General features: G+C 73.3%; 66 protein-coding genes and 1 pseudogene (1 of these 67 running past the window's edge). 41 read left to right on the top strand and 26 right to left on the bottom strand.

Features of this window, described 5'->3' with window-relative positions; all coding sequences use genetic code 11:
- Positions 1 to 157: 157 nt before the first annotated feature.
- The 3 genes from AB0M79_RS01670 to AB0M79_RS01660 form a co-directional block, all read right to left on the bottom strand.
- Entirely contained in the window at positions 158 to 1216 is a 1059-nt protein-coding gene (locus AB0M79_RS01670; RefSeq protein WP_364206746.1) for a LacI family DNA-binding transcriptional regulator, read from the bottom strand.
- On the bottom strand, positions 1213 to 4098 hold the full coding sequence (locus AB0M79_RS01665; protein WP_364206744.1) for a glycoside hydrolase family 3 C-terminal domain-containing protein: 2886 nt from the start codon (positions 4096 to 4098) through the stop codon (positions 1213 to 1215). The genes AB0M79_RS01670 and AB0M79_RS01665 overlap by 4 nt, the downstream gene beginning before the upstream one ends.
- Positions 4099 to 4263: 165 nt before the next feature.
- The gene (locus AB0M79_RS01660) at positions 4264 to 5478 is read right to left on the bottom strand and encodes an ROK family transcriptional regulator (protein ID WP_364206742.1); all 1215 of its coding nucleotides are present in this window, start codon (positions 5476 to 5478) and stop codon (positions 4264 to 4266) included.
- Between the two features lie 208 nt (positions 5479 to 5686).
- Between AB0M79_RS01660 and AB0M79_RS01655 the strand changes: the two genes are divergently transcribed.
- The 3 genes from AB0M79_RS01655 to AB0M79_RS01645 are packed head-to-tail and all read left to right on the top strand — an operon-like array spanning position 5687 to position 9359.
- Positions 5687 to 7360, top strand: a complete 1674-nt coding sequence (locus tag AB0M79_RS01655; RefSeq protein WP_364206740.1) for an extracellular solute-binding protein — start codon at positions 5687 to 5689, stop codon at positions 7358 to 7360.
- Entirely contained in the window at positions 7357 to 8421 is a 1065-nt protein-coding gene (locus AB0M79_RS01650; RefSeq protein ID WP_364206738.1) for an ABC transporter permease subunit, read from the top strand. Before AB0M79_RS01655 ends, AB0M79_RS01650 begins: the two co-directional genes overlap by 4 nt.
- On the top strand, positions 8418 to 9359 hold the full coding sequence (locus tag AB0M79_RS01645; protein WP_364206736.1) for a carbohydrate ABC transporter permease: 942 nt from the start codon (positions 8418 to 8420) through the stop codon (positions 9357 to 9359). Before AB0M79_RS01650 ends, AB0M79_RS01645 begins: the two co-directional genes overlap by 4 nt.
- 72 nt (positions 9360 to 9431) lie before the next feature.
- Here the strand turns inward: AB0M79_RS01645 and AB0M79_RS01640 are convergent, their stop codons facing one another.
- Together AB0M79_RS01640 and AB0M79_RS01635 are read right to left on the bottom strand one after the other, a co-directional pair.
- Complete coding sequence (locus AB0M79_RS01640) at positions 9432 to 11780, bottom strand: TIM-barrel domain-containing protein (protein ID WP_364206734.1); 2349 nt, start codon at positions 11778 to 11780, stop codon at positions 9432 to 9434.
- Positions 11781 to 11838: 58 nt separating this feature from the next.
- On the bottom strand, positions 11839 to 14133 hold the full coding sequence (locus tag AB0M79_RS01635; protein ID WP_364206732.1) for a glycoside hydrolase N-terminal domain-containing protein: 2295 nt from the start codon (positions 14131 to 14133) through the stop codon (positions 11839 to 11841).
- 51 nt (positions 14134 to 14184) lie between these two features.
- Between AB0M79_RS01635 and AB0M79_RS01630 the strand changes: the two genes are divergently transcribed.
- Complete coding sequence (locus AB0M79_RS01630) at positions 14185 to 16152, top strand: beta-galactosidase (protein WP_364206730.1); 1968 nt, start codon at positions 14185 to 14187, stop codon at positions 16150 to 16152.
- Between the two features lie 13 nt (positions 16153 to 16165).
- Here AB0M79_RS01630 and AB0M79_RS01625 read toward each other — a convergent pair whose 3' ends face one another.
- Entirely contained in the window at positions 16166 to 16834 is a 669-nt protein-coding gene (locus AB0M79_RS01625; RefSeq protein ID WP_364206728.1) for a TetR/AcrR family transcriptional regulator, read from the bottom strand.
- 166 nt (positions 16835 to 17000) lie between these two features.
- On the opposite strand from AB0M79_RS01625, the gene AB0M79_RS01620 reads away from it, so the two are divergent.
- On the top strand, positions 17001 to 17645 hold the full coding sequence (locus AB0M79_RS01620; protein ID WP_364206726.1) for a LysE family translocator: 645 nt from the start codon (positions 17001 to 17003) through the stop codon (positions 17643 to 17645).
- A gap of 122 nt (positions 17646 to 17767) precedes the next feature.
- Positions 17768 to 19000: a low temperature requirement protein A gene (locus AB0M79_RS01615; protein ID WP_364206724.1), complete on the top strand. Its 1233-nt coding sequence runs from the start codon at positions 17768 to 17770 to the stop codon at positions 18998 to 19000.
- 12 nt (positions 19001 to 19012) lie between these two features.
- On the opposite strand, the gene AB0M79_RS01610 is transcribed toward AB0M79_RS01615, so the two are convergent.
- Genes AB0M79_RS01610 through AB0M79_RS01600 form a run of 3 tightly spaced genes read right to left on the bottom strand, consistent with a single transcriptional unit; the run spans position 19013 to position 21796 of the window.
- Positions 19013 to 20161, bottom strand: coding sequence for an FUSC family protein (locus AB0M79_RS01610; RefSeq protein ID WP_364206722.1), 1149 nt, complete (start codon positions 20159 to 20161; stop codon positions 19013 to 19015).
- A 43-nt stretch (positions 20162 to 20204) separates the two neighbouring features.
- Positions 20205 to 20579, bottom strand: a complete 375-nt coding sequence (locus AB0M79_RS01605; RefSeq protein ID WP_364206720.1) for a sensory rhodopsin transducer — start codon at positions 20577 to 20579, stop codon at positions 20205 to 20207.
- Entirely contained in the window at positions 20579 to 21796 is a 1218-nt protein-coding gene (locus tag AB0M79_RS01600) for a D-arabinono-1,4-lactone oxidase (RefSeq protein ID WP_364206718.1), read from the bottom strand. Before AB0M79_RS01600 ends, AB0M79_RS01605 begins: the two co-directional genes overlap by 1 nt.
- Positions 21797 to 21926: 130 nt before the next feature.
- Between AB0M79_RS01600 and AB0M79_RS01595 the strand changes: the two genes are divergently transcribed.
- The 7 genes from AB0M79_RS01595 (at position 21927) to meaB (ending at position 30812) form a co-directional block, all read left to right on the top strand.
- Positions 21927 to 23693, top strand: coding sequence for a thiamine pyrophosphate-dependent enzyme (locus AB0M79_RS01595; RefSeq protein WP_364206716.1), 1767 nt, complete (start codon positions 21927 to 21929; stop codon positions 23691 to 23693).
- Complete coding sequence (locus AB0M79_RS01590) at positions 23690 to 24103, top strand: hypothetical protein (RefSeq protein WP_364206714.1); 414 nt, start codon at positions 23690 to 23692, stop codon at positions 24101 to 24103. Before AB0M79_RS01595 ends, AB0M79_RS01590 begins: the two co-directional genes overlap by 4 nt.
- A gap of 7 nt (positions 24104 to 24110) precedes the next feature.
- Complete coding sequence (locus AB0M79_RS01585) at positions 24111 to 25148, top strand: SDR family oxidoreductase (RefSeq protein ID WP_364206712.1); 1038 nt, start codon at positions 24111 to 24113, stop codon at positions 25146 to 25148.
- A 59-nt stretch (positions 25149 to 25207) separates the two neighbouring features.
- Positions 25208 to 25621: a DUF2809 domain-containing protein gene (locus AB0M79_RS01580; RefSeq protein WP_364206710.1), complete on the top strand. Its 414-nt coding sequence runs from the start codon at positions 25208 to 25210 to the stop codon at positions 25619 to 25621.
- Between the two features lie 141 nt (positions 25622 to 25762).
- On the top strand, positions 25763 to 27625 hold the full coding sequence (locus tag AB0M79_RS01575; protein ID WP_364206708.1) for a methylmalonyl-CoA mutase subunit beta: 1863 nt from the start codon (positions 25763 to 25765) through the stop codon (positions 27623 to 27625).
- Positions 27622 to 29823, top strand: a complete 2202-nt coding sequence (scpA, locus tag AB0M79_RS01570; protein ID WP_364206706.1) for a methylmalonyl-CoA mutase — start codon at positions 27622 to 27624, stop codon at positions 29821 to 29823. Before AB0M79_RS01575 ends, scpA begins: the two co-directional genes overlap by 4 nt.
- Entirely contained in the window at positions 29820 to 30812 is a 993-nt protein-coding gene (gene meaB / locus AB0M79_RS01565) for a methylmalonyl Co-A mutase-associated GTPase MeaB (RefSeq protein WP_364206704.1), read from the top strand. The genes scpA and meaB overlap by 4 nt, the downstream gene beginning before the upstream one ends.
- A 9-nt stretch (positions 30813 to 30821) precedes the next feature.
- Here meaB and AB0M79_RS01560 read toward each other — a convergent pair whose 3' ends face one another.
- A complete protein-coding gene (locus AB0M79_RS01560) occupies positions 30822 to 31517 on the bottom strand; it encodes an ElyC/SanA/YdcF family protein (RefSeq protein ID WP_364206702.1) in 696 nt (231 codons plus the stop codon).
- A gap of 113 nt (positions 31518 to 31630) precedes the next feature.
- Between AB0M79_RS01560 and AB0M79_RS01555 the strand changes: the two genes are divergently transcribed.
- The gene (locus tag AB0M79_RS01555; RefSeq protein WP_364206700.1) at positions 31631 to 31960 is read left to right on the top strand and encodes a VOC family protein; all 330 of its coding nucleotides are present in this window, start codon (positions 31631 to 31633) and stop codon (positions 31958 to 31960) included.
- An 86-nt stretch (positions 31961 to 32046) separates the two neighbouring features.
- Here AB0M79_RS01555 and AB0M79_RS01550 read toward each other — a convergent pair whose 3' ends face one another.
- Positions 32047 to 34809, bottom strand: a complete 2763-nt coding sequence (locus AB0M79_RS01550) for a poly(A) polymerase (RefSeq protein WP_364206698.1) — start codon at positions 34807 to 34809, stop codon at positions 32047 to 32049.
- A gap of 328 nt (positions 34810 to 35137) precedes the next feature.
- Between AB0M79_RS01550 and AB0M79_RS01545 the strand changes: the two genes are divergently transcribed.
- From AB0M79_RS01545 to AB0M79_RS01510, 8 genes are all read left to right on the top strand, one after another.
- Positions 35138 to 35875, top strand: coding sequence for a GntR family transcriptional regulator (locus AB0M79_RS01545; protein WP_364206696.1), 738 nt, complete (start codon positions 35138 to 35140; stop codon positions 35873 to 35875).
- Positions 35876 to 36084: 209 nt separating this feature from the next.
- Positions 36085 to 36906, top strand: a complete 822-nt coding sequence (locus AB0M79_RS01540) for a cyclase family protein (RefSeq protein WP_357541684.1) — start codon at positions 36085 to 36087, stop codon at positions 36904 to 36906.
- Positions 36903 to 37742, top strand: a complete 840-nt coding sequence (locus tag AB0M79_RS01535; RefSeq protein WP_364206694.1) for a cyclase family protein — start codon at positions 36903 to 36905, stop codon at positions 37740 to 37742. Before AB0M79_RS01540 ends, AB0M79_RS01535 begins: the two co-directional genes overlap by 4 nt.
- On the top strand, positions 37739 to 39079 hold the full coding sequence (locus AB0M79_RS01530; RefSeq protein ID WP_364206692.1) for an extracellular solute-binding protein: 1341 nt from the start codon (positions 37739 to 37741) through the stop codon (positions 39077 to 39079). Before AB0M79_RS01535 ends, AB0M79_RS01530 begins: the two co-directional genes overlap by 4 nt.
- A 65-nt stretch (positions 39080 to 39144) precedes the next feature.
- Positions 39145 to 40092, top strand: coding sequence for a sugar ABC transporter permease (locus tag AB0M79_RS01525; protein ID WP_364206690.1), 948 nt, complete (start codon positions 39145 to 39147; stop codon positions 40090 to 40092).
- Positions 40093 to 40096: 4 nt separating this feature from the next.
- Complete coding sequence (locus tag AB0M79_RS01520; RefSeq protein ID WP_357541691.1) at positions 40097 to 40981, top strand: carbohydrate ABC transporter permease; 885 nt, start codon at positions 40097 to 40099, stop codon at positions 40979 to 40981.
- A 20-nt stretch (positions 40982 to 41001) separates the two neighbouring features.
- Positions 41002 to 41523, top strand: a complete 522-nt coding sequence (locus AB0M79_RS01515; protein ID WP_357541693.1) for a PPC domain-containing DNA-binding protein — start codon at positions 41002 to 41004, stop codon at positions 41521 to 41523.
- Positions 41513 to 42982: an FGGY family carbohydrate kinase gene (locus tag AB0M79_RS01510; RefSeq protein ID WP_364206687.1), complete on the top strand. Its 1470-nt coding sequence runs from the start codon at positions 41513 to 41515 to the stop codon at positions 42980 to 42982. The genes AB0M79_RS01515 and AB0M79_RS01510 overlap by 11 nt, the downstream gene beginning before the upstream one ends.
- Before the next feature lie 14 nt (positions 42983 to 42996).
- On the opposite strand, the gene AB0M79_RS01505 is transcribed toward AB0M79_RS01510, so the two are convergent.
- Positions 42997 to 43581 (bottom strand): cob(I)yrinic acid a,c-diamide adenosyltransferase, encoded by a 585-nt coding sequence (locus tag AB0M79_RS01505; RefSeq protein ID WP_364207594.1) that lies wholly within the window; start codon positions 43579 to 43581, stop codon positions 42997 to 42999.
- Between the two features lie 183 nt (positions 43582 to 43764).
- A pseudogene (locus tag AB0M79_RS01500) lies at positions 43765 to 43980 on the bottom strand (MerR family transcriptional regulator); the annotation flags it as partial.
- Positions 43981 to 44134: 154 nt separating this feature from the next.
- Here AB0M79_RS01500 and AB0M79_RS01495 point away from each other — a divergent pair.
- Both AB0M79_RS01495 and AB0M79_RS01490 read left to right on the top strand, forming a co-directional pair.
- Positions 44135 to 45298, top strand: a complete 1164-nt coding sequence (locus AB0M79_RS01495) for a maltose acetyltransferase domain-containing protein (protein ID WP_364206685.1) — start codon at positions 44135 to 44137, stop codon at positions 45296 to 45298.
- Positions 45299 to 45328: 30 nt separating this feature from the next.
- On the top strand, positions 45329 to 45928 hold the full coding sequence (locus AB0M79_RS01490) for a sugar O-acetyltransferase (RefSeq protein ID WP_364206683.1): 600 nt from the start codon (positions 45329 to 45331) through the stop codon (positions 45926 to 45928).
- Between the two features lie 12 nt (positions 45929 to 45940).
- On the opposite strand, the gene AB0M79_RS01485 is transcribed toward AB0M79_RS01490, so the two are convergent.
- Positions 45941 to 46849, bottom strand: a complete 909-nt coding sequence (locus tag AB0M79_RS01485; protein WP_364206681.1) for an SDR family oxidoreductase — start codon at positions 46847 to 46849, stop codon at positions 45941 to 45943.
- A gap of 52 nt (positions 46850 to 46901) precedes the next feature.
- On the opposite strand from AB0M79_RS01485, the gene AB0M79_RS01480 reads away from it, so the two are divergent.
- A complete protein-coding gene (locus AB0M79_RS01480) occupies positions 46902 to 47483 on the top strand; it encodes a hypothetical protein (protein ID WP_364206679.1) in 582 nt (193 codons plus the stop codon).
- A gap of 39 nt (positions 47484 to 47522) precedes the next feature.
- On the opposite strand, the gene AB0M79_RS01475 is transcribed toward AB0M79_RS01480, so the two are convergent.
- From AB0M79_RS01475 to AB0M79_RS01455, 5 genes are all read right to left on the bottom strand, one after another.
- The gene (locus AB0M79_RS01475; protein WP_364206677.1) at positions 47523 to 48035 is read right to left on the bottom strand and encodes a GNAT family N-acetyltransferase; all 513 of its coding nucleotides are present in this window, start codon (positions 48033 to 48035) and stop codon (positions 47523 to 47525) included.
- A 1-nt stretch (position 48036) separates the two neighbouring features.
- Positions 48037 to 49011 carry an ABC transporter substrate-binding protein gene (locus tag AB0M79_RS01470; protein WP_364206675.1) on the bottom strand — a complete coding sequence of 325 codons (975 nt, stop codon included), beginning with the start codon at positions 49009 to 49011 and terminating at the stop codon, positions 48037 to 48039.
- Between the two features lie 28 nt (positions 49012 to 49039).
- Positions 49040 to 49792 carry an amino acid ABC transporter ATP-binding protein gene (locus AB0M79_RS01465; RefSeq protein WP_364207592.1) on the bottom strand — a complete coding sequence of 251 codons (753 nt, stop codon included), beginning with the start codon at positions 49790 to 49792 and terminating at the stop codon, positions 49040 to 49042.
- A gap of 17 nt (positions 49793 to 49809) precedes the next feature.
- Complete coding sequence (locus AB0M79_RS01460) at positions 49810 to 50811, bottom strand: amino acid ABC transporter permease (RefSeq protein WP_364206673.1); 1002 nt, start codon at positions 50809 to 50811, stop codon at positions 49810 to 49812.
- Between the two features lie 470 nt (positions 50812 to 51281).
- The gene (locus AB0M79_RS01455) at positions 51282 to 51782 is read right to left on the bottom strand and encodes a MarR family transcriptional regulator (protein ID WP_364206671.1); all 501 of its coding nucleotides are present in this window, start codon (positions 51780 to 51782) and stop codon (positions 51282 to 51284) included.
- A gap of 38 nt (positions 51783 to 51820) precedes the next feature.
- On the opposite strand from AB0M79_RS01455, the gene AB0M79_RS01450 reads away from it, so the two are divergent.
- The 4 genes from AB0M79_RS01450 to AB0M79_RS01435 all read left to right on the top strand — a co-directional run bounded on the left by AB0M79_RS01450 (position 51821) and on the right by AB0M79_RS01435 (position 63151).
- Positions 51821 to 52762, top strand: coding sequence for an EamA family transporter (locus AB0M79_RS01450; protein ID WP_364206669.1), 942 nt, complete (start codon positions 51821 to 51823; stop codon positions 52760 to 52762).
- A 162-nt stretch (positions 52763 to 52924) separates the two neighbouring features.
- The gene (locus AB0M79_RS01445; protein ID WP_364206667.1) at positions 52925 to 54370 is read left to right on the top strand and encodes a condensation domain-containing protein; all 1446 of its coding nucleotides are present in this window, start codon (positions 52925 to 52927) and stop codon (positions 54368 to 54370) included.
- Between the two features lie 106 nt (positions 54371 to 54476).
- Positions 54477 to 57632, top strand: coding sequence for an amino acid adenylation domain-containing protein (locus AB0M79_RS01440; protein WP_364206665.1), 3156 nt, complete (start codon positions 54477 to 54479; stop codon positions 57630 to 57632).
- Positions 57629 to 63151, top strand: coding sequence for an amino acid adenylation domain-containing protein (locus AB0M79_RS01435; RefSeq protein WP_364206663.1), 5523 nt, complete (start codon positions 57629 to 57631; stop codon positions 63149 to 63151). Before AB0M79_RS01440 ends, AB0M79_RS01435 begins: the two co-directional genes overlap by 4 nt.
- Here AB0M79_RS01435 and AB0M79_RS01430 read toward each other — a convergent pair.
- The 3 genes from AB0M79_RS01430 to AB0M79_RS01420 all read right to left on the bottom strand — a co-directional run bounded on the left by AB0M79_RS01430 (position 63141) and on the right by AB0M79_RS01420 (position 64638).
- Positions 63141 to 63317 (bottom strand): hypothetical protein, encoded by a 177-nt coding sequence (locus AB0M79_RS01430; protein WP_364206661.1) that lies wholly within the window; start codon positions 63315 to 63317, stop codon positions 63141 to 63143. The two genes, AB0M79_RS01435 and AB0M79_RS01430, sit on opposite strands and share 11 nt — an antisense overlap.
- Before the next feature lie 147 nt (positions 63318 to 63464).
- Entirely contained in the window at positions 63465 to 63839 is a 375-nt protein-coding gene (locus AB0M79_RS01425; protein ID WP_364206659.1) for a hypothetical protein, read from the bottom strand.
- 46 nt (positions 63840 to 63885) lie between these two features.
- The gene (locus AB0M79_RS01420; RefSeq protein ID WP_364206657.1) at positions 63886 to 64638 is read right to left on the bottom strand and encodes a helix-turn-helix domain-containing protein; all 753 of its coding nucleotides are present in this window, start codon (positions 64636 to 64638) and stop codon (positions 63886 to 63888) included.
- 249 nt (positions 64639 to 64887) lie between these two features.
- Here AB0M79_RS01420 and htpG point away from each other — a divergent pair, with 249 nt between their 5' ends.
- The gene (gene htpG, locus AB0M79_RS01415) at positions 64888 to 66825 is read left to right on the top strand and encodes a molecular chaperone HtpG (RefSeq protein WP_364206655.1); all 1938 of its coding nucleotides are present in this window, start codon (positions 64888 to 64890) and stop codon (positions 66823 to 66825) included.
- A gap of 81 nt (positions 66826 to 66906) precedes the next feature.
- On the opposite strand, the gene AB0M79_RS01410 is transcribed toward htpG, so the two are convergent.
- Positions 66907 to 68874 (bottom strand): hypothetical protein, encoded by a 1968-nt coding sequence (locus tag AB0M79_RS01410; RefSeq protein WP_364206653.1) that lies wholly within the window; start codon positions 68872 to 68874, stop codon positions 66907 to 66909.
- A gap of 30 nt (positions 68875 to 68904) precedes the next feature.
- Positions 68905 to 69954, bottom strand: a complete 1050-nt coding sequence (locus AB0M79_RS01405; RefSeq protein ID WP_364206651.1) for a hypothetical protein — start codon at positions 69952 to 69954, stop codon at positions 68905 to 68907.
- Positions 69955 to 70251: 297 nt separating this feature from the next.
- Here AB0M79_RS01405 and AB0M79_RS01400 point away from each other — a divergent pair, with 297 nt between their 5' ends.
- From AB0M79_RS01400 to AB0M79_RS01370, 7 genes are all read left to right on the top strand, one after another.
- Positions 70252 to 70611, top strand: a complete 360-nt coding sequence (locus AB0M79_RS01400) for a WXG100 family type VII secretion target (protein ID WP_246567731.1) — start codon at positions 70252 to 70254, stop codon at positions 70609 to 70611.
- Positions 70612 to 70657: 46 nt separating this feature from the next.
- The gene (locus AB0M79_RS01395; RefSeq protein ID WP_357541734.1) at positions 70658 to 70969 is read left to right on the top strand and encodes a WXG100 family type VII secretion target; all 312 of its coding nucleotides are present in this window, start codon (positions 70658 to 70660) and stop codon (positions 70967 to 70969) included.
- A gap of 89 nt (positions 70970 to 71058) precedes the next feature.
- The gene (locus AB0M79_RS01390) at positions 71059 to 71463 is read left to right on the top strand and encodes a YbaB/EbfC family nucleoid-associated protein (protein ID WP_364206648.1); all 405 of its coding nucleotides are present in this window, start codon (positions 71059 to 71061) and stop codon (positions 71461 to 71463) included.
- Entirely contained in the window at positions 71456 to 71824 is a 369-nt protein-coding gene (locus AB0M79_RS01385; protein ID WP_364206646.1) for a hypothetical protein, read from the top strand. The genes AB0M79_RS01390 and AB0M79_RS01385 overlap by 8 nt, the downstream gene beginning before the upstream one ends.
- Positions 71825 to 71861: 37 nt before the next feature.
- On the top strand, positions 71862 to 82160 hold the full coding sequence (locus tag AB0M79_RS01380; RefSeq protein WP_364206644.1) for a glycosyltransferase: 10299 nt from the start codon (positions 71862 to 71864) through the stop codon (positions 82158 to 82160).
- Complete coding sequence (locus AB0M79_RS01375) at positions 82157 to 82594, top strand: hypothetical protein (protein ID WP_364206642.1); 438 nt, start codon at positions 82157 to 82159, stop codon at positions 82592 to 82594. The genes AB0M79_RS01380 and AB0M79_RS01375 overlap by 4 nt, the downstream gene beginning before the upstream one ends.
- Positions 82595 to 82655: 61 nt before the next feature.
- The gene (locus AB0M79_RS01370) at positions 82656 to 83387 is read left to right on the top strand and encodes a hypothetical protein (protein WP_364206640.1); all 732 of its coding nucleotides are present in this window, start codon (positions 82656 to 82658) and stop codon (positions 83385 to 83387) included.
- A 34-nt stretch (positions 83388 to 83421) separates the two neighbouring features.
- On the opposite strand, the gene AB0M79_RS01365 is transcribed toward AB0M79_RS01370, so the two are convergent.
- The gene (locus AB0M79_RS01365; protein ID WP_364206638.1) at positions 83422 to 83784 is read right to left on the bottom strand and encodes a hypothetical protein; all 363 of its coding nucleotides are present in this window, start codon (positions 83782 to 83784) and stop codon (positions 83422 to 83424) included.
- Between the two features lie 206 nt (positions 83785 to 83990).
- Between AB0M79_RS01365 and AB0M79_RS01360 the strand changes: the two genes are divergently transcribed.
- Genes AB0M79_RS01360 through AB0M79_RS01350 form a run of 3 tightly spaced genes read left to right on the top strand, consistent with a single transcriptional unit; the run spans position 83991 to position 85314 of the window.
- Entirely contained in the window at positions 83991 to 84215 is a 225-nt protein-coding gene (locus tag AB0M79_RS01360) for a hypothetical protein (protein WP_364206636.1), read from the top strand.
- 5 nt (positions 84216 to 84220) lie between these two features.
- Positions 84221 to 84760: a hypothetical protein gene (locus tag AB0M79_RS01355; protein WP_364206634.1), complete on the top strand. Its 540-nt coding sequence runs from the start codon at positions 84221 to 84223 to the stop codon at positions 84758 to 84760.
- Complete coding sequence (locus AB0M79_RS01350) at positions 84757 to 85314, top strand: hypothetical protein (protein ID WP_364206632.1); 558 nt, start codon at positions 84757 to 84759, stop codon at positions 85312 to 85314. The genes AB0M79_RS01355 and AB0M79_RS01350 overlap by 4 nt, the downstream gene beginning before the upstream one ends.
- Here the strand turns inward: AB0M79_RS01350 and AB0M79_RS01345 are convergent.
- A complete protein-coding gene (locus AB0M79_RS01345) occupies positions 85308 to 85697 on the bottom strand; it encodes a hypothetical protein (RefSeq protein WP_364206630.1) in 390 nt (129 codons plus the stop codon). The two genes, AB0M79_RS01350 and AB0M79_RS01345, sit on opposite strands and share 7 nt — an antisense overlap.
- A 113-nt stretch (positions 85698 to 85810) precedes the next feature.
- On the opposite strand from AB0M79_RS01345, the gene AB0M79_RS01340 reads away from it, so the two are divergent.
- On the top strand, positions 85811 to 86651 hold the 5' portion of the coding sequence (locus AB0M79_RS01340; RefSeq protein WP_364206628.1) for an SMI1/KNR4 family protein. 143 nt of this gene lie beyond the right edge of the window; the window shows 841 of its 984 coding nt (coding positions 1-841); the start codon lies at positions 85811 to 85813; its stop codon lies off the right edge, out of view.

Genomic DNA, 86651 nt, shown 5'->3' with positions numbered 1-86651 from the left:
CGCAACCTCAACTCCGGCGTCGGCGGCTCGGCCGTCTCCGCGACCACCCTCGACGGGGTGAAGATCCTCTACACGATCTGACCGTGCCCGCCCGGCCGGCCCGGCACCGGGCCGGCCGTGGCACGGCTCCGGGGCCGGCCACGGCCGGCGGGACCGGCTACGCGGGAGGCTCGGCGGCGGCGGTGCTGGACCGGGCGGTCAGCGCCGGGGCGAGCAGCGTCGCGTCCGGCACGGCCGTGCCCGCGAGCTTGCGCATGAGCAGCGACACCGCGTTGCGGCCCACCTCCTCGGCCGGGATCGGCACCGACGCCAGGGCCGGGCGGGTGCGTTCGGCGACCTGGTCGGGGCAGATCGCGACCACCGACACGTCGCGGGGGACCCGCCGGTCGAGCATCGGCAGGACCGCCATCACGTGGTCGACCGCCGCCTCGTTGTGCACCACGATCCCGGTCAGTGCCGGGTCGCCGGCGAACAGGTCGACGAGCGCCTCCCGTACGGCGGGGTAGTGCTCCTCGCACGGTCGGGCAACGGCGGCGACGCCGTGGGCGGCGGCGGTCTCCAGGAAGCCGGCCCGGGTCCGGTGGGCGAAGCCGGTGTCGCGTTCGTAGACGACGCCGGGGGCGCCGAGCAGGGCGAGCCGGCGGTGGCCCAGCCGCACCAGGTGCTCGACGCACAGCGCGCCGGCCCGGTGGAAGTCGAGGTCGACGCAGGTGAGGCCGCGCGCGTCGGCGGGGAAGCCGATCAGGACGCTGGGCCGGCCCAGTTCGCGCAGCACCGGGACCCGGGGGTCGGTCATCTCCACGTCCATCACGATGACGCCGTCGACCATCGCGCTGGCGGCGATGCGGCGCAGCCCGGCCGGCCCCTCGTCGGCGGTCATCAGCAGCACGTCGTGATCGAATTCGCGGGCGCCGGTGACCACCGCCGTCACCAGTTGCATCAGCACCGGCAGGTGCATGCCGGTGCGCAGCGGCAGCACCAGCGCGATCACGTTGGCCCGCCGGCTGGCCAGCGCCCGGGCCCCGGCGTTCGGGTGGTAGCCGAGCGCGCTGATGCTGCTCAGCACCCGTTCCCGGGTGGTGGCGGAGATGGCCCGCTTGCCGGACAGGACGTAGGAGACGGTGCTGACGGCGACCCCGGCGTGCCGGGCCACGTCGGTGATGGTGACCAGGTCGGCGGGTTTGGGTGCCGTGGCGGCGGGATCTGACGAGGTCACTGTGCGCCCGTACCCTTTCCGGCCGGATCCGGGGCGCCCCCGGCGAACGCCAACGTGCTCACCGTAGCGCCCGGCGCGCCGAGGGTGAGGTAGAGGTCGTGGACACCGGCCGCCCCGGTCAGCGCGGCGGTGACCTCGGTCCAGCTGTGCCGGGTGGCGGTGGCGGGCACCTCGAACACCGCGGCGACGGGACCGGACAGCGGGTCACGCAGGCGCAGTTCGACGCGGGCGCCGCCGGCGGGGGCGGCGGCCCGCAGGGTGGCGGACCGGACCCCGGCCCCGATCTCGACGTCTTCGAAGGCCAGCCAGGCACCGGCGCGTACGGCGGTGGCCGCGTCGCCGTGCTCCGGCCCCTCGTCGGTGAGCACCGTCGCGTACTCGCCGTCCCGGCCGGCCGCCCGTACCGGCGCCGCCGCCGGGTCGCGGGGCGCGACGACGTCGCCGTGCACGGTCAGCGTGGCCGTCGCGGTGAGGTCGACGCAGGAGCGGCCGACGGCCACCGTGTGCCGGGCCGACTCGACGACCGGCCGGCCCGACGACACGTCGAAGAAGGCGAGGTCGGCGGCGCGCAGTGGCAGGCTGACGGTCACCCGCTCGCCGGGGGCGAGCCGGACCCGGCGGAAGCCGCGCAGTTGACGCAGCGGCTGCTTCACCCGGGACCGCCGCTGCCGGGTGTAGAACTGCACGACCTCCTCGCCGGGGCGGTCGCCGACGTTGACGACGTCGACGCTGATCTCGACCTGCCCGTCGGCGTCGACCGTGTCGGCGCTGAGCCGCAGGTCGCGGTGCGCGAACCGGGTGTAGCCGAGGCCGTGCCCGAACGGGTAGAGCGGGGTGCCGCGGAAGTAGAGGTAGGTCGCGTCCGAGCCGATGATGTCGTAGTCGAGCAGGTCGGGCAGGTCGGCGTCGGAGCGGTACCAGGTCTGCGGGAGGCGACCGGTCGGCTCGACCGGCTCCCCGTCCGGGGTGCCGCCGAGCAGTACGTCGGCCAGCGCCGACCCGTACTCCTGGCCGCCGTGCGCGGTCCACAGCACGGCCGGCAGGTGGTCGTGCGCCCAGCCGACCGCGTACGGGTAGCTGCTGGTCAACACGAGCACGGTGCGTGGGTTGGCGGCGTGGACCGCGCGCAGCAGCGCCTCCTGCGTCGGCGGGAGGGCGAGGTGGGCGCGGTCCTCGGTCTCCCGGCCGCCGACCATCGGATGGTTGCCGAGCACGACCACGGCCACGTCGGCGGCGCGGGCGGCCGCGACGGCCGCCTCGATCCCGTCGGTGACCAGGTCGACGACGAACGCGGTGGCCTCTTCCGGCGTCGCCGCGTCGGCCCGCAGCGCACCGTCGTCACCGGCGCGCACGTAACGGTCGCCGGCCACGTGGCGCAGCAGCGTGCCGGTTCCGCACCGGACCGGTTCGAACGTCTCGCGCACGATCCACTCACCGGGGCCGGGCCGGTCGTCGACCAGCGCACCGGTCTCGTCGGCGCGTACGTAACGGCCGCTGTCGACGGCCCGCAGCGTCACCGTGCCGGCACCCCAGTCGACCACGTCGAACTCGGTGCCGGTGGTGCCGTCGCCGACCCGCAGCGGCTCACCGGCCGGCCCGGCCTGCACCGGTCCGGCGGTCGTCGACAGCGTGATCCGGTCGACGCCCTCGGCGAACCGTACGGCGTCGGCGCCGAGGCGGTCGGCGAGCCCGGCGCGGGCGGTGACCGCGTACGGCAGGGTGCCGCTGTACCAGTCGGCCAGGACGGTGTCGCCGAGCGGTCCCAGTACCGCGACGGTCTGCTGTGGACGCAGTGGGAGCAGCCCGTCGGGGTTCTTCAGCAGTACGGTGCCCCGGCGGGCCGACTCGCGGGCGAGCCGCTGGTGGTCGGTGCAGTTGACGACGTCGGCGGTGGTGGCGGCGTACGGGTTGCCGGCCGGCGGGTCGAACTCGCCGAGCCGCATCCGGACCGCCAGGATGTGCCGGACGGCGGTGTCGACGTCGGCCTCGTCGATCAGCCCGCGCTCCAGCGCCTCGGTGATCCGCTCGACGGTCGGACCGCTGCGGTCGTCGTCCTCGGTGAAGCAGTCGATGCCGGCGCGCAGGGCGGCGCCGAAGCCGGTGACATGGTCGGGGTGGTATTTCTGGCTGGCGGCGATGTTGGTGACGGCGCCGGCGTCGCCGACGACGAGGATGTCGTCGGCCGTCCAGGTGCGCAGTTCACCGGCGATCAGCGGGCTGAGGTGGGCGGGCCGGCCGTTGACCAGGTTGTAGGAGGCCATCACGGCGACCGCCGCCCCGGCCGCGATCGGGGCCCGGAACGCGGGCAGTTCGTACTCGTGCAGCACCCGCGGCGGCAGGTCGCTGGAGGTGCGTTCGCGGTCGGTCTCGTTGTTGTAGCCGAGGAAGTGCTTCAGGGTCGGGGCGGTACGCAGGTAGACGGGGTGGTCGCCGCGCAGCCCGGCCGCGTAGGCGGTCCCGAGCAGGCCGGTCAGCCACGGGTCCTCGGCGTATCCCTCCTCGTTGCGGCCCCAGCGCGGGTCGCGTAGCGGGTTCACGACCGGGGCCCAGACGTTGAGGCCGACGGCGTCGGGGTCCTTGTGGTGGAAGGCGCGCACCTCCTCGCCGACCGCCGCGCCGACCCGGCGTACGAGGTCGGGGTCCCAGCTCGCGCCCAGGCCGACGGCCTGCGGGAAGGCGGTGGCCGGGCCGAGCCAGGCGACGCCGTGCAGGGCCTCGGTGCCGGTGCGGAACCCGCCGACGCCGAGCCGGGGGACGGGGGCCTGGTTCTGGTGCAGCAGGGCGATCTTCTCGGCACCGCTCAGCCGGGAGAGCAGGTCGGCCACCCGGTCCGGCGTCGGCAGGTCGGGGTCTCGGAAGGTGCCGGGTGCCGTGTCGTCCATGGTGGTGCTCTCCTCGGCCTGCGAACGTCGAACATTCGAAGCGCTTCGACAATGATCCGGAAAGTGCTCCGCCGAACACGCGGTTACACCCGTGTTTCGAACGGAGCACTCTGAGGCTGACACCGGGCGTCGGCCCAGTCAAGAGAACCGGGACGAATCCCGATGTCAGGGAACGGCGGGCAGGTGCCCGGCCTCCACCCGGTCGAGCGCCCGGGCCGCGCCACCCACCGCGGCGGCGCCCGCGCCCAGGGTGGACACCGCGACCCGGCACGCGTCCGGGGTGGACACCCGGGCCCGCACCTCGGCCTCGGCGGCGGGCAGCAGCCACGGCGCGAGCGGCACGAACGACCCGCCGAGCAGCACCACCCGCGGGTCGAGGAGGTCGGCCAGGGTGGCGACGGCGTGGCCGAGCCGGCGGCCCGCCTCGGCGAGCGCCGCGTTCACGGTCGCGTCGCCGGCCCCGGCCAGCGCGACGATCCGCTCGATCTCCGGGGCGTAGTCGACGACCGGGCCGTCCGCCCCGGTGTCCGGCAGCGCCCGGCGGACCAGGGCCGGCAGCCCGACGTACGCGTCCAGGCAGCCACGCCGGCCGCAGCCACACTCCGGGCCGGCCGGGTCGAGTTGCAGGTGGCCGATCTGCCCGGCCCGGCCGTGCCCGCCGCGCAGCGGCCGGCCGTCGACGATGATCCCGGCGCCGACGCCGACGCCGCCGAGCAGGTGGATCAGGTCGGGGATATCGGCGTAGCCGCCGTCGCGCTGCTCGGCCAGGGCGGCCAGGTTGGCGTCGTTGTCCACCGCCACGTCGTACGCGGGGCGGCGCAGTGCCTTGACGAGCTGGGCCCGCAGGTCCAGCTCGGGCCAGCCGACGTGGGGCGCGAAACGGACCGTGTCGTCGGCGGCCACCAGCCCGGGTACGGCGACGGTGAGACCGAGGATCTGCCGCCCCTGCCCGGTCACCTTCCCGACGACCCGACCGGCCAGCGCCGCGACCGCGGCCACCGCCTTGCCGGGCGGTCCGGTCAGGGGAGAGGCGCGCCGCCAGGACAGCAGCCGCTCGCCGGCCAGGTCGATGGCGACCGCGGTCATGTGGTCGGCGGCGACCTCGATGCCGACGGCGGCGTACGGCCGGCTCTCCAGGGTCAGCATCGTCGCGGGCCGGCCGATGCGGTTGGCCACCAGGCCGGTCTCGCGCAGCAGCCGGCGGTCGAGCAGGTCGGTGACGAGGCTGGACACCGTCGCCTTGTTCAGCCCGGTCGACGCGGCGATGTCCGCGCGGGAACAGGGTGCGTGTGCACGTACATAACGCAGGACGACGGTGAGGTTCGTCGTCCGTACGTCGGTCAAGTCGGCCGCCTGTGCGGCGCCCCGCGTCCCGATCACGTCAGCTCCGCCTTCCGCCCCGGCCCGGTCGGGGCACGTCCACTATGCCGCACCCGCACCTCCGGCAGGAAACCTCTCCCGCGGACGTCCGGGCCACGACACGCTCACTTGTGAGCCTCTTGACCGTCGACTATTTTGTTTGGCTACCAGCCAAACAAAGTCTAGCGGGAGTTCCTGCCCCGTCGACCCGTTTCGAGAGGAGCGCGCCGTGACGACACCCACGGGCGCCGCAACCAACCGCCGGACCTTCCTGAGCCTGCTCGGCCTGGGCGCCGCGGCCGTCGCGGGCGGGGGACTGCTCACCGGTTGCAGTGAGAAGTCCGCCGGCGGTGGCGCCACCCAGAACCTCGACCGGCTCGCCGGCCTGCTGCCCGAGCAGCGGGCCCTCACCCTCGACATCCCCAAGCCCGACATCGTCGGCACCCGGCCGGTGCCGGACGGCTACTCCCGGTTCCCGGCCAACCTCTTCGACGCCATCACCGACAAGCCCGGCACCAGCGGACAGCAGATCAGCGCGATGATGCCGGCCTGGGGCCCGGCACCGCCCAGCGGGGCCAACAACGCCTACCTCACCGCCGTCAACGCCGAACTCGGCACGCCGATCGACTTCAGCGTGCAGGACGGCAACACGTACGCCGAGAAGCTCGGCGCCCTCCTCGGCGCCCGGGACGTACCCGACCTGCTCTGCGTGCCCGGCTGGGAGATCAACAAGCTGCCCCGGTTCGCCGACGCCGTCGGCGCGCTGTTCGAGGACCTGACCCCCTACCTGCAGGGCGGCGCGGTCGGGGCGTACCCGATGCTGGCCACGTTCCCCACCGGCGCCTGGCGCCACGCGTGCTGGAACGAGCGGCTGATGGCGATCCCCAACCCGACCGACGGGCCGTTCCCCTGGATGCTCTTCCACCGCCGCGACCTGCTCACCCAGCTCGGCCTGGCGGCGCCGAAGACCATCGACGAACTCTTCGAGATCGGCAGGCAGGTCACCGATCCCGCCAAGGGCGTGTGGGCGTTCGACGACATCTTCCCGATGGTGCAGATGTTCCACAAGGTGCCCGGCAGCAAGGAGGGCTGGCGGCTGAAGTCCGACGGCACCCCGGAGTTCAAGTACGAGACCGCCGAGTACAGGCAGGCCGTCGAGTTCATGGCCAAGGTCTACCAGGCCGGCCTGGTCCACCCCGACATCGTCGCCAGCAAGGGTGCCGACGCCAAGCAGCTGCTGCAGAGCGGCAAGATCCTGTTCAAGCAGGACGGCACCGGCATGTGGCAGCCGATGCAGGCCGAGCAGCAGAAGGTCACCCCCGGCTTCGACATCCAGCCGGTGCCGCTGTTCTCCGCCACCGGCGGCGACCCGCTCGCCTGGGGCAACGACGAGCCGATCTCCTACACCTTCATCAAGAAGGGACTCGGCAAGGACCGCGTCGAGGAGTTGCTGCGGGTGGTCAACTGGTGCTCCGCGCCGTTCGGCACCAAGGAGTTCGACCTGCGCGAGTACGGCGTCGAGGGCGTCCACCACACCCGCAGCGCCGACGGGCCGGCCAAGACCGAACTCGGCTTCAAGGAGATCCAGAACCAGTACTTCTTCGTCAGCGGCCGCAGCCCGGTCATCCAGCCGACCCCGCAGACCCCGAACTTCGTACAGGACCTGCTCACCTACTCGAACACCACGGTGCGCCACCTGGAGAAGGACCCCTGGGAAGGCCTGAAGTTCGAGATGCCGGCGAAGTACAAGGCCGCGGCCGTACCCACCGAGGACAAGATCACCGACATCGTCCGGGGCCGCCGGCCGATCAGCGACCTCGACGCGGTCGTCAGCGAATGGCGGGCCGGCGGCGGTGACGAGGCCCGCGAGATGCTCGGTACGGCGCTGTCCGACGGCAAGTGAGCAACGACCAGGTCAGCCGGACGCCGGCGGCGGTGCCACCGCCGCCGGCCACCCGGCCGGCCGCCGAACCCGGCACCCCGCCGGCCGACGTCGCGCCGGCCGGCCGTAAGCGGTCGTCCCGCCGCCAGCCCCGCCTGCCGCTGCGGGCCCGGCTGCGGCGCGACTGGCCGCTGCTGGTCATGGTCGCCCCCGGCGCGCTGCTGCTGCTGGTCTTCCACTACCTGCCGGTCCTCGGCAACGTCGTCGCCTTCCAGGACTACAACCCCTACCTCGGTGACAGCTCCCTGGAGGCGCTGTTCCAAAGCCCGTTCATCGGGCTGGAGAACTTCGACGCGCTCTTCTCCGACCCGGCGTTCTGGGACGCGCTCTGGAACACCCTGACCATCACCGCGTTCCAGCTGGTGTTCTTCTTCCCGCTGCCGATCGCGCTGGCGATCGTGCTGCACAGCATCCTGTCCACCCGGCTGCGCATGTTCGTACAGACCGTGGTCTACCTGCCGCACTTCTTCAGCTGGGTGCTGGTCGTGACGTTCTTCGTCCAGATGCTCGGCGGCGCCGGCCTGCTCGCGCAGGAACTGCGCGAGGCCGGGCTCACCCCGCCGGAGATCATGACCAACCCGGACACGTTCATCGTGCTGGTCACCGCCGAGGTGGTCTGGAAGGACGTCGGCTGGGGCACCATCGTGTTCCTCGCCGCGCTGTCCACCATCGACCCCAACCTCTACGAGGCGTCCGCGGTCGACGGCGCCGGGCGCTGGCGCCGGCTCTGGCACATCACCCTGCCCGGCCTGCGGCCGGTCATCGTCCTGCTGCTGATCCTGCGGCTCGGCGACGCGCTCTCGGTCGGCTTCGAGCAGTTCATGCTGCAACGCGACGCGGTCGGCCGGCAGGCGGCCGAGGTCCTCGACACGTTCGTCTACCACCACTCGATCATCACCGGCGACTACGGCTTCGGCGCCGCCGCCGGCCTCTTCAAGGCCGTGGTCGGGCTGATCCTGATCCTGGCCGCCAACAAGTTCGCCCACGCGCTCGGCGAACGGGGGGTGTACTCGAAACAATGACCGCCACGCTGCCAACCGTGCCCCCGGCCACCCGGCCGCCACGCCGCCGCCGCAACGCCCGCCCCGCCTGGGAGGAGAAGCCCGGCGTCGTCGGGCAGACCGCCAAGGGCGGCGTCCTCGCCGTCGTGGTCCTCGCCGTCCTCGTCCCGATGTGGGTCGTCCTGGTCACCAGCGTCTCCTCGCAGGAGACCATCAACGCCGCCGGCGGCCTGGTCGTGGTGCCCCGCGAGATCGACCTGTCGGCCTACCGGACGATCTTCTCCGGCGGGCAGATCAGCCAGGCGCTGTGGATCAGCACGCTGGTCACCGGCGCCGGCACCGCGGTCAGCCTGGTGGTGACCGTGCTCGCCGCGTACGGGTTGGCCCGGCCCGGCACGGTCGGGCACCGCGGGCTGCTCTTCTACTTCCTGCTGACGTTCCTGGTCTACCCGGGGCTGGTGCCGAGCTACCTCGTCGTCACCGGCATCGGGCTCAAGGACAGCCTCTGGGCGCTGATCCTGCCGACCGCCCTGAACGTCTTCAACTTCGTCGTCATGCGGGCGTTCTTCCAGAACATCCCCGGTGAACTGCTCGACAGCGCCCGGGTCGACGGGGCGGGGGAGTTCCGCATCCTGTGGCGGATCGTGCTGCCGCTGTCGAAGGCGGTGATCGCGGTCGTCGGCCTGTTCTACGCCGTCGGGTACTGGAACGTCTGGTTCAACGCGCTGCTCTACATCGACGACAACGAGAAGTTCCCGATCCAGCGGGTGCTGCAGAGCTTCATCCTGGCCGGGCAGACACCGCAGACCTCCGGCGCCACGGTCGGCGTCAGCATGCCGCCGACCCTGGCCATCAAGATGGCCGTGGTGGTGGTGACGGTCGCGCCGATCGCCCTGGTCTACCCGTTCGTGCAGCGGCACTTCACCCGCGGCGTCATCATCGGCGCGATCAAGGGCTGAGCGGGTACGGACGGCGGCGCCGGACCGGCCGCGTGGCCCGCGAATCGGTGATCGCGGGCCACGCGGCTCTGCTCAGTGCCGCTCCGCCACCAGGGTGCCGTCGGTGACGGAGAGCCGCGCCGCGGCGCCGTCGACCACCACCCGCCCGGGCGCCGTCGCGCCGCTCACCGCCGGCAGCGCGATCCGGCGTACCCGCGCCGGGCCCTCGACCGTCACCGTCAGGGTGTCGCCGTCGCGGATCGCGGTCACCGTCGTGTCGCCGTCGACGTCGCTGATCACCGTACGGCTGTCCGCACCGCCCCAGCTCACCACGGTGATCTCGGTGAACGGGCCGTCCGGGATCGTCTCGGCGACGGCGACGGTCGGCACCAGGGCGCCGTACCGGACGAAGAGCGGGACGCGGTCGAGTTCGGCGCGGATCCGGTGGTGCCGGCCGCCGGTGACCACCTCGCCGGTGTCGAAGTCGATCCAGTCGCCGGCCGGCAGGTAGACGAACCGCTCGGGCTCCGGGGTGACGATCGGGGCGACCAGCAGGTCCGGGCCGAGCAGGTATTCCAGCTCGGCGGTCCAGGCCGCCGGGTCGTCCGGCGCGTCGACCAGCAGCGCCCGCATCATCGGCGCCCCGGTGCGGGCCGAGGTGACCGCCGCCGAGTACAGGTACGGCAGCAGCCGGTAGCGCAGCTTCAGCGCCTCGACGGCCAGCGCGGCGGCGTGGGCGGGGAAGTTCCACGGCAGCCGGCTGGTGGTGCCGTGGAAGCGGACCAGCGGCGACAGCGCCGCGAACTGCGCCCAGCGCACGTAGAGGTCGTCGGTCGGCGTACCGGTGAAACCGCCCGCGTCGTGCGACCAGAACGGCACCCCGGACAGGCCGTGCGACAGCCCGCCGCGCAGCGTGCTCGCCATCGCCGGGTACGTGGCGCTGGTGTCGCCGCCCCACTGGGCGGAGTGCCGCTGCCCGCCCAGGTACGACGAGCGGGCCCAGACCATGCCGTGCCCGGCGACCTCGCGGGTGACCTGCGCGGCGGCGTCGTTGAACAGCAGGGTGTAGACGTTGTGCAGTTCGGTGCCGGTCATCCCGTTGGCGGCGACCGCGTCGGCCGGCACCCCCTCGGCGAAGTCGGTCTTGAAGACCGCGACGCCCTGCTCGAGCAGCGGCCGCAGCAGCCCCTGGTACCAGGCGGTCGCCTCGGGGTTGGTGAAGTCGACGATGCCGCAGGCCGGGTACGACCCGTGCCACACGTCGGCGACGTAGGTCGAACCGTCGGGCCGCCGCAACAGGTAGCCGGCCGCCTCGGCGGTGGCGAACAGCGGGCTGAGGTGGCTCAGGTACGAGTTGATCCACAGGCAGACCCGGAAGCCCATCCCGGCCAGTTCGGCGAGCATGGCGTCCGGGTCCGGGAACGCCTGCCGGTCCCAGGCCAGGTCGGACCAGTGGCCGTCGGTCTGCCAGTAGCAGTCCAGGTGCAGCACGTCGCACGGGATGCCGTCGGCGCGCAGCCGCCGGGCCCGCTCCAGCGCCGCCTGCTGGCTGTCGGCGAAGAACCCCGACGACATCCAGGTGCCGAACGCCCACTTCGGCGGCAGCAGCGGCCGGCTGGTCAGCCCGTCGTAGCGGTCCAGGACCTCCGCCGGGGTCGGGCCGGCGATGACGTAGTAGTCGAGCAGGTCGTCCGGTACGAGGATCTGCACGCAACTGTGCGTCGACTGGCAGATGTCGAACTCCACCGGCATCCCGCTGTCGACCAGGATGCCGTAGCCGCGGTTGGACAGGTAGAGCGGGACGTTCTTGTAGGCCCGGTCGGACTCGGTGCCGAAGGCGTCGAAGTTCCACATCAGCGCGCGCTGGCCGCGCTTGTCCAGCGGGGTGAACTTCTCGCCGAGCCCGACGAACCGTTCGTCGGCCTGGGCGGTGAAGCTCTCGTGGTACGCCACGACGGCCCCGCCGGACAGCGACCGGCCGAACGGCAGGGTACGCAGCCGTCCGCTGATGTCGCGCTCGCCGCCGTTCTGCTCGACGAGCGGCCGGCCGGTCCGGTCGAGGAACCGCAGCCGCCACGGGTCGAGGGTCACCTCGGCGACGACCCCGCCGGCGTCGACCAGGACGCGGCCGTCGCCACCGCGTACGTCGGCGGCGTAGCTGCCCGGGGTGACCAGGGTCGCGACGCGGGCGGAGCGGGAGCGGGCCTGCGGGTCGTCGCTGAGGCGGACCCGGACGACGCCCTCGCCGGCGGCGTCGAGCCGGACCAGCAGGGTGCCGCCGTCGGAGGTGGTGGCCTTGACCACCGCTCCGGTGGCGTCGAGCGACACCACCTCCGCGCGGGTCACGGCGGAGAGTCCCTGCTCGCCGGGCGGCCGTACCGGCAACTCGGGCGGGTCGGCCACGAAGACCTCGTGGGGGACCAGGGGCGGGCGGTACGGCATGCGTGCTCCTCAGTTGTTGCAGCGGTTCTAGCTGCACATAGTTTTTCTTGAAGCACAACTAAGTGTCAACGGCGCGTAAGGGCACCGATACTCCCGCCGGCAACGTGAGGTCCATCGCTGGCGCGCCGTCGAATCCCCTTGCAGGCGGCGCTGGCGCGCCCTCGAATCCCCTTCCAGGCGGCGCTGGCGCGCCCTCGAATCTCAATCCCGGCGGGGCGCCGACGACCAGGCGCGCCCCGCCCGCCGACCACAGCACCGCCTCGACCGTGCCGGGCGCCCAGCGCAACTCCCGTACGGTCACCGCGCCCCGCACGGCCAGCCCGGTCACCCGCCCGCGCGGCCAGGCGGCGGGCAGCGCCGGCAGCAGGTCGAGCCGCCCGTGCGCGCCGCGCACCAGCATCGCCGCGACGACCGCCGGCAGCCCACCGGCGATGTCCACGTTGAACAGCGCGTCCCGGTTGTGGGTCGGCACCAGGCTCGGCCGCCAGTAGAGCCGGGCCATCCGCTCCACGCACGCGTACGCCTCGTCGGCCAGGCCGAGGGCGGCGGCGGCCAGGCCGAGCTGGGTGAGCCCGTACGCCATCTCGTCGGAGTCCGCGCCCGCCCACCAGGCCAGCCGGCGGCGGACGGCCTCCACCGCGCCGGCCCGCAGCACCGGATCGCCGGTGATCGCCGGGTCGGGTTCGTACCACAGTGGCCAGAGGTGCGAGGCGTGCCGGTGCGCCGGCCGGTCGGTGAGATCCGGATGGCACCACTCGGCGAGCGCGCCGTCGGCGACCCGGTACGGCGGCAGCGCGGTGAGCAGTTCCCGCCAGCGTGACGCGTCCGGGTCGTCGACGCCCAACTCGGCGGCGACCGCGAGCAGGTTGGTGAGCAGGTCGCGGGTCACCGCCACATCCATCGTCGCGTCGACGCACGCCTGCGAGCCGGTGCTGGCCGGGGCGTTCTCCGGCGAGTACGACGGCGTGAACCGCGCCGTGCCGTCGCGTACCGGCACGAAGTCCAGGTAGAAGGCGGCCGTCTCGCGCAGGAACGGCCACGCCCGGCGGGCCAGGAAGTCCCGGTCGCCGGTGTAGCGCCAGTGGTCGACGTACAGCCGGGCCAGCCAGGCCGCCCCGGCGGTCCAGAACGTCTGGCACCACACCGGCCCGAAGTGGTTCTGCCGGCCGTGCGTCGACAGGTGCACCGGGGTGAGCAGGCCATCGGCGCCGTAGAGTCGCCGGGCGTTGCGGCGCAGGTCGTCGCGGACCGCGTCGAGCAGGTCGAACAGCGGCAGCATCAGTTCCGGGGTGCCGGTGGGCAGCAGCGCGGCGACCGCCGCCGGCAGGTTCCCGTCGAGGGTGTAGCCGCTGGACCACGCCGGTGTCCAGGTGCCGCTCCAGACCCCCTGGAGGGTGGGCGGCAGCGTGCCGCTGCTGCTGACGATCAGGTAGCGGCCGGCGTCGAACAGCCGCTCGACCAGGGCCGGCCCGACCGGGGCGGCGAGCAGGTCCTCGGTCGGCGCGGCCCGGTCGGCCGGGTCGGCGGCCAGGTCCAGGCACACCCGGCCCATCAACTCGCCGTGCTCGGCGGTGTGCGCGGCCAGCAGCGCGTCGAAGTCCACCGCCGGGTCGGGGTCCGGGTCGGGGTCGCCGGGCAGCAGCGTACGGACGACGAGCACGGCGTCGGACCGCAGCACCGGCCCGTCGACGTCGGCCCCGGACACCCGGCAGCGGACCCGGTAGCCGGTCAGCGCGCCGGGCCAGGTGGCGTGCGGGAAGCGGGCGGCCAGCTCCAGCCCGTCGACGGTGGTCTCGACCGGGCGCGGCGGTACGCCGTCCACCGGGGCCAGCGTCACCTGGCCGGCGAAGCCGCCGGTCGCCGACAGCCGCACCACGACCGCGTCCGCCGGCCGGGACACGAAAACCTCCACCCGTACGTCGCCGGCGGCGTCGCGCCACTCCTGGGTGACCAGGCCGGTCGCGGTGTCGACCGTACGCCGGTGGTCGCGCACCGGGCCGGGGCGGTGCGTCGTCACGGTCAGCGTCGCGGCACCGACCAGCGGGTCGATCCAGACCGTCTCGGCGTACGCCGGCTCGTCGTCGGCGGCGAGCCGGCACACCCGCGCGGCGGCCTCGGCGTAGTGGCCGGTGTCGAGCAGGTCGCGCAGCCGGGGCAGGATCCGGGCGGTGTCCGGCGGGTCGAGCGGCGGGTGCAGCGGCAGGAACAGCCGCTCGTGGGAGACGGTCAGCCGCAGGCCGCTCTCCGGCCGGCCCCAGCACAGGGCGCCCTGCCGGCCGTTGCCGGTGGCCGTCGCGTGTTCCCAGGTGTCGGCCGGCGCCCGCGACGCCGATCCGTTGACAGGTGCCCGCACCGGCTCTACTTTGGCTGGATTCCAAACAAACCACAACGGTGCGGGAGCGCGATGTTCTTCGGGGGCGACTACAACCCCGAGCAGTGGCCGGAAGACGTGTGGGCACAGGACGTCGAGCTGATGCGCCGGGCCCGCGTCACCATGGTCACCGTCGGGGTCTTCTCCTGGTCCCGGCTGGAGCCGGCACCCGGCCGCTACGACTTCGGCTGGCTCGACCGGGTCCTCGACCGGCTCGCCGACGGCGGGATCCGGGTCGCCCTGGCCACCCCGACCGCCTCGCCGCCACCCTGGTTCAGCCTCGCCCACCCCGAGGCGCTGCCGGTCGACGCCGCCGGCACCCGGCTCAGCCACGGCAGCCGCGACACCTACTGCGCCAGCGCGCCGGCGTACCGGACCGCCGCCCGCGGCATCGCCGCCGCCCTCGCCGGCCGCTACCGCGACCACCCCGCGCTCGCCCTGTGGCACGTGCACAACGAATACGCCACCACCTGCCACTGCGACCTCACCGCCGAGGCGTTCCGCCGCTGGCTGCGGCACCGCTACGGCGACCTCGACACGCTCAACGACGCGTGGACCACCGCCTTCTGGAGCCAGCACTACACCGACTGGGCCCAGATCCGGCCACCCCGCGCCACCCAGTACCTGCCGAACCCCACCCAGGTGCTCGACTTCCGCCGGTTCACCTCCGACGAGTTGCTCGCCGCGTACGTCGAACAGCGCGACCTGCTGCGTGCCGCGACCCCCGGCGTGCCGGTCACCACCAACTACGTGCTCGGCGGGTGGGTGCCGGTCGACCACGCCCGGTGGGCGGCCGAGGTCGACCTGGTCGCCATCGACCACTATCCGGCCGACGCCGGCCCCGCCGCGGAGGAGGAGGCGGCGTTCGCCGCCGACCTGGCCCGCGGCTGGGCCCGCCGGAGCCCGGGCCGGCCGGACTGGCTGCTGATGGAGACGGCGCCGAACCTCATCTACACCGGTGACCGGATGCACACCAAGGAGCCCGGCCGGATGGCCCGCCACAGCCTCGCCGCCATCGCCCGCGGCTCGCGTGGCGCGATGTTCTTCCAGTGGCGGGCCCCGCGCGGCGGCGCCGAACTCTTCCACTCCGCACTGGTCCCGCACGCCGGCCCGGACAGCCGGGTCTACCGCGAGGCGGTCGGGCTCGGCGGGCAGCTCGACCGGATCGCCGAGGTCGCGGCCGGCGCCGTCGAGGCCCGGGTGGCCGTGGTGTACGACCAGCCGTCCGCCTGGGCGCTACAGGCCCAGGGGCTGCCGTCGACCCGGCTCGACCACCTCGACGACGCGCGGCGGGCACACCGGGCCCTGTGGCACCGGGGCATCACCGCCGACGTCGTGGGGGCACTCGACGACCTCTCCGGCTACGCCGTCGTGGTGCTGCCCGGCCACTACCTGATGGCCGACCGGCAGGCCGCCGCGCTGCGGTCCTTCGTCGAGGCGGGCGGGCACCTCGTCGTGACGTACCTCAGCGGGGTGGCCGACGAGCACGCCCGGGTCCGCACCGGCGGCTACCCGGGTGCGCTGCGCGACCTGCTCGGCGTACGGGTCGAGGAGTTCCACCCGCTGGCCCCGGACACCTCGGTGCGGCTGTCCGACGGCACGACCGGCGACCTGTGGAGCGAGACCGTGCACGCCACCGGGGCGCGGGTCGTCGCCTTCTACACCGGCGGAGTCCTGGCCGGTCGTCCGGCCGTCACCCGGCACCCCGTCGGCGCGGGCGTGGCCTGGTACGTCTCCACCCGCCTCGCCGCGGACGCGTACGCCGACCTGCTGGGCGCGGTGGCGGCCGAGGCCGGCGTCGAACCCGTACGGCCCGACCTGCCGCCCGGGGTGGAGGCGGTGACCCGCCGCGCCGGTGACCGCTCGTGGCTTTTCGTGCTCAACCACACCGCGACCGCGCACGAGGTGTCCGCGACCGGCGTCGACCTGCTGACCGGCGGCACCGCCGACGGCACCGTACGGGTGCCGGCCGGCGGCGCGGTCGTGGTGCGTGCCGGCTGACCCGGCGGCGGGCTCAGGCGTGCGCCTCGTGCAGCCCGTGCGCGGACGACGGGCTGGCCTGCCCGAGGCTTTGGGCGAGCAGGGCGTCGTAGTCGACGGCGATCCCGCGCAACAGCGTCTCGACGGCGTCCTCGATGTCGGTGCCCGTCAACGGTGCGTGGCCGAAGAGGGTCCGGTAGTGCACCAGCGACGCCAGCAGGTCGACGGCCAGGTCGAGGCTGAGGTCGGGGCGCAGGTCGCCGCGGGCGACGGCGGCGCGCAGCGTCTGCCGTACGGCCTGCCGCGGCGGTTCGAACAGGGTGGCCATGAAGGCGTCCCGCAGATCGTCGTGCCCGGCGCAGTCGGCCAGCAGCGGCGCGAGGACGTTGGGGCGCAGCCGCTGGAACGCGTCGACGAAGAGGCTGATCGACTCGTGCAGGTCGCAGAGCGTGCACTCGGTGTCGACCGGTTCGATCCCGCCGAGCTGGCGGGCGAGCGCGGCGAGGACCAGCTCCTGCTGCGACGACCAGCGCCGGTAGAGCGCGGGTTTCGTCGTGCCGGCCCGGGCGGCGACCTCGCCCATGGTCAGGTGCTTGTAGCCGACCTCGCCGAGCAGGGCCGTGGTCGAGTCGAGGATGGCGGCGTCGATGTGGGTGTCGCGGGGGCGCCCGGTGCGGGCCCGGGCACCGGATCGGTCGGCCATGGCCGAACCTTACCAGCGCCATTACATTGCGGCCCGTAATGCAGTGGGTGCGGGGCCGCGGGCGGACGGCGCCGGCGGTACTGTCTGCCTGGACGGCCGCGCTCCGCGCGGGTCCGAAAACGGGGGGACGGCCGCGCTCCGCGCGGGTCCGGGAGGGGGACGGGCCGTGGTGTCGTGGGCCGCCGTGCTGGGAATGGCGCTGGTCGCCCTGGGGATGGTGCTCACCCCGGGGCCGAACATGATCTATCTCGTCTCGCGGAGCATCAGCCAGGGCCGCCGGGCCGGACTGATCTCGCTGGGCGGCACCATCGTCGGCTTCGTCGTCTACATGACGATGGCCAACCTCGGCCTCGCCGCGGTCTTCGTCCTCGTGCCCTGGCTCTACACCGGCCTCAAGGTGGCCGGCGCGGCCTACCTGCTCTACCTGGCCTGGAAGGCACTGCGGCCGGGCGGGGCCTCCATGTTCGAGACCCGGGAGCTGGCCGGTGACCCGCCCGCGAAGCTGTTCCGGATGGGGCTGCTGACCAACCTGCTCAACCCCAAGGCCGCCATCATGTACATGGCGCTCATCCCGCAGTTCATCGACCCGGCCGCGGGCAACGTGATGCTGCAGGGGTTCCTGCTCGGGAGTGTGCAGATCACGGTCAGCCTGGTCGTCAACGCCATGTTCGTGATCGTCGCCGGGAGCATCGCGGCCTTCCTCGCCACCCGCCCCTCCTGGAACAAGTTCCAGCGGTGGGTGACCGGCACCCTGCTCGGTGCGATCGGCGTGAAACTCGCCATCGACGCGCCGGCCCGCGCGAGCGCCTAGCCACCGCCCCCGCCCCCGGAAACGCTGCGCGCGGTCCGCCCCCCTGCCAGACTCGGGCGGTGAGCGCAGCGCCGACCCTCCGCCGGTCACGGTGGCTCCTGCCGGTGGCTCCGGGCTCACGGGTGACCAGGCTCGAACTCTTCTACGACCTCATCTTCGTCTTCGCCTTCCTGAACGTGACGGGCCTGGTCTCGCGGAACCTCGACCCGTTCGGCCTGCTGGCCGGGGCCGTCGTGCTCGCCCTGCTCTGGTGGTGCTGGACCGGATTCGTCGCGCTCGGCAACGCGGTGCGCGCCGACCACGGCATACTGCCGCTGATCGGGTTCGCCACCATGGCCGCCGTCTTCGTGCTGGCGCTGTCCATGCCGCAGGCGTTCGTCGACCGCCCCGGTGACCTGTCCGGCCCGGTGGTGTTCGCCGCCTGCTACCTGGTCGTACGGGCGCTGACGGTCGGGTCGCTCTGGTACGTCTTCAGCGCGACCGACCAGCCGCGCCGGCGGCTGTGGCTGCTGACCCTGCCGGCGGTCGTGGCGGCCGGGCTGATCGGGCTCGCCGCGTTCACCCCGCTGTGGCTCGACGACGGCCAACTCGCGGCCCGGGTCCGGCTCGGGCTGTGGCTGACCGCCCTGGTCGTGGAGTACGGCGCCGGCATCCTGCTGCCGTACACCGCGTGGTCGGTCGTCTCCGCCGGGCACTTCGCGGAGCGGCACGGGTTGATCGTGCTCATCGGGCTCGGCGAGTCGGTGCTGGGCCTGGGGATCGGCCCGGGCCGGTTCGCCGAGCTGACCCTGACCGTGCCGGTGATCATCGCCGGCGTGCTGGGCATCGGCCTGATCTCCGCACTGTGGTGGCTGCAGTTCGACACCCTCGCACTCGGGATCGAGCAGGCCCTGCACGGCACCCGGGACCGGGTCCGCATCCCGCTCGCCCGCGACGTCTACACCTACCTGCACCTGGCGATCATCATCGGGATCATGTTCACGGCCCTCGGGCTCAAGGTCGTCCTCGAGGTGGTCGCCGCGCCGGGGAACCACCTTTCCAGCGGTGCGGTCGGCACCCTCTACGGCGGGGTGGTCCTCTTCCTGCTGGCCGGCGTCGCCGCCACGCTGCGCACGTTCCGCCGGGTGCGGTACTCGACCCTCGTCGCGGTGGCGGTGATCGCCGGGCTCGCCGTGGTGGCCGTACGGATGCCGGTCCTCGTCGCGCTCGGCCTGCTCGTCGCGGCGTGCGTGGCGCTGGCGCTGGTACAGCGGCTGACCGGGGTGACCGAGCGTAACCGGATCCGGGAGTTGGCGCTGCACGAGGAGGAGGCGTCGGAGGCCGAGATCAGCCGGTGGCGCGGCGGCCACCTCTAGGACCGATCCCGCCTACCGCTGCCCGGCGACCGCCTCGCGGATCATCACCCGGGCCTCGTTGCGGCCCACCCCGGTGGCCCGGAGCAGGTCGTTGCAGGCGGTCCGGAGCTGCGAGACCGCGACCGTACCGGAGAAGCCGATATCCTCCCGGCAGGCCCGCCCGGCCTCCCGCGCCGCTCGCAGCACCCGCTCGCGGGCCCGGTGCGGTTCCCGCTCGTCGAGGAACTCCCGGTGCAGCAGCCGGACCGCCTCGCCGAAGTGCTCGACCGCCGCCGGCAGGTTGGGTGGCACCGGTTCGTTGTCCCGCAGCGCGGTGCCGATCCGGCGGACCAGGCCGCGACTGTTTCGGAACGCCCGGTCCATGTGCTCGGCGCCGCGCCGGTACGCGGCCAGCGTCCGGCGGCGGCGCCAGCGCACCGGGGAGTACCGGACCACCTCGTCCGCCGCGGTGACGACCTCGCCGAGCCGGCCGAGTTCCTGCTCGGCGTCCCGCATCCGCTTCAGGACCCGTTCGGCCCGTTTCGCGTCGCCGAGGGCGAGCGCCTCCGCCGAGTGGGTCATCTCCCGGGCGAACAGGTCCAGTGCCGGGCTGGCGACGCGCCGTACGGTCCGCAACGGGTTGAGCGGGACGATCAGGAGCACCACCAGCAGCCCGACCGCGCCACCGACGAGCGCGTTGATGGTGCGGGGGACCTCCAGGTCGGCCACCGTAGGGGTGAGCGTCGCGATCAGCACCGCCGTACCACCGGCCTGGGTCATCAACGCCCCCGTGCCCCGGACCACCGCCGCCGCCGTGACGGCCAGGAAGACGATGCTCCCGGTCTGCCACGCCCCCGTGCCGACCAGGAGGATGAGCAGGTCACCGACGGCGATGCCGAGCACCACGCCGGCGATCAGCTCGACCGTGCGGCGGGTCCGGTTGCCGAGCGCGGCGGCGATCGTACCGACGGCGGCGGCCGGCGCGAACGTCGGTTCCGGGTTGCCGAGCACCTGCGCGGCCACCACCCAGGACAGCGCGGCGGCCACCCCGGCCTGGACCGCCACGATCAGATACGTCTGCAGGCGCCGGTAGCTGTCCCGGCCCGTACCTTTGACCCGGGCCCGGAGCCGGGCCCGCACGCCGTCGCCGGTCCGCCGGCCGGACGAGTCGGAAGTCGGCATGAGCGCGGTTACCCGCTGCCGCCGTCCGCCGAACGTCGGGGGCTCAGGCCGGATAGGCCAGGGTGGTGGCCAGCCCCAGCGCACCCGGCAGCCGGGTGTCCTGGCGCAGGAACTGGACGACCACCGGGACCGGTGACCGCATCAGGCAGCCGTACGGCCGGTCGAGGCGGATCGCCTCCGGGTCGATCAGGTCGTTGAGCCGGACGTGCCGGATCCGCCGGGCGCCCACCGGGATCAGGTACGGCCCGACCGGCTCGGCGTCCTCGTAGTAGACGTCCACGCGCACCTCGGCCGTCTCGTCGGTGGCGTTGAGGACGCAGAGCTGGTCGAAGCCGGTGAACTCCGGCTCGGCCCCGTGCGCGGGGAACGGGATGCGTCCGCCCGGGATCACCCAGACCCGCCGTCCGATGTCCGGCATCACGCCTCTCCCAGCAGCCGGGCCAGGTCGGGCGTGAGGAACACCCCGTCCGGGTCGAGCCGGCGGCGGGCCGCCTGGAAGTCGTCCCAGCGCGGGTAGAGCGGTCGCAGCTCGCCGGCGGCCAGCCAGTGCTTCTTGCCCCAGTGCGGGCGCCCGCCGTACTGCCGGAACACCGCCTCCATGTCCCGGAAGTACTCCTCGTAGGGCAGCGAGCTGTTCTGCAGGCAGGCGATGGTGGTGGTCGCCCGGCCGTGGGCGTTGCTCAGCGCGATGTCGTCGGCGGCGATGGTGCGTACCAGGACCCGCCACGCCGCCACCCGGCGGTGGCGTTCCCGGATCCGCCGCCGGACCTCGCCGAAGCAGGCGGGGAACGCCTCCGACGGCAGCATGTACTCGATCTCCTCGAAGCGCAGCTCCCGGTGCCGCGGAATGGTGCGGTGGGTCGGCCCGACCTCAACCTCGGCGGGCTGCCCGCCCGGACCCGGCTCGCGGCCCGCCGCCCACGGTTGGATGTCCGGCTCCCGGTCCCGCCGGTTCATCGTCCGGATCTGGGTCTGGTCGCTGCGCGGATACCAGTAGAAGTCCATGTTGCGGTTGGTGTGCTGGAGTTCGGCCAGGTGGTCGAGCGTCCAGTCGACGTGGGCGCACCACGCCCGCCGGCGCAGCTCGTAGCGCGGCTGCACGTGCAGGGTGATCCGGGTGACCACCCCCAGCGCGCCCAGCGACAGCCGGGCGGCGGCGAACAGTTCCGGGTTGTCCCGGGCCGAGATGTCCAGGATCTCGCCGCCGCCGCTGACCAGCCGTACGCCGGCCACCTGGGTGGACAGGTTGCCGAAGCCGAGCCCGGTGCCGTGCGTGCCGGTGGCGGTCGCCCCGGCGATCGACTGGTAGTCGACGTCGCCGAGGTTGTCCATCGCGAGGCCGGCGTCGTACAGCCCCTCGCCGAGCGCCTTCAGCTTGGTGCCCGCCCACACCGTCGCCCGGCCGGCCGCCGGGTCGTTCCCGATCACGCCCGCCATCCGGTCCAGGCTGAGCAGGGTCCCGTCGGTACGCACCAGCGGGCTCGACGAGTGCCCCGAGCCGATCGGGCGGATCTTCGTCCGGTCCTCGCGGGCGCGCCGGACCAGATCCCGCACCGCCTCCTCGTCGGCCGGCTCGGCGTACCCGCCCGGCGTGAAGGCCAGACTGCCGGACCAGTTGACGAACTGACGTGCCACCGTCGGCGTCTACCCACGGTGCCGGTGGCTAGTCCCGGCGTCGGGTGGACGGGTTTGCCGGCGGCGCTGGCGGGAAGTCGCCGCGCGTCCGGCCGGGTGCCGGACCTGACTTCGGCCGGCGGGAGGCGACGTGCAGGAGATCGTTGGCGAGAGCCTGGCCCGGCGGCTGGTCGACTGGGGTGTCGACACCGTGTTCGGCCTGCCGGGCGACGGCATCAACGGCCTGATGGAGGGGTTCCGCCGGCAGCAGGACAAGCTGCGGTTCGTCCTGGTGCACCACGAGGAGGCGGCGGCGTTCATGGCGACCGGTTACGCGAAGGCGACCGGCCGCCTCGGCGTCTGTGTCGCCACCTCCGGGCCGGGCGCCATCCACCTGCTCAACGGCCTGTACGACGCCAAGCTCGACCACGTCCCGGTGCTGGCGATCACCGGCATGCAGGAGTCGTCGGTGCTCGGCTCGCGCTACCAGCAGGAGGTGCACACCGAACTGCTGTACCAGGACGTGGCGGTGTACAACCTGATGGTCACCAACCCGCAGCAGATGCCGGGCGTCGTCGACCTCGCGATCCGCAACGCGCTGGCCAAGCGCACCGTCGCGCACCTGACGTTTCCCAACGACGTCCAGGTCGCCCCGGCGGTCGAGGACCCGTACCGGCACGTCAGCCCGGGCAAGCCGGCGATGAGCCAGTCGACCCTGTCCCGGCCGCCGATGCCGGCCGCCGAGCCCGACCTGGCCCGCGCCGCCGAGGTGCTCAACGCCGGCCGCAAGGTCGCGATGCTGGTCGGCATCGGCGCCCGCGACGCCCGCGACGAGGTGCTCGCCGTCGCCGAGGCGCTGGCCAGCCCGATCGTGAAGACGCTGTCCGGCAAGCAGGTGGTGCCCGACGACCACCCGCTGACCACCGGTGGTCTCGGCCTGCTCGGCACCCGGCCCAGCGAGGAACTGATGGAGGAGTGCGACACCCTGCTGATGGTCGGCACCTCCTTCCCGTACGCGAAGTACCTGCCCGCCCCCGGCCAGGCCCGGACGGTGCAGATCGACGTCGACGCCAGCCTGATCGGCATGCGGGTGCCGGTGGAGGCACCCGTCAACGCCGACGCCCGGCTCGCCCTGAAGCAGTTGCTGCCGAAGCTGCGCGACCGCCCCGACCGCTCGTTCCTCAGCCGCTACCAGGCGGAACGGGACGCCTGGCGGTCGGACATGGAGTCGCTGGAGAACCCGGACCGGCACCCGATCGCCCCGCAGTACCTGATCGGCTGCCTCGACGCGGCCGCCGCCGACGACGCGGTCCTCACCTGCGACTCCGGCACGATCGCCACCTGGGCGGCCCGGCACTGGACGATCCGCGGCGGCCGGGAGTTCTACCTGTCGGGCAACCTCGCGACGATGGCGCCGGGGCTGCCGTACGCGGTGGCCATCCAGCACGCCCACCCGGGGCGGCAGGTGATCGCCTTCGTCGGCGACGGCGGTTTCGCGATGCTGATGGCGGAGTTCCTGACCGCCGTACGGCACGAGCTGCCGATCAAGGTCGTGATCAACAACAACAACTCGTACGGGCAGATCCTCTGGGAGCAGATCATCCTCGGCTACCCGGAGTACGCCGTACGGCACCGGCAGCCGGAGGCCGACTTCGGCGCCTGGGCCCGCGCCTGCGGCGGGTACGGCGCCAAGGTGACCGAGGCCGGGGCGCTGCCCGACGCGATCCGGGCCGCGCTGGCGCATCCGGGGCCGGCACTGGTCGACTGCGACGTCAACCCCAACGAGCCGCCGATGCCCGGCAAGGTCCGCTACGACCAGGCCAAGCACTTCACCCAGGCGTTCCTGCGCGGCCAGCCGCACAAGGCCGCCACCGTGGCAACGGTCGTCCGCGACAAGATCAACGAGCTGCGGTCGTGACCGGCCGGCGGTGGCCCGCCGCGACCGGCGGTCCCATGGCCCGCGTCGGCGGGGGAGTCGTCCCCCGGCTCAGCCTGCTCACCCGGATGTGCTGGGGTGGCACCCTGCTGCTCGCGCCCCGTCCGGTCCTGCGCCGGCTCGGCCGGCCGAGCCCGCTGGCCGTGGCCACCCTGCGGGTGCTCGGCGCCCGGCACCTGGTCCAGGCGGCGCTGCTCGCCCGGCGCCCGGCGCCCGCCGCGTTCGGGGTCGGCGCCGGCGTCGACGGGCTGCACGCCCTGACCACGGTCGCGCTCGCGGCCGTCGACCGGCCGCAGCGCCGGATCGCGCTCAACGACGGCGCGGTCGCCGTCGTCCTGATGATGCTGGACCTGTGGACCGCCGGCGGGCCGGTGGCGAAAGAGGGTAGGTGAGCCCGGCATGAACGCAGCGGCCGGAAGCGACGGCACGGGACGCGGCCCCGGGCGGGTGGTGGTGGTCACCGGGGCCAGCGGGGGAGTCGGGCGGGCCACGGCCCGGATGCTCGCCGGACCGGGTACGGCGATCGCCCTGCTGGCCCGCGGCGAGAGCGGGCTGCGGGCCGTCGCCGACGAGGTGGCGGCGGCCGGCGGGCGGGCGCTGCCCATCGAGACCGACATGGCCGACTTCGCGCAGGTCGAGGCGGCCGGCCGGCGCATCGCCGCCGAACTCGGTCCGATCGACGTGTGGATCAACAACGCGTTCAGCGCCGTCTTCGCCCCGTTCCTCCAGATCAGCCCGGACGAGTTCCGCCGCGCCACCGAGGTCACCTATCTCGGGTACGTACACGGCACCCGGGTCGCGCTCGACCACATGGCCCCGCTCGGCCGGGGCGCGATCGTCCAGGTCGGCTCGGCGCTGGCCTACCGGTCGATCCCGCTCCAGTCGGCGTACTGCGGGGCCAAGCACGCCGTCGCCGGCTTCACCGAGTCGCTGCGCTGCGAACTGCTGCACGACCGCAGCAACGTCAAGGTGACGATGGTGCACCTGCCGGCGGTGAACACCCCACAGTTCGACTGGCTGCTGTCGCGGCTGCCCCGGCCCGCCCAGCCGGTGCCGCCGATCTACCAGCCCGAGGTCGCGGCCCGGGCGATCGTCGCCGCCGCCGCCCGGCCGAACCGCCGCGAGTACTGGGTCGGCGCCCCGACCGTGCTCACCATCCTCGCCAACCGCCTCGTACCCGGACTGCTCGACCACTACCTGGCCCGTACCGGCTACCGGGCACAGCAGACCGACCGCCCCTCCGACCCGGACCGGCCGACGAACCTGTGGCGGCCGGCGGACGGTCCCGGCCAGCCCGACCAGGGCGCCCACGGTGCCTTCGACGACCGTTCCCACCCGCACAGCCCGCAGGCCTGGCTCTCCCGGCACCGGCGGCTGGCCCTCGCGCTCGGCGGGGTGGGGGCCGTCCTGGGCGCGTACGCCTGGCGCCGCCGCTGAGCCACGGCCCGGTGCCGGCCGCCGGCCGGCCGGCCGCGGCTAGCATCGCCGGGATGTCGATGCCCGCGCGATCCGTCCGGCTGCTCATGCTCGCCGCCGCCGCCCTCGTCCTGGTCGTCGCCCTCGGCATCCGCGCCCTGAGCGACGGTGCCCTGGAGCAGCACTCGGGCACCGCCCTCTACGCGTCGATGGTCTACGCCGGCGTGCTGTTCCTGTGGCCGCGCCTGGGTCCGCTGCCGGCCGGCGCGGTCGCGGTCGGCTTCTGCTGGCTCGTCGAGTTCTTCCAGTTGACCGGGATCCCGGCCGCCCTGTCGGCCCGCAGCCTGCTGGCCCGGCTGGCGCTGGGCGTGCAGTTCGATCCGACCGACCTGGCGTGGTATCCGGTCGGGGTGGTGCCCCTGGCCGCGCTGCACTGGTTGCTGCGGGCCCGGTCCCGGGCCGCGCGCGGGGCGACCGCCGGCCGGGCGGGCTAGCCGGTCCGTCGTCACTCCTTGCCAGGAAGCCGTCCACGGAGCGCTCCTGAAGGGCCGTTCAGCCAGACGGCCCTGAATGAAGCTCGTTACATTCAGCTCCGCTCCAGGGTGCCGGAACGGTGTCGCCAGTAGCATCCGGGCATGACGGTGCCGCCCGAGGACATGCGCCTCGCTGCCGACTTCCCGGCCGCCACCCTGGAAGAGTGGCGACTGCTGGCCCACTCGGTGGCGCGCAAGGCCGGACTGGCCGACGAGGACAGCGAACCCGGGACGGTCGAGGACCTGCTGTCGACCACCACGTACGACGGCGTCCGGATCGCCCCGCTCTACACCGCCGACACCGGAACGGTGCCGACCGGACTGCCCGGGATGTTCCCGTACACCCGCGACAGTCGCACCGCAGGCGCCGCCGCCACCGGCTGGGACGTCCGCCAGCGGCACGCCGACCCCGATCCGAAGGCGACGAACGCCGCCGTCCTCGCCGACCTGGAGAACGGGGCCACCTCGCTCTGGCTGGTGCTCGGCGACAGCGGCATCCCGCTCGACGGGCTCCCGGCCGCGCTCGACGGCGTACACCTGGACCTGGCCGGCGTGGTCCTCGACGCGGGAGGGCAGTCCCTCGCCGCCACCGAGGCCTGGTTCGACCTGCTCGACGCCCGCGGTGTCCCGGCCGGGGAGGTCGCCGGCAACCTCGGCCTCGACCCGCTCGGGCTGCGCGCCGCGACCGGTACGCCCACCGAGCTGCCGCTGACCTCGGTGGCCGGAGCCGCCGCGCGGTGCGCCGCCGACTTCCCGCGGCTGCGGGCCGTCACCGTCGACGCCACCGGCTACCACGACGCCGGCGGCAGCGACGCCGAGGAACTCGGCTGCGCGGTGGCGACCGGGCTGGCCTACCTGCGCACCCTCACCGACGGCGGGCTCGGCCTCGCCGAAGCCTTCGACCAGCTCGAGTTCCGCTACGCCGCCACCGCCGACCAGTTCGGCACCATCGCCAAGCTGCGCGCCGCGCGGCGGCTGTGGGCCCGGGTCGCCCAGGTGTGCGGCCTGCCGGCCGCCGGCGGGCAGCGGCAGCACGCCGTCACCTCGGCGGCGATGATGACCGCCCGCGACCCGTGGGTGAACATGCTGCGCACCACCGTCGCCTGCTTCGCCGCCGGGGTCGGCGGCGCCGGCGCGGTGACCGTCCAGCCGTTCGACCTCTCCCTCGGCCTGCCGGACGCGCTGGCCCGGCGGGTCGCCCGCAACATCCAGTCGCTGCTGCTCGACGAGGCCAACGTCGGCCGGGTCGTCGACCCCGCCGGCGGCTCCTGGTACGTCGAACGGCGTACCGAGGAACTTGCCCGCGCCGCCTGGGACTGGTTCACCGAGATCGAGCGGGCCGGCGGCATGGCGGCCGCGCTCGACAGCGGCCTGGTCGCCGACCGGCTGGCCGCGACCTGGCGGCGACGCGCCGACAACCTCGCCCACCGGCGCGACCCGATCACCGGCGTCAGCGAGTTCCCCAACCTGGACGAACAGCTCCCGGTGCGCGAGCCGGCACCGTCACCACCGTCCGGCGGGCTGCCCCGGCACCGCTACGCCGAACAGTTCGAGCGGCTGCGCGACCGGGCCGACGCCCACCGTACGGCCACCGGCGACCGGCCCACCGTCTTCCTCGCCGCGCTCGGGCCACCGGCCGTCCACAGCGCCCGGACCGGCTTCGCCGCCAACCTGCTCGCCGCCGGTGGCATCGCCACGGTGACCGGCACCGGCGACGATCCCGCCACGCTCGCCGCCGAGTTCACCGCGAGCGGCGCCACCGTGGCCTGCCTCTGCTCCAGCGACAAGCTCTACGCCGAGTCGGCCGGACCGGTCGCCGCCGCGCTCACCGCCGCCGGCGCCCTACGGGTGTGGCTCGCCGGCCGTCCCAAAGACTACCCCGGCGTCACCGGCCACCTGTACGCCGGCTGCGACGCCGTCGAGGTCCTGACCGAACTGCTGCGCGACCTGGAGGTGGCCGGATGATCCCCGACTTCTCGACGGTGGAACTCGGCGGGCCGCCCACCACCGACGGCGACCTCGACGCCTGGCGGGCCGCGGCCGGCGCCGACCAGCTCGTCTGGCACACCCCGGAAGGGATCGACGTCCGGCCGCTCTACACCGCCGACGACCTCGCCGGCCTCGACTTCCTGCGCACCTACCCCGGCATCACGCCCTACCTGCGCGGGCCCTACCCGACGATGTACGCCACCCAGCCGTGGACGATCCGCCAGTACGCCGGCTTCTCCACCGCCGAGGAGTCCAACGCCTTCTACCGGCGCAACCTCGCCGGCGGGCAGAAGGGCCTGTCGGTCGCCTTCGACCTGCCCACCCACCGCGGCTACGACTCCGACCACCCGCGGGTCGCCGGCGACGTCGGCATGGCCGGTGTCGCCATCGACTCCATCTACGACATGCGCCAGCTCTTCGACGGCATCCCGCTGGACCGGATGAGCGTGTCGATGACGATGAACGGCGCCGTGCTGCCCGTCCTGGCGCTCTACGTCGTCGCCGCCGAGGAGCAGGGGGTCGCGCCGGAACGGTTGTCCGGCACGATCCAGAACGACATCCTCAAGGAGTTCATGGTCCGCAACACCTACATCTACCCGCCGGCACCGTCGATGCGGATCATCTCCGACATCTTCGCGTACACCTCGCAGCGGATGCCGCGCTACAACTCGATCTCCATCTCCGGATACCACATCCAGGAGGCCGGCGCGACCGCCGACCTGGAGCTGGCGTACACGCTCGCCGACGGGGTGGAGTACCTGCGGGCCGGCCGCGAGGCCGGCCTCGACATCGACGCGTTCGCCCCCCGGCTGTCGTTCTTCTGGGCGATCGGCATGAACTTCTTCATGGAGGTCGCCAAGCTGCGCGCCGCCCGGCTGCTGTGGGCCCGGCTGGTCCGCGAGTTCGGGCCGAAGAACCCCAAGTCGCTGAGCCTGCGTACGCACTGCCAGACCTCGGGCTGGTCGCTGACCGCCCAGGACGTCTTCAACAACGTCGGCCGCACCTGCGTCGAGGCGATGGCCGCCACCCAGGGCCACACCCAGTCGCTGCACACCAACGCCCTCGACGAGGCGCTCGCCCTGCCGACCGACTTCTCCGCCCGGATCGCCCGCAACACCCAGCTCCTGCTGCAGCAGGAGTCCGGCACCACCGGTGTCATCGACCCGTGGGGCGGCAGCGCGTACGTCGAACGGCTCACCCACGACCTCGCCCGCCGGGCCTGGGAACACATCAGCGAGGTGGAGGCGGCCGGCGGCATGGCCCGCGCCATCGACGAGGGCATCCCGAAGCTGCGCGTCGAGGAGGCCGCCGCCCGCACCCAGGCCCGCATCGACTCCGGCCGGCAGCCGGTGATCGGGGTCAACCGCTACCGGCCCGACGGCGACGACGCGATCGACGTGCTCAAGGTCGACAACAGCGCCGTACGCGCCCGGCAGCTCGACAAGCTGCGCCGGCTGCGCGCCGAGCGCGACGAGGACACCTGCCTCGCCGCCCTGGACGCGCTGACCAGGGGCGCGGGCGCCGCGATCGCCGGCACGCGCGGGCCGGGACTGGACCAGAACCTGCTCGCCCTGGCGATCGACGCCGCCCGCGCCAAGGCCACCGTCGGCGAGATCTCCGACGCGCTGGAGAAGGTGTACGGCCGGCACGCCGCCCAGATCCGTACCATTTCCGGGGTGTACCGCAACGAGGCCGGCGGGGCCGGGAACATCGAGGCGGCCCGGGCGGCCACCGCCGCGTTCGGCGACGCCGAAGGGCGCCAGCCCCGGATCCTGGTCGCCAAGATGGGCCAGGACGGCCACGACCGCGGCCAGAAGGTCGTCGCCACCGCCTTCGCCGACCTCGGCTTCGACGTCGACGTCGGGCCGCTGTTCTCCACCCCGGCCGAGGTCGCCCGGCAGGCCGTCGAGGCCGACGTCCACGTCGTCGGCGTCAACTCGCTGGCCGCCGGCCACCTGACCCTGGTGCCGGCGCTGCGCGACGAACTCGCCGCCCTCGGCCGCGACGACATCATGATCATCGTCGGCGGGGTGGTCCCGCCCCAGGACTTCGACGCGCTCCGGGCGGCCGGCGCCGCGGCGATCTTTCCGCCGGGGACCGTCATCGCCGACGCCGCGCTCGACCTGCTCACCGAACTCGGCCGCCGGCTCGGCCACCCCGAACCCGCCGCATGACGTCCCGCCCGATCGACGTCCAGGCGTACGCCGACGGGGTCCTCGCCGGATCGGCCGCCTGGATCGCCCGCGCGATCACCCTGGTCGAGTCCCGCCGCGCCGACCACCAGCCGCTGGCCCAGCGGCTGCTGATCGCGCTGACCCCGCACGCCGGCAAGGCCCGCCGGGTCGGCGTGACCGGGGTGCCCGGCGTCGGCAAGTCCACGTTCATCGACGCGCTCGGCAGCGAACTGACCGCCGCCGGACACCGGGTTGCGGTGCTCGCCGTCGACCCGTCCTCGACCCGGACCGGCGGCAGCATCCTCGGCGACAAGACCCGGATGGCCCGCCTCGCCGTCGACCCGAACGCCTTCGTCCGGCCGTCACCGACCGCCGGCACCCTCGGCGGGGTGGCCAAGGCGACCCGCGAGGCGATGGTGGTCGTCGAGGCGGCCGGCTACGACGTCGTACTCGTCGAGACCGTCGGCGTCGGCCAGTCCGAGACCACGGTCGCCGACATGGTCGACTCGTTCCTGCTGCTCACCCTCGCCCGCACCGGCGACCAACTCCAGGGCATCAAGAAGGGCGTCCTGGAACTGGCCGACGTCGTCGCGGTCAACAAGGCCGACGGCCCACACGCCGACGACGCCCGCAAGGCCGCCCGCGAACTGTCCGGCGCGCTCCGCCTCCTCCGGGTCGCCGAGGGCACCTGGCGGCCGCCCGTGGTGACGTGCAGCGCCCGCGAGGGCACCGGACTCACCGGCGTGTGGGAGCACCTGGTCCGCCACCAGGACACCCTGGCCGAATCCGGGGAACTCGCCCGGCGCCGCCGCCGCCAGCAGGTCGACTGGATGTGGGCGATGGCCCGGGGCGCGCTGATGGACCGGCTGCGCGGCCACCCCGAGGTCGTCGCCCTCGCCCCGGCGCTCGAACGCGAGGTGCTCGACGGCACCCTCACCCCGGCCCTGGCCGCCGAGCGACTGCTGGCCGCCTTCACCGGCCGGTCCTGAGACCGCCGCTCAACCGCCCCGCAGCGCGTCGCTGACCGCCGGGTCCGGGGGCGAGTCGACCGCCGGCGGCCGGCGCCGTACCGCGTCCCACGCCGCCTTCCCGCTGGCGAGGTAGTCGCGTACCGTCTTCCCGGCGATCAGGCTGGTCGGGCAGTCGGCGCAGCGTGCGGTCACCCCGTCGGCGTCGACGCCGAGGTGCCGGCACAGGGTGACCGCCCGCGGCAGGTGCCACGACTGGGTCACGATCAGGGCCCGGGTGATGCCGTACACGTCGCGGGCCCGGGCACAACTGTCGTAGGTGTCCAGGCCGGACGGGTCGGCCACGATCCGCTCCGGGGCGACCCCGAGCGTCCCGCTCAGGTACGACGTCATCGCCGCCGGCTCGTCGCCGGACACCCCGCCACCGTCGCCGGACACGAGGACGACGCGGGCCCGTCCGGCGTGCACCAGGGCGGCGGCGGTCTGCAGGCGGCCGGCGAGCCGTGGCGACGGCTGGCCGTCGGTCGCCACCTCGGTGCCCAGGACGATGACGACGTCCGCGGCCGGCGCGTCCGCCTCGTCGTACACGTGGCCGTTGGCGGAGACGGTGGTCCACAGCCAGGGGACGCTGGCGAGGATCGCCGCTACGACGGCGACGAGGGCCAGCCGTAGGAGGAGGCGACGCCAGCGGACCGGGCGGTGCGACCGACCGGCCGACCCGGTCACCGACGACGCCCGACAAGAACCGCGTAACGCATCCCGATGCCCTTCCTGCCCATTGCCGGCCATGCTAGCGGTGACCGGGACCACCGAACCGGTGTCGGGGTACCCTCCCGGACATGGGCCGGGGCGAGCTGTTTCCGATCATCAATGTCGACGCGGTGGCACCGGTCAGATCGTTCTACGAGAAGGTCTTCGGCGCCGAGGTGGACTACCGGTTCCCCGAGGACGGCGAGCCGGTTTACCTGACGCTGCGGGTCGGCCCGTCGACGCTCGGGATCGGGCTTGGCACCGGCCCGGCGATGTACGGCGAGACCCCGCTGCCCGCGACCGGCCACGCGGTCGATCTCTGCCTCTACGTGGCCGACCTCGACGCGGCGATCGCCGCCGCACCGGACGCCGGCGGCGCGGTGGCATGCACTTCAGCGGCGGTGCGTGGTGATCGTTAGCTGTTCTGCTGTTGTCCGTACGGCGTGTCGAACTGCTGGGCAGCAGATGATCACAGGTGCCCTGACGGGCCGCGGGCCGTGGAATCTCAGAGCAGGGTCGGGACGGTGCCGTCGTCGGTCGGGTCGACGCGTACGCCGGGCACGCCGTCGAGCCAGCCGGCGGTGATCCCGGCGAGCCGGATCGGGTCGTACGGCTCGCGGCCCAGCCCGATCGCGTAGCGGCGCCGGGCCGGGCCGGCCTCGTACGGTCGTGGCCAGGCGTGGACGTCCACGGTTCCGTCCCGCTCGATCGCGGTCAGCAGGGCGCGTACCCGGCCCCGGAACCGGCCGACCGTCACCTCGAACGCCTCGCCGGCCACCGCCGACACGGTGACGACCGCCCAGCTCGCGTGCCGCCGGTGTGGCGGGGTCGGCGGGTGCCCTTCCCAGGCCCGGTACAGCTCCTCGGTCAGCAGGTCGCGCAGGCCGGGGCCGACCTGGTCGGTGCAGCTACGGACCGGGGAGGACGGGGTCAGGACCGTCACGGCGGCGTCCGCCGGCGGCACGGTGCCGCCGTCGAGGGTGACCGGCCGGCGCCAGTCCCACGCGGCCCAGGTGCCGAAGAAGTGCTGGAGGAGTTCGTCGCCTCGCAGGTCACCGGCGTCGAGTACGGTCCGGGCGGCGAGCACGGTCCAGGCGAGGCCGGGCAGCCCGCCGAACGGGGCGGAGTCGAGCCCGCCCGCCCTCGCCCACGCCTTGACCGTCCGGGCGAGGTCCGGGAAGCGCGCGTCGGTGCCGACGGCCCGCCGGACCGCCTCGGCGTCGGACACCGCGCTGAGTGCGGTGGCCGCTGCCTCGCCCAGTTCGGCCCGGCGGTCGACCGCTTCGGCGGGCGGTACCCGACCGGTGCCGACCACGACGAGGTCCACATCGAGCCCGTCGACGTGGGCCCGCAGGCCGGGCACCCGGGCCCCGACGACGGGGCGCACCGACGACGCGTGCGGGAGGGCGGCTGCCAGCCGTGCCCGCAGGTCCGTGAGGTCGGGACTGCCCGGCAGCGCGGCGACGAGGTCCAGGTCCGCGCCGGGCAGCGCGCATCCGAGGCGGCGTGAGCCGGCGACATGCACGGCACCGTCGCGCAGCGCCTCCCGGATCGCGGTGACCAGACGGTGCCCGCTGCCCGTGGCGGGCGACGGTGCGGTGGGCTCCGGCAGCCAGCGGACCGCACCGGTGCCGAGCGTGACGACGGCCCGTGGGCGCATCGGCTCGTCGCCGCGGCGGGAGAGCAGCACCAGTTCGCCGACCTGTGCCGGCATCGGTCCGAGGCGGGCGGTGCAGGCGGCCGCGACCCGGTTCGGATCGCGGCCGCGACCGAGCGTGAGATGCGGGGTGTATCCGTCGGCCCGGCCCCGGCAGCGCGGGAACCGTCGCACCAGCGCCTCGTGGAGGGCGGCCCACGGCGCCGGACCGGCGGCGGCCGGGTCCAGCCATACGGTGGCGTCGTCGCGGTGCGCGAAGGTCCGCACCCCGGCCAGCCGTACCGGGAACGGTGGCGTCGCCGCGGCGACGGCCGACAGCAGTGGTGCGGCCTGCTCGAAGGCCGGCTCCGGCACGAATCCGAAGAGCACGTTGACGTGCGGTGGCCAGCGGTCGACCTGCGGATCGTGGTCGGCCCGGATCGGTTGGATCGCCGGCCACAGCTCGTCGGGTGGGAGCCAGGCCAGCGCCGTACGGGCGGTCGGCGGCAGGTCCAGCACGTCACCGTCGACCGGCGCGCACTCCGCGGCCAGGTCGACCGATACTCCGAAGTGGTCGGACGCGAAGAGCCCGTCGGCCGGGGTGTCGCCGACGAGGGTGGCGGCGACCGCCCGGAGGCCGCCGGCGCCCAGCAGGACGCGGTCCAGTCTCGACGCGCGTCCGCTCAGCGACGACACGGCGGCCAGCGGGTTCACCGCCGGGTCGAAGGTCACCGTACGGTCGGCGGGTCCGTGCACATCGGTCCAGGTGTCGCGCAGCCGGAGCGTACGCTGCGGGGTGTCGCCACCGTCGTTGAAGTCGCCGGCCAGGATCACCTGACCCTCTACAGCGGACAGCGCTTCGGCGAGGCTGGCGAGCTCGACGTCGCGACGCCCCGAACCGTCCTGCGCCCGGTCGCTGCTCAGGTGCGCGGCAGCCACGACGACCGGCCCGTCACCACAGTCGACGGTGATCGCGCACACCGTCTTGTGTGGACCGAGCTGATGCCGGCCGGCCTCGCGCACCGGCAGCCGGCTGAGCAGCAGCACGCCGCCGTCGTCGATGTCGCCGCCGGCCGGGTCGGTGCCGAGGGTGTAGCCGGCGCGTACCCAGTCGGCGCCGAGAAGCCGGGTCAGCAGGTCGCGCTCCACCTCCTGCAGCGCGATGACGTCGGCGTCGGCGCGCTCCAGCGCGGCGATCAGCAGCGGGCGCCGGCGCGCCGTGTCGATCCGGTCGCTGTCGTAGCGGTCCCACAGCGTGTTCCAGGTCAGGACCCGCAGCCGGGCGGCCGGCGCCGCGGGCTGCTCCGGTGCCGGCGCCCAGCCGTCGACCGGGTGCCACGCGTGCGGGGTGGTCGCGGCGAAGTGCGGCGCGCGGAGCCGGCGTGGCGCCCGGATCCGGCCGGCCGCCGAGGCGTCGATCCGGTCCAGGCCGGTCGCGCGGTCCCAGACGACCTCGCCGTCGGCCTCGACGAAGAGCACGCGGTGCCATGGGATGTCACCGCCGGGCACGAAGGCCGGCAGGGGGATCCGCTTGGGCTCCCGGCCGCGCGCGTTGACGCCGATGACGAACCGGGCCGGGTCGAACCGGGGATCCCACCGCGCGCGGTGGTAGATCTCCTCGCTCGTACGCATCGACCCTCCTCGACCCGCAGGGCGTCCGTGGCGGTCCGTCGCCGGGCCCGGGACACCGCCCGAGGGTAGGGGTGGCCGTGGTCCGGAGCCACCGAATAGCGATGCGGCCGTCACTTCCGTGTTACGACCGTGTGTCGCCCCTCGGAGGATGGCTGGCTGTCGCGGACCCGCTCACACTGCGTCTACCAGGGGCTTTGTCTTCGAAGGTGTCCTCGCGGGACCCCTTGACGGCCATTCTTGTTACGGCTACGTTTCCGTCTACCGTACACCGTCGACGATAAATCGCCGGACTTCACCGAGTCCGGACGACCCTCCGGAAGGTTGTCGCATGGTCAAGTCAGCCGAACCCGCCTCGTCCGTCGCCGCGCTCCGGGTGCCGCAGAAGGTCGTGCTGAGCGAGTCGACGTACGACGTCCTGCGGGCGGCGATCCTCGACGGCACACTGCCACCCGGCACCCGGATCGTGGAGGAGGCGCTGGCCCGGCAACTCGGCGTCAGCCGGGCCCCGCTACGCGAGGCGATCTGGCTGCTCAAGCGGGACGGCCTGCTCGTCGAGGAGTCGGCGCGCACCACCCGCGTCGTCCAGTTGACCGAGGACGACGTACACGAACTGCACATGATCCGCACGGTCCTGGAGACGCTGGCCTACCAGCAGGCGTCCCCACGCCTGCGGCCGTCCGACGTGGCCGGCCTCGAGGACCTGATCGACCAGATGCACGACGCGTCGGTGGCCGGCGACGCCCGCCGCATCGCCGAACTCGACTACCGCTTCCACCGCGCCCTGTGCGAACCGTGCGGGCTGCCCCGGGTCATGAAGGCCTGGGACGAGCAGCACGTGCTCTTCCGGATGTGGCTGAACATGGTCGGCCCGACGCTCGGCGTGCAGGACATCGCGGAACCGCACCGGGTCCTGCTCGACGTGGTCCTCGCCGGCGACGCCGAGGCCATCTCCGAGCAGGTCATCGACCACGTCTACCTGGTCGGCGGCGTGATGTCCGCCCAGCGCCGCCGCTGGGCGGCCCAACAGCCCCGGCTCTGCTTCCCGCAGTCCGCCGGCGACGCCTGACCGGACCAGACCCGACACCGGCCCGGACCCACTGCCGGCCCGGACCCACTGCCGGCCCGGACCCGACACCGCGCCGCCCGACACCGGCGCCGACAGACCCGACACCGGACCCGACAGACCCGACACCGGACCCACCGCGTACGGCCCCAGGCCGGCGACCCGGACCGTGCCGGGCGCCGGACCGTACCCGAAAAAAGATGCGAGGCCCGATGAGAACAGTCAACCTGACGCTGCCGCTCTACCCGTTCATGCCGGTCGGCAACGTGTGGGCCTGGGACTCCCCGTTCCAGCTCACGCCGGTGACCACCCACGAGCGGCAGGGCGTGGCGACCCACCAGATGAGCTTCCACAGCGAGGCCGGCACCCGGCTCATGCTCGGCGCCTGCTACGACGACGACGCGCCCCGCATCCACGAACTCGACTACGGCACGCTGGTCAACCGCGAGACCGTCGTCATCGACATCCCGAAGCAGGCGGGCGAGGAGATCGAGCCCGACGACATCGACCGCGCCGTGGCCAAGGACCCCGACTACCGCGACGGCGACGCCGTGCTGCTGCGCACCGGGTGGGGCGACGACGAGCGCTACCGCGCCATCGGCGACGAGTACGCCACCACCAGTCCGCACTTCTCGCTGGCCGGCGCCAAGCGGCTCGCCGAGGTGATGACCGAGCGCGGCAGCGACCTGATGCTCACCGACTGCGCCTACATCGGCAACCTCGGCGAGGGCTTCATGTTCCCCGAGTGGGCGTCGCGCAAGCCGTGGGACCGCCCGCCGTTCCCCTCCCAGCAGGCGCGCATCTACATGCGGCACTACACGCCGGCGCGCGGCGCCGGTGGTGGCGCACCGGACTGGGGGTCGTCGGTGGTCCTGCACCTCGCGATGTCCCCGGTCGCGGCCGTCGCCAACTGCGGCGCGCTGCGCGGCAAGCGGGTACGGGTCACCGTCCTGCCCCTCTTCCTCGCCGGAGCCGAAGGGGCTCCGTGCACCGTACTGGCCGTCGACGGCGACGAGGCGGGAGACGCCCGATGACCCTGCGAACCATCAACCTGACCCGCCCGATCACCACCGAGTCGCCGGCCGGCAGCCTCTTTCCGTGGGAGGCGCCGTACCGGACCGAGGAGATCGCGACGCTGACGTACAACGGCGCGAACCTCTTCCACATCACGATGGGCAGCGGCTCCGCCACCCGGCTGCTCGGGCCGGCGCTCGGCTCGCCGACGGGTGCCACCACCGACCGGTTGCCGCCGGAGCGGCTGGTCAACCGGGCGGCGGTCGTCGTCGACTGCCCGGCCGGGCCGGGCGGCGAGATCTCCGCCGACCAGGTCACCGCGGCCCTGGCCGGCGCCGACCTGCGTACCGGTGACGCGGTCGTCCTCGTCACCGGCTGGGGCGACGACCCGGCCCGGTTCACCACCGAGGAGTTCTACCTCGACAGCCCGTACCTGAGCGTCGAGGCGGCGCGGGCGCTCGCCGAGGCGCTCGACCGCAACTCCTCGGACCTGCTGCTGACCGACTGCGTCTACCTCGACCGGCCCGGCGGCGAGCACGCCCGGACCGAGTGGACCGAGCTGCGGCCCTGGCTGCGGCCCGCGTTCCCGTCGGACGCCGCGAAGACCTACATCGCCCACTACCGGCCGGAGAAGGTACGGCAGGACTGGGCCGCCACGCTGGCCCTGACCGCGTCCACCTGGACCGTCGCCGGCCTCGTCGGATGCGGTGCCCTCACGGGGCGCCGGGTCCGGCTCACCCTCGCCCCGCTGCCCGTCCAGGGCGTCGGCGAGGTCCCCTGCACCGTGGTCGCCCAGGTCTCGACCGACGCCGGTGCCCCCGCAGAACCGGTCTTCTCGTCAGGAGATCAGACATGAAACGCTCGATAGCAAGGAACGTGGCCATAGCCCTGGCCGCGACCCTGGCCCTCACCGCCTGCGGCGGGGGCGGCGGCGGAAACCAGGGCCCGGAATACACCGGTGACACCTTCGACTGGAAGCGCTACGACGGTCAGTCGATCAAGGTCTACGTGGCCGACACCGGCCAGGTGGAGAGCCTGCGCGCCGGACTCGCCGAGTTCACCGAACTCACCGGCATCACCGTCGAGATCGAGGGTTCCGACGTCACCAGCTACCGGCAGAATTTGCCGGTCCGGCTCACCTCGCGGGCCTCGGACTTCGACGTCATGGCGACCTTCCCCGAGGTCGACGGCCTCCAGTTCGCCAAGAACGGCTGGTACACCGACCTCGGCCCGTACCTTTCGAACCCGGGGGTGACCGACCCGGAGTACGACTTCGAGGACTTCGGCGCCGGCATCCGCGAGGCGATGACGGTCGAGGAGCAGACCGTCACCGTCCTGTGGGAGATGCAGACCGACCTGGTCTACTACCGCAAGGACCTGCTGGCGAAGGCCGGGCTGCCGGTGCCGACCACGTTCGCCGAGTGGGAGGCGGCCGCCGCGGCGGTGCACGACCCGGGCAACCGGACGTACGGCTTCGCGCTGCGCGGCATCCCGTACCAGACCACCACCCCGTTCTCGTCCTTCCTGTACGCGCACTGCGGCGAGTGGGTCACCGACGGCAAGGCGGCGATCAACACCCCCGAGGCGCTCAAGGCGTACGAGGTCTACGGCCAACTCGGCAGCAAGTACGGCCCGCCCGGCATCTCCGGCTTCGACTGGCCCGTACCGTCGCAGCAGTTCGCGCAGGGCAACGTCTTCGCGTTCCTGGACGTGAACCTGTTCGTCAAGGACCTGGAGGACCCGACCAAGTCCCGGGTGGCCGGCAACGTCGGCTACACCACCGTCCCGCGCGCCGACTGCGACGCGGCACCGTTCATCGGCGGCTGGGGCTACGGCATCAACCCCTTCTCTGAGAAGGGGGACGCCGCCTGGTACTTCATCCAGTGGGCCACCAGCAAGCAGATGAACCTCGACCTGAAGCTCACCGGCTGGCCCAGCCCGCGCGGTTCGGCGTGGGAGTCGCCGGAGTTCAAGCAGGCGGACAAGACGCCCGAGTTCACCCAGGTCGTACTCACCAGCACCGAGACGGCCCGGGCCCGGATGAACCCGCCGGTGACCCCCGGTGTCGAGGCCCGCGAGATCGCCGGCCTGGTCGCCAACAAGGGCCTGGAGGGCCAGACCGGCGGCGAACTGAAGCGGACGGCGGACCAGCAGAACGACAAGCTGCAGGGCCTGCTCGACGCGATGCGTTAGTCACCCGCCGCGGCCGGAGGCGCGAGCCTCCGGCCGCGGACCCCGCAAGGGAGGACCTGGTCCCGATGGCCCAGCTCACCGAAAGCCCACCGCGGCCCCCGCGCAAGGCCCAGGCGCCGCAGCCGCCTCCACGCCGCAGGCTGCTCGACGTCCTGGACCGCTACGACCGCTACATCCTGCCGGCGCCGGCCCTGATCGTCGTCGTGGCGATGCTGGCGTTCCCGATCGGCTACACCATCTATCTCAGCTTCCACGAGTGGTCCGGCGGGCTGCGCCCACCGGAGTTCGTCGGCCTGGACAACCTGACCCGGTCGCTGACCGACGGCCAGTTCTGGGGAAGCATCTGGCGGACCGTCTACTTCGTCACGCTCTCGGTCGGCCTGCAGGTCATTCTCGGTGTCGGGGCGGCGCTGCTGTTCCACCAGCGGTTCCCCGGCCGGGGGATGGCCCGTACCTTCTTCATGTTCCCGATGATCGCGACGCCGGCCGCCGTCGCCCTCGTCTGGAAGATGATGTTCGACCCGACCATCGGCATCCTCAACTACATCGTGCAGTCCGTCGGTGGGCCGACCCTGCTGTGGATCAGCGACGCCAACCTCGTCATCCCGGCACTGGCCATCGTGGACACGTGGATGTGGACGCCGCTGGTGATGCTGATCGTGCTGGCCGGGCTGGCCGCCCTGCCGCAGGAACCGTTCGAGGCGGCCAAGGTCGACGGCGCCGGGCCGATCCGCACCTTCGTCAGCGTCACGCTGCCGCTGCTGAGCCCGGTCATCCTCGTCGCCGCCCTCTTCCGGCTCATCGACGCCATCAAGACGTTCGACATCATCAAAGTCATCACCGACGGCGGTCCCGGCACCGCGTCGGAGACCCTCAACCTGTACGCCTTCAAGCAGGGCCTGTCGTACCTGCACTTCGGGTACGGGTCGATGCTGCTGGTCTGGCTGACCCTGCTGGTCTTCGTCGTCGCGATCGTCTTCACCCGCCTCCGGGCCCGTACCGACCAGGGGTGAACCGATGTCCCAGACCCTGACCCCGCACCGACCGACCGCGAAGCCGGCGGCCCGGCCGGCGGCCAAACCCCGGCGCCGGGGCTCGATCCTCGGCCGGATCGGGCTCGCCGTCGCCGTCACCGTCGCGCTCGCCCCGGCCCTGTTCGTGTTCTTCTGGATGCTGACCTCGTCGTTCAAGCAGCAGGTCGACATCTACACGATCCCGCCGAAGTGGTTCGACTTCACGCCCACCCTGGACAACTACCGGGAGGCACTGACCCGCACCCCGTTCGGCCGCTACATGACGAACAGCCTGGTCGTCGCCGCCTGCTCCAGCCTGCTCGGGCTGGCGATCGGGGTGCCGGCGGCGTACAGCATCGCCCGCTACCGGCAGACGAAGCTGTCGCTGTCGCTGCTGACCGCCCGGCTGCTGCCCGGCGTCGCCTACCTGGTGCCGTTCTTCGTCGCGTTCACCGCGCTGCGGATGGTCGGCACCTACCCGGCGCTGATCCTGTCGCACGTCATCATCACGTTCCCGCTCACCGTCTTCATCATGGTGAACTTCTTCGCCGCCCTGCCCGAGGAGGTCTACGACGCGGCGCAGGTCGACGGGTGCGGGAAGCTGGAGACGTTCTGGCGGATCGCCGTACCGCTGACCCGGCCCGGCATGCTCACCGCCGGAATCCTCGCGTTCATCTTCTCCTGGAACGACTTCAAGATGGCGCTCATCCTCTCCGACGGCGACAGCCGCACCCTGCCGGTCGCCGTCTTCAACTTCGTCCACGAGGCGTCCCTGGACTGGGGGCCGATGATGGCCTACGCCTCGATCATCATGCTGCCCGTCTTCGTCCTCACCCTCGCCGCGCAGCGGCACATCGTCACCGGAATGACCATGGGCAGCGTCAAGTGACCAACACCTCGGGAGGCACCATGACCAGCACCGTACCCAGCGTCGTCAGCCGCGCCGCCGGCAACGGCCGGGTGATCGCCGCGAGCATCAAGCCGGGCGCCCAGCTGACCGACTCGATCGAGCAGGTCTGCCGCGACCATGGCGTGCACACCGCCGTCATCCTCTCGGTGATCGGCACCATCCAGGAGGTCTACCTGCGCAACCCGCGCGACATCACCACCCTGCCGATCCACCGCGAGCACGAGTTCGCCGACGAGATCGACACCGTCGTGCTCCAGCGCCCGATGGAGATCCTGTCCATCCAGGGCAACGTCACCACCCTCGACGGCAAGCTCTGGGCGCACTGCCACGCCCTGTTCTCCGAGGCCGGCGGCAACGTACGCGGCGGGCACGTCTTCCGGGCCACCATCTGGAGCCAGGGCGAGGTCTTCCTCCAGGAACTGACCGACATCCGCATCGACCGCGAGTACGACCGGGAGGTCACCGGCCTGCCGCAGATCCGCCTGCACGGCTGCGACGCCGGACCCGCCGATGGCCGGTGACCCCTGCCTGCTCGGCGTCGACATCGGCACGTCGAGCAGCAAGGGCGTGCTCACCGACCCGGCCGGCACGGTGCTGGCCACCGCGACCCGCCCGCACGGCGTGTCGCGGCCCCGGCCGGGCCGGGTCGAGCACGATCCGGAGGCGGTCTGGTGGGCCGACTTCGTCGCCGTCGTGGCGGACCTGCTCGCGGCGGCGCCCGGACCGGTCGCCGCCGTGGCGGTCAGCGGCATCGGCCCGTGTGTCCTGCCGGCGACCGCCGGCGGGCGGCCGCTGCGCCCGGCGATCCTGTACGGCGTCGACACCCGGGCCACCGCCGAGATCGCCGAGCTGACCGACCTGATCGGCGCCGACGAGATCGTCCGGCGCGGCGGCAACCGGCTGACCAGCCAGGCCGTCGGCCCCAAACTGGCCTGGATCCGGCGGCACGAGCCCGACGTCTGGTCGCGTACCCGCCGGTTCTTCATGGCCAGCTCGTTCCTGGTCCACCGGCTCACCGGCGAGTACGTCCTCGACCACCACTCGGCGAGCCAGAGCGACCCGCTCTACGACCTGCACGCGCAGGCGTGGCTCGACGACCTGGCCACGGAGATCGCGCCCGGGCTGGAACTGCCCCGGCCGCTGTGGCCGGCCGAGACCGCCGGCACGGTGACCGCCGCCGCGGCCGCCGCCACCGGCCTGCCCGCAGGCATCCCGGTCACCGCCGGCACCGTCGACGCCTGGGCCGAGTCGGTCAGCGTCGGCGCTACCCGGCCCGGCGACCTGATGCTGATGTACGGCACCACGATGTTCCTCACCCGGGTGGTGCCCGCGCCGGTGGTCCACCCGAAAATGTGGGCGACGACCGGCGTCTTCCCGGGCAGCTTCTGCGTCGCCGGCGGGATGGCCACCTCCGGCGCGGTGGTCGAGTGGCTGCGCGGGCTGACCGGCGGCACCGACTACGAACGGCTGACCGCCGAGGCCGCCGCCGTGCCCGCCGGCGCCGACGGGCTGGTGGTGCTGCCGTACTTCGCCGGGGAACGCACCCCGCTGTTCGACGAGCGGGCGCGCGGTGTCGTCGCCGGGCTGACCCTCGACCACGGGCGCGGGCACCTCTACCGGGCGGTGCTGGAGGGGACCGCGTACGCGGTGCGGCACCATCTGGACGAGATGGCCGGTTCGCTGGCGCCGCCGGACCGGGTCATCGCGGTCGGCGGCGGCGCCCGGTTGCTGTGGACCCGGATCGTCTCCGACGTCACCGGCCGGCCGCAGCTCGTCCCCGAGCAGACGATCGGGGCCAGCTACGGCGACGCGTACCTCGCCGGGCTCGCGGTCGGGCTGGTCGGCCGCGACGAGGACTGGACCCGGTGGGCCGGCCGGGTCGAACCCGATCCGGCCACCGCCGACACCTACCGGCGCGGCTACACGGCCTACCGCGACCTGTATCCGGCGACCCGGGACATCGTCCACACGCTGGGGTGAACGGCCGGCCGGCGTCAGGCGGCGCCGGGCCGGCGGCCGGGCTGCCAGAGCACTTCCGGCGCCCCCTCGGCGGCGGCCCGGGCGAGGATGAACAGCAGGTCGGAGAGGCGGTTGAGATACCGGGTCACCTCCGGGTTCACGTCGGGCACGGCCAGCGCCCGGCGCTCCGCGCGCCGGCAGACGGTCCGGCACACGTGCAGCCGCGCCGACAGCGGCGTGCCGCCGGGCAGCACGAACGACCGCAGCGCGGGCAGATCGGCGTTGACCCGGTCGCAGATCTCCTCCAGCCATGCGACGTACGACCCGTCGACCCGGGGTCCGTCGTCCGGCGCCGGCCCGGCCGCCGGCCCGCCGCCGGGGCGGCTGACGTCGGCGCCGATGTCGAACAGGTCGTTCTGGACCTGGCGCAGCCAGCCGGCGTACCCGTCGGGGAGGTCACCGGGCGTGGCGACGGCGACGCCGACGGCGGCGGTCAGTTCGTCGACGGCCCCGCCGGCCTCGACCCGTGGGTCGGTCTTCGGCACCCGGGTCAGGTCGGCGAGGTGGGTCCGGCCGTCGTCGCCGGTACGGGTGTAGATGCGGGTGAGATGTACGGACATGGCCATCGTCTCCAGGGTGTCGAGCAGGTCGTCGGTGGTCGGGGCCCGGTCGTGTTCGAGCTGGTCGATCACGTCGTCGAGCCGGCCGTGCAGCCGCCGGGTGTGCGCGAGCTGCTCCCTGATCCGCTCCCGGTGCAGCCGGGCGGTGGTGAGCAGCGAGTCCGGGTCGTCGGCGGCGAGCACCGCCTCGATCTCGGGCAGCGGCAGGCCGAGCCCGCGTAGCGCCAGCACCCGGTAGAGGCGGGTGACGTCGTCCCCCGTGTAGCGCCGGTGCCCGCTGCCGGTGCGTCCCGAGCACGGCACCAGCCCGGTCCGGTCGTAGTGGTGCAGGGTACGGACGGTGACGCCGGCGGCGCGGGCGAGCGCACCGACCGACCACAGGCGTTCCGGTCGGCTCATGCGCCGAAAGTTACGACATGACGCAACGTCAGGTTCAACGGTGGAATCGGACATGCCGCTACGTCAGGTTCGACGGCGGTACGGCCGCCGACACGTACGTTCGTACGCATCGACGGTCCGGGCGGCGCGGACCGGGCCGCCTAGGCTGACCGGCATGGGGACACGACGGGTGGATCCGGAACGCCGGGACCGCATCATCGACGCCGCGCTCGCCCTGATCGCCGAGGAGGGGGTCGCCGGCATCTCGCACCGCAAGGTCGCCCGGCGGGCCGACGTCCCGCTCGGCTCGATGACCTACCACTTCGAGGGGATGGGCGAACTGCTCCGCGAGGCGTTCACCCGGTTCGCCGGCACGGTCAGCGCCCGCTTCGAGGAACGGCTGGCCACGGCCCGCGACGCCGACGAGGCGCGGGCGGCCGTCGCCGACTTCGTCCACCACGACGACCCGGGCAACCCCCGCGAACTGGTGCTGACCCACGAGCTGTACACCCTCGCCGCCCGCGAGCCCGCCTACCGGGAGCTGACCCGGGCCTGGATGGGACGCAGCCGCGAGATCCTGGAACGCCACTTCGACCCGGCGACGGCCCGGCAGTTGGACGCGCTCGTCGAGGGGCTGACGATCCACCGGGCGCTGGACACCACCCCGGCCGACCGCGCGCTGACCGTCGACGCCATCGCGCGGATCACGGCCGCACCCGTGGCGCGGCGGCCGGACGGGCCGGAGCCGGCGGGGCTGGAGGCGCTCCGGACCCGGATGCTCTCCGGCCGGATGTACGACGACACCGCGCGGGAACTGGTCGAGGCCCGGCGGCGGACGGTGCTGCTGACCGACGAGTACAACGCCAGCTTCGGCCGGCCGCCGGCCGACCGCGAACGGATCCTGCGCCGGCTGCTGGCCGCCGTCGGCCGCGACTGCCACTTCGAGCCGACGTTCCGCTGCGAGTTCGGGTTCAACATCCGTATCGGCGACAACTTCTACGCCAACTTCGACTGCGTCCTGCTGGATGGCGGCGGCATCACCATCGGCGACGACGTGCTGTTCGGGCCACGGGTCGGCGTCTACACCTCCAATCACGCGATCGACGCGGCCGAACGGGCCGCCGGCGCCTGCTACGCCAAGCCGGTCGTGATCGGCGACCGGGTGTGGATCGGCGGCGACGTCACGGTCAACCAGGGCGTGATCATCGGGGCCGGCTCGATCGTCGGCTCCGGCAGCGTGGTCACGAAGTCCGTCCCGGCCGGTGTGGTCGCCGCCGGCAACCCGGCCCGGGTGCTCCGCGAGATCACCGACGCGGACCGGACCGGTTTCCGGCCCTGACCGGCCGGCCAACTGTGTACGATCGTACGCATGACTGACGGTCGGTCCATGCGGGAGCGGATGCTCGCCGGCGATCTCTACCTCGCCGACGACCCCGAGCTGGCGGAACTCCTCCACCGCGCGGCCGGGCTGATGGACGCGTACAACGCGAACCCGCTGCCGGCGGCCGACGAGCGGCGCCGGCTGCTGACCGAGCTGCTGGGCGAGATCGGCGAGGGAACCGAGATCCGGCCACCGCTGCGGGTCGACTACGGCGGGCAGATCCGCATCGGAGCCCGCTGCTTCGCCAACTTCGGACTGGTCGCGCTCGACGTCGCCGCGATCACCATCGGTGACGACGTCCAGATCGGGGCGAACGTCCAGCTCCTGACGCCCACCCACCCGATCGAGCCGGTGCTCCGCCGGCAGAAGTGGGAGGCCGCCAAGCCGATCACCATCGGCGACAACGTCTGGCTCGGCAGCGGGGCCATCGTGCTGCCCGGCGTGACGATCGGCGAGAACACGGTGGTCGGTGCGGGCGCGGTCGTCACCCGGGACCTGCCCGCCAACGTCGTCGCGGTCGGCAACCCGGCGCGGGTCGTACGGGAGATCGACCCGGACGCCCCGGTCACCGACCCCCGCTCGGGCTGAAGCGGGAGGCGGTCACCGGTAGCCGGTGACGTCGGCGGGCTTCCCGGCGTCCTGGACCTCGACGACGTACCGCCAGCAGTCGGGCCGGGAGCCGTCGAGGTCGGTGAAGCCGTACTCGGCGGCGAGCCCTCCGCTCGACAGCGAATGGCCGTTCCACCGGGCCCGGTCGGGGTCGGTGGCGAGGGCGGCGACGGCGCGGCCGACGAACCGGGGCGTCTCCGAGATGGCGAAGTGCGGTTCCCGGTCGAGGGCGTCCCGCCAGTTCTCCTCGGCGACGCCGAACATGTCGAGCATGATCTCCGACCGCATCCAGCCGGGGGTCAGCGCGACGGCGGTGGCGCCGTACGGGGCGAGGTCCTTGGCGTGTGCCCAGCCGAGCCGGCCGACGGCGGTCTTGGCGAGGTCGTAGAACGGCGACAGCCGGTAGTTGGCGGCGTTGTACTCGGCGGTGCCGTCGGTCATCTCGACGAGCAGGCCGCCGGGCCGCTCGATGAGCAGCGGCAGCGCGTGGTGCGCGGTGATCAGGTGGGTGTCGATCGCGAGCCGCAGCTGGCGCAGCCCCTTGTCGAGATCGTGCTTCCAGACCGGGGTGTTCCACTCCGTCAGGTATTCGCCGCCCCAGATGTCGTTGACCAGGACGTCGAGCCGGCCGGACTCGGTGCGGATCCGGTCGACCAGCGCGGCGACCTCGGCCGGGACGAGGTGGTCGACCCGGACCGGGATGCCGACCCCGCCCGCCTCGTCGACCAGGGCGGCGGTCTCCTCGATCGTCTCCGCGCGGCCGTACTCCGACCGTTGGGCGGCGGTGGTGCGCCCGGTCACGTACACCCGCGCGCCGACCGCGCCCAGTTCGACGGCGATGCCGCGCCCGGCCCCGCGGGTGCCGCCCGCCACCAGGGCGACGATCTGAGAGTCGGTCATGTGGTGCCTCCCCACTGTTTCATAAACGACCGTTTGTTTATATACTGGCGTCATGCCACGCCGCAAATCAGTCCCCGACGAGCGGGTCCTGGACGACGTCCTCGGCCTCATCGAACGCGATGGCGGGGCGCCGTCGTTCGCGACCGTCGCGGCCACGTCCGGGCTTTCCCCCGCCACCCTCGTCCAGCGCTTCGGGACGAAGGAGGCCATGGTCACGGCCGCGCTCGGCCGGGCCTGGGACCGCCTGGAGGCGCGGACCGAGGGGGCCGTCGCCGCCATGGCACCCGGCCCGGCCGGGGCCGTCGACCTGCTGGTCGAACTCAGCGAGGACTACGACACCGATCGCTACGTGGACGGCCTCGTGCTGCTGCGCGAAGACCTCCGCCGGCCGGAGACCAGGGCCCGCGGGCTCGCCTGGCTGCACCGCCTGGCGGCCGTCGTCGACGCGGCCGTCGCCGGCCACACCGGTGCGGACCAGGGGGTCGGGCGGCTGCTGGTGTCGTTGTGGCAGGGCGAACTCGCCTGGTGGGGATTTGCCGGGCAGGGGCGGGCCGGCGAACACGTACGGCCCCGGCTCGAACAGCTCCTGCGATCCGTCCTGTCGCCGCCGGAGCCCGGGGCGGACCGCCGGTAGCCCGTCGCGCACGTTCGGCGGGCCACCGGCGGCGCGGGGTCACCGGCCCAGCTCCGGCCCGAACAGCTCCGATGTGGACAACGGCAGGTGGGTTTCGAACGGCAGGTACGGCAGGGTCGCCCGGTCGGCGTCGACGTCGTACCGCGGTTGGTAGCCCAGGCGCAGGTAGAGCGCCTCGGCCTCCGGCTGGCGGGGGCCGGTGGTGAGCCAGATCCGGCGGTAGCCGCGACGGACCGCCTCCGCCTCCAGCTCGCGCATCACCTGGCGGGCCAGGCCCTGGCGGCGGTGTCCCGAGTCGGTCCACACCCGCTTGATCTCGGCGGTCTCGCGGTCGTGCCGGCGGAAGGCGCCACCGGCCACGGCCGTGCCGTCCGCCGTGACCAGCAGCAGGAACGCGCCGTGCGGCGGGGCGAAGTCGCCGGCCGGGTACCGCGTCATCTCCTCGTTGGGGCCGTACCGGCTGCGGTATTCGTGGGTCAGCTCGTCGAGCAGCGGCCGGGCCGCCGGGTCGTTCGGGCTGGTGTAGCGGATGGTCAGTCCCCGGGCCGGCACGTCAGCTCCGCGGCAGCCCGGGCGGATTGATCTCGGCGGCCGGGATCGCCTCGCCGCCGAGCCCCCACCGGGCCAGCACCCGCGCGTACGTGCCGTCCTGGATGACCGCGTCGAGGGCGGCGTCCAGCGCCTCGACGAACCCGTTGCCCTTCTGCGTCATCGCCGCGATCTGGGCCGGCACCTCGCCGCCGCCGGGAACGATGCCCACGACCTTGGTCCTTCCGCTGACGGCCGCGTGGTAGGCGACCGACGGGTTCGGCCCGAAGAACGCGTCGATCCGGCCGGACAGCAGGGCGAGCTGGTAGTCGGCCGAGTTCTGGTAGTAGGTGATCTTCACCGGGGCGAGGCCGGCGGCCCTGTTCTGCTCGTCCCAGCGCAACAGGACCTCCTCCTGGTTGGTGCCGGAGCCGACCGAGACGTTCAGCCCGGCGATGTCGGCCGGCTTCTCGATCCGGTCGATGCCGCCGTCGACACGGACCTCCCAGCCCAGCGAGTCGACCCGGTAGGTGGCGAAGTCGTAGAGGTCCTTGCGTTCCTCGGTGACCGTGATGTTGGAGAAGCCGACCTCGTTCTGCCCGGAGCGCACCGCCAGGAAGATGTTGTCCCAGGAGGTGGGGCGAAGGTCCAGTTCCAGCCCCAGTACGTCGGCGACGAGTTGGGCGATGTCCGGCTCGACCCCGATCAGGGTGCGGTCGTCGTCGGCCCGGAAGAACAGCGGCGGGGTCTGCCCGGCGCTGATCCCGACGCTGAGTTTGCCGTCCGCCGCGATGGCCGCGGGCACCTTGGCCGCGACGGCGTCGACCTTCGTGCCGCGTACCCGGTTCTGTTCGGGACTGGTGTTGATCACGGTCGAGCCGGGCCGGTCCCCGGCGGTGGCCACCGGCTCGTCGTCCGGGGTGCCGCAGGCGGCGAGCGCCAGCAGGGTGGCCAGGGCCAGCGTGCCGGCCAGGGACCGGCGTGGTCGGGTGCGGGGCATGCGGACTCCTTGGAGGGGGATCGGTGGGTCACAGGACCTTCGCCAGGAACGAGCGGGTCCGTTCGTGCTTCGGTCGGTCGAGCACCTCGTCGGGCGGGCCCTGTTCGACGATCACGCCGCCGTCCATGAAGACGACGGTGTCGGCGACCTCGCGGGCGAAGCCGATCTCGTGCGTGACGACGACCATCGTGGTGCCGGCCCGGGCCAGGTCCTTCATCACTTCCAGGACCTCGCCGACCAGTTCCGGGTCCAGGGCCGAGGTCGGCTCGTCGAAGAGCAGCACCTTCGGGCGCAGGGCGAGGGCGCGGGCGATCGCGACCCGCTGCTGCTGCCCGCCGGACAGCCGGCGCGGGTAGGCGTCGGCCCGGTCGGCCAGGCCGACCCGGTCGAGCAGTTCGGCGGCGAGTTCGCGCACCTCCCGCCGGGGCCGGCCCTGCGCCGCCACCGGTGCCTCGGCGACGTTCTCCAACGCGGTCAGGTGCGGGAAGAGGTTGAAGTTCTGGAAGACGAACCCGATGTGGGTGCGCTGGCGCAGGATCTCCCGTTCCTTCAGTTCCCGCAGCCGGTTGCCGGTACGGCGGTATCCGATCAGTTCGCCGTCGATGCGTACCGAGCCGCGGTTGACCTTCTCGAGGTGATTCACGCAGCGAAGCAGCGTGGACTTGCCGGATCCGGACGGGCCGAGGACGACGACGACCTCGCCGGCCCGGACCCGTAGGTCGATTCCGCGCAGCACCTCCAGCGGGCCGAAGCTCTTGTGGATGCCGCGCAGTTCGACCATCGGCCGTGGCGGGGCGCTCACCGCTCACCCGCCAGGTCCGCCGCGAACTGCTCACGGCCGGCGCGGCGTTGCCGCCGGGCCGCCGCGACGGTGCCGGCGAACCGGCGGACCCGCTGCAGCGGCGTGGGTGGGAGCGTCCGTACCGCGCCGCGGGCGTAGTGCCGCTCGACGTGGTACTGCACGATCGACAGGACGGTGGTCAGCAGGAGATACCAGATCGCCGCGACCAGCAGCAGCGCGATGACCCGGCCGTTGCGGGCGTAGATCACCTGCACCTGGTAGAAGAGTTCCGGGATGGCCATGATGTAGACGACCGAGGTCCCCTTGACCATGCCGATGATCTCGTTGCCGGCGTTGGGCACGATGCTCCGCATCGCCTGTGGCAGCAGGATCCGCCGGACCTGACGGCCGCGGGGGATGCCGAGCGCGGCGGCAGCCTCCAGTTGCCCCTGGTCGACCGAGAGGAACCCGGACCGGACGATCTCGGCCGCGTAGGCCGCCTGGTGCAGGGCCAGCCCCAGGGTCGCGGCGGTCATCGGCCCGATCAGGTCCATGGTGCCGACGGCGAAGAACGACGGGCCGAACGGGATCCCGAACGAGATCTGGTCGTACAGCAGTGCCAGGTTGAACCAGAAGAGGAGTTGCAGGATCAGCGGTACGGAGCGGAACAGCCACACGTAGCCCCAGGCGACGGTGGTCAGCAGCGGGCTCGCGGACAGCCGCATCAGGGCGATCACGGTGCCGAGCAGGAATCCGAGCACGATGCCGAGCACGGTCAGTCGCAGGGTCACCCCCACCGACCGCAGGACCGTCTCGTAGAAGAGGTACTGGCCGACGAAGTGCCAGTCCCAGGCCGGATTCGTGACGAGTGCGTTGCCGGCCATGGCGATCAGCACCAGCGTCACGGCGGTCGCCGCCCAGCGCCACGGGTGGCGGGCCGGCACCACCTTCAGCGGCTTCTCCCCGGGCTGTGCCTCGGGTGGCCCTGGCCGGTCGATCGCGGGTGCGGGGGCGGTCATCGTGGCCTCCAGGAAGGCCCCGGGCCGGCCGGTGGTCGGGCGGCACGAGACGGCGCGATGCGGCGCCGGACCCGTCGGGGCAGGGGAGAGGTGGTGGGTGGGCGGCGCTTGCGCCGGTGGCTCAGGCGCGGCGTCGGCGGACTGCCCTGTCGCCGACGGTCAGCGCGGACACCGCCCGCCGGCGTATCGCACGAGGTCGATGACGAGCCGGGCGACGAGAAACTCTGCCGCGCGCTTCATGGGCTCGATGTTTGTCAATCACGTGGGCCGTGTCAATGGGTGTCTCAGATTTGGTATCCGGACTGCTGGACTATGTTGATGACAGTGCTGGCCAGGATGAATACTGCCCTATATTCCATGGGGTGAGTGGGAGATGGAACTGTTACGGCGATTGCTGGAATGGGAACATCGTTAAATGCGCAGGTCGGGGTGATTGTCGGCGCGGAAATGCGCTGTCCGGGGCGCCCGGGCTACCGCTCGACGCGTCCGAGCCAGGTGGTCAGCAGCGCCTCCAGGTGGGCCGCCTCCTGCGGGGTGAGGGCGTCGAGCAGGCGGCGCTCGTTGCGCATGTGCTCGGTGAACGCCTGGTCGATCAGCCGCCGGCCGGCCGGGGTCAGTGCGACCACCCGGCCACGGCCGTCACTGCCGCTGCGGCGCCGGGTGACCAGGCCGTCGCGTTCGAGCCGGTCGATGCGCTTGGTCATCGCCCCGGTGGTGACCATCGTGAACCGGGCGAGTTCGCCGGGGGCCCGCTCGTACGGTTCGCCGGCCCGGCGCAGGGCGGCGAGCACGTCGAATTCGCCCTCGCCGAGGCCGTGCCGGTGGTAGACGACGCAGAGTTCCTCGGTCAGGTGGGCGGCGAGCCGGTGCAGGCGTCCGATGACACCCTGCGGCGCCACGTCGACGTCGGGCCGCTCCCGGGCCCACTCCCGCTGGATCCGGGCGACGTGGTCGAGGCGCTGCTCACTCATGGTCGCAGTGTACCTTCCATGGAAGCTACATTGCTTCCATGGAAGGTAATTTCCGGTGGAGCCTGGTGACCGCGATCGCGCCGGTGGCCTGGGGCACGACCTACTACGTCACCCACCAGTTCCTGCCCGCCGACCAGCCGCTCTACGGGGCGGTGATCCGGGCCCTGCCGGCCGGCCTGCTGCTGCTCGCCGTACGCCGGAAGCTGCCGAGCGGCTCGTGGTGGTGGCGGTCCGCGGTGCTCGGCACGCTGAACATGGGTGCCTTCTTCGCCCTGGTGTACCTGGCCGCACAGGTGTTGCCGACCAGCGTCGCGTCGACCGTCATGGCCACCTCGCCGGTCGCCATGATGATGATCGCCTGGGCGTTGCTCGCCGAACGCCCGCACCTGCTCGCCCTGGCCGGCGCCGGAATGGGGATCGCGGGCGTCGGTCTCATGCTGTTCGCCGGTACGTCGACCGTCGACCCCGTCGGCGTACTGGCCTCGGTGGCGGCGATGGTGATGTCGTCGTTCGGCTACGTCCTGGCCAAGCGGTGGGGCGGTCAGGTCGACGTGCTGGCGTCGACCTCGTGGCAACTCGTGGCCGGCGGCGCCGTCCTGCTGCCGGTCGCGGTCGCCGTGGAGGGGGCGCCGCCGGACCTCGACGTCGCGGCGGTCCTCGCCTTCGGATACGTGACGGTGGTCGCCACCGCGCTCGCCTTCGTCGCCTGGTTCGCCGGCCTGCGGCACCTCAGCGCCGCCGCGGTGGGGCTGATCGGCCTGCTGAACCCGGTGACCGGGGTGCTGCTCGGCACCCTGCTCGCCGCCGAGACGCTCACCGTGCGGCAGGCCGGCGGCATCGCGCTCGTGCTGGTCGGGATCATCCTCGGGCAGCCGGCGGTGGCGGCCCGGCTGACCGGCCGGCCGGGGCGTGGCCGGCGGGTCGGTCCCGGGACCCCGGCGCCCGGCGGGCGGCGCCGCCGGTCGGCACCGACAGCGTGACCCTTCGCAAGGTCGATCGGATCGGCCGAACGGACATTGGAATGCGCTTTCTTGTGGATGGTCAAGACCGGTCCCGGCAAACAGATACTTGTCGAAACATCCGGGCCGTGCGTCGCGGTGCACCGACCACAGTCGACGGTCCATTCAAGATCGGCGGTATCGATGATCGAGGGTACGGTTCTGCCGACCGGCCCGACCACGCACGGGTGGACCGCTGTCGACTTCGCCGCCACCCCGACCGCCTCCGCGCCGATCACCTGGGGACAGCGGGCGCTCTGGATGGCCATCCTGCGCAAGCCCGACTACCAGCCGAAGATCAACCTGCGTCGGGTGGTGGCCGTGCCCCGCCGTGCCCCGGCGGACGTGCTGCGGGCCGTCGGCGCCCTGCTCACCCGGCACAGCTCGCTGCGCACCCGGCTGCGTACGGTCGACGGCGAGCTGCGCCAGGTCGTCGCCGACCGGGGCAGCCAACCGGTGCTGCTGGTGCCCGCCGACACCACCGCCGACGGCGTCCCGACCGACATCCGCGCCGCCGACGGCGTCCGGGCCGACACTCGCGCCGCCGACGTCACCCGGGTCGCCGACGAGACCGCCGCCACACTGGCGTCGACCGCGTTCGACCATGCCGAGGAGCTGCCGCAGCGGATCGCGCTGATCCTGGTCGCCGGGCGGGTCCGCCAGGTCGTGATCGTCTTCAGTCACACCACGGTGGACTTCCGGGCCGCCGAACTGGTCCTGCGCGACCTGCGGCTGCTGCTGCTACGCGGATCGATCGACACCCCGGCCGGGTTGCAGTCGGTCGACGTCGCCCACCGCGAGCACGACACCGCACACCGCCGGCGCGGCGAGCGGGCGGTCACGCACTGGGTGGCCGGCTACGGCCGCCTGCCACGGGAGACCCTGCCCCCGGTCGGCCCGCCGCACTCGCCCCGGTTCCGGCGCGGCGTGCTGGTCTCGGCGGCCGCCGACACCGCCGTACGGATGATCGCCAACCGGCACCAGGTCACCAGCTCGACGGTCATCCTCGCCGCCACCTCGCTGGTCCTGGCGAAGTGGTCCGGCAACGACGTCGTGGGCGTCTACACCATGGTCAGCAACCGTTCGCTGCCCGGCTACGACGAGGCGATCGCCAAACTCAACCAGCTCGGCATGGTCGTCGTCGACCTGGCCGACCGGCCCGCCTTCGCCGACCTGCTGCCCCGGGTCTGGTCCGCGGCGATGAACGCCTACCGGTCGGCGTACTACGACCCGGCCGACATGCGCACCGCGTTCGAGGCGGCCGGCTACCCGTACGCCACCGGCATCAACGCGCACTGCTACCTCAACGACATCCGGCTCACCACCGACGCCGACCTCTTCGGCCACGACACCACCCCGGCCCGGGTCCGCGCCGCGCTGGCCGGGTCGTCGTTCGACTGGACCGAGTCGTTCGACGCGTTCACCTGGCGGACCCGGATCGAGATCGTCGACCGGCCGGGCGGCCTCGGCCTCGCGCTGACCGCCGACACCACCCACCTGCCGCCCGACCGGGCCGAGCGCTTCCTGCGCGACCTGGACCGGCTGCTGGTCGAGGCTGCCTTCCACGACGTGCCGTGGCCATGGCTCTAGCGCCGGCCACCACCCGACCGCGACCGGCACCCACCGCGGCGGTCACCCCGGCCCGTCCCGGCCGGACACCCACCGGCCAGAAGTCACCCGAGGAGTGTGGCGAACGATGATCGAGCTGCCGCTGTCGCCAGCGCAGGAACGACTGTGGTTCCTCGACCGGTTCGATCCGGGCCAGCCCAACAACGTCGCCTTCGCCCGCCGCCTGCACGGCCCGCTCGACCCGGACCTGCTCGCCCGGGCCCTGGCCGTGGTCACCACCCGGCACGAGGCGCTGCGGGCCACGTTCGTCGAACGCGACGGCGCCCCGGTGCAGCTGATCGCCGACCCCGGCGAGTTCGACCTCGAACGCGTCGACCTGTCCGCCGAGCCCGAGCAACTGCGCGAGGACCGTGCCCGCGAGATCGGCTGGGACTACTTCGACACCCGGTTCGACCTGGCCGCCGGGCCGCTGATCCGGGCCGCGCTGCTCAGGTTCGCCGCCGACGACCACCTGCTGGTCATCGTCGTCCACCACGTCGTCTTCGACGGCGCCTCCCAGGCGATCCTGATCGCCGACCTCGGCATCGCCTACGGCGCCCTGCTCACCGGCACCGAGCCGGCGTTCACCCCGCTGCCGGTCGGCTGGGGCGACTACGTACGCGAGCAGGCCGACCAGCCGCCCGGCAAGACCGAACAGGACCTCGCCTACTGGCGCGAGCGGCTCGCCGACGCACCCGCCCTGACCCTGCCGACCGACCTGCCCCGGCCGCTGTTCAAGACCCCGCGCACCGAACGGGTGCACCACCGGATCGCCGGCGACCTGGCCGGTCAGGTGCAGCGGCTGGCCCGCAGCCAGCGCTGCACCCCGTACATGGTGCTGCTCACCGCCTGGCAGCTGCTGCTCGGCCGGCACGCCGGACAGACCGACGTCAGCGTCGGCTCGGCCAGCGCCGGCCGGTCCCGCACCGAACTCGAACCGCTCGTCGGCTGCTTCGTGCACACCCTGGTCATGCGCGGCGACCTGTCCGGCGACCCCACCGTCGCCGAACTGCTGCGCCGCACCCGCACCACCGCCCTGGAGGCGTACGCGCACCAGCAGATCCTCTTCGAACGGCTGGTCGGCGAACTCGACGTGGCCCGCGACGTCAGCCGCACGCCGCTGTTCGAGACGATGTTCATCCTGCACACCCAGGACAGTCCGGAGATGGACATCCTGCCCGGGATCAAGGGCGCGCCGTTCTCGATCGGCATCACCCAGGTCCTGTTCGACCTGGTGCTCGACGCCTGGATCGGCCCGCAAATGCTGGCCCTGTCGCTGCGCTACGACACCGGCCTGTTCACCCCGGACACCGTGCGCGCCTTCCTGCAACGCTACGAGGTGCTGCTCCGGGCCATGATCGCCACCCCGGACGCGCGGCTGTCCGAACTGCCGATGGACGACGTCGCCGGGCAACGCCAGGTCCTCGCCTGGGGCCAGGGGCCACGCCGCCGCTACAGCGGCACCGTACCGGGCCTGTTCGCCGCCCGGGCGGCCGCGCACCCGGACGCGCCGGCCGTCGACGACCAGACGTACGGCGACCTCGACGCCCGGGCCAACCGGATCGCCCGGCACCTGGCCGGGCTCGGCGCCGGGCCGGGCACCGTCGTCGGCATCTGCCTGGACCGCGGCCCCGACCTGGTCGCCACCCTGCTGGCCGTCTGGCGCTGTGGCGCCGCCTACCTGCCGCTCGACCCGAACCTGCCGGCCGCCCGGCTGTCCTGGCTGCGTGCCGACGCCGGCGCCACCCACCTGGTCACCCGGCGCGGCGTGGCTCCCGACCACGACCCCGCCGGGTACGCCCACGTCGTCGACCTCGCCGACGACCCGGCCGCGGACGAGCCGGCCGACGCCGTCGAACCCCGGTACGATCCGCAGGCGCTGGCCTACGTCCTGCACACCTCCGGCTCCACCGGCCGGCCCAAGGGCGTCGAGGTGTCGCACGCCGCGCTGACCAACCTGCTGCTGTCGATGCGCGACACGCTCGGCAGCGGTCCGTCCGACGTGTGGCTCGGGATCACCTCGCTGTCGTTCGACATCAGCGGCCTGGAGCTCTACCTGCCGCTGGTCACCGGTGCCCGGCTGGTCCTCGTGCCCGAGGACAGCCTCCGGGACGGCGTCGCCGTCGTCCGGATCGCCCACGACAACGCGGTCACCCACGTGCAGGCCACCCCGTCCGGCTGGCGGATGCTGCTCGACGCCGGCTTCAACACGCCGACGGTGACCGCGCTGACCGGCGGCGAGGCGCTGCCACCCCGGCTCGCCCGCGAGCTGCGGCCCCGGGTGCGCCGCCTGGTCAACGTGTACGGCCCGACCGAGACGACGATCTGGTCCACGGCCGGCGAGATCGCCGACGCCGCCTCGGAGATCACCCTCGGTGGCCCGCTCGCCAACACCCAGCTCTACGTCGTCGACGCGGCACTGCGGCCGGTGCCGGTCGGCGTACCCGGCGAACTGCTGATCGGCGGCGCCGGTGTCGCGCTCGGCTACCGGGGCCGGCCGGAACTGACCGCGCAACGGTTCGTCCCGGACCCGTACGGGCCACCCGGCGCCCGCCTCTACCGCACCGGTGACCGGGTCCGCTGGCTGCGCGGCGGCAGGCTGGAGTTCCTCGGCCGGGTCGACCACCAGGTGAAGATCCGCGGCCACCGCATCGAACTCGGCGAGATCGAGACCCGGCTCAGCGGACACCCCGACGTGCACCTGGCCGCCGTCGTCACCGCGGGGGAGGGGCACGACGCCCGGCTGGTCGGCTACGTCACCGCCGCCCCCGGCGCCGAGCCGTCCAGCCGGCAGCTGCGCGCCCACCTGGCCGAGGAGCTGCCCGCCTACATGGTTCCCGGCCAGGTCGTCGTGCTCGACGCCATGCCGCTGAACACCGCCGGCAAGATCGACCGCCGCAACCTGCCCGCCGCCGAGGCCGGCGACCTCGAGGTACGCGAGTACGTCGCACCCCGTACCGAACTGGAGGAGATGGTCACCGCCACCTGGGGCGAGGTGCTCGGCCGCGAGCAGGTCGGCGTCCTCGACGACTTCTTCGACATCGGCGGCCACTCGCTGCTGGCGACCCGGGTCGTCGCCCGGCTCGGCGCCGCCCTCGGCCTGGAGGTGCCGATCCGGGTGCTGTTCCTGCACTCCACCGCCGAGACGTTCGCCGCCGCCGTCGAGGAACTGCTCGTCGCCGACGTCGAACAGCTCTCCGACGACGAGGTCGAAAGCCTGCTCGACGGCGGGGTGGCCCGGTGACCGTCACCGCACCCCGGCCGGGCGGCCTGTCCGAGCAACGCCGGGCCCTGATCGCCCAGCGGCTGCGCCGGGCGGCGGCGGCCACCGCCACAGCGCCGGCGGCGATCCCGCGCCGGCCGGACGGGGACCCGCCCGCCGTCTCGTTCGGGCAGGAGCGGCTCTGGTTCATGGAGCAGCTCAACCCGGACACGACCGCGTACGTGATGCGGGCCGCCATCCGGCTCCAGGGCCGGCTGCACCTCGACGCCCTGCGGGCCGCCCTCGGCGACCTCGCCGACCGCCACGAGAGCCTGCGTACCAGCTTCCCAATCTCGGACACCGGCCTGCCGACCGTCCACATCGCACCGACCGTGGAGATCCCGTTCCGGTTCGTGCCGCACGACCCGGCCGCCGGACCCGACGTGCTCGGCTGGGCCCGGATCCTGACCACCCGGGACGCCGGCCCGTTCGACCTCACCCGGGCCCCGCTGCTGCGGGCCATGGTCGTCGAGATCGGCCCCGACGACCACGTGCTGCACATCGCCATGCACCACGCGATCAGCGACGGCTGGTCGCGTCCGGTCCTGCTCGGCGACTGGGCCGCCCTCTACGCCGCCCGGCTCGGCCGGTCCCCGGCGCCACCACCGCTACCCATCGGCTACGCCGACTACGCCGCCTGGCAGCGCGAACGCCTGGACGGCCCGGCCGGCGAGGCGGACCTCGCCTACTGGCGGCGGACGCTGTCCGGCGTACCGCCGCTGGACCTGCCGACCGACCGGCCCCGCCCGCCGGAGATGGGCATCGACGGCGCCGGCCTCAAGGTCCGCTTCCCGGACGAGTTGATCGAGGCGCTGCGCCACCTCGGCCGCGAACACCAGGCGACCCTGTTCATGACCCTGCTCGCCGGCCTGCACACCCTCCTGCACCGGGCCACCGGGCAGCGCGACTTCGCGGTCGGCTCACCGGTCGCCGGCCGGATCCGCCCCGAGCTGGAGAACCTGGTCGGGCTCTTCGTCAACATGCTGTCGCTGCGGGCCGGCATCGGCGCCACGACGACCTTCGCCGACCTGCTCGACCAGACCCGCGACCGGGTCCTGGAGGCCCTCAGCCACCAGGAACTGCCGTTCGAACGGCTGGTCCAGGACCTCAACGTCGAACGCGACACCAGCCGGTCCCCGATCTTCCAGGTCCTCTTCGGCATGCACAACTCCGAGGGGCCGGCCGGCACCTGGCCGGACGGCCTCACCGCGCTGCGCTACGGCCTGCAGATCACCAGCACCAAGCACGACCTCTCGCTCTACGTCGACGAACGCTACGACGGCATGTGGGCCGTCTTCGGCTACCGCACCGACCTGTTCGACGAATCCACGATCGCCCGGCTCGCCGCCCAGTACGTACGGCTGCTCACCCACGCCACCCGCGACCCCGAGGCGCTACTGTCCGAACTGGACCTGATGAGCGCCGAGCGGCGGTCGGCCGTGCTCGCCCTCGGCACCCCGCCGCCCGTACCCGCCGCCGCCGGCACCCTCGCCGACGTCGTCAGCCCGCACGTCACCGCGACCCCCGACGCCCCGGCGATCGTCGCCGCCGGCACGACCACCAGCTACCGCGACCTCGACGCCGCCGCCAACCGGCTCGCCAACTGGCTGCGCGGCCGGGGCGTCGGGCGCGGCGCGCTCGTCGGCGTCTGCCTCGAACAGTCCGCCGAACTGGCCTCGGCGCTGCTCGGCGTGCTGCGTGCCGGTGCCGCCTACGTACCGCTCGACGCCGAACTGCCGCCGGCCCGCCTCGCCGCCATGGTCGACGACGCCCGGCCCGCCCTGGTCCTCACCACCGCCGAACTCACCGACCTGTTCGGCGCCGCACCCACCGTCGCCCTCGACCGGGTACGCGACGAGATCGCCGCCCGGCCGGCGACCCACCCCGGACCGGTCGCCGGCCCCGGCGACCTCGCATACGTCATCTACACCTCCGGCTCCACCGGCCGGCCCAAGGGCGTCGGCGTCGCCCACCGGCAGGTCCGCAACTACCTCGCCGACGTCGCCGAACGCTTCGCAGCCGTACCCGGCGCCAACTGGGCCCTGCCACAGTCGCTGTCGTTCGACTTCGCCGTCACCGTCTTCTACCTCGGCCTGGCGACCGGCGGCGCCGTCCACCTCGTGCCGCGCCGCTGCACCGGCGACGAACTCGCCACCTACCTGCGGGAACACCGCGTCGACTACCTGAAGATGACCCCGTCGCACCTCGCCGCCCTCGCCGTCGAGGTGCCGCCGGCCGACCTGGTCCCGGCCCGCGCGCTGATCCTCGGCGGCGAGGCGTCCCGGCTCGACTGGGCCGCCTCCCTCGCCACCGGCGGCGCCCGGGTCGTCAACCACTACGGCCCGACCGAGGCCACCGTCGGCGTCACCACCTACCCCGTTCCCGCCGGCGCCGACGGGACCGGTGCCACCCCGATCGGCACCCCGCTGCCACACGCCCGGGTCTACGTCCTCGACGACCGCCTGCGCCCCGTCCCGGTCGGCGCCACCGGCGAGATCCACCTCGGCGGTGACCGGCTCGCCCGCGGCTACCTCAACCAGCCCGGGCTGACCGCCACCCGGTTCGTCGCCGACCCGTACGCCGCCGGGCCCGGCGCCCGCATGTACGCCACCGGCGACCTCGGCCGCTGGCGCCCCGACGGCCAGCTCGAATTCCTCGGCCGCCGCGACGGGCAGGTCAAGGTGCGCGGCTACCGGGTCGAACTCGGCGACGTCGAAGCCGCCCTGACCGGCTGCCCCGGCGTCGGCGCCGCCGTCGCGACGCTGCGCGACGACCGGCTCGTCGGCTACCTCCAGCGCGAACCCGACCGGCCCGACACCGACCCCGCCACCCTGCGCCGGCTGCTCGCCGAGACCCTGCCGGAATACATGATCCCCAACCTGTTCGTCTGGCTGGACCGGTTGCCGCTGCAGGAACACGGCAAGGTCGACCGGAAGGCCCTGCCCGAGCCGGCCGCCGCCGTCTCCACCGTCGAACACGTCGAGCCGGACGGGCCGGTCGAGACCGCGATCGCCGAGATCTGGGCCGAGGTCCTGCGCGTCGAACGGGTCGGCGCCCTCGACGACTTCTTCGACCTCGGCGGCCACTCCCTGCTCGCCACCCAGGTCGTCGCCCGGCTGCGCCGCACGCTGACCACCGACCGGCCGATCAGCGTCATGGACGTCTTCCGCTGCCGCACCGTACGCGCCCTCGCCGCCCTCGCCACCGGCGAGGACACCTCGACGACCGGCCGGCTGCTGCACGAACTGACCCGCCGCCCCACCGGCCCCCGGCTGCGCTCCTACGTCTGCGTCCCGTACGGCGGCGCCAACGCCGTCGTCTACCAGCCGCTCGCCGACGCGCTGCCCGACGGGCACAGCCTCTACGCCGTCGCCGTACCCGGCCACGACATCGGGCTCGCCGAGGAGATCGAACCGGTCACCGTCACCGCGCAGAAGTGCGTCGACGAGATCCTGGCCACCGTCACCGGACCACTCGTCGTCTACGGCCACTGCGGCCCCGGCGGCGCCCTCGCCGTCGAGATCGCCCGCCGGCTGGAGGAGGCCGGCCGCGAACTCGACGCCGTCTACCTCGGTGGCATCTTCCCGTTCGCCCGGCCGGTCGGCGGCCTCACCGGCTGGCTGTCCAGGCTACGGCTGCGGGAACGGTTCCGCGGCGACCGGGTCTACGCCAACTGGTTGCAGGGCATGGGCGCCGACCTCGGCGCCCTCGACGAGGAACAGCGCCGGTTCCTGATCCGGGCCATGCGGCACGACGCCGAGGCCGCCGAGGACTACTTCACCGACCTGCTGCACAAGCGGGTGACCCCGCTGCGGGCACCGATCATCTCGGTGGTCGGCGACCGCGACCCCGGCACCGAATACCACGAGGAACGCTTCCGCGAGTGGCACTTCCTCTCCGGCACGACCGCCCTGGTCGTGCTCGCCGAGGCCGGGCACTACTTCGCCAAGTTCCGGGCCGGCGAACTCGCCCGCATCCTCACCGGCGTCGACCGGGAGCTGGCCGCCGGTCCGGCCGGCACCGTCGAGCGGCCCGCGCCGGCCGGACCCGCGCCGGCCGCCTCCTGGGAACTGGCCGACGTCTCCCGCACCGCCGCCGCACCGGCCGACACCGGACGGCAGCCCGGAATGCGCCGCTTCCTCACCGTCGCCACCGGCCAGATCGTCTCGGCCACCGGCTCGGCGCTCACCGGCTTCGCCGTACCACTGTGGACATACCTGGAGACCGGCTCGCTGATCCGGTTCGCACTGTTCGCCGTACTCGGTCAGGTGCCCGGCATCCTCGTCGCCCCGATCGCCGGCGCGATCATCGACCGCAGCGACCGCCGGCTGGCCATGCTCGCCGGCGACATCGCCGCGCTCGCGGCCATCGCCACCTTCGCCGCCCTCTACTGGACCGACAACCTGGTGCCCTGGCACATCTACGCCTTCGTCGGCTGGCTGTCGGTCGCATTGACCTTCCAGCGCCTGGCCTACCTGTCGGCCGTACCGCAGCTCGTCCCCAAGCGATACCTCGGCCACGCCAACGGCATGGTGCAACTCGCCGGCGGCGTCGCGCAGTTCCTCGTGCCGCTGGTCGCCGTCGGCCTCATCGCCAGCATCGGGCTCGGGGGCATCCTGCTGATCGACCTGGTCAGCTACGCGTTCGTGACCACCGTGCTGCTCATCGTCCGGTTCCCGAGCACGATGGCCCGACGGCGCCGGGAGAGCCTGCTCGCCGAGATCACCGGCGGGCTGCGCTACACCGTACGGCACCGCAACTTCCGCGCCATGGTGCTCTTCTTCGCCGCCTTCAACCTCTTCCTCGCCCCGATGTTCCTGCTGCTGTCGCCGCTCGTGCTCGCCTTCGCCCCGCTGGAGTCGGTGGCCCGCGTCTCGCTCGCCGGTGGCGCCGGCGCCCTGCTCGGCGGCGGCATCATGGCGATCTGGGGCGGCCCGAGTCACCGCCGGATGCGCGGCATGCTCCTGATGACGTTCGTCTTCGCCGGAGCCGGTCTGCTCACCGGCCTGCGACCCAGCATCGCCATGGTCGCCGCCGGCGCACTGGGCATGTCACTGTCGCTGTCGGTGATCAACGGCATCTGGCTGACCATCATCCAGACCAAGGTGCCGCAGCGCCTGCACGCCCGGGTCATCGCCCTCAACATGGTCATCGCGCTGTCCACGATGCCGCTCGGCCAGGCCGTGCTCGCCCCGGGCCTCGTCCCGATCTTCGAGCCGCTGCTCGCCGACGGCGGTCCGCTCGCCGGCACCGCCGGCCTGGTCCTCGGCGTCGGGGAGGGGCGGGGCACCGGCCTGCTGTACGTCGTACTCGGGATCTGCGTCGCCGTCGTCGTCGCGGTGTCGTTGCGGATCCGCAGCCTGGCCCGCTTCGACGACGAGGTCGCCGACGCGACACCGGACGACCTGGTCGGCCTGCAGACCTTCGCCGAGCGGACCGCCGCCGACGCGGGCGGCGAGCCGGTGACGGCGGCCGAGTCGCGCCAGCCGGTCAAGGTATGACCGACTCCCGGGCCGGTAGCGGGCCCTGACGTTGCAGCGTTCGCGGGAGGTGGGTGTCGAAGTCGGTGGTCTCCGACAGTGCGGTGAGGGTGACCCCGCGGCGGCGGCGTAGCTCGTGCAGCCGTGGTCCGACCGCGGCCAGCGCGGCATCGAATTCGTGGCTCATCCGGCTCGTCACGGGCGGGCCGGGGTGGAGACTGCCGCGGCGGCGGCGGGGGTACCACTGTTGGTCTCCACAGCGAATTCGGCGTATGCACAGCGAATTCGCTGTGGAGCGGAACACCGACCGGTGCCCGTCACCAAGCTGACGGTGTCACGCCTGCGGCCCGGGGGCTGCTGACGGCCACGGAACCCACGGCAACGCGTCCCGCCACCCTGGCCGGTCGGAAGCCCAGTCGGCGAGGATCCGCGCGACCGGCTCCACGCCTATGACGTCGGGCCGCCTGGGTACCTGCGCCTGGAAGTGCCGGTCCGCGCCGCCCTCCCGGTACTCCACCTGGTAGCTGAGGTCGTCGTTGAGATAGACCTGCATGTAGTGGTGTCCGGCCGGTTCCCGGTCGAGCCGCTCGACGATGACGAACCGCTGTCTCAGGTTCATGTCGGCCAGCAGGTCGTGCAGAGCGACCTCCGACGGGTCGTCGAAGACCTGCTCCGACGCATCGATCGCGCGTACGGTCGGCATCGTCACCACCCGAATCTAGCCGCCGCGCAACCATGGCACCCGGCGGCCGGGTTCATGGACGACGTCGAGAAGGAACGGCGGCGCTGGACGTAGCCGGCAACTGCCGGGGCGGGCGCCGGCGCAGGATCTGGGCGGCGTTGTTCGCGGCCCGGCGGGCGGCCGTGGTCAGTCGTGGCCGCAAAAAGTGGTCCGGGAAGCCGGCGATCTCGATGACGGCGACCGGCCGGCCGGCCGGACCGAGCACCGGCACGGCGACCACCTCCAGCCCGGCCGGCCCGCCACCCGCGTCCGGGCCAGGGTCGGCGGCCGGGCCGCGACCACCCGACCCCACCGGGTCCGGCGCACCGGCCAGCAGGAGTTGGCCACCGACGCTGTCCGGGGCGGGGGACCGGTCGGGGTAGCCGCGCATGACGGCGGCATACCTCCGGGTGAACAGCCGTTCGACGGCGACCGCCTCGTCGCCGCGCAGGACGAGCAGCCGGACGACCTGGTCGGTGTCGTAGGCCAGTTCGATCAGGTACGGCATCAGGACCCGACGCAGCTCCTGCTCGTCGGCGGTGACGGTGGTGACCAGGCGGAGCAGCCGGGGCCCGGCCAGGTAGCGGGTGCCGTGCCGCCGGACGACGTCGAGGCGCTGGAGCGTACGCAGGAGCCGGTAGGTGGTGGTCTTCGGCAGACCCGCCCGGTGGACCAGGTTCGCCAGCGTGTGCGGCGTGCCGCCGGTGGCGACGAGTTCCATCAGGGTGACGAGGCGTTCGGCGACCTCGGTGCGGGCGTCGGCGGGTGGGGTGGGCAGGCTGGACATGACCGCTCCAGACCTATCGGTCGGGTACGTCGGGTGGCTGGTCGCGAAGCCGGTCCAACTCTGCCCGAGACGCCGTTCACCTGCCAAAACGCCGGTTCCGGCAGCCGGAACCGGCGGCTGTCGCGATCCCGACCGGGCCGGCGTCCGCCGTCGGCGCGGGAAGTTCCTCCACCGGTACGCACGACGGCGGGGGAAGAGGGCCGCTGGGGTAGCATCTCCTGTCGAAAATCGCCGCCGGAGAAGGATTCGATGAGTACCCAGACCGAGACTCTTGAGTTTCAAGCTGAGGCACGCCAGCTCCTGCACCTGATGGTCCATTCGATCTATTCGAACAAGGACACCTTCCTGCGGGAACTGATCTCCAACGCGTCCGACGCGCTGGACAAGCTGCGGCTACAGGCCCTGCTCGACAAGGAACTCCAGGTCGACACCTCCGACCTGCACATCGACATCGAGATCGACGCCGAGCGGCGTACGCTCGCCATCCGTGACAACGGGATCGGCATGTCGCGCGACGACGTGGTCAGCCTGGTCGGCACGATCGCCAAGTCCGGCACCGCCGAGTTCCTGCGCAAGCTCAAGGACACCAAGGACGCCGCCGCGTCGAAGGACCTGATCGGGCAGTTCGGGGTCGGCTTCTACTCCAGCTTCATGGTCGCCGACAAAGTCACCCTGCTGACCCGCAAGGCCGGCGAGCAGCAGGCGACCCGCTGGGAGTCGACCGGCGAGGGGACGTACACGATCGAGCAGGTCGACGACGCGCCGCAGGGTACGACGGTCACCCTGCACCTCAAGCCGGCCGACGAGGAGGACCAGCTCTTCGACTACACGAAGCCCTGGAAGATCCGGCAGCTGGTCAAGCAGCACTCGGACTTCATCGCCTGGCCGATCCGGATGCCGGTCGACCAGCCGCCGGCCGGCGAGACCGACACCGGGGCCGAGGGCGAGATCACCGCCCCGGCGACCGAGACGGTCAACTCGATGAAGGCGCTCTGGGCCCGTCCGAAGGACGAGGTCGAGAAGTCCGAATACCACGAGTTCTACAAGCACGTCAGCCACGACTGGACCGACCCGCTCGACATCATCCACCTGCGGGCCGAGGGCACCTTCGAATACCAGGCGCTGCTGTTCATCCCGTCGCACGCGCCGCTCGACCTCTTCACCCGCGAGGCGAAGCGCGGCGTCCAGCTCTACGTCAAGCGGGTGTTCATCATGGACGACTGCGAGCCGCTCGTCCCCGAATACCTGCGGTTCGTCAAGGGTGTCGTCGACGCCCAGGACCTGTCGCTGAACGTGTCGCGGGAAACCCTGCAGCAGGACCGCCAGGTGCAGCTCATGCGGCGCCGCCTGGTCAAAAAGGTGCTGTCGTCGATCAAGGACCTGCTGACCTCCGACGCCGAGCGCTACGACACGTTCTGGCGCGAGTTCGGCCGGGCCGTCAAGGAGGGCCTGCTCAGCGACGTCGACAACCGGGACGCGATCCTGGAGATCACCTCGGTCGCCTCGACCCACGACGCCGACAAGCCGACGACGCTGCGGCAGTACGTCGAGCGGATGAAGGACGGCCAGGAGCACATCTACTACGTGACGGGGGAGTCGCGGTCGGTCATCGAGAACTCTCCGCACATGGAGGCGTTCCGGGCCAAGGGCTACGAGGTGCTGCTGCTCACCGACCCGATCGACGAGCTGTGGGTGGAGTCGGTGCCGGAGTTCGACGGCAAGCGGTTCCAGTCGATCGCCAAGGGGCAGGTCGACCTCGACACCGACGAGGAGAAGAAGGCCGCCGAGGCCGAGCGGGAGCAGCGCAAGGAGGAGTTCGCCGACCTGCTGTCGTGGATGACCACGACGCTGCAGGACGACGTCAAGGAGGTTCGGCTCTCGTCCCGCCTCACCACCTCGCCGTCCTGTGTGGTCAGTGACGAGCACGACGTCACGCCGACCCTGGAGAAGATGTACCGGGCGATGGGGCAGGAGGTGCCGCGGATCAAGCGGATCCTCGAACTCAACCCCAGCCACCCGCTGGTGACCGGACTGCGTACGGCCCGCGCCGAGGGCAAGGACGAGGCCACCCTGGCGCAGACCGCCGAACTGCTCTACGGCATGGCACTGCTCGCCGAGGGTGGCGAGCTGAGCGACCCGGCCCGCTTCATCCGCGTACTCTCCGAGCGCCTGACCACGGCGCTCTGACCCGTCGCCCGGGCCCGGCGCGACGGCGTCGGGCCCGGCCCGGGCAACACGGCCGCGCCCGGCGTGTGGCTGACCGGCCGGTCAGCCGCCGCCGAGCGCGGTCTTCGGTTCCGCCCGGTACGTCGTCGTGTCCTCCCGGCCCTTGCCGAGCACGCCGCCACCGGGCGTCTCGACCACGAACACGTCCTCGTCGGTCAGGATCCGGCGCTCCCCGTCGGCACCGGCGGCCGGGGCGCGGGCGGCGTCGACCGGCTGCCCGTCGGCGCTGGTCCGCCGGGTGGCCAGCTCCGGCGGTACGGTGCCGCCGCGGTTGCCGCCGGCCGGGAAGGCCGAACCGGTCGGGGCACGACGCAGCGAGGTCGGTACCTCTTCGAGCCGGGACACCGCCGAGCCGGACGGCGGCAACGCGGGCGCGTCGAGGACCGGCGCGGACGCGTCGGCCCGGGCCTCCTCGGTGCCGACCCACTGTGCGTCCGGGTTCGACCGGCGCCGGTCCCGCGCGGTCGCCTTGCGCCGGTCACCGGTGGCGGGCGGCGGGGTGGCACCCGCCGCCGGACGCCCGAGAACCGGCGGGGTGGTGCCGGGCCGGGCCGGGGTGTTCGGACCGCCGATCCGGTCGCCGCGCGTCGGCTGCGCCGTCGGCGTCTGGCGTAGGACCGGTGGCGCGAGCCCGGCCGGCGGGCGGCCGAACGGGCTGTCCCGGCCCGGCTGCTGTCGCAGCTGCGTGCCGTCCTGGGCGCCGCCGTCGCGACCGGGTAGCCGGCCACCGGGCGGGACCGCCCCCGGCGTGCGGGCGGCCGGCGACGTGAGTGCCGGCTGCGCCGGCGGTTGCGGGATGCCGCCCGGGCCGCGGCCCTGGAGGACTCCGTTGCGCATGCTGGCCGGATTGGGCGGCAGCGCGGGTGGCGCGGCGCCCGGCCGTGGAGCGCTCGCCGGGGCGGTGCCGGGCGGCGGGCTGGCCGGAAGCTGCCCCGGGTTCGCACCGGGGTTCCCGCCGGGGTTGCCGCCCGGCAGCCCCGGTGCGACCGGCGGCCGCAGTGCCGGCATGGCCGGCGGGGTGCGGTTCGGGGCGACCGGTGGTGACCCGGCCGGCATGACCGGTGCGACCGGCCGGGCCTGGTCGGGCCGGGTCGGCACGGCCCGTGGATCGGTGACCCGGCTGGGGTCGGGCGCCCGGGGCGGTGTCGGCCGCGTCGGGTTGTTGGTAAGTGCGGTCGGCACCACCGGTGCGGGTGGCGCGACCGGCGGGGTGGCGGTGATGCGCGGCACCCCGGGCGGCGGCGGAGCGCCCAGGTTCGGGCCACCCCCGGGAGTACGCCAGGGCGGGTGCCCGACGACGTTCATCACCGCGTTCGGCGGCATGAAGGGTGGACCGTGCCCGCCGCTCATCTTGCTGAACGTGTCGAAGTATTCGCCGGCGACCCGGTAGGCGAGCTGCTGCGCCTTGCGGTTGTATTCCTGCTGGGTCTCGTTGACGGCCTCGGACTCGGCGGCCTTCAGCCCGGCGTCCCCGTCGTAGATGCCGAGGGTGATGCCGGTCTTGAAGCCCTCCATGAAGGCGGTGCCGCCGCTGGCGGTCTTCGCGTCGTCGATCGCCGCCTCGTACTCGTTCCAGAGATTCTGCACGTCGGTCCGGGACTGGCGGGCGATGCCGACCTGGGCGCGCAGCGCGGTCTCGTTGTTGAGCGCCGCGTCCATCCACTCGTCGAGGTAGGCCAGGGTGGTGCCCGGCCCCATCTTCATGAACGCGTCGCGGGCCTCGGCCGACTTCCACGTCTCGTCGTACAGCGTCCGGCTCTGGCTGTACAACTGCTCACGGATGCTGGCGAGCAGGGCGTACGCGTTGTGCCACTGGTCGGCCAGGGCCGAGATGTCCTCCGGATGCTGCCCCATGAGCTGCTGGTAGACGACCTCGATGGTGGCGCCGCCGTCGCCCGCCGGCGGGGTGAAGGACAGGTTGGGGTTGGATTCCGGCTGGTGGTAGCGGGTGCCCTCACCGTTGGGTCCGCCGGAGCTGTAGATGGCCCGGGCGCCCCAGTATTCGGCCATGACGTCTCCCCTCGGATCGCGGTGGTGCCGCTACCAGCTCGGCAGGTAGTTGCGGTCCTGGATCTCCTCCAGCGCCTCGGCGCCCGGCGACTCCGGAGTGCCCTCGACACCCTCGGTCTGCTCGCCGATGACGACCCGCTGGGTCTCGTTGCCCTGGCCGTCGGCGCTGGTGATGGTCTGCACCCCGGCGGCGTTGGTGGAGTCGGTGTTCGTCGAGGTCACCGCCCCGTCGGCGTTGCTCCGGGTGACCGTGGTCGACTGGCTGCCGTCGCTCCCGTAGCGGCTGGTGGTGGTCTCGCTGCCGGTCACGTTGCCGTTCCCGTCGTACGACGTCTGGGTGGTGACGTAGCCGTCGGCGGTCGCGTAGCCGTTCGTCCGGCTCGAACTGCGGCTGATCACCTCGCCGTTGGCGCCGGTGACGACGATCGTGGTCATCGTGCCGCCACCGGGGATGTTGAACTCGGTGATCGAGCGGGTGGTGCCCGCCGAACCGACCGTGCTGGTCGTGGTGCTGCCGTCCGGGTTGTGGGTGATCTCGGTCGGGCCGTTGAACGACTCACCGGCGGTGTATTCGCCGGTGCCCTCCTGGACGGCCTTGCTGTAGGCGTCGAACCAGGTCTCGCCGGTGACCCACGGCGGCAGGCCCGCCGGGCGTTCGGCGCGCGAGTCGCCGAACGCGAACAGCACCGAGTCGAGCGAGGCGGCCGACCAGCCGTCGGTCGAGGAGTAGGCGTCGGCCACGGTCTGGGCGGCCATCCCGATGTTGTTCAGCGCGGTGCCGAGGAACAGCAGGTACTGCTGCAGCTCGCCGTAGTTGGCGGTCATCTGCGACATCGCGTACGCGCCCTCGGGCAGGACGTTGCCGGTCCACGCGCTCGCCGGCAGCGAGCCGAGAAGGTTCAGCCGGGGGGTGAGACCGTTGAGGTTCTCCTCGATGGTCTTCATGTCCTTGCCGTAGTCGACCAGGCCGTCGATGTCGACGTCGAGCGGTTCCTGGCCGTCGAGCCAGGTCCGCGAGGTGTTGGCCCGGGTCTGCTCCCCGTACGGATTGTGGACGCCGCCGCCCCCGTCCTCTGCCACCGACCCTCCCCAATGGTCCGGCGCGCCCGATGGTCCGGCGCCCGATCGTCCGGCGCGCCCGATGGTGTCCGGCGCCTCGGCCGGGTCGTCCCCGACCGGTACCCATGATCCGGAACGAGTCTAGTGCCGGCCGGCAAGCCACCCTACCCGGCGTGTTGGCCGCCTCTCGTACGCTACCCAGGGTGGATCGATCGGACGAAGGACGCTACGTTCGGATCTCTGCCAGACGCACCGATATGTCGATACAGGCTGGCTCCGCCAGGGGAGCCGGGTGAAAAGGAGCGGGGTGACACCACGATGACGGCGACTCCGGGAATGGGCCAGGTCCAGGCCACCCAGGCGCAGCTCGACGCGATGGCGCAGAAGTGCCAGGAGACCCGGGAGAGCTTGGCGACCGGTATGGCGCAGCTCGTCGGGCGGATCGAAGGGCTCGGCGGGGCCGGCATGCGCGGTTCGGCGAACGCCGCCCTGCAGGACGTGTCGGTCCAGCTCAACGAGGGTCTGAAGAAGATCCTGAACGCGCTCGACGAGCTCTCCGGGAAGATGAGCAACGCCTCGACGCTCTACGGCGTCAACGACGAGGAGGCGGCCGCCGACATCCGCGCCGCCGCGGCCGAGACCGGCAGCAGCACCGTGATGAGCGTCCTGCGGGGCTGAGACCCGCTCCATACTTCGGCTATTCGACTGGGGAAGGCACGACACGATGAGTGGTCCGAGCTACGGTGCCGACGGCACCATCACCTACAACTTCGGCCAGATCACCGACGTGGCGACCGCGATCGGCACCTACCAGGGTGCGATGGACGGATCGCTGCAGGATCTCTACACGCAGTTCACCCAGCTCTTCGCCGCCGACTGGCAGGGCCCCGCGGGCGAGGCCTGCGACGAGGCGCGGCGGCAGTGGAACCAGGGCGCGTCCGAGGTCAAGGAGGCGCTGTCGCGGGTCGGCGTCAAGCTCGGCGCCTCGGCCGACCGGATGCAGGCGATCGACCGGCAGATCGCCGCCGGAATGTGACCGTCGGTGACCGGCGTCGGCCCACGGTACCGACCGTGGGCACCCGCCGGTCACCGCTGGCCGCACGCTACTGACCCTGGGGAGGGGCGGTGACCGACAGGCCCAACTGGGGCGCGCTGGAGGGGATGCTCAAGGACCTCCGGCGCACGATGTCCGGCATGGACGAAACCCAGAAGCGGATGCTGCGGGTCACCGGCACGGCGTGGTCCGACGACGGCATGATCAGGGTCGTCGTCGGACCCCGCGGCCACCTGCTCGAACTCGACATCGACCCGCGGGTGCTGCGCCGGCCCGACTCCAAGGCCCTGTCCACGGCGATCCTCGCCACCACCAGGCTCGCCGTCGAGGACGCCGCCGCGCAGAGCCGGGCGATCCTCGACGACGTCGTACCCCGCGACCTGCGCGACGTCGCGGGCGCCGACGGCACCGACCTGACCCGGATCATCGGCAGCCATGACGCCGACGTGCGCCTGACGAAGGACGACGATGAGTAACTACGTCGACATCCGGTCGAGCATCGCCGACATCATCGGCCTGGCCAACAACATCAAGGTCTCCGGCGAGCAGCTGGACAGCACGATGACCACCGCGATGTCGACCATCACCAACCTCGAGGGCGGCCCGGAGACCTTCCCGCGCGACGAGTTCACCGACGCGTTCCTCGAGCACTACCACAAGTCCGTCGAGGCGTCCGACGGCACCAGTCTGCCCGCGAACGACGCGATCAAGGCGTCCGCCCCCGAACTCGGCAAGGCGATGGTCGCGCTCGGTGACTTCGTGACCAACGCGATGTGGAGCTACAGCGCGGGCGACGACGGCAACGCCGGCGACATCGCCGGATCGACCAGCGTCTGACGGGTGGGACGGCCAGACGGGCACCGCGGGGGACCGGGTGTCGGATAACGACCGGTTCTTCGCCGAGGCGATGGACATGATCGCCGACCTCATCGAGTGGATTCCCGGGATCGACACGACGGTCGGCGAGGTCCTGATCGGCAAGATCCCGAAATCCAGCGCGGTCGACGTCTACGAACTCGCCGACGCCTGGGGGGCCGCCGCCGAGTCGCTGGCCGAGTCGTACGAGACGGCGCTGCACGCCGCCGACGGCATCCTGCAGAACTGGGCCGGCGACGGCGCCGCCATGGAGTTCCACCGGGCCTGGGCCGACTACCTCCAGTCGCTGGGACAGATGGTCGGCACCCTCGGCTCGATGCAGCAGGGCGTGCAGAGCTTCGGCCTCCAGATCGAGCTGATGAAGTTCATGGCGCTGCTCGGCCTGATCATGCTGATCGTCTCGCTGATCATGCTCATCGTCGCGGCGATCCCCACCGGCGGGCTGTCGCTGGGCGGCGCCGCCGGCGCGATCGCCACCTTCCGCGGCGCGCTCGCCGCGGCCGCCGCCCTGGTCCGCTCCGCGATCAGCGCGATCACGATCCGGGCCGCGATCCGGGCCGTCAACCTCGCCGTCGCCCGCGCCGTGCCGACCGTCGTACGGGCCGTCTCGCCGAGCGTGCTGCGGGTGACCGTGCCGACGTTCGCGCGTACGACGCTGCCCCGGGTCGTCACCGCGATCCCCCGGGCGGCCGCCACGCTGCCCCCGCTGCGGACCGCGCTGACCACCGTCGCCCGGCAGACCAGCAACACCCTGGCCCGCAACATGCTGCCGCGCCACGTCATCGCCCGTACCGTCGCCGACCGGATGGCCGGCCAGTGGCTGCGCCAGGCGACCAACCGGGCCGTACAACGCGAACTCCAGCGCCAGCTCGGCACCCAGGCCCGGATCCTGGCCGGCCGGGGCCTGCTCGCCACCCGTGCCCAGCTGGTCAAGGAGTTCGAGCAGCAGCTCCTGACCAGGTTCGGCGCCCAGACGGTCGCCGGCCAGACCGGGGCGCGGCTCGCCGTCAACGAGACGTTCGAACAGATCTCCCGGCAGAGCCTGAACCAGTACGTCGCCCGCGAGATCGCCGAGGTCTCGTTCACCCGCGAACTCGCCAAGTACGTCGGCGCCCGGGTCGCGATCGGCGCCGGCTTCATGGGCGGCGGCAACATGGTCGGCCAGCTGATGCAGATCGCGCAGGGCACCCGTACCGACCTCGACGTCGGCCAGATCGTCACCGGCACCGTCCAGGGCGGCCTCTTCGGCGCGGCCATGTTCGGCGGACTGCCCGGCCAGGTCGTCGGCGGCACCACCGCGGGCGGCCTCATCGGCGGCGGCACCACGCTGCTGGCCGGCGGAAGCTGGTCCGAGGTACGCGACCAGGCGCTGCTCGGCGCCCGCGACGGCGCCATCGAGGGCGTCTTCAACGGCATGCAGACCCACCTCGAACTCGCCCACCCCAGCGGCGGCCTGCGCATCGGCCAGGAAACCCTCGCCCTGCCCCGCGAAGTCGGCATCGTCGACCGCAACTCCGGCGTCCAACTACGGTTCAACGACAAGGGTGTGCAGTTCGCCCGCGTCGACGCCGACGGCGTACGGGTCGAGTCCGGCGCGATCGACCGGCAGGGCAACGTGCTCGACCGGGAGACGTTCACCCCGGCGCCGCCGGAACCGGCCGATGGATCCGTACCGACCGGGGTGCCGCAGGTGCCGCCGGCCGACGCGCCGCGTGGAGCGGGTGACGCCGCACCGCGCCCGGCCGGCCCCGCCGACGGTGGCCCACGCCCGCCCGGCCCCGCCGACGGCGGCCCGCGCCCGCCCGGCCCCGACGGCGGCCCGCGCCAGCCGGCCACCGGGGGCGGCCCACGGGTGCCGGAACCGACCCGGCCCGCCGACGGGGACCCCGGCGTCATCGAGCGTCCGCCGCCGGCCGCGAAGACGCCCGCCCTCGACCCCGCCCCGACCCCCGACCGGCCGGGCCCCGCCCCGACCCCCGACCGGACACCCGCCGACCCGCCCCCTCACCGACCCGGCCCCGACCCGGTTGCCGACCGCTCCGGTCCCGCCCCGACCCCGGACCGCCCCGACCCGGGCGCCGACCGGCCGGACCGGTCCGACGCCGACCCGGGCACCGACCGCGGTGCCCCGCAACCGACCGCCGACCGGGGCGACGCCGCGGCGATACCCGGGCCGCGCGGGCCCGAGTCGCACGTGGACACCGCCCCGCCGGCACCGGCCACCCCCGACGGACCCGGCGACCGGCCGTCCAGTCCGGCCGACGCGCCCGACCACGGCCCGGCCGGACCCATCGTCGCGCCGGAGGCGATCCCGGCCGACGCGCAACGGGACCCGTTCCAGGTCGTACCCGCCGAACCGGTGGCGTTCGGGCCCGGCACCCCCGCGCCGGACGTGGTCGCCGACCGCATCGACGGGCACATCGGCGGCCTGCTCGACGGGCGTGGACCGGACACACCCGACCAGCCGCACCGGGCCACCTGGCACCCGGACAGCCGCACCCTGACCGTGCACTATCCCGACGGGCTCGCGGTCCAGGTGGCGATACAGGTCAACACGGCGCTGCCGGCGGGGCAGCCGGTCGTCGTCCGGCCCAACCTGGCGGTCGTCGACGGCCGCTGGGCGCAGGCCGGTCCGGCCGGCATCGTCCTGCCCGGTGACCTGCCGGTCGACCCGGCCGGCCGGGCCGCCGCCGTCGACCGGCAGCTCGCCGCCGGCTGGCGGACCCTGCACCAGGAGCTGCACGGCATCCTGGAACGCCCGCCGGCGGACCCGACCGGGTCACCCGATCCCACCGTGGTGCCGGACTCGACCGTGGCGCCCGCCCCGACGGCGGCGCCGGATTCGGCCGTGGCGCCCGACCCCACGGCGGCGCCCGACCCGACCGCGGCGCCGGACGCGACCGCGCCGTCCGCACGCCCCGAACCGGGGCCGGACCACCGTCCGGACGAGGCCACCGACCAGGCCCCGCCCCCGGACCGCGCGCCGCCGGACCACGTGCCGCCGCCGGAGCCGGCTCAGCCGCACCAGCCGCCGGCACCCACCCCCGACCCGGCCGGCACCAGGTTGCCGCTTCCCGACCTCGTGCAGCCGGGCGACGTACCGGTGCTCGGGCTGGACCAGGTCACCTTCCGCGACGCCGGCCCCGCCGGCCGGGACCTGCCGCCGCCGCTGACCCCCGACCGGGTACGGGCCATCCTGGCCGACAACACGCTGCCGGAGCCGGTGGTCCGATGGGCCACCGAGCAGCTCACGGTCACCACACCCGACGGGGCGGTCCAGCCGAAGTCCGCCGCCGAGATCGCCGAGACGCTGAGCCGGCTCCAGGAGGAGGCCACCCGCCTGACCACCCCGGAGCCGGTCCGTACGGATGCCGACGAGGCGGTCGGCCCGGCCGGCCGGCCCGACCAGGAGCCGGTGCCGCCTCCCGTCGACCGCGACGGCCCGGATCCGTCGGTCACGCGGCTGGAGGAGCTCACGCCGAGCGTGAACTTCCCGGAGCACCTCACCCGCTACGGCGCGGACCTGCCGGCGCAGGTCCACCAACTCGTCGACCAGGCCACCGAGCGGCTGCGCGCGAACTACCCCGAATCCGTCGTCGCCGCGCGGATCGCCGACCTGCAGGCGGTCGCCGCCCAGGCCGACCGCCTGCAGGCGGTCGCCGACCGGACCCGTGGCGTGGCCGACCTGCCGGCCCTGGTCACCGAGGTACGCGACCTCAGCCGGATGGTCGACGAGTACGGCGACCGCTACTCGAACTGGCGCAACTTCGACCGGAACGGCGAACTGGCCGATCCCGGCTGGCGCGACCTGCACGGCGTCGACCCGCTCAACTCGGTCGAGATGGCGAACCGGGCGGTCAGCGTCGACCCGACCACCCACCGGTTCCACGCCATCGACCAGGCAATCATGGTCGCCAAGATCGGTGATGTGCTCGGCGCGGGCTTCGAGCAGCACGCGATCGTGAGCCTGGACCGGCTCGTACCCAAGGACCCCGAATCGGCCCGGGCCCTCGTTCCCGAGCACCTGCTCGACGAGGACCTGCGCGGCTGGATCGCCGGGTCGGCCCGGGGCGGCTTCATGTCCGAGACCGGGCTGATCTTCGTGGCGCCGCACTCCGCCGACGGCCCCCGGCCGATCAGCGCGGTCGCCGCCACACTGGTCCACGAGGGCATGCATCTGCTGCAGCCGAACTCGGCGCTGCTCGGTCCGGCGGTGCAGGCGGCGGCCGGCGCGCTGCCGGACGCCGACGTCGTCACCACCCGGGCACTGGCCGACATCCGGCTCGACGGTGAGCTGGCCGCCTTCACCGTCCAGCAGGCGTTCCTGCGCGGCCTCGCCGGTCACCACGCCGGGGCCGGCCTGTCCGCGGATCCCCGGGTGCCCCGCAGCGACGACTACCGGAACCTGGCGGCGAGCCGGCCGGAGGAACTCGAGGCGCGGGTACGGTCCGACTACCGGACCGGCGAGAGCGACACCCCCGGCCGTGCCCTCGTCGACCGCTATCCCGAGATGACCGCGGCGGCGACGGTGGCGCGGGCCGACACCGCGATCGCCAACAGCACCCATCCGCTCGCGGGGGAACGGCTCCAGGGGACCTTCCACGGACCGCTCACCACCCGGGTCGTCGAGCAGTTCGGCATCGACCTGGCCGCGATCCAGCGCCAGCAGACCGACCAGGGCTGGCCGCCGATGCGCGACGACGGCACCGCGTCCCGGTCCGACGGGTCCGCGCCCCGCACACCCGACGCCGGCCGGGTCGAGCCACCGGATCGAGGCGATCGGGCCGGCCCACCGGTGCAGGAGGAGCGGTCCTCGCCCGGTCCGACGCACGCCGCGGCGCCGATCGAGGGCACCGGTTTCGTGCCCGACGGCCGTCCCGGCTACGTACCGGACGTCTCCGTGTTCGAGCTCCAGGGCGCCACCCAACGGCTGTCGCCGGACGACTTCGCCGGCTCGGTCGCCTGGATCCAGCCGGAGGGGCCGCTGGTCCGGGTGCAGGGCACCGACGGCCGGCCGCACTACTTCCGTCCCGAGATCGGGCGGGACCTGCCGAACGTCGCCGGGACGTCGGTGCGTGCCGGTACGCCCGACGACCCGCACCGGACCGTGGTCAACAACCGGGTGGCGGCCGAGAACCTGCCCCGGGTCTGGGTGCAGAGCATCACCGAGACGCTGCAGGAACGTACGGCGACGGCCGAGCGGGCCCAGCCGCAGGGTGTGCTGCGCCGGGCCATCAACCGGATCGGCGGGTTCTTCGGCCGTACCGAACCGCATCCCGAGCCGCTGACCCGGCCGTCCGCCGACCCGTACCGGACCGGGCCGGGAACCGACCCGGCCACCCGGCCGGCCGGCGATTCGCACACGCGGGCCCGGCTCGGCGAGCGCCGTTTCCTGCTGCGCGAGCTGAACGAGTCGTGGCACCCGGACGAGCAGGCCCGGCTGCGCCAGGAGATCGCCGCCGTCGACCGGGAGCTGGCCCGGCTCGGCCATCCGCCGGCGGAGCTGGACCCGCTACCCGAAACCGGAGCGGTGCCGGACCCGTTCGGCGCCGCTCCGCGGCCGTCGACCGGAGCGACCAACGACGGCGTCTGGACCGACCCGGCCTGGCGGCGCGACGACCGGCCGCCGTCGCTCGACGAACTCCTGCCGACGACCGACGCCGAGGCGACGAAGTGGGCGGACACGATCCGGCAGACCGTCGCCGACCTGTTCGAGGGCCGGGAGTTCGCCGGCATGCGGCTGCGGTTCGACCTGACCGACGAGCACAGCGTCAGCGTCTACCGCAACGACGTCACCATCCGGGCCGACGTCGTCGACCCGGAGCGCGGGGTCGTCGGCCGGGTCGTACGCGCGTTCCACCGTGACCACGACGGCAGCCTCTACGCCGAGCACGTCTCGCTCAAGCTCTACGAGAGCGCGCAGGGCCGGGGCTTCGCGAGTGCGTTCAACCGATACCTGGAGCAGTGGTACCACTACTCCGGTGTCGACCGGATCGAGATCCACGCCGCCTCCACCGTCGGCGGCTACGCGTGGGCCCGGGCCGGCTACGACTGGGCGCCGAACACCGAGCACCGGGCCGACGCCGTACTGGACCGGCTGCGGTCCGAGCTGCGTGACGTCGACGCCGACCTGGACCAGCTCGCCCGCTGGACGGCCGGCGACGACACCGTCGACGCCGACCGGCTCCGGCAGCGCTATCCCGGCCCAAGCCCGGAGAAGATGACGGCCGACGCCCACCGGCAGCGGGCCGCGGGGCAGCAGATCCTCGACCGGGCCGCCGGGCACCGGTTCGGCAGCGACGGCTACCCGACCCCGTTCGACATCAGCCAGGCCGGCTGGCACGACCAGCACGGCCGGGACGCCACCTGGATCGGCAAGCGGGCGTTGCTCGGCGCCGACTGGAAGGGCGTCAAGCCGATCGCCGACGAGGGTCCGCGATTCACCCGCGACCCGGCCGCCGTACGACCGCACTCCGATCTCCCGGTCCGACCGATCACCGCCGCGCAGGTGCCCGACTCGCAGTTCCACGGCCACCTGCGCGACACCCCCGAGCCGGAAACCGTCGGCCGGGCCGGCCGCGACGCCCTCGACCAGATCCGGCACCGGCTGCCGGTCGGCCACCCGCTGCGGACGACGCCGATCGAGGTGACCACCGTGCCGGCCGAGCGGCTGCCCGACCGGGCGGTCGCCCGCAGCGTGCCGGTCGACGCCGACGGGGTGGACCTGCCCGCCGGCCGGGTCCCGCCCGAGGACGGCGGATACCGCGTCGAGCTGTCCGACCGGGCCGGTGAGCATGCGATCGCCCGCGCCGTGGCCCATGAGGTCGCCGAACTCGCGGCGATCCGGCAGCGGGCCGACGCCGGTCTCGACCTGTCGGCGCCGGACGTCCTGCGCCCCGGCGAACACGTCGACGGCGCCACCCTCAGCCCGCACGACCTGGGCCGGCTGGCCGAGGTCGAGGTGCTCGCCGACCTGCTCGACGACCCCGCGACGGCGGCACACGCCCGCTCCGAACTGGACCGGCTGCGCGACCACCTCGGGCTGCGCCCCGACGATCCCGGCGCCGCCGACCGCTTCGCGCTGATCGGCCCGCACCTCGGCGACGCGGGCCGGGCCGCCCTGCGCGCCGACGGCGGGCCGCCGCCGACCCGTACCCTGCGGATCATCGCCTACGACGGCGGGCGGGGCGGCGACCTGCCGGCCCGGCTGGCGACCGAACTCGGCGCCGGTGGCGACCGGGTCGTCGTCCGTACGCCGGGGGTGGGGTCGCGCGACCTCGGCCCGGGCGCGCGGGTGTCCGGCGCCGACCCGATCCCGGGCGTCACCGGGCCGATCAGCCCGCTGCTGCGGCTGGACGGGCAGCCCGCCGACGCCGACGTGGTGATCGGCTTCGGCGAGACGGCCGGCATCGCCGACGTACGCCGGGACGCGTACCCGCACGCCCGGATCGTGCAGGTGGTCGACACCGTGCCGGACGCCGCGCACCTGGCGGTGCTCGCCCGGGCCGACCTGATCGTGACCGCCGACCCGCGACTCGCCACGGAGATCCGGTCCCAGCTCGCCGGCCTCGACGCCGACCGGGTCCCGCCGGTGCACGTACTCGGCCCGGACGGGGCCGCCGGCCTGCACGACGCGATCCACGGTCTCGGCGACGGCGTCGCCCGGGTCGACGAGGCCACCTGGCGGCAGGAGATCTCGCTACGCGACGTGGTGCTGCGCAGCGCCGCCGCCGAGCCGTCCGACGGCACGACCCGGGTGATGACCGTCTGTACCGAGTGGTGGTCGAGCCGTGGCGGCATCCCGACCGCCAACCGTGAGCTGACCGAGGCGTTCGGCTCCGCCGGCACCGTCACCTTCGCCCGGGTGTCCACCGTGGACTCCGGCGACCTTTCGGTCACCTCGGCCGAACCCGCCGGCGTACGCGTCGTCGGCGTCGACCACGTCTGGGGCGTGCTCGACGCCAAGGGCGAGCCGGACACCCGCGCGATGACCCTGCTGCCGCAGAACCTGCCGGCACACGTCGACGTCGTCGTCGGGCACTCCCGGTTCGGCGGCGGGGTGGCCCGGCTACTCGTCGAGCAGGTGTATCCCGGCGCCCGTTACGTGCACGTGCTGCACACCTCGCCGGAGGTGCTCGACGCACTGCGCGGCAACCCCGCCGAAGGGCTCGGCCACGCGGCCACCGAGCGGATCCTGATGTCCGGCGCGGACGTGGCCGCCGGGGTCGGCCCGCTGCTCGGGCTGGAGGCGGGCCGGCTCGGCTCGGAGGCGCAGGTGCCGCCGCCGACCGTGCACCGGATCATCTCCGACATGCCGCGCATCGAGGGCGATCCGCCGCCGCGTCCGGCGGACCGGACGCACTTCGAGATCGCGGTGCAGGGGCGGGCCGGTGATCCGATCAAGGGCATCGAGTTCGCCGCCAGGCTGGTGCCGCTGCTGGCCGAGGAGGGCGTGCCGGTCCGGTTGACCGTACGCGGCGCGCCGACCCAGAAGGCGGCGGACGAGCAGGCCGCCCAACTGTCCGAGCTCGCCGGTGCCGAGGTGGTCGTCAAGCCGTTCACCCGCGACCAGGCGGCCCTGCTCCAGGACCTCTACGACGCCGACCTGGTGATGATGCCGTCGATCCACGAGGGTTTCGGGCTGGTCGCCAGCGAGGCGGCCCGGGCCGGCGTACCGGTCGTCGTCGGCGAGGGCACCGGTGCCGGACTCTTCTTCGGCGACCCTGGGCAGGTGCCGGCCGGGCTCGGCGAGCCGGCCACCGTACGCGACGGCATCACCGTCGACGTGCTGCGGCAACTTCTGCTCGACGCCGCGGACCCGGACGGCGTGGTGGACGGGCCCGCGATGCGACGGGTGCTCGACGAGATCGACCAGCGGCGGACGCCGGCCTGGGTCGATCACGTCGGCACGGCGCTGCGGAACCTGGCCGAGCACCGGGCCCGGGCCCTGGACCTGCGCGACTACCTGGCCGAGACGTTTCCGCCGGGCAATGCCGCGCAACGGCTCATCGCGGCGATGCGCGGCGAGCCCGCCGCCGACGGTGCTCCGCCCCAGCAACGGGCGGCGAACGGCGCCGGCCCGCGTGGGGCGCATGTCGCGGACGGTGCCGGGCCGGCCGCGGAGCGGCCGGCGCCGACCGGCGCCAACCAGCGCGGCGGGCATGTCGCGGACGGTGCCGGGCCGGCCCCGGACCGGTCGGCGCCGACCGCCGACCGGCAAACCAAGGCCGACGGTACCGTCGACCGGCCGCCGGCCGTGGCCGGACCCGAGACGACCGCCACCCGGCCGGGCACGGCCGAGTCCCGGCCGGGTGACACCGGCCGGGTGCCGGTACGGGAGACCGCCGTGCCGGCCCAGCCGGGTCCGCGATCCGATGCCGGACCGCCGGCCGACGCCACGCCCGAGGTGGCCCCGGCGCTGGACGAGCACTCCGACCTGGCGCGGATCCTGCGGGCGTCGCCGGAACTGGCCCACTCGCTGGCCGCCCGACCGGCGACCCGGCAGCACCTGGCGGGCTATCCGCAGGCGATCGAGGTGCTGCAAAGGGTCCTGGACGACATCCGGACCCGGGGGGCCGAAGCCGTCGTCGCGGACGGCACCCCGGTCCCGGAACCGACGCCGCTCACCCCCGAGCAGCGGGCGATCAGCGCGGCCGTCGAGGTGCCCGGCAGCCGCTACCAGACCGGATTCGACCACCGGCGGATCGGCGACGCCGAGTACCGCTCCGCGTTCCTCGACCGGATGTACGAGCAGGCGGCGGTCGCCCAGGACGAGCTGCGCGGGATGGTCGTTCGGATCGCGGCCGAGACCGGCGGTGAGCCGGGCTGGCGACCCGGCCCCAAGGACCGGGTACGGGCCGAGGACAAGATCCGCGAGTATCGCGGTGACGTGTCGAAGCTGACCGACCTGGCCGGCGCGAAGATCGAGTTCAGGTCGTTGGACGACCTCTACCAGGCGTTGGCCCGGCTGATCGACGAGCCGGGGGTCAGGATCGTCAAGTTCAAGGACCGGTTCGAGAATCCTCAGGACAGCGGGTACCGGGACGTGCAGATGTCGGTCCGGGCCTCCAACGGCCACGTGGCGGAGTTGCGGCTGCACCTGACCTCGCTCGACGAGGTGGCAGCCTGGGAGCACGCGTTGTACGAGGTCAGGCGTGACCTGGACGCCCTGGCCGAGGAACTGGGCCGGGTGCCGAGCGTGGCTGAGACCGCGATCAGGGACGGAATCCTCCGCGAGGAGCAGCGCCTATTCTGGGAGGCGCTGCGAACGGCGCTACGGGGAGAGGGCGGAGAGTGACGTACCAGCCTGGGCTGCGGTTGCCCGGATACTACGAGTACTACGCGGCGCCGTTGAAGATGGTCTCCACGCTGGACGGCGGTATGGCGGCGTGGCGTATGTCGATCGAGACCGGCGATTGGGAGCCGGCCAACCACCTGATCGACAAGGTCCTCTTCGCCCGGGGTGGCGAGGTCGACAGATTGTCGAAGCAGGAGTTCATCGAACTGTGCGAGGAGACCCGGGCCCGATACCTGCAGGGGACGGGACCGGTCTACGCGCTGTACGAGACGCGGCGGGCGATCACCGATACCGTCGAGCGGGAGAACCGCCCGTACACGCTGCCGGAACGGGCACTGCTCGCCGGACTGTCACGCGAGACGTACGTGATGTTCGAGGAGGAGCTGCGGCGGGCGGGCAGCCCCGCCGCCGACCCCTCGCTCGGCCGGGACTGACCGGCTTCCCGGCGGCCCGGACCCGGTGCGGTTCGCGGCGGGAACGCCGGCCGGTGCGACAATGACCGCCCACACGACCGACGGGCTGGAGGCCACAGGGATGCTGGGGGAGCGGATCGCGGCGGCGGTCCAGCGACACGTCGCGCGGCGGGACGAGACGGTCGTGCGGCACATCGAGCATCCGGAGCTGGTCACCGTGCAGACCACGGGGTGGACCTACTACGCCCGGCGGGCCGACTGGTCCGTCGCCGCTCACCCGGGTGTCGAGGCGGTCTTCCGGGTCGTCGTCGACCGGATGATGGACAACTTCGTCATCACCTACGGTCTGCTGGTGCCGCCCGGCGAGGAGGCGCTCCTGCTCAACGACGTGGCCGTGCTGCGTGACCTGCAACGGCGGCTCGGCGCGCCGGTCGACCCGCTGGCGTACGCGGAACTGCTGGCCGAACTCGGCTCGACGGCGGACATCACCGGGCCGCGCCTGACGCCGATGGCCGCCACGACGGCCTACCGGGCCGGCTGGCTGATCCGGGACGTGGACGGGTTCCGCCGGCGTTACCCGGAGGTGGACCCCGGGCTGGTCGCGCCGCCCGTCGTGCGTCCGGATCCGCCGTCGGTCGAGTTCCACAGCCACAACTACGTGATCCACCACGCGGTGTCGGGCATCGACATCTACCGGTGGACGGTGCGGTTGCCGGCGGATGCCCCCGCCCACTGGGACCGCCAGGTGGTCGAGTCCGACCTGGCGGTCCGCCCCTGGCTGCACGAGCGGCCCGACCCGGAACCGGCCGGCTAGCGCCGGGCTGTCGCGGTGACCGGCGTCCCGGCCGTCACAGGTCGGTGCGTTCGGTCTCGGCGTAGCCGATGCCGTGCCGGTCCAGCCAGGCCACGAAGCGGTCGATGATCGTGGTTCCCTCGTCACCGTCGCGTACGTCGAGGACCTGGCGTAGCCGGTCGAGCGGGTCGCCCGGGGGCAGCGCCCGGGTCACCGCGTCGACGTCGGTGACCGCGTACTCCCGGCGGTAGCGCGAGACGTCGTCGCCGAACTGCAGTTGCACCGCGCGGCCACCGGTGTCCACGCGCAGCGCCAGCGCACCGTCACCGGTCAGCCGCAACGTCACCCGCTCGGACGACCAGCCTTCGGCGTCCATCGGGTGGTCGAGCAGGGTGATGGTGGATTCGTCGGCGACCATGTGGTTCCCTCCTGCCACCGGGCTCACGACCGGCGTAACGTCCCAACTGAGACAATAAGTGTCCCGCTCACGTCGACGGCCGCAGGAGTGGCAGGAGTGCCGGGCGTCTCGGTGTGGCCGGTCCGGTCGGCCCGGTGCGGTCGGCCCGGTGTCGGCCCGACCGGCTAGAATTCGGGGCCGGCGGAGGCGGTCGACAGGGAGGTCCGATGGCGTTGCGGATGGACCCCGCCCGGCGGCGCCGGCTCCAGGAACTGGCCCGGATCCACGACCGGTGGCAGGCCGCGCACGGGGTCGACGACGCCGACTTCACGCCCGACGGGGCCGATTCGACCCGCCGCCGTACCCCGTCTCCCGAGGCGGAGCGGGAACTGATGGCCCGGTCCCGCGCGGTCATGGGGCTCGACCCCGAGACCGGCCACTACCGGGACTGAGCGCCGTGGTCCTGCCGGCGGCCCGCACCCGCGACGAGGCGCACCTCTACCTCGACCTGCACCCGTGCGACCGGTGCCTGAGCGTCTCCACCACCTGGGACAGCACCCTGACCAGCGTGGACGGGATCCCCGCCCGGCGCTACGCCGGGGTCTGCGACGACTGCGGCACCGGGCGCGAATACCTCTTCGCGCTGCCGGAGCACGCCGCCGGCACCCGGCCCGGCACCGTCCACTTCGGTGGGTCGCAGCCGTCGGAGCTGCTCGACCCCGGAGAGTGGCTGCTGGTCGCCGACCTGACCGCCGAGGCCGCCGCGGCGGCGACCGACCCGGCCGAGGCCGCCGAGTCGACCGGTATCGCACTGGCCGCCATGGTCGAGATCCTCAAGTTCGTGCCGGCGGGCGCCGACGCCGTACCCGCCGACCTGTTCCGTACCGAGCGTGGCCGCACCGTCTACCGTCAGGAGCCGGGCCGGTTCCGGCGGCGCCGGCTGGAGATCGTCCGGGACGCCTACCGGGACGCGCTGGACCGGATCGGGCCCCGATGACGCCGATGCTGGCGCGCACCAACCACGAGGCGCACCTCTACATGGACCTGCGGCCGTGTGCCTGCGGGGCGACCGCGTTCGACCGGGCCAGCAGCGTCGTCCTGCTGCCCGACGGCGACCTCGGCAGCCGCTACGCCGGCACCTGCGCCTGCGGCCGCGAACGCGAGTTCCTGTTCCGGCTGCCCGCGCAGGTCGAGCCGCCGACGGCCGGGGCGCGCTACGGCGACGCCGGCCCGTCGCAACTGCTCGACGCCGGCGAGTGGCTGTGGGTCGCCGACCGTTACGCGCAAGCCGTACCCGCCGACCCGCACACCCTGCCGGCCACCGCCCGGGCGACGGCCCGGGCCCGGCTCGCCCAGGCGCTGGCCGCCGTCGACGAGGTGCTGAAGTTCGCCGGTACGGACCCGGCGGTGCCGCCGGAGGCGTTCTGGACCGGGCGGGGCCGGGCGGTCCGGGACCGGGAGCCGGGCCGGTTCACGGTCGCCCGGCTACGCGCCGTACACGACGCCTACGCCCGCGTGCTGCGGCAGATGGACGGCGCCGGCGGTCACTGACCGACGAGTGCCTGGCAGTGCGCGATCGTGCCGGTGTTCTCGGCGACCTTGCGCCCGTCGACGTGGATCGTGCAGGTCGTCCGCGGCGTGGCCGGCCGCCCCGGCCGGTTGCGCATGAACTCGCGCAGCTCCGGCTGGCCCATCACCTCGGCCACCCGCGCCGGCGGGCTCTCCACGACGACCCGGTGCCCCCAGGCCGGCAGCGAGACCCGTTCTTCGATCCGGTTGCCGTTGTCGCGGTAGTGGAACTCGATGCCCCAGAGCGCACCGTCGCCCTCCAGCGTGAGCGAGTAGTCGATGGTGTGCGTCACCTTCTCCTCCCGGACCAGCCCACAACCGCCGAGTAGCAGGACGACGGTGACAAGCGCTGCGGCACGGCGCATCGGCGACCTCCCCTGATCCACCTGCCCGGTAGCCTATGGCCTGGCCGCCCGGCACCCGGATCGCGGTCCGGACGGCGGCGGCCGTCGAGGTGGGTCGACAGGGGAGGGGCGGCATGGTCATCGCCGGCGCGCGGCACGCGTTCCAGGTCCGCCGCCCCGGTTCGTCGATGCTGCGGGTGCGCTACCGGGCCGGGGTGCCGGTCGACCCGTACGGCTTCCCCGACTGGCTGCCGTACGCCCGCGCCGTGGTGCGGCTGCCCGACGTACCGGACGGGGTGGGCCTCGACGAGGCACGCGTGCTCGGGGTGCTGACGGCGAACCTCGTGCTGGCCGGCACCGGCGACCCGCTCTGCCCGGCCGGGCCGACACCGGACGGACCGGTGGCCACGCCGGCCGGCTGGACCTGGGCCTTCCTGGCCCGGACCCGGCTGGTCGCGCTGGTGCCGGTCGAACTGCACGCGTCGTTCCGGCACCTGGGCGGGATCAGCACCCTGACCGCCCCGCGCCGCGGCCTGGGCGTGCCCGGCACCACCGGCGGCCCGCCGCGGATCGGCCGGTCGGCCCGGCTCGCCGACGACGCGCTCGCCGTCGTGCAGGAGCGCCTCGGGCACCCGCTGCCCGCCGACTACCGCGAGTTCCTCGCCGGCACCAACGGCGGCTGGCCGGTGCGGCCCGCCGTACACCCGGGGTTCGGGTTCGTCGTCGACCAGCCGATGTTGGGTGTGGCCCGGGCGGACTGGCTGCACGACCTGGTCTACGTCAACTCGCTCGACGCCGAACTCCTCCCCGGTCACCTCGCCATCGGCTACGTCCAGGGTGGACTGATCACGCTCCGGGTGGCGGACGGCTCGGTGTGGTATCTCGACGACGACGACCACCGGGACACCGACGGCGACCCCCCGGCCCGGCTGCTGCGGCGCTGCGCCGACGACTTCACCACCTTCTGGCAGGCGC

This window comes from Polymorphospora sp. NPDC051019 (genome assembly GCF_040683055.1).
GTDB classification, from domain to species: Bacteria; Actinomycetota; Actinomycetes; order Mycobacteriales; family Micromonosporaceae; genus Polymorphospora; species Polymorphospora lycopeni.
The sequence above is the reverse complement of the archived record's forward strand: the minus strand, read 5'-3'. Positions and strand labels throughout refer to the sequence as shown.

Coding starts and splice junctions, on each gene's coding strand:
- AB0M79_RS01665 (WP_364206744.1), bottom strand. CDS start 4,098: ATGGACGACACGGCACCCGGCACCTTCCGAGACCCCGACCTGCCGACG.
- AB0M79_RS01645 (WP_364206736.1), top strand. CDS start 8,418: ATGACCGCCACGCTGCCAACCGTGCCCCCGGCCACCCGGCCGCCACGC.
- AB0M79_RS01640 (WP_364206734.1), bottom strand. CDS start 11,780: ATGCCGTACCGCCCGCCCCTGGTCCCCCACGAGGTCTTCGTGGCCGAC.
- AB0M79_RS01630 (WP_364206730.1), top strand. CDS start 14,185: ATGTTCTTCGGGGGCGACTACAACCCCGAGCAGTGGCCGGAAGACGTG.
- AB0M79_RS01625 (WP_364206728.1), bottom strand. CDS start 16,834: ATGGCCGACCGATCCGGTGCCCGGGCCCGCACCGGGCGCCCCCGCGAC.
- AB0M79_RS01610 (WP_364206722.1), bottom strand. CDS start 20,161: ATGCCGACTTCCGACTCGTCCGGCCGGCGGACCGGCGACGGCGTGCGG.
- AB0M79_RS01605 (WP_364206720.1), bottom strand. CDS start 20,579: ATGCCGGACATCGGACGGCGGGTCTGGGTGATCCCGGGCGGACGCATC.
- AB0M79_RS01585 (WP_364206712.1), top strand. CDS start 24,111: ATGAACGCAGCGGCCGGAAGCGACGGCACGGGACGCGGCCCCGGGCGG.
- AB0M79_RS01580 (WP_364206710.1), top strand. CDS start 25,208: ATGCCCGCGCGATCCGTCCGGCTGCTCATGCTCGCCGCCGCCGCCCTC.
- AB0M79_RS01575 (WP_364206708.1), top strand. CDS start 25,763: ATGACGGTGCCGCCCGAGGACATGCGCCTCGCTGCCGACTTCCCGGCC.
- scpA (WP_364206706.1), top strand. CDS start 27,622: ATGATCCCCGACTTCTCGACGGTGGAACTCGGCGGGCCGCCCACCACC.
- meaB (WP_364206704.1), top strand. CDS start 29,820: ATGACGTCCCGCCCGATCGACGTCCAGGCGTACGCCGACGGGGTCCTC.
- AB0M79_RS01555 (WP_364206700.1), top strand. CDS start 31,631: ATGGGCCGGGGCGAGCTGTTTCCGATCATCAATGTCGACGCGGTGGCA.
- AB0M79_RS01550 (WP_364206698.1), bottom strand. CDS start 34,809: ATGCGTACGAGCGAGGAGATCTACCACCGCGCGCGGTGGGATCCCCGG.
- AB0M79_RS01545 (WP_364206696.1), top strand. CDS start 35,138: ATGGTCAAGTCAGCCGAACCCGCCTCGTCCGTCGCCGCGCTCCGGGTG.
- AB0M79_RS01540 (WP_357541684.1), top strand. CDS start 36,085: ATGAGAACAGTCAACCTGACGCTGCCGCTCTACCCGTTCATGCCGGTC.
- AB0M79_RS01535 (WP_364206694.1), top strand. CDS start 36,903: ATGACCCTGCGAACCATCAACCTGACCCGCCCGATCACCACCGAGTCG.
- AB0M79_RS01530 (WP_364206692.1), top strand. CDS start 37,739: ATGAAACGCTCGATAGCAAGGAACGTGGCCATAGCCCTGGCCGCGACC.
- AB0M79_RS01525 (WP_364206690.1), top strand. CDS start 39,145: ATGGCCCAGCTCACCGAAAGCCCACCGCGGCCCCCGCGCAAGGCCCAG.
- AB0M79_RS01520 (WP_357541691.1), top strand. CDS start 40,097: ATGTCCCAGACCCTGACCCCGCACCGACCGACCGCGAAGCCGGCGGCC.
- AB0M79_RS01515 (WP_357541693.1), top strand. CDS start 41,002: ATGACCAGCACCGTACCCAGCGTCGTCAGCCGCGCCGCCGGCAACGGC.
- AB0M79_RS01510 (WP_364206687.1), top strand. CDS start 41,513: ATGGCCGGTGACCCCTGCCTGCTCGGCGTCGACATCGGCACGTCGAGC.
- AB0M79_RS01505 (WP_364207594.1), bottom strand. CDS start 43,581: ATGTCCGTACATCTCACCCGCATCTACACCCGTACCGGCGACGACGGC.
- AB0M79_RS01495 (WP_364206685.1), top strand. CDS start 44,135: ATGGGGACACGACGGGTGGATCCGGAACGCCGGGACCGCATCATCGAC.
- AB0M79_RS01490 (WP_364206683.1), top strand. CDS start 45,329: ATGACTGACGGTCGGTCCATGCGGGAGCGGATGCTCGCCGGCGATCTC.
- AB0M79_RS01485 (WP_364206681.1), bottom strand. CDS start 46,849: ATGACCGACTCTCAGATCGTCGCCCTGGTGGCGGGCGGCACCCGCGGG.
- AB0M79_RS01480 (WP_364206679.1), top strand. CDS start 46,902: ATGCCACGCCGCAAATCAGTCCCCGACGAGCGGGTCCTGGACGACGTC.
- AB0M79_RS01470 (WP_364206675.1), bottom strand. CDS start 49,011: ATGCCCCGCACCCGACCACGCCGGTCCCTGGCCGGCACGCTGGCCCTG.
- AB0M79_RS01465 (WP_364207592.1), bottom strand. CDS start 49,792: ATGGTCGAACTGCGCGGCATCCACAAGAGCTTCGGCCCGCTGGAGGTG.
- AB0M79_RS01460 (WP_364206673.1), bottom strand. CDS start 50,811: ATGACCGCCCCCGCACCCGCGATCGACCGGCCAGGGCCACCCGAGGCA.
- AB0M79_RS01455 (WP_364206671.1), bottom strand. CDS start 51,782: ATGAGTGAGCAGCGCCTCGACCACGTCGCCCGGATCCAGCGGGAGTGG.
- AB0M79_RS01450 (WP_364206669.1), top strand. CDS start 51,821: ATGGAAGGTAATTTCCGGTGGAGCCTGGTGACCGCGATCGCGCCGGTG.
- AB0M79_RS01445 (WP_364206667.1), top strand. CDS start 52,925: ATGATCGAGGGTACGGTTCTGCCGACCGGCCCGACCACGCACGGGTGG.
- AB0M79_RS01440 (WP_364206665.1), top strand. CDS start 54,477: ATGATCGAGCTGCCGCTGTCGCCAGCGCAGGAACGACTGTGGTTCCTC.
- AB0M79_RS01430 (WP_364206661.1), bottom strand. CDS start 63,317: ATGAGCCACGAATTCGATGCCGCGCTGGCCGCGGTCGGACCACGGCTG.
- AB0M79_RS01420 (WP_364206657.1), bottom strand. CDS start 64,638: ATGTCCAGCCTGCCCACCCCACCCGCCGACGCCCGCACCGAGGTCGCC.
- htpG (WP_364206655.1), top strand. CDS start 64,888: ATGAGTACCCAGACCGAGACTCTTGAGTTTCAAGCTGAGGCACGCCAG.
- AB0M79_RS01410 (WP_364206653.1), bottom strand. CDS start 68,874: ATGGCCGAATACTGGGGCGCCCGGGCCATCTACAGCTCCGGCGGACCC.
- AB0M79_RS01400 (WP_246567731.1), top strand. CDS start 70,252: ATGACGGCGACTCCGGGAATGGGCCAGGTCCAGGCCACCCAGGCGCAG.
- AB0M79_RS01395 (WP_357541734.1), top strand. CDS start 70,658: ATGAGTGGTCCGAGCTACGGTGCCGACGGCACCATCACCTACAACTTC.
- AB0M79_RS01385 (WP_364206646.1), top strand. CDS start 71,456: ATGAGTAACTACGTCGACATCCGGTCGAGCATCGCCGACATCATCGGC.
- AB0M79_RS01370 (WP_364206640.1), top strand. CDS start 82,656: ATGACCGCCCACACGACCGACGGGCTGGAGGCCACAGGGATGCTGGGG.
- AB0M79_RS01365 (WP_364206638.1), bottom strand. CDS start 83,784: ATGGTCGCCGACGAATCCACCATCACCCTGCTCGACCACCCGATGGAC.
- AB0M79_RS01360 (WP_364206636.1), top strand. CDS start 83,991: ATGGCGTTGCGGATGGACCCCGCCCGGCGGCGCCGGCTCCAGGAACTG.
- AB0M79_RS01350 (WP_364206632.1), top strand. CDS start 84,757: ATGACGCCGATGCTGGCGCGCACCAACCACGAGGCGCACCTCTACATG.
- AB0M79_RS01345 (WP_364206630.1), bottom strand. CDS start 85,697: ATGCGCCGTGCCGCAGCGCTTGTCACCGTCGTCCTGCTACTCGGCGGT.